The organism is Roseivivax sp. GX 12232, from assembly GCF_021272185.1.
GTDB lineage: Bacteria > Pseudomonadota > Alphaproteobacteria > Rhodobacterales > Rhodobacteraceae > Roseivivax.
In genome coordinates, this window is the sequence record NZ_JAJSEC010000012.1 from 1 (window position 1) to 106,274 (window position 106,274).

105 protein-coding genes, 1 tRNA gene and 1 other RNA gene are annotated in these 106,274 nt (G+C 69.5%); 49 read left to right on the top strand and 58 right to left on the bottom strand.

What is annotated here, in order from left to right:
• Nucleotides 1–100: 100 nt before the first annotated feature.
• The 5 genes from LR948_RS16740 to LR948_RS19055 all read right to left on the bottom strand — a co-directional run bounded on the left by LR948_RS16740 (nt 101) and on the right by LR948_RS19055 (nt 3,442).
• Nucleotides 101–781: a hypothetical protein gene (locus tag LR948_RS16740; RefSeq protein WP_232755234.1), complete on the bottom strand. Its 681-nt coding sequence runs from the start codon at nt 779–781 to the stop codon at nt 101–103.
• 236 nt (nt 782–1,017) lie between these two features.
• Nucleotides 1,018–1,590, bottom strand: a complete 573-nt coding sequence (locus tag LR948_RS16745; RefSeq protein ID WP_232755235.1) for a cob(I)yrinic acid a,c-diamide adenosyltransferase — start codon at nt 1,588–1,590, stop codon at nt 1,018–1,020.
• 5 nt (nt 1,591–1,595) lie between these two features.
• On the bottom strand, nt 1,596–1,799 hold the full coding sequence (locus tag LR948_RS16750; protein WP_232755236.1) for a twin transmembrane helix small protein: 204 nt from the start codon (nt 1,797–1,799) through the stop codon (nt 1,596–1,598).
• An 87-nt stretch (nt 1,800–1,886) separates the two neighbouring features.
• On the bottom strand, nt 1,887–2,720 hold the full coding sequence (locus tag LR948_RS16755) for an SDR family NAD(P)-dependent oxidoreductase (RefSeq protein ID WP_232755237.1): 834 nt from the start codon (nt 2,718–2,720) through the stop codon (nt 1,887–1,889).
• A 68-nt stretch (nt 2,721–2,788) separates the two neighbouring features.
• Nucleotides 2,789–3,442: an SH3 domain-containing protein gene (locus LR948_RS19055; protein ID WP_232755238.1), complete on the bottom strand. Its 654-nt coding sequence runs from the start codon at nt 3,440–3,442 to the stop codon at nt 2,789–2,791.
• A gap of 165 nt (nt 3,443–3,607) precedes the next feature.
• Between LR948_RS19055 and LR948_RS16765 the strand changes: the two genes are divergently transcribed.
• The 5 genes from LR948_RS16765 to LR948_RS16785 all read left to right on the top strand — a co-directional run bounded on the left by LR948_RS16765 (nt 3,608) and on the right by LR948_RS16785 (nt 10,206).
• Nucleotides 3,608–5,929: a DNA topoisomerase IV subunit A gene (locus tag LR948_RS16765; RefSeq protein ID WP_232755239.1), complete on the top strand. Its 2,322-nt coding sequence runs from the start codon at nt 3,608–3,610 to the stop codon at nt 5,927–5,929.
• Complete coding sequence (locus tag LR948_RS16770; protein WP_255703039.1) at nt 5,850–7,115, top strand: DUF898 family protein; 1,266 nt, start codon at nt 5,850–5,852, stop codon at nt 7,113–7,115. Before LR948_RS16765 ends, LR948_RS16770 begins: the two co-directional genes overlap by 80 nt.
• A 109-nt stretch (nt 7,116–7,224) precedes the next feature.
• A complete protein-coding gene (locus LR948_RS16775) occupies nt 7,225–8,349 on the top strand; it encodes a M48 family metallopeptidase (RefSeq protein WP_232755241.1) in 1,125 nt (374 codons plus the stop codon).
• 172 nt (nt 8,350–8,521) lie between these two features.
• A complete protein-coding gene (locus LR948_RS16780; protein WP_232755242.1) occupies nt 8,522–9,280 on the top strand; it encodes an electron transfer flavoprotein subunit beta/FixA family protein in 759 nt (252 codons plus the stop codon).
• Nucleotides 9,280–10,206 carry an electron transfer flavoprotein subunit alpha/FixB family protein gene (locus LR948_RS16785; RefSeq protein WP_232755243.1) on the top strand — a complete coding sequence of 309 codons (927 nt, stop codon included), beginning with the start codon at nt 9,280–9,282 and terminating at the stop codon, nt 10,204–10,206. Before LR948_RS16780 ends, LR948_RS16785 begins: the two co-directional genes overlap by 1 nt.
• Nucleotides 10,207–10,814: 608 nt before the next feature.
• Here the strand turns inward: LR948_RS16785 and LR948_RS16790 are convergent.
• Entirely contained in the window at nt 10,815–11,648 is an 834-nt protein-coding gene (locus LR948_RS16790; RefSeq protein ID WP_370634998.1) for a DUF6473 family protein, read from the bottom strand.
• Nucleotides 11,649–11,798: 150 nt separating this feature from the next.
• Here LR948_RS16790 and LR948_RS16795 point away from each other — a divergent pair, with 150 nt between their 5' ends.
• Nucleotides 11,799–12,674 carry a 3-hydroxybutyryl-CoA dehydrogenase gene (locus LR948_RS16795; RefSeq protein ID WP_232755245.1) on the top strand — a complete coding sequence of 292 codons (876 nt, stop codon included), beginning with the start codon at nt 11,799–11,801 and terminating at the stop codon, nt 12,672–12,674.
• Between the two features lie 107 nt (nt 12,675–12,781).
• On the opposite strand, the gene LR948_RS16800 is transcribed toward LR948_RS16795, so the two are convergent.
• The 15 genes from LR948_RS16800 to ruvC all read right to left on the bottom strand — a co-directional run bounded on the left by LR948_RS16800 (nt 12,782) and on the right by ruvC (nt 26,874).
• Nucleotides 12,782–13,387, bottom strand: a complete 606-nt coding sequence (locus tag LR948_RS16800; protein ID WP_232755246.1) for an MOSC domain-containing protein — start codon at nt 13,385–13,387, stop codon at nt 12,782–12,784.
• Nucleotides 13,388–13,391: 4 nt separating this feature from the next.
• Complete coding sequence (locus LR948_RS16805) at nt 13,392–14,171, bottom strand: methyltransferase domain-containing protein (protein WP_232755247.1); 780 nt, start codon at nt 14,169–14,171, stop codon at nt 13,392–13,394.
• A complete protein-coding gene (ftsH, locus tag LR948_RS16810; protein WP_232755248.1) occupies nt 14,168–16,081 on the bottom strand; it encodes an ATP-dependent zinc metalloprotease FtsH in 1,914 nt (637 codons plus the stop codon). The genes LR948_RS16805 and ftsH overlap by 4 nt, the downstream gene beginning before the upstream one ends.
• Nucleotides 16,082–16,159: 78 nt before the next feature.
• Nucleotides 16,160–17,422, bottom strand: a complete 1,263-nt coding sequence (gene tilS / locus LR948_RS16815) for a tRNA lysidine(34) synthetase TilS (protein ID WP_232755249.1) — start codon at nt 17,420–17,422, stop codon at nt 16,160–16,162.
• Entirely contained in the window at nt 17,419–18,348 is a 930-nt protein-coding gene (locus LR948_RS16820) for a tetratricopeptide repeat protein (protein WP_232755250.1), read from the bottom strand. The genes tilS and LR948_RS16820 overlap by 4 nt, the downstream gene beginning before the upstream one ends.
• Before the next feature lie 4 nt (nt 18,349–18,352).
• Complete coding sequence (pal, locus tag LR948_RS16825) at nt 18,353–18,880, bottom strand: peptidoglycan-associated lipoprotein Pal (RefSeq protein ID WP_232755251.1); 528 nt, start codon at nt 18,878–18,880, stop codon at nt 18,353–18,355.
• 84 nt (nt 18,881–18,964) lie between these two features.
• The gene (tolB, locus tag LR948_RS16830; RefSeq protein WP_232755252.1) at nt 18,965–20,293 is read right to left on the bottom strand and encodes a Tol-Pal system beta propeller repeat protein TolB; all 1,329 of its coding nucleotides are present in this window, start codon (nt 20,291–20,293) and stop codon (nt 18,965–18,967) included.
• Between the two features lie 89 nt (nt 20,294–20,382).
• The gene (locus LR948_RS16835; protein ID WP_232755253.1) at nt 20,383–21,624 is read right to left on the bottom strand and encodes a cell envelope biogenesis protein TolA; all 1,242 of its coding nucleotides are present in this window, start codon (nt 21,622–21,624) and stop codon (nt 20,383–20,385) included.
• A 10-nt stretch (nt 21,625–21,634) separates the two neighbouring features.
• On the bottom strand, nt 21,635–22,117 hold the full coding sequence (gene tolR / locus LR948_RS16840; RefSeq protein WP_232755254.1) for a protein TolR: 483 nt from the start codon (nt 22,115–22,117) through the stop codon (nt 21,635–21,637).
• A gap of 3 nt (nt 22,118–22,120) precedes the next feature.
• The gene (tolQ, locus tag LR948_RS16845) at nt 22,121–22,816 is read right to left on the bottom strand and encodes a protein TolQ (protein WP_232755255.1); all 696 of its coding nucleotides are present in this window, start codon (nt 22,814–22,816) and stop codon (nt 22,121–22,123) included.
• Between the two features lie 116 nt (nt 22,817–22,932).
• A complete protein-coding gene (ybgC, locus tag LR948_RS16850) occupies nt 22,933–23,322 on the bottom strand; it encodes a tol-pal system-associated acyl-CoA thioesterase (RefSeq protein WP_232755256.1) in 390 nt (129 codons plus the stop codon).
• A gap of 64 nt (nt 23,323–23,386) precedes the next feature.
• Nucleotides 23,387–24,025, bottom strand: coding sequence for a hypothetical protein (locus LR948_RS16855; RefSeq protein WP_232755257.1), 639 nt, complete (start codon nt 24,023–24,025; stop codon nt 23,387–23,389).
• Between the two features lie 584 nt (nt 24,026–24,609).
• On the bottom strand, nt 24,610–25,635 hold the full coding sequence (gene ruvB, locus LR948_RS16860) for a Holliday junction branch migration DNA helicase RuvB (RefSeq protein ID WP_232755258.1): 1,026 nt from the start codon (nt 25,633–25,635) through the stop codon (nt 24,610–24,612).
• A 4-nt stretch (nt 25,636–25,639) separates the two neighbouring features.
• A complete protein-coding gene (gene ruvA / locus LR948_RS16865; protein ID WP_232755259.1) occupies nt 25,640–26,329 on the bottom strand; it encodes a Holliday junction branch migration protein RuvA in 690 nt (229 codons plus the stop codon).
• On the bottom strand, nt 26,326–26,874 hold the full coding sequence (gene ruvC / locus LR948_RS16870) for a crossover junction endodeoxyribonuclease RuvC (protein WP_232755260.1): 549 nt from the start codon (nt 26,872–26,874) through the stop codon (nt 26,326–26,328). The genes ruvA and ruvC overlap by 4 nt, the downstream gene beginning before the upstream one ends.
• A 240-nt stretch (nt 26,875–27,114) precedes the next feature.
• Between ruvC and LR948_RS16875 the strand changes: the two genes are divergently transcribed.
• A complete protein-coding gene (locus LR948_RS16875; protein WP_232755261.1) occupies nt 27,115–27,327 on the top strand; it encodes a DUF1127 domain-containing protein in 213 nt (70 codons plus the stop codon).
• 189 nt (nt 27,328–27,516) lie between these two features.
• Here LR948_RS16875 and LR948_RS16880 read toward each other — a convergent pair whose 3' ends face one another.
• Together LR948_RS16880 and LR948_RS16885 are read right to left on the bottom strand one after the other, a co-directional pair.
• Complete coding sequence (locus LR948_RS16880) at nt 27,517–27,858, bottom strand: hypothetical protein (protein ID WP_232755262.1); 342 nt, start codon at nt 27,856–27,858, stop codon at nt 27,517–27,519.
• Nucleotides 27,859–28,123: 265 nt separating this feature from the next.
• The gene (locus LR948_RS16885; RefSeq protein WP_232755263.1) at nt 28,124–28,993 is read right to left on the bottom strand and encodes a 50S ribosomal protein L11 methyltransferase; all 870 of its coding nucleotides are present in this window, start codon (nt 28,991–28,993) and stop codon (nt 28,124–28,126) included.
• Between the two features lie 98 nt (nt 28,994–29,091).
• On the opposite strand from LR948_RS16885, the gene LR948_RS16890 reads away from it, so the two are divergent.
• Nucleotides 29,092–30,687, top strand: a complete 1,596-nt coding sequence (locus LR948_RS16890; RefSeq protein WP_232755264.1) for a sodium:solute symporter — start codon at nt 29,092–29,094, stop codon at nt 30,685–30,687.
• Between the two features lie 90 nt (nt 30,688–30,777).
• Here the strand turns inward: LR948_RS16890 and LR948_RS16895 are convergent, their stop codons facing one another.
• The 5 genes from LR948_RS16895 to hemE all read right to left on the bottom strand — a co-directional run bounded on the left by LR948_RS16895 (nt 30,778) and on the right by hemE (nt 36,326).
• Nucleotides 30,778–32,007: an MFS transporter gene (locus LR948_RS16895; protein WP_232755265.1), complete on the bottom strand. Its 1,230-nt coding sequence runs from the start codon at nt 32,005–32,007 to the stop codon at nt 30,778–30,780.
• Between the two features lie 146 nt (nt 32,008–32,153).
• Nucleotides 32,154–32,582 (bottom strand): cupin domain-containing protein, encoded by a 429-nt coding sequence (locus LR948_RS16900; protein ID WP_232755266.1) that lies wholly within the window; start codon nt 32,580–32,582, stop codon nt 32,154–32,156.
• Nucleotides 32,583–32,845: 263 nt separating this feature from the next.
• Nucleotides 32,846–33,607, bottom strand: coding sequence for an ABC transporter permease (locus LR948_RS16905; RefSeq protein WP_232755267.1), 762 nt, complete (start codon nt 33,605–33,607; stop codon nt 32,846–32,848).
• The gene (locus LR948_RS16910) at nt 33,604–34,551 is read right to left on the bottom strand and encodes an ABC transporter ATP-binding protein (protein WP_232755268.1); all 948 of its coding nucleotides are present in this window, start codon (nt 34,549–34,551) and stop codon (nt 33,604–33,606) included. Before LR948_RS16910 ends, LR948_RS16905 begins: the two co-directional genes overlap by 4 nt.
• 743 nt (nt 34,552–35,294) lie before the next feature.
• Nucleotides 35,295–36,326: a uroporphyrinogen decarboxylase gene (gene hemE, locus LR948_RS16915; RefSeq protein ID WP_232755269.1), complete on the bottom strand. Its 1,032-nt coding sequence runs from the start codon at nt 36,324–36,326 to the stop codon at nt 35,295–35,297.
• A 104-nt stretch (nt 36,327–36,430) separates the two neighbouring features.
• On the opposite strand from hemE, the gene hemC reads away from it, so the two are divergent.
• Complete coding sequence (gene hemC, locus LR948_RS16920) at nt 36,431–37,387, top strand: hydroxymethylbilane synthase (protein WP_232755270.1); 957 nt, start codon at nt 36,431–36,433, stop codon at nt 37,385–37,387.
• Between the two features lie 769 nt (nt 37,388–38,156).
• Here the strand turns inward: hemC and LR948_RS16925 are convergent.
• The 3 genes from LR948_RS16925 to nudC all read right to left on the bottom strand — a co-directional run bounded on the left by LR948_RS16925 (nt 38,157) and on the right by nudC (nt 40,516).
• The gene (locus LR948_RS16925; RefSeq protein WP_232755271.1) at nt 38,157–38,963 is read right to left on the bottom strand and encodes a DUF4198 domain-containing protein; all 807 of its coding nucleotides are present in this window, start codon (nt 38,961–38,963) and stop codon (nt 38,157–38,159) included.
• Nucleotides 38,964–39,043: 80 nt separating this feature from the next.
• Nucleotides 39,044–39,508, bottom strand: a complete 465-nt coding sequence (locus LR948_RS16930) for an SRPBCC family protein (RefSeq protein ID WP_232755272.1) — start codon at nt 39,506–39,508, stop codon at nt 39,044–39,046.
• A gap of 45 nt (nt 39,509–39,553) precedes the next feature.
• A complete protein-coding gene (gene nudC, locus LR948_RS16935; RefSeq protein ID WP_232755273.1) occupies nt 39,554–40,516 on the bottom strand; it encodes an NAD(+) diphosphatase in 963 nt (320 codons plus the stop codon).
• A gap of 171 nt (nt 40,517–40,687) precedes the next feature.
• Between nudC and LR948_RS16940 the strand changes: the two genes are divergently transcribed.
• Both LR948_RS16940 and ffs read left to right on the top strand, forming a co-directional pair.
• On the top strand, nt 40,688–42,448 hold the full coding sequence (locus LR948_RS16940; RefSeq protein ID WP_232755274.1) for a 5'-nucleotidase C-terminal domain-containing protein: 1,761 nt from the start codon (nt 40,688–40,690) through the stop codon (nt 42,446–42,448).
• Nucleotides 42,449–42,781: 333 nt separating this feature from the next.
• Nucleotides 42,782–42,879: signal recognition particle sRNA small type (ffs, locus tag LR948_RS16945), an RNA gene on the top strand.
• A 143-nt stretch (nt 42,880–43,022) separates the two neighbouring features.
• Here the strand turns inward: ffs and LR948_RS16950 are convergent.
• The gene (locus tag LR948_RS16950; RefSeq protein ID WP_232755275.1) at nt 43,023–43,532 is read right to left on the bottom strand and encodes a protein-tyrosine phosphatase family protein; all 510 of its coding nucleotides are present in this window, start codon (nt 43,530–43,532) and stop codon (nt 43,023–43,025) included.
• Between the two features lie 211 nt (nt 43,533–43,743).
• On the bottom strand, nt 43,744–44,583 hold the full coding sequence (locus LR948_RS16955; RefSeq protein WP_232755276.1) for a prephenate dehydratase: 840 nt from the start codon (nt 44,581–44,583) through the stop codon (nt 43,744–43,746).
• A 118-nt stretch (nt 44,584–44,701) separates the two neighbouring features.
• Here LR948_RS16955 and LR948_RS16960 point away from each other — a divergent pair, with 118 nt between their 5' ends.
• The 5 genes from LR948_RS16960 (at nt 44,702) to LR948_RS16980 (ending at nt 51,603) form a co-directional block, all read left to right on the top strand.
• A complete protein-coding gene (locus tag LR948_RS16960) occupies nt 44,702–45,253 on the top strand; it encodes a cytochrome c family protein (RefSeq protein WP_232755277.1) in 552 nt (183 codons plus the stop codon).
• Nucleotides 45,254–45,749: 496 nt separating this feature from the next.
• Nucleotides 45,750–47,675, top strand: a complete 1,926-nt coding sequence (locus LR948_RS16965) for an extracellular solute-binding protein (RefSeq protein WP_232755278.1) — start codon at nt 45,750–45,752, stop codon at nt 47,673–47,675.
• Between the two features lie 3 nt (nt 47,676–47,678).
• Nucleotides 47,679–48,770: a microcin C ABC transporter permease YejB gene (locus LR948_RS16970; protein ID WP_232755279.1), complete on the top strand. Its 1,092-nt coding sequence runs from the start codon at nt 47,679–47,681 to the stop codon at nt 48,768–48,770.
• A gap of 3 nt (nt 48,771–48,773) precedes the next feature.
• Nucleotides 48,774–49,958, top strand: coding sequence for an ABC transporter permease (locus LR948_RS16975; RefSeq protein ID WP_370635001.1), 1,185 nt, complete (start codon nt 48,774–48,776; stop codon nt 49,956–49,958).
• A 52-nt stretch (nt 49,959–50,010) separates the two neighbouring features.
• Complete coding sequence (locus tag LR948_RS16980) at nt 50,011–51,603, top strand: ABC transporter ATP-binding protein (RefSeq protein ID WP_232755280.1); 1,593 nt, start codon at nt 50,011–50,013, stop codon at nt 51,601–51,603.
• 243 nt (nt 51,604–51,846) lie between these two features.
• Here LR948_RS16980 and LR948_RS16985 read toward each other — a convergent pair whose 3' ends face one another.
• Nucleotides 51,847–51,993 (bottom strand): hypothetical protein, encoded by a 147-nt coding sequence (locus LR948_RS16985; protein ID WP_232755281.1) that lies wholly within the window; start codon nt 51,991–51,993, stop codon nt 51,847–51,849.
• Nucleotides 51,990–52,124 (bottom strand): hypothetical protein, encoded by a 135-nt coding sequence (locus LR948_RS18930; RefSeq protein WP_255703041.1) that lies wholly within the window; start codon nt 52,122–52,124, stop codon nt 51,990–51,992. The genes LR948_RS16985 and LR948_RS18930 overlap by 4 nt, the downstream gene beginning before the upstream one ends.
• Nucleotides 52,125–52,223: 99 nt before the next feature.
• Here LR948_RS18930 and LR948_RS16990 point away from each other — a divergent pair, with 99 nt between their 5' ends.
• Nucleotides 52,224–53,093 (top strand): LysR family transcriptional regulator, encoded by an 870-nt coding sequence (locus tag LR948_RS16990; RefSeq protein ID WP_232755282.1) that lies wholly within the window; start codon nt 52,224–52,226, stop codon nt 53,091–53,093.
• A gap of 276 nt (nt 53,094–53,369) precedes the next feature.
• On the opposite strand, the gene LR948_RS16995 is transcribed toward LR948_RS16990, so the two are convergent.
• Nucleotides 53,370–54,863, bottom strand: coding sequence for a D-alanyl-D-alanine carboxypeptidase family protein (locus tag LR948_RS16995; RefSeq protein WP_232755283.1), 1,494 nt, complete (start codon nt 54,861–54,863; stop codon nt 53,370–53,372).
• 404 nt (nt 54,864–55,267) lie between these two features.
• Nucleotides 55,268–55,963: an HAD family hydrolase gene (locus LR948_RS17000; RefSeq protein ID WP_232755284.1), complete on the bottom strand. Its 696-nt coding sequence runs from the start codon at nt 55,961–55,963 to the stop codon at nt 55,268–55,270.
• Between the two features lie 128 nt (nt 55,964–56,091).
• On the opposite strand from LR948_RS17000, the gene clpS reads away from it, so the two are divergent.
• The 4 genes from clpS (at nt 56,092) to hemF (ending at nt 59,316) form a co-directional block, all read left to right on the top strand.
• Nucleotides 56,092–56,421: an ATP-dependent Clp protease adapter ClpS gene (clpS, locus tag LR948_RS17005; RefSeq protein WP_232755285.1), complete on the top strand. Its 330-nt coding sequence runs from the start codon at nt 56,092–56,094 to the stop codon at nt 56,419–56,421.
• Between the two features lie 27 nt (nt 56,422–56,448).
• Entirely contained in the window at nt 56,449–57,441 is a 993-nt protein-coding gene (locus LR948_RS17010; protein ID WP_232755286.1) for a class I SAM-dependent methyltransferase, read from the top strand.
• A gap of 38 nt (nt 57,442–57,479) precedes the next feature.
• Complete coding sequence (locus LR948_RS17015; RefSeq protein WP_232755287.1) at nt 57,480–58,280, top strand: SDR family NAD(P)-dependent oxidoreductase; 801 nt, start codon at nt 57,480–57,482, stop codon at nt 58,278–58,280.
• 142 nt (nt 58,281–58,422) lie between these two features.
• The gene (hemF, locus tag LR948_RS17020; protein ID WP_232755288.1) at nt 58,423–59,316 is read left to right on the top strand and encodes an oxygen-dependent coproporphyrinogen oxidase; all 894 of its coding nucleotides are present in this window, start codon (nt 58,423–58,425) and stop codon (nt 59,314–59,316) included.
• A gap of 115 nt (nt 59,317–59,431) precedes the next feature.
• Here hemF and LR948_RS17025 read toward each other — a convergent pair whose 3' ends face one another.
• Entirely contained in the window at nt 59,432–60,019 is a 588-nt protein-coding gene (locus tag LR948_RS17025) for a pseudouridine synthase (RefSeq protein WP_232755289.1), read from the bottom strand.
• Nucleotides 60,016–60,471, bottom strand: coding sequence for a nucleoside deaminase (locus tag LR948_RS17030; protein WP_232755290.1), 456 nt, complete (start codon nt 60,469–60,471; stop codon nt 60,016–60,018). The genes LR948_RS17025 and LR948_RS17030 overlap by 4 nt, the downstream gene beginning before the upstream one ends.
• Nucleotides 60,472–60,535: 64 nt before the next feature.
• Between LR948_RS17030 and LR948_RS17035 the strand changes: the two genes are divergently transcribed.
• The 11 genes from LR948_RS17035 to dtd all read left to right on the top strand — a co-directional run bounded on the left by LR948_RS17035 (nt 60,536) and on the right by dtd (nt 70,150).
• Nucleotides 60,536–61,339 carry a pseudouridine synthase gene (locus tag LR948_RS17035; RefSeq protein WP_232755291.1) on the top strand — a complete coding sequence of 268 codons (804 nt, stop codon included), beginning with the start codon at nt 60,536–60,538 and terminating at the stop codon, nt 61,337–61,339.
• A gap of 83 nt (nt 61,340–61,422) precedes the next feature.
• On the top strand, nt 61,423–61,620 hold the full coding sequence (locus LR948_RS17040) for a hypothetical protein (protein WP_232755292.1): 198 nt from the start codon (nt 61,423–61,425) through the stop codon (nt 61,618–61,620).
• Between the two features lie 8 nt (nt 61,621–61,628).
• Nucleotides 61,629–62,459, top strand: a complete 831-nt coding sequence (locus LR948_RS17045) for a hypothetical protein (protein ID WP_232755293.1) — start codon at nt 61,629–61,631, stop codon at nt 62,457–62,459.
• A gap of 173 nt (nt 62,460–62,632) precedes the next feature.
• Entirely contained in the window at nt 62,633–63,532 is a 900-nt protein-coding gene (locus LR948_RS17050; RefSeq protein ID WP_232755294.1) for a 5-bromo-4-chloroindolyl phosphate hydrolysis family protein, read from the top strand.
• Between the two features lie 24 nt (nt 63,533–63,556).
• On the top strand, nt 63,557–64,756 hold the full coding sequence (locus LR948_RS17055) for a toxic anion resistance protein (RefSeq protein WP_232755295.1): 1,200 nt from the start codon (nt 63,557–63,559) through the stop codon (nt 64,754–64,756).
• Nucleotides 64,757–64,760: 4 nt separating this feature from the next.
• Nucleotides 64,761–65,747: a DUF2927 domain-containing protein gene (locus LR948_RS17060; RefSeq protein ID WP_232755296.1), complete on the top strand. Its 987-nt coding sequence runs from the start codon at nt 64,761–64,763 to the stop codon at nt 65,745–65,747.
• A 25-nt stretch (nt 65,748–65,772) separates the two neighbouring features.
• Nucleotides 65,773–66,906: an SPFH domain-containing protein gene (locus tag LR948_RS17065; protein WP_232755297.1), complete on the top strand. Its 1,134-nt coding sequence runs from the start codon at nt 65,773–65,775 to the stop codon at nt 66,904–66,906.
• A 38-nt stretch (nt 66,907–66,944) separates the two neighbouring features.
• Nucleotides 66,945–67,541 (top strand): cytochrome b/b6 domain-containing protein, encoded by a 597-nt coding sequence (locus tag LR948_RS17070; RefSeq protein ID WP_232755298.1) that lies wholly within the window; start codon nt 66,945–66,947, stop codon nt 67,539–67,541.
• A gap of 99 nt (nt 67,542–67,640) precedes the next feature.
• Nucleotides 67,641–68,729: a primosomal protein N' (replication factor Y) - superfamily II helicase gene (locus tag LR948_RS17075; RefSeq protein ID WP_232755299.1), complete on the top strand. Its 1,089-nt coding sequence runs from the start codon at nt 67,641–67,643 to the stop codon at nt 68,727–68,729.
• A 78-nt stretch (nt 68,730–68,807) separates the two neighbouring features.
• Nucleotides 68,808–69,710, top strand: a complete 903-nt coding sequence (locus tag LR948_RS17080; RefSeq protein ID WP_232755300.1) for a carbohydrate kinase — start codon at nt 68,808–68,810, stop codon at nt 69,708–69,710.
• Nucleotides 69,707–70,150 (top strand): D-aminoacyl-tRNA deacylase, encoded by a 444-nt coding sequence (gene dtd / locus LR948_RS17085; protein WP_232755301.1) that lies wholly within the window; start codon nt 69,707–69,709, stop codon nt 70,148–70,150. Before LR948_RS17080 ends, dtd begins: the two co-directional genes overlap by 4 nt.
• 243 nt (nt 70,151–70,393) lie before the next feature.
• On the opposite strand, the gene LR948_RS17090 is transcribed toward dtd, so the two are convergent.
• The 7 genes from LR948_RS17090 to LR948_RS17120 all read right to left on the bottom strand — a co-directional run bounded on the left by LR948_RS17090 (nt 70,394) and on the right by LR948_RS17120 (nt 76,346).
• Nucleotides 70,394–71,119: a Crp/Fnr family transcriptional regulator gene (locus LR948_RS17090; RefSeq protein WP_232755302.1), complete on the bottom strand. Its 726-nt coding sequence runs from the start codon at nt 71,117–71,119 to the stop codon at nt 70,394–70,396.
• Nucleotides 71,120–71,448: 329 nt separating this feature from the next.
• Nucleotides 71,449–71,910 carry an NUDIX hydrolase gene (locus tag LR948_RS17095; protein ID WP_232755303.1) on the bottom strand — a complete coding sequence of 154 codons (462 nt, stop codon included), beginning with the start codon at nt 71,908–71,910 and terminating at the stop codon, nt 71,449–71,451.
• 57 nt (nt 71,911–71,967) lie between these two features.
• Nucleotides 71,968–72,576, bottom strand: a complete 609-nt coding sequence (locus tag LR948_RS17100) for a hypothetical protein (RefSeq protein ID WP_232755304.1) — start codon at nt 72,574–72,576, stop codon at nt 71,968–71,970.
• A gap of 62 nt (nt 72,577–72,638) precedes the next feature.
• A tRNA-Arg gene (locus LR948_RS17105) sits at nt 72,639–72,715 on the bottom strand.
• 70 nt (nt 72,716–72,785) lie between these two features.
• Nucleotides 72,786–74,171 carry a HAMP domain-containing sensor histidine kinase gene (locus LR948_RS17110; RefSeq protein WP_232755305.1) on the bottom strand — a complete coding sequence of 462 codons (1,386 nt, stop codon included), beginning with the start codon at nt 74,169–74,171 and terminating at the stop codon, nt 72,786–72,788.
• Between the two features lie 24 nt (nt 74,172–74,195).
• Nucleotides 74,196–75,614 carry an NAD(P)/FAD-dependent oxidoreductase gene (locus LR948_RS17115; protein WP_232755306.1) on the bottom strand — a complete coding sequence of 473 codons (1,419 nt, stop codon included), beginning with the start codon at nt 75,612–75,614 and terminating at the stop codon, nt 74,196–74,198.
• Nucleotides 75,615–75,617: 3 nt separating this feature from the next.
• Nucleotides 75,618–76,346 carry a TVP38/TMEM64 family protein gene (locus LR948_RS17120; RefSeq protein ID WP_232755307.1) on the bottom strand — a complete coding sequence of 243 codons (729 nt, stop codon included), beginning with the start codon at nt 76,344–76,346 and terminating at the stop codon, nt 75,618–75,620.
• Nucleotides 76,347–76,731: 385 nt separating this feature from the next.
• Here LR948_RS17120 and rpmH point away from each other — a divergent pair, with 385 nt between their 5' ends.
• The 10 genes from rpmH to LR948_RS17170 all read left to right on the top strand — a co-directional run bounded on the left by rpmH (nt 76,732) and on the right by LR948_RS17170 (nt 85,234).
• Entirely contained in the window at nt 76,732–76,869 is a 138-nt protein-coding gene (gene rpmH, locus LR948_RS17125) for a 50S ribosomal protein L34 (protein ID WP_025311815.1), read from the top strand.
• Between the two features lie 20 nt (nt 76,870–76,889).
• Complete coding sequence (rnpA, locus tag LR948_RS17130; RefSeq protein WP_232755308.1) at nt 76,890–77,327, top strand: ribonuclease P protein component; 438 nt, start codon at nt 76,890–76,892, stop codon at nt 77,325–77,327.
• Complete coding sequence (gene yidD / locus LR948_RS17135; RefSeq protein WP_232755309.1) at nt 77,324–77,560, top strand: membrane protein insertion efficiency factor YidD; 237 nt, start codon at nt 77,324–77,326, stop codon at nt 77,558–77,560. The genes rnpA and yidD overlap by 4 nt, the downstream gene beginning before the upstream one ends.
• Nucleotides 77,561–77,616: 56 nt before the next feature.
• Nucleotides 77,617–78,507, top strand: coding sequence for a tRNA 2-thiocytidine(32) synthetase TtcA (ttcA, locus tag LR948_RS17140; protein WP_232755310.1), 891 nt, complete (start codon nt 77,617–77,619; stop codon nt 78,505–78,507).
• A gap of 90 nt (nt 78,508–78,597) precedes the next feature.
• Complete coding sequence (locus LR948_RS17145; protein WP_232755311.1) at nt 78,598–80,064, top strand: GGDEF domain-containing phosphodiesterase; 1,467 nt, start codon at nt 78,598–78,600, stop codon at nt 80,062–80,064.
• Between the two features lie 485 nt (nt 80,065–80,549).
• Nucleotides 80,550–82,382 (top strand): membrane protein insertase YidC, encoded by a 1,833-nt coding sequence (yidC, locus tag LR948_RS17150; RefSeq protein WP_232755312.1) that lies wholly within the window; start codon nt 80,550–80,552, stop codon nt 82,380–82,382.
• Nucleotides 82,379–83,122 (top strand): MOSC domain-containing protein, encoded by a 744-nt coding sequence (locus LR948_RS17155; RefSeq protein ID WP_232755313.1) that lies wholly within the window; start codon nt 82,379–82,381, stop codon nt 83,120–83,122. Before yidC ends, LR948_RS17155 begins: the two co-directional genes overlap by 4 nt.
• On the top strand, nt 83,119–83,775 hold the full coding sequence (gene yihA, locus LR948_RS17160; protein WP_232755314.1) for a ribosome biogenesis GTP-binding protein YihA/YsxC: 657 nt from the start codon (nt 83,119–83,121) through the stop codon (nt 83,773–83,775). Before LR948_RS17155 ends, yihA begins: the two co-directional genes overlap by 4 nt.
• Before the next feature lie 66 nt (nt 83,776–83,841).
• Entirely contained in the window at nt 83,842–84,735 is an 894-nt protein-coding gene (argB, locus tag LR948_RS17165) for an acetylglutamate kinase (protein ID WP_232755315.1), read from the top strand.
• Nucleotides 84,736–84,739: 4 nt separating this feature from the next.
• Nucleotides 84,740–85,234: a histidine phosphatase family protein gene (locus LR948_RS17170; RefSeq protein WP_232755316.1), complete on the top strand. Its 495-nt coding sequence runs from the start codon at nt 84,740–84,742 to the stop codon at nt 85,232–85,234.
• A gap of 54 nt (nt 85,235–85,288) precedes the next feature.
• On the opposite strand, the gene LR948_RS17175 is transcribed toward LR948_RS17170, so the two are convergent.
• From LR948_RS17175 to crcB, 8 genes are all read right to left on the bottom strand, one after another.
• A complete protein-coding gene (locus LR948_RS17175; protein WP_304621981.1) occupies nt 85,289–86,083 on the bottom strand; it encodes an amino acid ABC transporter ATP-binding protein in 795 nt (264 codons plus the stop codon).
• Between the two features lie 12 nt (nt 86,084–86,095).
• Entirely contained in the window at nt 86,096–87,388 is a 1,293-nt protein-coding gene (locus LR948_RS17180) for an amino acid ABC transporter permease (RefSeq protein ID WP_232755317.1), read from the bottom strand.
• A 1-nt stretch (nt 87,389) separates the two neighbouring features.
• Nucleotides 87,390–88,604: an amino acid ABC transporter permease gene (locus tag LR948_RS17185; RefSeq protein ID WP_232755318.1), complete on the bottom strand. Its 1,215-nt coding sequence runs from the start codon at nt 88,602–88,604 to the stop codon at nt 87,390–87,392.
• A 136-nt stretch (nt 88,605–88,740) separates the two neighbouring features.
• Nucleotides 88,741–89,754, bottom strand: a complete 1,014-nt coding sequence (locus LR948_RS17190) for an amino acid ABC transporter substrate-binding protein (protein WP_232755319.1) — start codon at nt 89,752–89,754, stop codon at nt 88,741–88,743.
• Between the two features lie 181 nt (nt 89,755–89,935).
• Nucleotides 89,936–90,676, bottom strand: a complete 741-nt coding sequence (locus LR948_RS17195; RefSeq protein WP_232755320.1) for an ATP12 family chaperone protein — start codon at nt 90,674–90,676, stop codon at nt 89,936–89,938.
• Nucleotides 90,673–91,347 carry an HAD-IA family hydrolase gene (locus LR948_RS17200; protein ID WP_232755321.1) on the bottom strand — a complete coding sequence of 225 codons (675 nt, stop codon included), beginning with the start codon at nt 91,345–91,347 and terminating at the stop codon, nt 90,673–90,675. Before LR948_RS17200 ends, LR948_RS17195 begins: the two co-directional genes overlap by 4 nt.
• On the bottom strand, nt 91,344–92,387 hold the full coding sequence (locus LR948_RS17205) for an RluA family pseudouridine synthase (RefSeq protein ID WP_232755322.1): 1,044 nt from the start codon (nt 92,385–92,387) through the stop codon (nt 91,344–91,346). The genes LR948_RS17200 and LR948_RS17205 overlap by 4 nt, the downstream gene beginning before the upstream one ends.
• Nucleotides 92,384–92,761 carry a fluoride efflux transporter CrcB gene (crcB, locus tag LR948_RS17210; RefSeq protein ID WP_232755323.1) on the bottom strand — a complete coding sequence of 126 codons (378 nt, stop codon included), beginning with the start codon at nt 92,759–92,761 and terminating at the stop codon, nt 92,384–92,386. Before crcB ends, LR948_RS17205 begins: the two co-directional genes overlap by 4 nt.
• A 151-nt stretch (nt 92,762–92,912) precedes the next feature.
• Here crcB and LR948_RS17215 point away from each other — a divergent pair, with 151 nt between their 5' ends.
• From LR948_RS17215 to LR948_RS17225, 3 genes are all read left to right on the top strand, one after another.
• Nucleotides 92,913–94,292: a multicopper oxidase family protein gene (locus tag LR948_RS17215; RefSeq protein ID WP_232755324.1), complete on the top strand. Its 1,380-nt coding sequence runs from the start codon at nt 92,913–92,915 to the stop codon at nt 94,290–94,292.
• A 76-nt stretch (nt 94,293–94,368) separates the two neighbouring features.
• Nucleotides 94,369–95,760 carry an aspartate aminotransferase family protein gene (locus tag LR948_RS17220; protein ID WP_232755325.1) on the top strand — a complete coding sequence of 464 codons (1,392 nt, stop codon included), beginning with the start codon at nt 94,369–94,371 and terminating at the stop codon, nt 95,758–95,760.
• Nucleotides 95,757–96,455: a GNAT family N-acetyltransferase gene (locus LR948_RS17225; protein WP_232755326.1), complete on the top strand. Its 699-nt coding sequence runs from the start codon at nt 95,757–95,759 to the stop codon at nt 96,453–96,455. Before LR948_RS17220 ends, LR948_RS17225 begins: the two co-directional genes overlap by 4 nt.
• Nucleotides 96,456–96,789: 334 nt before the next feature.
• Here LR948_RS17225 and LR948_RS17230 read toward each other — a convergent pair whose 3' ends face one another.
• From LR948_RS17230 to LR948_RS17240, 3 genes are all read right to left on the bottom strand, one after another.
• The gene (locus LR948_RS17230; RefSeq protein ID WP_232755327.1) at nt 96,790–98,472 is read right to left on the bottom strand and encodes a BCCT family transporter; all 1,683 of its coding nucleotides are present in this window, start codon (nt 98,470–98,472) and stop codon (nt 96,790–96,792) included.
• Between the two features lie 449 nt (nt 98,473–98,921).
• Nucleotides 98,922–99,209, bottom strand: a complete 288-nt coding sequence (locus LR948_RS17235) for an HU family DNA-binding protein (protein ID WP_232755328.1) — start codon at nt 99,207–99,209, stop codon at nt 98,922–98,924.
• Between the two features lie 127 nt (nt 99,210–99,336).
• Complete coding sequence (locus LR948_RS17240; protein WP_232755329.1) at nt 99,337–100,821, bottom strand: AMP nucleosidase; 1,485 nt, start codon at nt 100,819–100,821, stop codon at nt 99,337–99,339.
• A 343-nt stretch (nt 100,822–101,164) separates the two neighbouring features.
• Here LR948_RS17240 and LR948_RS17245 point away from each other — a divergent pair, with 343 nt between their 5' ends.
• Both LR948_RS17245 and LR948_RS17250 read left to right on the top strand, forming a co-directional pair.
• The gene (locus LR948_RS17245) at nt 101,165–101,923 is read left to right on the top strand and encodes an SDR family NAD(P)-dependent oxidoreductase (RefSeq protein WP_232755330.1); all 759 of its coding nucleotides are present in this window, start codon (nt 101,165–101,167) and stop codon (nt 101,921–101,923) included.
• 58 nt (nt 101,924–101,981) lie between these two features.
• Nucleotides 101,982–102,881, top strand: a complete 900-nt coding sequence (locus LR948_RS17250; RefSeq protein ID WP_232755331.1) for a GNAT family N-acetyltransferase — start codon at nt 101,982–101,984, stop codon at nt 102,879–102,881.
• A gap of 191 nt (nt 102,882–103,072) precedes the next feature.
• On the opposite strand, the gene LR948_RS17255 is transcribed toward LR948_RS17250, so the two are convergent.
• The gene (locus LR948_RS17255) at nt 103,073–104,602 is read right to left on the bottom strand and encodes a DUF2125 domain-containing protein (RefSeq protein WP_232755332.1); all 1,530 of its coding nucleotides are present in this window, start codon (nt 104,600–104,602) and stop codon (nt 103,073–103,075) included.
• 136 nt (nt 104,603–104,738) lie between these two features.
• On the opposite strand from LR948_RS17255, the gene LR948_RS17260 reads away from it, so the two are divergent.
• A complete protein-coding gene (locus LR948_RS17260) occupies nt 104,739–105,488 on the top strand; it encodes an SDR family oxidoreductase (protein WP_232755333.1) in 750 nt (249 codons plus the stop codon).
• Nucleotides 105,485–106,120 carry an enoyl-CoA hydratase/isomerase family protein gene (locus LR948_RS17265; RefSeq protein WP_232755334.1) on the top strand — a complete coding sequence of 212 codons (636 nt, stop codon included), beginning with the start codon at nt 105,485–105,487 and terminating at the stop codon, nt 106,118–106,120. Before LR948_RS17260 ends, LR948_RS17265 begins: the two co-directional genes overlap by 4 nt.
• Nucleotides 106,121–106,274 lie beyond the last annotated feature (154 nt).

Sequence of the window (106,274 nt, forward strand, 5' to 3'; positions counted from 1 at the left end):
CTTGTCAGACGCCTCGTGTTTCAAAGGGGCCAGAACCGGCCCGGTTCGCATCGCGGGCGGGATATTGTCTCGGCGCGGGAAAATCAAGCCGATGTTCGGCTCAGCCTCCGGGCGCGGTGACCTCCGGCTCATCGGTGGGCGCGAAGACCGCCGCGGCGGCGGGGTCGGAGCCCTGCTCTGCCGGGGCCTCGGGGGCGTCGGCGGGGGCGGCAGGGGTCACCGGGCGGCCCGCCTCGGGGCCGCCGAACCAGCCCTGGGCGCGCATCTCCTTGCGCATCCAGCTTTCGATCACCAGCGCGATGTTCTTGGAGAGATTCTCCATCTGCTCGGCCTTGCTCTGGGTCACGCCCGAGCCGACGATGGTCTCGGCCGAGGGCGCCTCGAGCGCGGTGAGCTGCTTGGCCTCCTCGTTGAGCTTGCGGCCCGTGGCGTCCTCGAAGACCGTGACGTTCACGATCAGCACCGATTTCGGCGAGAAGACCAACGGGATGCCCGGCTGCGCGAGGACATAGCCTTCGACCGAGATGCCGAGGTGATAGAAGGCGTCGCCCTGATAGCGGCGGAAGCGCTCCTCGATGGCGGCGTCGACGGCTTCGATCCATTCCTCGTCGCTGGCGTCGCGCGAGGCCGGGCCCTTCACGATGTTCGGGGCGACCACGATGCCATGGCCCATCTTGAAATCGCCGATCGGCTCCACCGGCTGGCGCAGCTCGCGCGCCCCGTCGGCGCAGGCGGCCAGGAGGGCGCAGAGGGCGAATGCGGGAAGGAAACGGATCGTCACGGCGCGCGGACCTCTCGGATTGTGCTCCGCACGATCCTTAGCGAATGGGCCGGGAGGGGGCAATGACGGGGGGCTGGGGGGTGTCGCCGGGCGCATGGGCTGCGAGGGGCGTTCGAGCCGTGAGGCGCGTGCCGTCTGGGTCGTCGCGGGGCGGGGTCGGATAGATGCGCGACATACGGCTGAGCCGGGCGGACCTCAGCCCGCCCGATGCGGCACACCCCGGCGCGCCGCCGTTCTTACCGGTTGGCGCCGGGCTTCCAGAGCACGTCGGCGCGGCCCTCGTCATTGGCGATCCGCGCGGCGACGAAGAACCAGTCGGAGAGCCGGTTGAGATAGGTCACCGCCGCCTCGTTCACGCCCTCCACTGCGGCCAGCTCGATGGCCTTGCGCTCGGCGCGGCGGGCCACGGTGCGGCACTGATGCAGATGCGCGGCGAGCGGCGTGCCGCCGGGCAGGATGAAGCTCCGCAGCGGCTCCAGCCGCTGGTTCATCGCGTCGATCTCGGTCTCGAGCCGTTCCGTCTGCGAGGGCATCATGCGCAGGACCGGGTGGCCCGCCTCCTCGTCGCGGTGCATGTCGGGCCGGCAGAGATCGGCGCCCAGGTCGAAGAGGTCGTTCTGGATGCGCGAGAGCTGCTCGGACAGCGCGTCCTCGGCATGCAGCCGCGCCACGCCGACCACGGCGTTCAACTCGTCGACCGTGCCGTAGGCCGCCACGCGCGGCGAATGCTTGGCGATCCGGCTGCCGTCGCCCAGCGCGGTTTCCCCGGCGTCGCCGGTGCGGGTGTAGATCTTGTTCAGCACGACCATGGGGCTCAGCCTCCGCGTTGCAGCCAGACGAAGAGCAGGATCAGGAGCACCGCCACGAACTGCGCGGCGATCCTCAGACGCATGACCTTGTTGGCATGTTTCCGGTTGAACTCACCGCCCTTGGCGAAACCGCCGATGCCGACCAGCAGGATCACCACCACGGCAAGCATGACGATGGCGGTAATGATGAAAAGCGGATCGTTGAGCATGGGGCACCCCTCGCGGTTCGGACGGCGGAACTTCTCGGCGCCGAGACCTAGGCCCGCGCGCCGCGATGTCCACACTGCGCCGAGCCCTCACCCCTTGTCGAGCACCCGGTCCAGCGCCCGCGTGGGCAGGAGCCGTCTGAGCGCGCCCATGGCGTGGGTCGGCGTGGTGACATAATAGCGCGGTTTCGGCCGGGGCTGGGTCAGCGCCGCGCAGAGCTTCTCGGTGACCGCCTCGGGGCCCAGCTCGAAGCGGTTGCCGCCCGAGCCCTTGTAGAGCTGGTCGAGCAGGCTCTCGCGGTATTGCCCGGCGCGCGGCGAGGCGCGCCAGTCGACCCAGCGCTCGAATTCGCGGATGGCGTTCTCGCGGAAGCGGCTGCGGATCGGGCCGGGCTCGATCAGGCTGACGTGGATGTTCTCGGGCGCCATCTCGAGGCGCAGCACGTCGGCCCAGCCCTCGAGCGCGAACTTGGTCGCGCAATAGGCGCCGCGCCATTTCACGCCCACGAGCCCCAGGACCGAGGAATTGAGCACGATGCGCCCGTGCCCCTGCGCCCGCATGACGGGCAGGATCTCGCGGGTGAGCCCGTGCCAGCCAAGGAAATTGGCCTGGAAGATCGCCTCCATGCCGGCCTGCGGGACGTCCTCGAGCGGGGCGGGAATCGCATAGGCGCCGTTGTGGAAGACCGCGTCGAGGGTGCCGCCGGTCGCGGCCAGAACCTGCTCCAGCGCCGGGGCGAAAGTCGCGGGGTCCTCGTAGTCGATACGCGGGGCGGCGAGCCCTTCGGCCTCGCGGGCGGCGCAATCCTCGGGTTTGCGGCAGGCGGCGAAGACCTGCCAGCCCTCGGCGGCGAGGCGCCGGGCGGCGTCGAGACCGATGCCGCTGGAGGCGCCGGTGATGAGAAGCGAGCGGGGCTGTGACATGGCTCCCTTCTGGCGGCTCGGCGGCGCGGTGGCAACGGGGCTTGGGCGCCGCCCGGCCGGCGCCGCGCTCAGCGCGCGGCGGTCACCAGGTAGTCGGCCATCCAGCCGATCCGGCTGGTCTCGACCACGCGCAGCTTCAGCCAGCCGCCTTCCTGGCGCAGCACCTCGACCTCCTGGCCCTCGGAGAGCTGGGTTAGCACCGAATGGCGGGTGCCCGGGCCCTGGCGCAGGTTCACGCGGCTGCCGTCAACGCGGCGCAGGTCGCGGCTGGGGGTCATCTCCTCGGTCGAGGTCACGCGGGTGCCCGCGCTCGGGCCCGGCAGGGCGCGGCTCGGGTCGCGGCGGGTCAGCGCCAAAGCGTCGGTCTGGGTCCAGCCTTCCTCGGCGCGCGGGCTCGGCGCGGGCGTGGGCTCGGAGGGCATCTCGAAGCTCGCGAATTGCACCTCGGCGGTGCCGCCGGCCTCCGCGGCATCAGAGGTCCGTGCCACCGCGGGCTCGGCGCTGGCCTGCGCGGCCGAGGCGGAAATCCGCGTCAGCTCCGCCGCGCCGGTCGCGGCGCGCGACACCTTGGGCGCGCCGGCCTCGGCGGCCGCGATCATCCCGCCCGCGCTTGTCTCCTGCTGGGCCAGTTGGCGGTCTCCGGGCTGGAAGTCCGCGCCCCCGGACATCTCCCAATAGGTCCAACCAAGAAAAGCGAATGTCAGCAGAATGAACCGGGTCACGGGACCCTCCCCAGATGGTTTGAAATTTTGAGATCACCGCCGCCGGCAGATGTCGGCGAGATCCCGCTGAGAGCAATTCCTTAACCAGAAAGACATCAAAAAGGTTCCGCGCAGCGGGCCGCTCCTTGCTTGCCGGTGCCGCTTGGCGGCGGTATCACAGGATTTATGGATGACGACGCGCTCGACCCCAATATGAACGACAGAAACGTGGCCGAACCGCTGAGGCGGGCGATCGGCGAGCGCTACCTGACCTATGCGCTCTCGACGATCATGAACCGCGCCCTGCCGGATGCGCGCGACGGGCTGAAGCCGGTGCACCGGCGGATTCTCTTTGCCATGCGGGAACTTCGGCTTTCCTCCTCGGGGGGCTTCCGCAAATCGGCGAAGATCTCGGGCGACGTGATGGGCAATTATCACCCCCACGGCGACGCGGCGATCTACGACGCCATGGCGCGGCTCGCGCAGGACTTCGCGGTGCGCTACCCGCTGGTCGACGGCCAGGGCAACTTCGGCAATATCGACGGCGACAACCCGGCGGCCTCGCGCTACACCGAGGCGCGGCTGACCGTGGTGGCCGAGGCCATGCTCGACGGGCTGAACGAGAACGCGGTCGACTACCGGGCGAATTACGACGGCACGCTGACCGAGCCGGTGGTGCTGCCCGCGACCTTCCCGAACCTCCTGGCCAACGGGGCCTCGGGCATCGCGGTGGGCATGGCCACCAATATCCCGCCGCACAACATCTCCGAGCTGGTCGACGCCTGCCTGCATCTGATCAAGACGCCGGACGCCCGCGACGACACGCTTCTGAACTACATCCCCGGGCCCGACTTCCCCACCGGCGGCACCATCGTCGAGCCCCGCGAGAGCATCGCCGAGGCCTATCGCACCGGCCGCGGCTCCTTCCGGCTGCGCGCCAAGTGGCAGGTCGAGAAGCTCGACCGCGGCCAATGGCAGGTGGTGGTGACCGAGATCCCCTACCAGGTGCAGAAGTCCAAGCTGGTCGAGCGGCTGGCCGAGCTGATCCAGACCAAGAAGGTGCCGATCCTCGCCGACATCCGCGACGAAAGCGCCGAGGACATCCGCATGGTCCTCGAGCCGCGCTCGAAGAACGTCGACCCCGAGATCCTGATGGGGATGCTGTTCAAGAACTCCGACCTGGAGGTGAAGTTCAGCCTCAACATGAACGTGCTGATCGACGGGGTGACCCCGCAGGTCTGCTCGCTCAAGGAGGTGCTGCGCGCCTTCCTCGACTTCCGCCGCGAGGTGCTGATCCGGCGCTCGCAGCACCGGATGGAGAAGATCGACCACCGGCTCGAGGTGCTCGAAGGCCTGATCGTGGCCTTCCTCAACCTCGACCGGGTGATCGACATCATCCGCTACGACGCCGACCCCAAGGCCGCGCTCTGCCGCGAGGACTGGGGCCGCGACCATGTCCGCGCCAATGACGAGTCGGATTACGTCTCGCCGGCGCCGGCCCGCGGCGATTCCGAGACCGGGCTGACCGAGGTGCAGGCCGAGGCGATCCTCAACATGCGCCTGCGCTCCCTGCGCCGCCTCGAGGAGCTGGAGCTGGTGGCCGAGCGCGACCGGCTGATGGAAGAGCGCGCGGGCCTCGAGGACCTGCTCGACAGCGAGAGCCTGCAATGGGGCCGCATCGCCGACCAGCTGCGCGAGACCAAGAAGACCTTCGGCAAGGATTACGCCGGCGGCGCCCGCCGCAGCGATTTCGCCGAGGCCGGCAGCGTCGAGGACGTGCCGATCGAGGCGATGATCGACCGCGAGCCGATCACCGTGGTCTGCTCCCAGATGGGCTGGATCCGCGCCCTGACCGGCCATATCGACCTGAACCGCGAGCTGAAGTTCAAGGACGGCGACGGCCCGCGCTTCACCTTCCACGCCGAGACGACCGACCGGCTCCTGGTCTTCGCGACCAACGGGCGGGTCTACACGCTGGCCGCCGCCAACCTGCCCGGCGGGCGCGGCATGGGCGAGCCCCTGCGCCTTTCGGTGGATCTGCCGAACGAGGCCGAGATCCTGGACATCCGCATTCACCGCCCCGGCCAGAAACTGCTGGTGGCCTCCTCTGCGGGCGACGGCTTCGTCGTGCCCGAAGAGGAGATCGTCGCCCAGACCCGCGCCGGCAAGCAGGTGCTGAACCTGCGCGGCGAGGTCTCGGCCCGGGTCGTGACCCCGGTTTCGGGCGATGCGGTCGCGGTCGTGGGCGAGAACCGCAAGGTCCTGGTCTTCGCGCTCGAGGAGCTGCCCGAGATGGCCCGCGGCAAGGGCGTGCGGCTGCAGAAATACAAGGACGGGGGATTGTCGGATGCGAAGACCTTCACCCTGGCGCAGGGCCTCTCGTGGTTCGACCCCGCAGGCCGCACCCGCAGCGTCGAACGCCCCGAGCTTGACGAATGGATCGCCAAGCGGGCCAGCGCCGGACGGATGGCCCCCCGGGGCTTCCCCCGCGACAACCGCTTCAACTGAGGCGAACCCTGCCCTCGCGACCGGCTTCTCGGGCCGGCGCGGGGCGCTCTTCTGGTTGGCGCTCCGCACCGGCGCGCTGACCGTCCTGACCCTCGGGCTTTACCGCTTCTGGATGAAGACCCGCCTGCGCCGCTGGTACTGGTCGGCGATCCGGCCCGGCGGCCACCCCCTCGAATATGTCGGCGACCCCTGGGAGAAGCTGCTTGGCTTCCTCGTGGCGGTGGTGATCCTGGCCTTCTACATCGGGCTGGTGAACCTGGTGCTGATGTTCCTCAGCTTCTCGCTCTTCCAGGGCAATGCCGCGGCCTATGCGCTGAGCCTTCTGGGCGTGGTGCCGCTGTGGTTCTACGCCCAGTATCGCGCGCGGCGCTACATCCTGGCGCGGACCCGCTGGCGCGGCTTGCGCTTCGGGCTCGAACCCGGCGCCTGGGGCTATGCGGGGCGGGCGCTCTGGCACTGGCTCCTGACGCTTCTGAGCCTCGGCCTTCTCTGGCCGCGGATGACCTTCTGGCTCGAGAAATACAAGGCCGACCGGACCTTCTTCGGCGATGAGCGCATGGTCCAGGAGGGCCGCTGGACCATGCTTCTGCCGGCGCTGCGCTGGATCGTGCTGGCGCTCGTGCTGGGGCTCTGCGCCACCGCGAGCCTCTATTCCGGGCTGCCGCTCGGCGCGCCGCTGATGGTCGGGGCGCTGGTCGCGGGGCTCTACGGGCTGGTCTACTACCGGGTCGAGACGCTGCGCCGCCTGACCGAGCACAAGCGCCTCGGCGGGGCGCGGCTGACCTTCGATCCCAGCGCCTTCCGGGTCATGGTGATCACCGGGCTGGGATACCTGGTCACCGTGGTTCTGGTCTCGGTGCCGCTCGCGCTGCTGGGCGCGGCGCTTTTGGGCGTGCAGGCGCTGGCGCTGATCGACGAGCTGGAACTGGGCGAGGCCGCGACGCTGCTGACCGGCCTGCCCGATGCGGCGCTGATCGCGCTGTCGGTGGCGCTCTATTTCTCGATCTTCCTGCTCTGGGGCGCCTTCCGGCAGGTCTTCGTGACCCTGCCGATCCTGCGCCACTACGCGCTGCACCTGGGCGTGGCCGAGCCGCAGGGGCTATCGGCCGTGCGCCAGCGACCGCGCGACGAGGCCCACCAGGCCGAGGGCTTTGCCGAGGCGCTGGACGTGGGGGCCTCGCTGTGAGCCGGGCCCGGGCCTTCCGCCCCGCTGTTGTGCCGGCGGTCGGCCATGTCGCGCTGACGGCCCGCCCCACGGCGCAATTGGCCGATCACGCCACCCAGAGGGCCCGCCCATGAGCCGCGACACGATCATCCGCGTCGGGCCCGAGCCCGAGCCCTTCTCCGCCCCCGCCACCTATTACGACGGCGAGACGGCGATGCCGCATCCCGTCACGCTCGCCATCGACCTGCCGCTCAAGGCGCTGGTCTTCGATGTCGCGGGCCGCACGCTGCGCTGGCCCCTGTCCGAGATCCGCGAGCTCCCGGACACCGCCGGCGGCGACCTGGTGATCTTCCACCGCGCCGACGATCCCCTGGCGCGGCTGGTGATGACCGACCGCAGCCTGGTGCCGCATCTGCCCGACCGACGCCGCCGCGCGCCGGTGGGCAACCGCAAGGTGATCGCCGCCTGGGCCGCGGGCGCGCTGGCCTCGGTCGCCTTGATCATCTTCGTCCTGGTGCCGCTCATGGCCGACCAGCTCGCGCGGTTCATCCCGCCCGAGGGTGAACGCGCCCTGGGCGAGGTCACGCTCGAGCAGATCCGCGGCGCGCTGTCGGAAGACTTCGAGCCCGTCGCCTTCTGCGATGCCCCCGAGGGCCGGGCCGCGCTCGACACGATCCGCGACCGGCTGGCTTTGGGCACCGAGCTGCCGCAGGAACTGTCAGTGCATGTGCTCGACCACGAGATGGTCAATGCCTTCGCCCTGCCCGGCGGCTTCGTGGTGCTGTTCCGCGGGCTCCTCGAAGAGACCGGCAGTGCCGAGGAGGTCGCCGCCGTCCTCGCCCATGAGGTCGGCCATGTGGTCAGCCGCGACCCGACCCGCCACGCCCTGCGCTCGGCGGGCTCGATCGGGGTCCTGGGGCTGATCTTCGGGGATTTCGCCGGGGGGGCCGCGGTGCTCTTCCTCGCCAATCAGCTGATCGAGGCGCAATACAGCCAGGCCGCCGAGACCGGCGCCGACGCCTATGCCCACGAGATGCTCCTGAACGCCGGGCTCTCGCCCGCGGCGCTGGGGCGGATGTTCGACACCTTCCGCGATCTCGACGGCGAGCCCCCCGAGATCATGGCGCATTTCATGTCGCATCCCGACCTCGCCGACCGCATCGCCGCGGCCGAGGCGGCGGTGCCCGGGGGCTATTCCCCGCGCCCGCTCCTGAGCGAGGTGGAGTGGCGGGCGCTTCGGCGCATCTGCGATTGATTCTTGCGTCTGACGCAAGGTTAGCGCCCAACAGGGCCGAAAAACGCGACGTTCCGCGCAGGAGATGCGTCGATTTCCCCCTGTTGAAGGCGGCAGCGGCACGCTACACCTCTGATGAAATTCATCAAGGCATGTCCCCCGCGGCATGCCCGATCCAAGGGAGAGCACGCCGATGAAGGTACTCGTGCCTGTCAAACGGGTGATCGACTACAACGTGAAGGTCCGCGTGAAGGCGGATGGCACGGGTGTCGACCTCGCCAACGTCAAGATGTCGATGAACCCCTTCGACGAGATCGCCGTGGAAGAGGCGATCCGCCTGAAGGAGGCCGGCAAGGCCGAGGAGGTCATTGTGGTCTCGATCGGCGTGAAGCAGGCGCAGGAGACCCTGCGCACCGGCCTCGCCATGGGCGCCGACCGCGCGATCCTGGTGACCGCCGCCGACGACGTGCACCAGGACATCGAGCCGCTCGCCGTAGCGAAGATCCTCTCCAAGGTGATCGCCGAGGAAGAGCCCGGCCTGGTGATCTGCGGCAAGCAGGCCATCGACAACGACCTCAACGCCACCGGCCAGATGCTGGCGGCGCTGACCGGCTGGGCGCAGGCGACCAACGCCAACACGCTCGACATCGAGGGCGACCACGCCACCGTGGCGCGTGAGGTCGACGGCGGCCTGCAGACCATCAAGGTCAAGCTGCCCGCCATCGTGACCACCGACCTGCGCCTCAACGAGCCGCGCTACGCCTCGCTGCCGAACATCATGAAGGCGAAGAAGAAGCCGCTCGAGGAGAAGACCCCCGAGGACTACGGCGTCGACGCCAGCCCGCGCCTCGAGGTGGTGAAGACCTCCGAGCCGCCGGAGCGCGCCGCCGGCGAGATGGTGGGCTCGGTCGACGAGCTGGTGACGAAGCTGAAAGACAAGGGGGTCGTGTAATGGCCGTTCTTCTGCTTGCCGAAATCAACGACGGACACCTGTCGCGCGACGCGACCGCCAAGGCCGTGACCGCCGCCCGTGACCTGGGCGACGTGACGCTCCTGGCCGTGGGCGCGTCGGCCAAGGCCGCCGCCGAGGAAGCCGCCACCATCGAGGGTGTCGCCAAGGTGCTGGTCGCCGAGGACGCGCTTTACGGCCACCGCCTGGCCGAGCCGGTCGCGGCGCTGATCGTGTCGCTCGCGGGCGATTACAGCCATATCGCGGCGCCGGCGACGACCGATGCCAAGAACATCCTGCCGCGGGTCGCCGCACTCCTGGATGTCATGGTGCTGACCGATGTGACCGGCGTCGTCGACGCCGACACCTTCGAGCGCCCGATCTACGCCGGCAACGCCGTGCAGACGGTGAAATCCGCCGATGCGACCAAGGTTCTGACGATCCGCACCTCGACCTTCGAGGCGGCGGGCGACCAGGCCGCGGCCGCGCTCGAGGATGTCGCCAAGGGCGAGGACCCGGCGGTCTCGGAATGGGTCGAGGACAAGATGGCCGAGAGCGACCGGCCCGAGCTGACCTCGGCGGGCATCGTGGTCTCCGGCGGCCGCGGCGTCGGCTCCGAGGAGAACTTCGCGATCATCGAGAAGCTCGCCGACAAGCTCGGCGCGGCGGTCGGCGCCTCCCGCGCCGCGGTCGATTCGGGCTTCGCCCCGAACGACTGGCAGGTCGGCCAGACCGGCAAGGTGGTGGCCCCTGACCTTTATGTCGCCGTCGGCATCTCCGGCGCGATCCAGCACCTCGCGGGGATGAAGGACAGCAAGGTGATCGTGGCGATCAACAAGGACGAGGAAGCGCCGATCTTCCAGGTCGCCGACTACGGCCTGGTGGGCGACCTCTTCGAGCTGGTCCCGGAGCTGACCGAGAAGCTGTGAGGTTTCCGCGGGCGCTGAAGGGCGCTTGCTTGGGATGAATGAGAGAGGCCCGCCGGGGAACGGCGGGCCTTTTTCGTTGGGGGGAGTGGTGAGGTTGGTTGGCGAGTGGTGAGGAGCGTTTGTGGGTCAGGGAGGTTCATAGGCGGGCCGGTGAGGTGCGTTTGTGGGACAGTGAGGTTCGTTGACGGGCCATGAGGCGCCCACCGTTGGCTCCCGCCCCGGCTTGACAACGCCGCCAGCAACCCCGCACCGGAACTCTCAGAGCCACCCAGCACACCCGCACCGGAACTCGCAGAACCACCCAGCACAACCGTCCCTTCTTGCGCCCGAATAGCACCGAAGGTGCCGGGCGCGCGCCGGACCGGCCCGATGGGCCGGCGCTCTTGTGGGTGGTGCGCTTAGATCGTCTCTAGCCCTGACCTTGCTGCCATAAAGCGCCTCGCTCAGAGGTCAGCAGCGCCGGCCCCCGGTCCGCCGCGCGCCCTCCTTTGAGAGGTGGGAGACGGTCTGACCCTCCGGGTTCCACCCAGCATTCTCAAAAACGCTGCAGCCCCGCACACAGAAAAGGGCGCCTCGCGGCGCCCTCCCCGTTCAGACCTGCCCTCTCCTCAGGCCGCCATCGCCATGTCGATCGCGCCCGCCAGCGCCTGGGCGGAGCGGGCGTGGGCGCCGAGGCTGAAGGAGCGCCGTGCCAGCGGCATCTCGGCGGCGGAGAAGACCATGCCGGCGGTGTCATGCGCCGCGGCGGGTTCGAGCACCTCGATCATCCCGGCCACGCCCGGGGCGAGCGCCTCGAGCATGGAGCGGGTCACGAAGGCCGGCTCGCAGAGCCCGGCCATGCCCGGACGGGCGCGCTCGGGCGGCGGGGCCTCGGAGAGCCAGAGCAGCCAGACCGGTGCCGCGATGCGGGCGATGAGCCGCGCCATGCGGCGCGACCACACCGCCTGCAGCTCGGCCTGCACCAGCGCGAACCGCTCGGCATCGGTCTCGATCAGCTTGGCGATCAGCGCGCCGACGAAGCTGATCAGCGCGAAATCCACCTCGGGGTAGAGCGCGCGCAGCTCCGGCGAGGCGGTCAGGAACCGGTCGTTCCGGCGCGGATGCACCCGGTAGTAGCGGTTCGAGAGGTTGGCCGCGCCGACGACCTGCAGGACCACGGCCTCGGCCCCGTCGGCGAGGCGCTGCACCTCGGCATCCCCGAGATAGAGGTCCAGGCCGGCGTTGATCTGTCCGAGGTTCAGGCAGGGCCGGCCCAGCCGGTCCGAGAGCTGGGCGGCGAAGGGCCGCGCCAGGAAGCGTCCGAAGGTCTCGGATCCGCCGAGGCAGGCCACATAGCCCCCCGTCAGCGCAGGTTTCGGTCCGCGAAAGGCCACGCGGCTAGTTCCATAATGGCACGGCGCATAATCCAGCCCGCACCGAAAAACGGTGTTGTCCATTTTCATCCCCAAAACAAGCTCACCCGGCACCGAGGCTGACCGATTCGCCTTTCCGATCGGTTAATGCCGGACGGGGCGCGGGAATCCGGGTTGCGCACGCCTTGTGATCCGGTGATGACGGGGCGTATCTTCGCCCGGACAACGGAAAGGCAGGCCATGGAAATCAAGACCGTCGGCGTCGTCGGCGCGGGACAGATGGGCAACGGCATCGCGCATGTGATGGCGGTGGCCGGCTATGACGTGCTGCTCAACGACATCAGCGGCGAGGCGCTCGAACAGGCCGTCGCGACGATCACCCGCAACCTCGACCGGCAGGTCAGCCGCGAGAAGATCAGCGCCGAGGACCGCGACGCCGCGCTGAGCCGCATCGCCACCACCGAGACGCTGACCGACCTCGGCCGCACCGACCTGGTGATCGAGGCCGCGACCGAGCGCGAGGAGATCAAGACCAAGATCTTCGAGACCCTGGTGCCGGCGCTCGGGCCCGACACGATCCTGACCTCGAACACCTCCTCGATCTCGATCACCCGGCTCGCCAGCCGCACCGACCGGCCCGAGAAGTTCATGGGCTTCCACTTCATGAACCCGGTGCCGGTGATGAGCCTGGTGGAGCTGATCCGCGGCATCGCCACCGACCGCGAGACCTACGAGGCCTGCCTCGCCGTGGTCGAGAAGCTGGGCAAGACCGCCGCCTCGGCCGAGGATTTCCCCGCCTTCATCGTGAACCGCATCCTGATGCCGATGATCAACGAGGCGGTCTACACGCTGCTCGAGGGCGTCGGCAACGTCAGCTCGATCGACGAGGCGATGAAGCTCGGCGCCAACCACCCGATGGGGCCGCTGGCGCTGGCGGATTTCATCGGGCTCGACACCTGCCTGGCGATCATGAACGTGCTGCACGACGGGCTGGGCGACAGCAAGTATCGGCCCTGCCCGCTCCTGTCGAAATACGTCGAAGCCGGCTGGCTTGGCCGCAAGACCCAGCGCGGCTTCTACGACTACCGGGGCGAGACGCCGGTTCCGACCCGCTGAGGCGCGGGCCCGGAAGGGCTAGGGCTCCGGGCTCCGGCCCCAAGCCCCCCACACAAGGCGCACTTGGGCCCGCTCTCCATCCCGGGCCCGCCCCCACGCCAAGCGCGCTAGGCCCCGCGCTCCGCCCCCGGCCCGGCCCCGCGCCAGGCGCGCTGGTCGGGCACATGCAGCGTCAGCGCGCCGCCGAGGCGCAGGCACCCCGGCCGTTCGACCCAGGCGGTGACGCCGCGCCGGCCCGAGGCCGCCCGGCGGAAGGTCTTGGCCTCCTCGGGGTGGTCCTCGGCGATCTCGCGGGCGGGCAGCTGGCAGGGCCGGTTCTGCATGTCCACCACCAGCATCCCGCCGTCCTCGAGCTGCAGCCGCGCGGACGGCGGCAGATGCGACAGATCCGGCAGCCCCTCCACCACCAGCGAGGCCCCGAGCCATTCGGGATCGAGCGCGTGCAGCCCCATCTCGGCGGCGGTTTCGGCGATCTCCTCGGCGGAAAGGAGCGAGAGCTGGCGGACGTTGCGGATCTCGGTGCCGCGCGGGTATTGCGCCTTTAGCCGCGAGCAGGAGGGCCGGTTGATGCCGGCATGGGTGTCGCCGGGGATGCCCTCCCAGCCAAGCGCGATCTCTTGCACAGGCTCCGAGCGGATGCTCCGGGTCTCCGCGGTGACGCGGCCAAGCCAGGTGATGCAGGCGGAAAGCCCGGTGGGCACCAGCGCGGGCATGCGCCTAGACCTGCAGGGTGAAGAAGAGCCGCCGGAAGGGAAAGAGCACCGCCCCGTCCGCGGCCTCGGGATAGGCCTTGCCGATGGCGCGTTCGTATTCCGCGATCAGCCGGTTCTGTTCGTCCGAGGACAGCGCCGCGAGGATCGGCCGGGCAAAGGTCGCCTCGGTGAAGCGCCGCACCGGGTGGCCCTCGGCGTCGGGGGCGAGGTCCTGGTAATACTCGGTCTCCCAGAGCGTCACCTGCCCCAGCCCGCGCAGGAGCCGTTGGTATTCGGCGGGCAGCATGACGCCCGGCAGGCGGCTGCGGTCGATGCGGTTGGGGAAAAGCTCGTCGGCGATCTGCAGCCAGAGCCGGTGCGAGGGCGCGCGGTTCTGGTTCGGCATCTGCACCGCGAGGACGCCGCCCGGGGCCAGCATGCCCGCGAGCCGCGGCAGGAGCGTGGCGTGGTCGCCCACCCAGTGCAGCGCGGCGTTGGAGAAGATCAGCGCCGGCGGGGTCTCGGCCCGCCAATTCGCCAGGTCCAGCTCTTCGGTCGAGGCGTAGGAGCCGGTGCGCTCGGCGTAGTCCAGCATGGCCGGGCTGGTGTCGACGCCGACCAGGCGGCGGCGCAACTGCCCGAGGGCCGGGCCGACGGTGCCCGAGCCGCAGCCCAGGTCGATCACGTCGCCCGCGGGCAAGGGCCCGATGGCGCGCAAGAGGTCCAGCGCGGGGCGGAGACGATGACCCCGGAACCTGTGGTAGGTCCCGGGGTCCCAATCCGCCGTGGTCCGCGTCGGGCTCATGCCGAGGGCTCAGGCTCCATGTCGCCCGAGGGCTTGGACTTGGGCTTGGTCTTGGGGATCGCCACCACCGAGGGTTTGTCTTCCTGCGGCGCGTTGCCGGCGTCGTCGTCGCTGGAATGCGGCGGCTCGCCCTTGATCACGCGCTGGATCTCCTCGCCGGTGAGGGTCTCGTATTCGAGAAGCCCCTGCGCCAGCCGGTCCCATTCCTCGTTGCGGTCGGTGAGGATCTGGTAGGCGCGCTCATAGGCTTCCTGGATGAAGCGGCGCACCTCGTCCTCGATCAGCTCCTTGGTATGGGCCGAGACCGACAGACCGGCGGTATTGCCCTGGTAGCCCTCGTGGGCCTCGGAGTAGTCGATGTTGCCGATCTTGTCCGACATGCCCCAGCGCAGCACCATGGCGCGGGCCAGCGCGCTGGCCTGCTGGATGTCGCCCGCCGGGCCGTTCGAGACGTTGCCTTCGCCATACTTGATGATCTCGGCCGCCTTGCCGGCCATGGTCATGGCGAGCTTTTCCTCGCATTCGGACTTGTGCCAGTTCAGCCGGTCGATCTCGGGCAGCGAGACCACCATGCCCAGCGCCCCGCCGCGCGGGATGATCGTCGCCTTGTAGACCGGGTCGCACTGCGGCAGCGTCAGGCCGACGATGGCATGGCCGGCCTCGTGGTAGGCGGTCTTTTCCTTCTGCTCGCCGGTGAGCACCATCGAGCGGCGCTCGGAGCCCATCATCACCTTGTCCTTGGCGTTCTCGAAATCGACCATGGTGACGAAACGCCGGCCGACACGCGCGGCCATGAGCGCCGCCTCGTTGACAAGGTTGGCGAGATCCGCGCCCGAGAAGCCGGGCGTGCCGCGCGCGATGATGCGCAGGTCGACGTCCGGGCCGAGCGGGGTCTTGCGGGCATGCACGCCGAGGATCTTCTCGCGGCCCTTGATGTCGGGGTTCGGCACGGTGATCTGCCGGTCGAAGCGGCCCGGACGCAGGAGCGCGGGGTCGAGCACGTCGCGCCGGTTGGTCGCGGCGATGATGATCACGCCCTCGTTCGATTCGAAGCCGTCCATCTCGACCAGGAGCTGGTTCAGCGTCTGCTCGCGCTCGTCGTTGCCGCCGCCGTAGCCCGAGCCGCGGTTGCGGCCGACGGCGTCGATCTCGTCGATGAAGACGATGCAGGGCGCGTTCTTCTTGGCCTGTTCGAACATGTCGCGCACGCGAGAGGCGCCGACACCCACGAACATCTCCACGAAGTCCGAGCCCGAGATGGTGAAGAAGGGCACGCCCGCCTCGCCCGCGATGGCGCGTGCGAGCAGCGTCTTACCGGTGCCCGGGGGGCCCACCAGCAGCGCGCCTTTCGGGATCTTGCCGCCGAGGCGCGAGAACTTCTGCGGGTTGCGCAGGAACTCGACGATCTCCTCGAGCTCTTCCTTGGCCTCGTCGATGCCCGCGACGTCGTCGAAGGTGACGCGGCCATGCTTCTCGGTCAGCATCTTGGCCTTGGACTTGCCGAAGCCCATGGCGCCGCCGCGGCCGCCGCCCTGCATCCGGTTCATGAAGTAGATCCAGACGCCGATCAGCAGCAGGAAGGGCAGGAGCGAGATCAGGAAGGACTGGAAGCCCGATTGTTCCTGCGGCTCGGCGCGCACCGGCACGTTGTTCTCGATCAGAAGGCCGGTGACCTCGGCGTCCTCGGGCTTGACCGTCACGAAGTCGGTGCCCTCGCTGGTCCGGTAGCGGACCTGTTCGCCGTCGATCGTCACCGAGGCGACCGACTGGTCCTCCACGGCCTGCACGAACTCCGTGTAGGTCGACTCGCGGCTCTGCAGCGTCGCGTTGCCGCCGGAGAACAGGTTGAAGAGCGCCAGGACGAGCAGAAAGAGCACGACCCAGAAAGCGATATTACGCGCGTTGCCCAAAGGAACATCTCCTGTGAAACGTTTGCGCGGCTGTAGCACGGCCGCGCCCCGAGTTACATAAGGTTGTGACCCCGCCGTTCAATGCGACAGAAGGAACGCCGGGAGGTCCCGGGTCGGGCCTTCGAGCCGGCAGGCATGGGCGGGTCCATGGTTGAGAGCGGCGCAGGCGACCAGCCGCTCCTTGTCGAAGATCGCCGGCAGGGCCAATGCGTCGTGAAAGCGCGGGCCGCCGGCAGGCTTGTCGGTGATCTGCGCCCAGCCGCGCGGGCCGAGCATCCGCACGGTGAGCCCTTCGAGCCCCGCGCCCTCGAGGTGCCAGCGCCCGTCCCAAAGGCTGCCGTCGCCGACCTCGGCGGTGACGCCTTCCAGCGCGGCGGCCTCGCGCAGGATGCGCAGGGTGTCGTCCTCGACCCGCACCGCGGCGCCGCCGAGCGTGCCGCCCTTGCCGCCGAGGCAGCCGTCGAGCAGCGCCTCCAGCGCCTCGGCGCGGGGCCGGTAGCCCGCGCCCGCGACATATTGCAGGGCCCCCGCGAGGAGCCGCATCTGGGTCTCGCGCTCCACCGCGGCAAAGCCGTCGCGGTCGAGCGTGACCTGCCCCCAGGTCTCGGCGCCGATGCGGTCGGCCACATCCGCCGCCCGGGCCCTGAGCGCCTGGCGCGCCCGGGCCATGCGGGCGGCGGTGGCGTTCAGCCCCTCGGGGCTCAGGCCCTCGGCCTCAAGCTCGGTGAGCAGCCGGCGCATCCGCACCCGTTCGAAGCGCTGGTCCTCGTTGGACGGATCCTCGGCGAAGGGCACCCGCAGCACCCGCAAGTGAAAGCGCAGCGTCTCGCGGCGTTCCTGCAGGAGCGGGCGCAGAATGCGCATGCCGCCGCCCTGCCGCGCGGGCGCCATGGCCGAGAGCCCGTCCACGCCCGAACCGCGCCGCAGCCGCATCAGCAGCGTCTCTGCCTGGTCGTCGGCGGTATGGGCAAACAGCACGTCGCGCATCCGTCCGCGCCACTGGTCGATGAGGCCCAGCCGGGCGCGGCGGGCGGCGTCCTGCAGGTTGCCCTGGCCGTCCCAGCCGTCCCAGCGCAGGATGTCGTGCTGCCAGCCGAGCTGGCGGCATTCCTCGGCCACGAGCCGCGCCTCGTCGGCGGCCTCGGGGCGCAGCCCGTGATCCACGGTGACCACCCGCAGCCCGACGCCCCAGGCGCGGGTCCAGTTGTGCGCCAGGGCCAGCATGGCCATACTGTCGCCCCCGCCCGACACCGCCAGCCCGATCTCCGCGGGGAAATCCGGGCCGAGAAGCTGCCCCATCGCGGCAGCGAAACGGGCGTCGAGCGCGGGTGTCTCGGTCACTGGCAGCCGAGCGCGGCGCGTTCCTCGGAGGCGCGGGTCACCGCCTCGGAGCCGGGATAGCGGGTCGAAACCTCGGCCAGGGTCACGCAGGCCTCCTGGGTGGAGCCGAGCCGCCCGAGCCCGCGGCCCAGCAGGAACAGCGCCTCGGGCGCGGTGCGGGCCTCGGGATAGAGGTTCCAGGCGTCGAGATAGGCGCGCGAGGCTTCGCGGGTGTCGCCCATCTCCTCGAGCGCGCGGCCCCGGCCCAGCAGCGCCGCGCTGTCGAGCGGCCCGCCGGGATAGGTCTGGCGGAAGTCGGCGAAGGCCTGGGCCGCGCCCTGCCAGTCGCCCTCTTCGAGCTGCGCCTGGGCGGCGCGGAAGTCGGCCTCCTCGGCGGCGGCGAGCTGGGCGCCGCCGGTCACCGGCAGGCCGCCGTCGCCCGCGCCCTGCCCGGCCTCGCCGCCGGCGCTGTCGGACGGCCCGGCCTCGATGTCCTCGGGTGTGGCGGTGCCGTCGGTGGGCACGCCGCTGAGGCCGCCCGAATCCGAACCCGCCCCGCCGGTCGCGGGCGCGGTGCCGCCCAGGGGCGGGGTGTCCCCGAGCGCGCCGATGTCGCAGCCCTCTTCCAGCTCGCAAAGCCGGAACTGCAGATCGCCGATCCGGTTCGAGCCGTCCGAGACCACCCGGTCGATGCGGTTGGTCAGCTCTTCGGTGCGCGAGGTCAGCCGCTGCAGCTCGGCCTCGATGGCGTTCACCCGGTCGATGGTGCCGCCGCCGACCTGCACGTCCGAACCGGAGGTCGTCGAGAGCTCGCGCTTGAGCTTCTGCAGCTCGACCGTGAGCACCTGGATGTCCTGGCGGATGTCGGCCAGCGTGTCGGCGCCCTGCGCCTGGCCGGCAATGGGCGCGGCCAGGAGGGCGAGGGAAAGCAGCGTCGCGCGGATCATCGGATCAGCTCACCCCGGCCGCCGCGATGACGGTCACCGCCCGGCGGTTCTTCATGTAGCAGGCCTCGGTCGAGCAGATCTCGATCGGGCGCTCCTTGCCGTAGGAGACGAAGGTCAGACGGCTTTGCGCGACGCCCTGGGCCACGAGGTATTCCATCACCGCGTTGGCGCGGCGCGCACCGAGCGCGAGGTTGTATTCGCGGGTGCCCTGCTCGTCGGCGTGGCCCTCGATCCGGCCCTGGTAGGCGGGGTTCGACATCAGCCATTGCGCCTGCTGCTGCAGGGTCTGCTGCGCCTCGGGGCTCAGCGTCGACTGGTCGACGGCAAACAGCACCCGGTCGCCGATGGTCTGGTTGAAATAGGCCGGCGAGGCCGGATCGTTGGCGCTGCCCGGCACCACGGCGCCGGCGCCCGCACCGGCGCCCATGCCGCCCGCGCCGCCTGCGCCGCCGTCGCCGAAGCGGTTGGCATTGGTGCAGCCCGCCACGGCGAGCGCCCCCACCAGCATCATGACTGTCGTGATCTTGCCCATGTCTCTCGTCCTGCTCTTGGTTGCGCCGACGCTAACACAAAGCGCGGCACGGGTGAATCGCCGCGGCCAGGGGCCGCGTCCGGTCTATTGCAGCGGGCCCCAGTTGGGGTCCGAGCCGCCCGCGGGCGTCGAGACCCGCTTGAGGTTCCGCCCCGAGATGTCGACCGAATAGAGCGCCGAGGCGCCGCTTTCGCCCTGGGTCTCGCGGCTGAACATCAGGACCCGGCCGTTCGGCGCCCAGGTCGGGCTCTCGTCGAGGAAGGAGGCCGTCAGCAGCCGCTCCTCGGAGCCGTCGGTGCGCATCACGCCGATGTGGAAGCGCCCGGCGTTCTGCTTGGTGAAGGCGATGAGATCGCCGCGCGGCGACCAGACCGGCGTGCCGTAGCGCCCCTCGCCGAAGGAGATGCGCGTCGCCTCGCCGCCGCCCGCGGGCATCACGTAGAGCTGCTGGGTGCCCGAGCGGTCGCTCTCGAAGACGATCTGGCTGCCGTCCGGCGAGAAGGAGGGCGCGGTCTCGATCGAGGGCGCCGAGGTCAGCTGCGTGGTCTGCCCGGTGGCGATCTCGGAGGCGTAGATGTCGGTATTGGCGCCATTGGTCGCCGAGTAGAGAAGCCGCTGCCCGTTCGGCGAGAAGCGCGGCGCGAAGCTCATGGTGCCCGATTGCGCGGGCAGGATGCGGCTTTGCACCGAGCCCACGTCGAGGACATGCACCCGCGGGTCGCCGGTGGCGTAGCTGGTGTAGATCACCCGGTCGCCCGAGGGCGAAAAGCGCGGCGCCAGCACCAGCGCCGAGCTGTCGGTCAGATACTGCAGGTTCGCCCCGTCGTAATCCATGATCGCCAGCCTCTTGGCGCGGTTGCCCTTGGGCCCGCTCTCCGAGACGAAGACCACGCGGCTGTCGAAATAGCCGCCCTCGCCGGTGATCCGGCTGTAGACCTGGTCGGCGACCTTGTGGCCCATGCGGCGCAGCCCGTCGGTCTGGCCGGCGAACTGCATGCCCTGGCCGAGCTCGGTGCCCGCGAAGACGTCGTAGACGCGGAACTTCACCACCACGCGCCCCGCCCCGTCGACCGAGACCGCCCCGGTGATCAGCGCCTGGGCGTTGATCGCCCGCCAGTCGGCGAACTGCACCGGGCTTTCGAAGCTGGTGATCTGGCTGATGAAGGCATCCGAGGCGATCTGCCGGAACAACCCCGTGCCGGTCAGGTCGTCGCGCACCACCTGGGTGATTTCCTGGGCGTATTGCTGCGCGGCGCCGCTTTCGGCGACGAAGGTCGGCGCGGCGAAGGGCAAGGGTTCGACCACCCCTTCGGTGATCTCGATCCTCAGCGGCCCGTCCTGGGCCTGGGCCGTGGCCGGGGCGACGAATAGCGCCAGCGCCAGCGCGACGAGGCAGGAGAGAAGCGGGTTCATCAGCGTGCCTTTCCTCGGGGAACCGGGGTCGGGGCGACCATAGCCGCCCCGCTCCCCACACAAAACAGACAAAGACGCGAGGCCGCCCATTACCGCAGCCTCATGCCGGAGGGGTCGAAGACCATCTCGATCTCGCGCCACTGGGCGTATTTCTCGACCGGCAGCGGGAAGCCGTCGCCCTGGCAGCGCAGGATCGCGCGGCGGGCGGCCTGGAAGGCGGTCTGCGCGGCCTGGCCGTCGCCGCCCGAGGCCTCGATCATGCGCAGCGAGTCGCTGACCACGCGGCCGCTTTCCTCCATGCGCATGCCGACGACCACGGTGACATTGGCGGCCTGGCTGCCGACGTCGACGACCCAGCATTGCTGCACGGCGACGCGCAGGGCGTCCTTCTCGCCGCCGGTGAGCGGCGGGCCGGTGGGCAGCGCGGGGTCGGGATCGGTGGTGCCGCCGCCGAGCGCCTCGGCCAGGGCATCCTCGACGCCCGAGGGGCTGGAGGTCTCGGGCTCCGGGGCGGGTTCGGGCTCCGGCGCGGGTTCGGGTTCGGGCTCCGGCTCGGGGGCCGGTTCCGGCTCCGGTTCGGGTGCGGGCTGCGGGTCCGGCTGCGGCTCGGGCTCGGGCGCGGGATCGGCCTCGGCCGTCTCGACCTCGGGCTCGGGCTCGCTGACCGGCGCGGGCCGGTTCGGACGGGTGCGCGGCCGCATCGAGGCATCGGGGGCGCGGGCGGGCTCCTCGGCCTCGGTCACGATCTCGGTCGAGGCCGCCTCGGGGGCGGTGGCCTCGCGCGCCTCGCTCTCCGAGGTCTCGGGCGCCTCGGCGTCCGGCGCGACGCTCTCCTGCGCCTCCTCGGCGATGGTGGTGTCGGGCTCGGGCGGGGCCACGGGCTCGGGCGCGACGCGCGGCGCGGGGTCCGGCGTCGGGGTCTCGGCGATCTCGGGGGCCGGCGTCTCGGGCGCCGGCGGGGTCATCTCGGGCGCGCCGTCGCTGACCTCGGCCTCGGGCGCGGGCGGCTCGGGGACGGGCGCGGGCGCCGTCTCGGGCGCGGGCTCGGGGGCCGGCGCGGGCTCGGGGCGCGACTGCGGGCTCGGCGCACGCTCGGGCGCGGGGCTCGGCGGCGGGGCCTCTCCGGTCTCGGGCGCGGGCGGCGCGGCGACGTCCTCGGCCGCCTCGGGCGGCTGCGAAGGCCGGCTCAGCGCGGCGAAATCCTCTTCGGAGAGGACCGCGACGTCCTGGAAGCGCACCGGGTCCGGGTTCGGCCGGAAGACCCCGCCGAACAGCACCCAGAGCACCAAAGCCAGATGCGCCGTACCCGAGATGACCTGACCCGTGTTCACGCGCCGCCCCTCAGTTCCCCGCCCTGTCGAGCCCCGGCCCGCCGATGTCGGTCACCAGACCGATCGAGCCGAAACCGCCGGCATTCAGCGCCCCCATGACCTGGGCCACCGTCTCGTAGGAGACCCCGCCGTCGGCGCGCAGGTAGACGCGGTCGTCGGCGCGCTCCTCGGCGATGGCGCGCAGCCGGCCGACCAACTCGTCGCGCGGCACCTCGGTGGTCTGGATGGTCACCCCGCCCTCGGCGTCGATGGTCACGGTCAGCGGCTCCTCGTTGTCCGAGGGCAGCGCCGTGGCCGCGGTCTTGGGCAGTTCCACCGGCACGCCCACGGTCAGCAGCGGGGCCGCGACCATGAAGATGATCAGCAGCACCAGCATCACGTCGACGAAGGGCGTGATGTTGATCTCGGACATCGGCTGGGCGCGGCCCGAGCGGCGCCGCCGCCTCCGGCTGCCGCCGCTTCCGCCACCCTGTTTCATGATCCCGCCGGCCATGGGTCAGCTGTCCAGCTGGCGCGACAGGATGGTCGAGAACTCGTCGGCGAAGGCCTCGTAGCCCGAGATCAGCCGCTCGGCATCGGCCGAGAGCTTGTTGTAGTAGATCACCGCCGGGATCGCCGCGAGCAGGCCCAGCCCGGTCGCGAGAAGCGCCTCGGCGATGCCCGGCGCCACCACCGCGAGGTTGGTGTTCTGCTGCTGGGCGATCTCGATGAAGGCATGCATGATGCCCCAGACCGTGCCGAAAAGCCCCACGAAGGGCGAGACCGAGCCGACCGTGGCCAGCACCCCGAGGCCGCCCTGCAGCTCTTCGGATTCCTTCTGGATGGCCACATCCATGGAGCGGTCGATCCGCGCCTGTGCCCCGGCGATCAGGTTGCCGTCGTCGCGGTGCGAGCGGCGCCATTCCATCATGCCCGCCGCGAAGACCCGCTCGGAGCGGCCCGAGGGGTCCATGCCGATCTTGTCGAACAATTCGTCGAGCGGTTCCCCCGACCAGAAGGCGCGGTCGAAGCGATCCGCCTCGCGCCGGGCGGCGCGGTAGGAGATCACCCGCTGGATGATGATCGACCAGGACCAGAAGCTGGCGATGATCAGCGCCAGCATGACCAGCTTCACCGTCAGGGTGGCCCGAGCGAAAAGCGCCCACATGGAGAAATCAATCTCCTGCGCCAGCGCGAGAGTTTCCGTTTCCATTAGCCTGCTCTTCTCTGCCGTGCGGCCTCTTGTCCGGGCCGCCTTTACAGGCAGGAATACGCCATGTCGCCTGTCGAGGCCAACACATTAGGGTGAAAGCAGGGCTTCGCCGCGCCTCAGTGCAGTTTTTGGCGGATATTCGCCGGCAGCCGCGCCGGGCCGCCCGCTTCGGTGACGCAGACCACCAGCACCTCGGCCTGGAACAGGAGCGTCTCGCCGCGCCAGACCTCCTGGTGCATGTTGAGCCGCGCCCCGCTGACCGAGGTCGTGGAGGTCCGCACCGTCAGTTCGTCGTCGAACTTCGCGGGCGCGAGGTAGTCGGCCTCGACCCGGCGGACGACGAAGACCACGCCGTCGCGCTCGCGCATGGCGTTCTGGTCGACGCCCAGCGCCCGCACCCAGTCCGAGCGCGCCCGTTCGATGTAGCGCAAGTAGTTGGCGTAATAGACGATGCCCGCCATGTCGGTGTCTTCGTAGTAGACCCGGATCGGGAAGCTGTGGTCCATGGGGCTCTCCTGGGCTTGGGGTCTGGCTTTTGCGCGTGTCGCGTTCCGGCTGGCGCGGGCGGTCTCAGCTCTGCGGCGGCTCGGCGCTCAGCCGGGCATGCAGGCGCAGCGCATGCGAGGCGTCCTGCGCCACCGCCGGCATCACCGGGTCGTAGGCGGCGCGGATCAGCCCCGCGATCTCGGGGCGCAGCACCACGCGGCCATCCTCGAGCCGTCCGAGCGGCGCGCGCTCGCGGAAGGCTTGGTCGGACCAGAGCAGGATCGACTGCGCCACCTGCGAGAGCGCCAGCGTCTCGGCCGGCACCTTCGAGAGCTCCGCATCCATGCGCAGGAAGATGAAACAGGCCCGGATCGCGCCTTCGGCGTCGAAGCGGAAGACCCGGTACTGGTTGGCCTCCGCTTCCTGCAGCCGGTCGAGGAGCGGGCCCAGCCCGTCGATCAGCCGGTCGAGATCGGGCACCTCACGCAGCTCCTCCCAGTCGCGCAGGAAGAAGACCATGGTGTTGGCGCCAAGTTCCGGGTCGGTCTCGGCCATCTGGTGGCCTGCGAGCGCGGTGACCGCCTCGAAGGCGCCCTTGACGGTCGAGAGGGTCTGGTCCTCGACCCCGAAGACGATCGGCGCGATGGGCCGCCCCCAGCGGGCGAAGAAATACTGCCCGTCGGTGCGGGTGAAGAGGGCTTCGATGTCCTGCAGGTCCAGCATGGGCGCGGGTGTGGCATCCCGGGAGGTCGGGGGCAAGTGGAAGTGGGGGTGGTTGGGGGGGTGCCATGGAGGGGCGCGCGGGGCAGTCCGGGGCGAATGGTGAGGTGATGATGCCGGAGAGCCGAAGTTCAAGACCCCAGGGCTGAAGCCCAAGACCGGAGACCTGAGACCTCTTCTTGCGCCCGAATAGCACCGAAGGTGCCGGGCGCGCGCCGGACCGGCCCCTTGGGCCGGCGCTCTTGTGGGTGGTGCGCCTACATCGTCGCTAGCCCTGACCTTGTAAGGATAAAGCGCATCGCTGAGAGGTCAGCAGCGCCGGCCCCCGGTCCGGCGCGCGCCCGCGCTGATCCGTTGCGTCAGGAGCGCCCTCACCGCTGCGTGGCATTGCCCGAGGTGGTTCTGGCTGCTGCGTTGCGCTGGTAGCACCTTCGCCGCTGTGTAGCATTGCGAGAGGGGGACCTGGCTGCTGCGTTGCACGAGGGGTGGTCTCTCGTTGCTCTGTTGCGCCAAGGGGCCGTCGTCGTTCGGCTGTGGTAGGCCTGCGGTCCGACAGCCAAAGCTGCCCCCCCCAGAGCCCCCACCCCCTACTCGAACAACTGCCCCTGCCCCGGCGCCTTTGGCGCGGGCAGGCCGAGATGCGCCCAGCCTTTACCCGCCAGCATCCGCCCGCGCGGGGTGCGGGCGATCAGGCCTTGTTGCAGGAGGTAAGGCTCGATCACCTCCTCGAGCGCGTCGCGCGCCTCGGAGAGCGCCGCGGCGATGGTCTCGATGCCCACCGGCCCGCCGGCGTAGTTCTCGGCGATCAGCCGCAGGTACCGCCGGTCCGCACCGTCGAGGCCCAGCCCGTCCACCCCGAGCCGGGTCAGCGCGTTGTCGGCCAGCTCCCGGGTGATCCTTCCGTCGCCCTCGACCACGGCGAAATCGACCACCCGGCGCAGGAGCCGCCCGGCGATCCGCGGCGTGCCGCGGGCGCGGCGGGCGATCTCGCGGGCGCCCTCGGCATCGGCGGCGACGCCGAGCTTCGAGGCGTTGCGGCTGACGATCACGTCGAGCTCCTCGACGCTGTAGAACTGCAGCCGCGTCGGGATGCCGAAGCGGTCGCGCAGCGGCGTGGTCAGAAGCCCGAGCCGCGTCGTCGCGCCGACCAGCGTGAAGGGCTGCAACTCGATGCGCACGGTGCGCGCTGCCGGGCCCTCGCCGATCACGAGGTCGAGCTCGTAATCCTCCATCGCCGGGTAGAGCACCTCTTCGACGACCGGGTTCAGCCGGTGGATTTCGTCGATGAACAGCACGTCGCGCGCCTCGAGGTTGGTCAGGATCGCCGCGAGGTCCCCGGCCTTGGCCAGGACCGGCCCCGAGGTCATGCGGAAGTTCACCCCCAGCTCGCGGGCCATGATCTGCGCCAGCGTCGTCTTGCCGAGGCCCGGCGGGCCGTGGAACAGCGTGTGGTCCATGGCCTCGCCGCGGGTCCGGGCGGATTGCAGGAAGACCCGCAGGTTGGCGCGGGCCTCGGCCTGGCCGACGAAATTCTCGAGCATCTGCGGGCGCAACGCGCGGTCGCGATCCTCGGGCGTGGTCTCGGCGCGCAGGAGAGGGTCGGGCTCGGTCATGTGCTCACTTCGGCGCCAGGAGCTTCAGCGCGGCGCGGATGAGCCCGCTGGTCCCGGCCTCGGGGTCGGCATGGGCGGCCTCGGCCACGGCGGAGGCCGCCTCGCCCGGGCCGTAGCCCAGGTTGGCCAGCGCCGAGAGCGCCTCGGCCTGGGCGGTGCGGCCGGCGTCGGCGGCGGCGGGCGGCGGGGCGGGACGTGGCGCGGGCGCCTCTCCGGGCAAATCCTCGAGCACCTCGGGTCCGGGCGCCGCGCCCGATCCACCGGCGCCGGCGGCGGCCCCCATGGCCATGACCACCGGGGCCTTGTCCTTCAGCTCGTTGACCACCCGCTGCGCGGTCTTGGGGCCGATGCCCTTGGCCGCCTTGATCGCGGTCCAGTCGCCCAGCGCGATGGCGCGGCTCACCCCGTCGGGGCCAAGCGCCCCGAGGATCGCCAGCGAGGCCTTGGCGCCGACGCCCTGCACGCTCATCAGGAGCCGGTGCCATTCCTTCTCGACAAGGCTCGGGAAGCCGAAGAGCTGCAGGATGTCCTCGCGGACCAGCAGGTCCGTAAAGAGCGCCGCCGCCTCGCCCGGCCCGCCGAGCCCGGCCAGCACCCGGTCGGAGCAGAAGACCACGTAGCCCACGCCGCGCACGTCGATCAGCACGTGATCGTCGGCCTTGTATTCGATGCGTCCCGCGATGCGCCCGATCATGCGGTGCCTCCCACCGTCTTGAGCCGGGGCGCGCGGTTGTAATGCGCGTGGCAGATGGCGATCGCCAGGGCGTCGGCGGCATCGGGCGATGTGATCTCGACCCCCGGGAGCTGCATCCGTACCATGTGGTCGACCTGCTGTTTCTGCGCGTGGCCGACGCCGACCACGGTCTTCTTGACCTTGTTCGGGGCGTATTCGCCGACCTCGAGCCCGGCCTGCGCGGGCACCAGAAGGGCGATGGCGCGGGCCTGGCCCAGCTTCAGCGTCGCCACGCCGTCCTTGTTCACGAAGGTCTGTTCCACCGCCGCCACCTCGGGGGCGTAGCGGGCCACGACTTCGGAGAGCTGGTGGTAGAGCGACAGGAGCCGCGGCGCCAGTTCGCCCGAGGATGTGTGGCAGGTGCCATTGGCGACATGGCGCAGACGCCCGCCCTCGGCGTCGATCACGCCCCAGCCGAGATTGCGCAACCCCGGATCGATTCCCAGAACTCTGACCAAAACTGCCCCGTTTGTCGTTTTCCTGCCGATAGCACGAAAGGCGAACATTCGCCAAGGCAGTTTGCGGGCGGAGGCGGAATCCGACGCTTTGCGCGGCAGCGGCGACACGGGGTCACGGCGCCGTGTTGACCGGCGCCGGAAAGCGACCTAACAGGCGCCGAAAGCGGCGTTTTTCCTCTGCACAAATATCATGCGTGCTATGCAATTTTCGCAGCTTGTGCAGTCATTTGCGCGTCCATAAATGCCGGCTGCGAACGCATCACCAACGCGCAATTCACAGGTCCGATCATGGCACTTATCGACACGCACAACCCGCTCCTCGGGCCTGCCAATCTGGCCGGCCGCATCGGTTCCCTTTTCGTCGTCGCCTCGCGCGCCGCATCCGACTGGAACGAGACCCGCGCCACCCGCAAGGCGCTCTCGGCGCTGACGGACCGCGAGCTCGACGACGTGGGCCTGACCCGCTTCGACATCGAGCGCGTCGCCCGCCGGGGCCGCTGAGCCCGCCCTCCCGGCAGGCCGCCAAGAGTTCGGGCTGTCACGACAGCCCGTAAAGGCCGCGTCCCTCCTCTCCCGGGGGCGCGGCCTTTCTGTATCTCGAGGGGGAAGAAATCCCGCGCCGCGCGCCACCCTTGGGCGGCCGCGCGGTCGGACTGCGATGTCCCGGACCGGCCCCGAGGGCCACGCGGCTCAGAACACCGTCTGGAGCATCTCCGCGGCCCGCGCGGTCAGCGGGTCGATCTGCATCAGGAAGGCCCCGGCGCGTTCGGTGGCATTGCCGGTCTCCAGCGCCTCGACATGGGCGGCATAGGCCTCGGTCCCAAGCGCGCTGACCAGCCCGACCTTGGCGCCGAGCCCCAGAACGATCAGGAACAGCCCGAGCTTCAAGGGCCAGCGCCGTCCCCGGCGCGCGGGCTTGTGCTCGAACAGCCCGTTGCTGTTCATGCGGGTCACATATCCTTCGGCCAGGCGGCGATGCTTGCGCTCGACCTGTTTCTGCCGGCGAAGAAAGGCTTTGTGGGCAGATTCCATCGGCGCCCTCGCTTTCTGTCACAAGCCCCCACTCGTGATCGGAGCGAGGCTAGGCGGGCAATCGGGCGAAATTTCGGCCAATTTGCGGGATATTCGCGGGATCACGGCGGCAGTCGCGCGGGTCGCGCGCGGGGGTGACGAGCGGAGATGCAGGTTGGCGGCGGCGGGATATGGCGCCCGTGCCGCCCCCGTCGGTGTCGCCTGCGCCCGGCCTCTCGGACCGCCAGACGCCCCTGCCCTAGAGCCGAACCGCCAAGCGCCGCCCTCAGCCCCGGCGCAGCGTCAGCGTCGCCCAGTCGCCGATCTCTTCGCGGTGTTCCAGAGTGAAGCCCGCGCCCTCGTAGACGGCCTGCACCTCGTCGGCCTGGTGCACCAGGATGCCCGAGAGCACCGCATGCCCGCCCTGAGCCGTGCTGGCGGCCATGGAGGGGGCCAGGTCGATCAGCGGCGCCATGAGGATATTGGCGAAGACCAGGTCATAGGGCGCGGCCGAAGCGATCTCAGGGTGGTCGAAGCCCGTCGCCTCGATGCAGCGCACCCGGCCCTCGAGCGCATTGGCCCGGACGTTGGCCTCGGCGACCTCGACCGCCACCGCGTCGATGTCCGAGGCCAGCACCTCCTCGGGCCAGATCCGCGCGGCGGCCATGGCCAGCACCGCCGTGCCGCAGCCCACGTCGATCACCCGGGACTTGCGCGCCCCGCCCTCGATCAGCCGGTCGAGCGCGCGCAGGCAGCCCAGCGTGGTGCCGTGATGGCCGGTGCCGAAGGCCATGGCGGCCTCGATCAGGAGCGGCTCGGCATCCTCGGGCACCTTGTCGGCGTCATGGCTGCCGTAGACGAAGAAGCGCCCGGCGGCGACGGGCATCAGCTCGCGGCGCACCTTGGCGACCCAGTCGGTCTCGGGCAGTTCGGAGACCACGAAGGGCTGTGCCCCATGCGCGGCGGCCAGAAGCGCCAGTTCGACCTCGGGCGGGGCCGCCTCGAAATAGCCGCCGACCTCCCAGCGGCCCGAGCCGTCCTCGATCTCGAAGACGCCGACGCCGGTGGGCGCGGGGTCGAGATCCTCCAGCGCCTCGCCCAGGGCTTCGCCCTGGTCCTTGCCGTCAAGCGTGGTGAATGCGGTGAAGGTGGGCATCGCGGAGCCTTTCGGGCGGGGTCAAGCGAAAAGATGCGGGAACAAGTCAGCTTTACCGCGGTTCCCGCCATTATGGATCATTCAGCAGGGGTTCTTCCATGGAAGGCACAGCGCCGCAAGCCGTCCAATCCGCGATCACCGGGCTCGATCTCTGGGTGCTCGGCGCTTATTTCCTGGTGGTCATCGGCATCGGCGTCTGGGTCTCGCGCGGCACCAAGAGCGGCGAGGACCTCTTCCTGGCCGGGCGGACGCTGACCTGGGGCATCGTCGGCTTCTCGCTCTTTGCCTCGAACATCTCTTCGACCACGCTGATCGGCCTGACCGGGGCGGCCTATACCACCGGCATCGCCACCTCGGCCTATGAATGGATGGCGGGCATCCCGCTCATCCTCCTGGCCTTTGTCTTCGCGCCGCTCTTCTTCAAGAGCCGGGTGACGACCATCCCCGAATGGCTGGAACGCCGCTTCGACCGGCGCGCGCGGCTCTATTTCTCGGCCGTGACGATCCTCTTGACGGTGATCGTCGACACCGCCGGCGGCCTTTACGCCGGCGCCGTGGTGGTGAAGACCTTCTTCCCCGAGGTGCCGATCTGGATCACCTGCGTCGGCATCGGGCTCTTCGCGGGCATCTACACCGCCTCGGGCGGGCTGAAGGCGGTGGTCTATACCGACGTGCTTCAGGCCGTGGTGCTGATCTTCGGCTGCGCGGCGATGACCTACTTCCTGTTCTCCGACCTCGGCTTCTCCTGGGCGCAGGTGCGCGAGGCGATCCCCTCGGAGGACCACCTGAGCCTGGTGCAGCCGCGCGACGACGAGGTGCTGCCCTGGACCGGCCTGTTCTTCGGCGTGCCGCTCCTGGGCTTCTGGTACTGGGTCACCAACCAGTACATCGTGCAGCGCGTGCTGGGCGCGCGCGACCTGCGCGAGGCCCAGCGCGGCGCGATCCTCGGAGGCTTCCTGAAGATCATCCCGATGTTCATCATGGTGCTGCCGGGCGCCATGGCGCTGGCGGTGATCCCCGACCTCGAGAACGCCGACATGGTCTTCCCGACGATCACCACCACGATCCTGCCCGCGGGCCTCACCGGGCTGGTGCTGGCCGGGCTGATCGCGGCGATCATGTCGAGCGTGGATTCGACGCTGAACTCCTCCTCGACGCTGATCAGCCACGACTTCCTCGACATCGGCGGCAAGGATCCCGACGAGCAGCGCCGCATCGGCACGATCACCACGCTGATCCTGATGGTGATCGCGATCCTCTGGGCGCCCTTCATCGACGACATGGGCGGGCTTTGGGACTACCTGCAGCAGGCCTTCTCGATCCTTGTGCCGCCAATCGTGGCGATCTTCCTGCTGGGCGCGCTCTGGAAGGCGGGTACCGGGGATGCGGCGGTGATCACCCTGGCCGCCGGGCATGCGATCTCGGTGGGGTTCTTCGTGGCCTCGCAGTTCGGCGTCTGGCCACTGCATTACACCGCGAATGTGGGCCTGATGACGGTGATCTCCTGCGTGATCTTCTTCGTCACCAGCCGCGCCGGACGGCCGCGCACCGACCCTGAGCTTTCCGAGGTCACCTGGTCGCCCGACATGGCCTTCGAGGCGCTCTCGGACGACGCGCCGCTCTGGAAGAACATCCGGCTCTGGGCGGTGCTGCTGGTCCTGGCGATGCTGGGCATCCTAATCGGCTTCTGGTGAGGTTTTCGGGGCTGGCGGCGCGGGTGGTGGCCCGGCTGCCCTGAGCCCCGCCTCACTGTGGGGGTTGGCCCCGCCGCCTCTCGCCCCGCCTCACTCCGCCGGCGCGGGCATCACGCGGGCGAAGATCGTCTCGTTGCCCGGCTCGGGATGGCGCGGGATCAGGAGCGCGAGGCAAAGCGAGGTCACCGCCATGCCCGCGGCCAGCGTGAAGACCGCCTCGGGCGAGACCAGCCAGAGATAGCCCAGAAGCGCCGGCAGGAAGACCGCCGCGATATGGTTGATCGTGAAGGCCACCGCCGCCGTGGGCGCGATGTCGCCCGGGTCCGCGATCTTCTGGAAATAGGTTTTCAGCGCCAGGGCCAGGGCGAAGAAGATATGGTCCACCACGTAGAGCACGGCGGCCAGCACCACGCCCCAGCCGAACCAGTAGAGCCCGCCGTAGGCCAGGAAGACCACCGTCAGCCCGACGTATTCGAAGACCAGCGCGTTGCGTTCGCCGAAATGGCCCACCGCCCGGCCCATGAGCGGCGCGAAGATCATGTTCGCCACCAGGTTCACCAGGAAGAGCGCCGTGACCTCGTGCACCTCGAAGCCGAATTTCTCGACCATCATGAAGCCCGCGAAGACCACGAAGATCTGCCGCCGCGCGCCGGACATGAACTGCAGCGCGTAATAGAGCCAGTAGCGCCTCCGCAGGATGAACTTCTTGACCTGCGGATTGGGGGCCTCGAACTGCGGGAAGGCCAGCCAGCAATAGGCCACGATCACCAGCGTCAGCCCGCCCGAGACCATGTAGACGAAGGCATAGGACAGATCGAAGGCGCGCCAGGTCATGACGATCGCCACATAGGCCACCAGCGTCGCCGCCGAGGCCGCCGCCACCAGGAGCCCCAGCACCCGGGGCGCCTCGGCCTTGGGCAGCCATTGCAGCTGCAGCGACTGGTTCACCGTCTCGTAGTAGTGAAACCCGATCGAGGACAGCATGGTCACCGTCAGGATGCCGCCCATGGTCGGGAAATAGGCGGTGATCGCCGTCGCCGCGCCCAGCAGCGCCAGCGAGACCAGCGCCAGCACCTGTTCGCGCATGAAGATGATCACCGCGATCACCCCCACGGCAAGGAAGCCCGGGATCTCGCGGACGGTGTGCAGCCAGCCGATGTCCGAGCCGTCGAACTCCGCCGCGGCGATCACCCAGTTGTTGAGCAGCGCCGACCAGGTCGCGAAGCTCAGCGGCATCGCGATGGCCATGAGGAACAGCAATGTCACGGGGCGGCGCCAGAAGGGAAGGCTGCGTGCCTCGGCTAGGGGCAGGATCTGCATGCCTTCGCGTTAGCCGCTTTTCCCGCCCTTGGCGAGGATAAAGCGGCTTTGCGCGGGTGGGCGGTGTCCCGGGGGACGGGCGGCGGTCGAGGGGATGCGAAGGGCGACCCCGGCCAGAGGTCGCGCCATGCCGTCCGCTCCGGGCCTCAGCCCCGGAAGCGGTAGTCGACCTCGGAGAAGCGGTCCTTCGGGAAGCCGTAGAGGAACCGCAGCCCCTCGGTGCCGGCGATGGTCTCGTGCTCGGCCTCGGCGGGGATGAAGATCGCCACGCCGGGGGTGATCTCATGGGCGCGGCCGTCGATGGTCACGACGCCCTGCCCCGCGAGGCCGAAGTAGAACTCCGCCGGGCCGTGGCGATGGGCGAGAAGCGTGCCGCCCGGGCCGAACTCGGCCACCCCCAGCGTCATGCCCGCCGTCGCCGTGCGGTCGGCCGAGAAGAGCGTGCGCCACCGGACCGTGCCGAAGGCCGGATCCTCGCCGCCCTCGAGCGGCGCGCAGTCGGCATTGGCCACCACCGGCAGGGCGGTGAGATAGGCTTCGGCGATCCCGCCGGTCATCTGCTCGAATACGTCCATGCGCCCAACCTCCTGACGCAGGTCACCTCAGGGCGCAGGTTGCACGTTTTTTGGGCATCGCGTCTGTCTTGGCCGCGACCGCGACATGTCGGTTTCAAGCCGTTTCGGGCCAGAAGCGTGCCCTTTTGGCGCATCGGGGCGCGTTTCGGCCCCTTGGTCCGGGGCACAAAGCGGTGCCACTTCGACACAGCGGAGCGCGGCTCGGCCCTTCAGTCCGGGACCAAAAGCCTGCCCCGTCGCCGCACCAGCGCGCGGCTCACCCCTCAGCTGCGGATCTTCCAGCCGGTCTTGAAGATCCACCAGACCGCCGAGACGCAGGCCAGGGTGAAGCCGCCGATGGCCAGAAGGCTCACCCCCACCGGCACATCGGCCATGCCGAAGAAGGCCCAGCGGAAGCCCGAGACAAGGTAGACCACCGGGTTGAAGAGCGCGACGGTCTGCCAGGCTTCGGGCAGCATATTGATCGAGTAGAACGACCCGCCGAGGAAGACAAGCGGCGTCACCACCAGCAGCGGCACCAGCTGCAGCTGTTCGAAGTTGCCCGCCCAGATCCCGATGATGAAGCCGAAGAGCGCGAAGCTGATGCAGGTCAGAAGCAGGAAGGCGATCATCGCCGGCCAGTTCTGGATCTGCAGCTCGACGAAGAACGAGGCGGTGATCAGGATCATCAACCCGATGAACAGCGCCTTGGTCGCCGCCGCGCCGACGTAGCCCAGGATCACCTCGAGGAAGCTGACAGGTGCCGAGAGCAGCTCGTAGATCGTGCCGATGAACTTCGGGAAGTAGATCCCGAAAGAGGCGTTTGACAGCGCCTGGGTCATCACCGTCAGCATGATCAGCCCGGGCACGATGAAGGCGCCGTAGGAGACGCCCTCGACCTCGTCGATGCGGCTGCCGATGGCGGCGCCGAAGACCACGAAATACAGCGAGGTCGAGATCACCGGAGAGATGATCGACTGCAGGAAGGTGCGCACGAAACGCGCCATCTCGGCGCGGTAGATCGCCTTGACCGCCAACCAGTTCATGCCGCGTCTCCTTCTGCGTTGTCGCGCTGGTGCACGAGGCCGACGAAGATGTCCTCGAGCGAGCTCTGGCTGGTCTCGACATCGGCGATGGTGACCCCGGCCTCGGTCAGCGCGGCGATCATCCGGGCGATGCCGGTGCGCTCGGCCCGGGTGTCGTAGCTGTAGATCAGCGCCTGGCCTTCGTCCTCGAGCCGCAGGTCGTAGTCCGAGAGATCCGCGGGGATCGCGCCGAGCGGTTCATTGAGCGAGATCCGCATCTCCTTGCGCCCGAGCCGGGCCATGAGCGCGTCGGTCTCCTCGACCAGCAGGAGCTCGCCCTTGGAGATCACCCCGATCCGGTCGGCCATGGCCTCGGCCTCTTCGATGTAATGGGTGGTCAAAATGATGGTGACGCCGGTTTCCTTGAGCGCGGCGACGATCTCCCACATGTCGCGGCGCAGTTCCACGTCGACGCCGGCGGTGGGCTCGTCGAGGAACAGCACCTTGGGGTCGTGGCTCAGCGCCTTGGCGATCAGCACCCGGCGCTTCATCCCGCCCGAGAGCTCCTGGATCTGGTTGTCCTTCTTGTCGAAGAGCGACAGCCGCTTGAGAAGGTCCTCGAGGTAGGCGTCGTCGGGCGCCGCGCCGAAGAGCCCGCGCGAGAAGCGCGCCGCGTTCCAGACCGTCTCGAAGGGTTCGAGCGTCAGCTCCTGCGGCACCAGCCCGATCATCGCCCGGGCCTTGCGGAAGGCGCGCACGACGTCGTGGCCGCCGACGTGGATGCTGCCGCCGGTCGGCATGGTGATGCCGCAGATCGCCGAGATCAGCGTGGTCTTGCCCGCGCCGTTGGGCCCGAGAAGCGCGAGGATCTCGCCCTCGCGGATGTCGAGGCTCACGCCCTTGAGGGCCTGGAACCCGCCCTTGTAGGTCTTTTCGACCCCGTCGATCTGGACCATCGCGGTCATGCCGGCCTCCGCCTGTCTGTTCGTGCGCGCAAGCTAGGGATGCCGGGGCCCCGGGGCAATGTGCGAATGCGCAGGGGGGCGTCGCGGGGGGGCGCGGGGGTTGGAGGGTGTGGCACGGAGCCGTGGGGCTTGGCGCGCGGGGCACCTTGGACGCTGAGCCCGGGAAGCGCGAAGGGCGAGGCGTTTTGCGTGCTAATCGAAGCCTCCAGAGCTTCTGGCATTGCCCGCCGGGCAGAGGAACAACCTTCCCAAAAAGACCCCAGCCCCCTCTCACCCCGCACACCAGAGGGCGCGCGCCGGACCGGGGGCCGGCGCTGCCGACCTCTGAGTAAAGCGCTTTATGGCAGCAAGGTCAGGGCTAGGGGTGATTTCTGCGCTTCGCCCACAAGAGCGCCGGCCCAAGGGGCCGGTCCGGCGCGCGCCCGGCATCTTCGATGCTATTCGGGCGCAAGGAGGGGCTATTCAAAACGACCCGGCCCGCGTCACACCACGGCGGTGGGCCGGTTCTCATCTTCCGCGAGGTGCGGAGGCACGGCCCGCGACACACCCACGGCGGAGGGCCCGGTCGTCGTCATCCGCGAGGCGGGGAGGCCCGGCCCGCGTCATACACAGGGAAGAGGGCCCGGCCCTCGTGAGACGCACGGCGGCGAGGCCCAGTCCTCGTGATACGCTCGGCGGGAACCCCGGCCCGCCTCCCGGGCACCAAGGGGAGACCCGGCCCAACCCCGGCCGCCCAAGCCCCCTCAGCCCATCGACCGCACGGTCTCGATCATCAGCGCCACGTTCTCGGGGTCGGCGTCGGGGGTGATCCCATGACCGAGGTTGAAGATATGCGGCCCGCCGCGCAGCGCCTCGACGATGGCGCGGGTCTCGCGCACCAGGTCCTCGCCGCCGGTGACCATATGCGACGACGCGAGGTTGCCCTGGACGCAGCCCGCGGGCTGGACGTGTTCGGCCACCCAGGCCGCGCTCACGCTGTCGTCCACAGCCACGCAATCGGCCCCGGTCGCGCCATGGAAGCCCACGTATTTCTCCCCGGCCTGGCGCGGGAAGGCGATGACCGGCACGCCGGGGTGGCGGCGCTTCAGGGCCTCGGTGATGATCCGCGCGGGCTCCACCACGTAGCGGTCGAAATCCTCGCCCTTGAGCGAGCCCGCCCAGCTGTCGAAGATCTTCACCGCCTCGGCGCCCGCGTCGATCTGGCGCGAGAGATATTCGATCGTGCCCTCGGTGATCTTGCCCAGGAGCTGCTCGAAGACCTCGCGGTTCCCGTCCTTGAGCGCATGCGCCGGGCCCTGGTCCGGGGTGCCGCGCCCGGCGATCATATAGGTCGCCACGGTCCAGGGCGCGCCGGCGAAGCCGATCAGGGTGGTCTCCGAGGGCAGCTCGCGCGAGAGGATCTTCACCGTCTCGTAGACCGGCGAGAGCGTGTCGTCGATCGCATGCACCGGCTTCAGCGCGCGGAAGTCCTCGGCGCTGGTCACGGTGGAGAGCCGCGGGCCCTCGCCTTTCACGAACCACAGGTCCAGCCCCAGCGCCTGGGGCAGCAGCAGGATGTCGGCAAAAAGGATCGCCGCGTCGAAGCCGTAGCGGCGGATCGGCTGCAGCGTGACCTCGGCGGCCAGCTCGGGGTTGTAGCAGAGCGACAGGAAGTCGCCCGCCTGTTCCCGCGTGGCGCGGTATTCCGGCAGATAGCGGCCGGCCTGGCGCATCATCCAGATCGGCGGCACCGCCTGGGTTTCGCCCGCGAGTGCCCTGAGGATCGTCTTGGTCATCTCCGCTCCTGCCTGTTTGTCCTGCGGTCCAACCCGTGTCCCTTGCCCGGAAACCGCTGTCAAGTTCGCTTGTCACCCCGGATCGGCCCGCGTAATCAGGGGCCATGACCAGCCCACTCCCCTCCCCCGACGCGCCCCTGAAGATCGGCACCCGCGGCTCGCCGCTGGCGCTGGCCCAGGCCAACGAGACCCGAGACCGGCTGGCGGCGGCCTTCGACCTGCCGCACGAAGCCTTCCAGGTGGTGGTGATCAAGACCACCGGCGACCGGATCATCGACCGCCCGCTGAAGGAGATCGGCGGCAAGGGGCTCTTCACCCGCGAGATCGAACAGGCGCTGACGCTGGGCGAGATCGACATCGCCGTGCATTCGATGAAGGACATGCCGACGCTGCAGCCCGAGGGGCTGGTGCTCGACACCTACCTGCCGCGCGAGGATCCGCGCGACGCCTTCATCTCGCCGGAGTTCGCCTCGATCGCGGAGCTGCCCGAGGGCGTCACCGTCGGCACCTCGAGCCTGCGCCGCCGCGCCCAGCTCCTGGTGCGCCGGCCCGACCTCGAGGTGGTGGAGTTCCGCGGCAACCTGCAGACCCGTCTGCGCAAGCTCGACGACGGGGTGGCGCGGGCGACCTTCCTGGCGCGGGCCGGGCTCAACCGGCTCGGCATGTCCGAGGTGCCGCAGCACCCGATCGAGGTCGGCGACATGCTGCCCGCCATCGCCCAGGGCGCCATCGGCATCGAGCGCCGCGAGGACGATACCCGGGTGGCCGAGATGCTGGCCCCGATCCACCATCCCCAGACCGCCGATCAACTGGCCGCCGAACGCGCCTTCCTGGCCGCGCTCGACGGCTCCTGCGAGACCCCGATCGCGGGGCTGGCGGTGCTCGACGGCGACCGGCTGCACCTGACCGGAGAGGTCCTGCGCCCCGACGGCTCCGAGGCGCATTCCGGCACCCGCGAAGGCCCGATCTCCGAGGGCGCCGCCATGGGCCGCGACCTCGCAAGGGAGCTCTTGGAGCGGGCGGGGCCGGATTTCTTCGACTGGATTGATGCGGTGGTGTGAGGCGATTGGTGGGGTGAGGCCTCGGGTTGGGTGAGGCGCCTGCCGGAGGCGAGTCTTCGGGGGCGGTGAGCCGGCTGGCGGGGTCACCCCTCTGTCGGCCTGAGGTCTGATACCGGTGGGTCCGTCCGGGTCGCCTTGCGGCAGTGAGCGCATCAGCCCGGCGGTTTGCACTGGTCCCAACGGACGTCCTATGCCGCCCGGACACGTCCCTGAGCATCGGATCGTGCCCTCCAACGCAGACCACCCCGCACAGCCCACTGTCCCGAAGCGCCCACGCCCTCACAACCTCTCGCAACAAAGGGCGCGCGCCGGACCGGGGGCCGGCGCTGCCGACCTCTGAGCTGCGCACTTTATCCCAGCAAGGTCAGGACTAGCGGCGATCTTTGCACACCATTCACAGGAGCGCCGGCCCAAGGGGCCGGTCCGGCGCGCGCCCGGCATCTTCGATGCTATTCGGGCGCAAGAGGGCGCTGGCTGCATTGGGGCGCTGTTACTCAGACGGCAGTGGCCGGGCGGCGTGCAGGGGCTGGACCCGCTGTCCTCTATATTGCCGCGCCCGGCATCTGCGATGCTATTCGGGCGCAAAGAGGGCGTGAGTTTTGAAGTTTCGGGAAGACCTCTGGCGTCGCGTGGATTTGGCGTTCCACGGCAACAGTCTGCTTTCGGTGAAGGACCGATTCTAGCAGGCGCACATCGACCTTCTCGGCAAGATCAATGGCACCTGCGTGCCAAGCAATCCGCCCTCACAAGCGACACCAGCCAACCTTCCTCACCCCGGCACCCTAAATGTCAGCGACGCCCAAAGGCTCTCCCAAGCTGGGTCCTCGGGGCCCGAGACTTCCAGCTCCCCGATCACCACCGCGTCGGCGAGATAGGCGTGGCCGGGGCGCACCGGCAGGACCGCGCGGCCCTCGGCGTCGGTCTCGACGAACTGCACCTCGACCGTCCCGTCCGGGGCGCGCGCGAACAGCTCGATCTGCGCCCCCTCGCGCGGCGCGCCTTCATAGAGCACCCGCACCGGCAGGCCCTCGGAGAGATCGTCGGTATAGGGGTTCGCCTCGGCCACGATCTCGGTCCGCAGCCCCACCTCGCGGTCCGCCCCCGCGCCGGAGCCGACGGCGACCAGCGACTTGGCGTAGCGGGTGTAGCGCTCACGGATGTTGCCGCGGTCGAGCCCGCGCTCGACGAAGCGCGACAGCGCCCAATCCGCATCCTTGTGGACCACGAAGGAGGCGAAGGTCTGGAAGTTCTCATAGGTCAGATCGTAGTCGCGGGTCTGATGCACGATCACCGCGAGGCCCTCCTCCGGGGCGGGCATCTGCAGCGCCGGGCGGTCGCCGGGGCGGCCCGGCACCTCGTAGACCTCCTCTCCCATGACCAGCTCGAAGCGGGTGATGTTGGGCGGCAGATAGGCGTAGCCGGGGCCTTCGAAAGCCTCTCCGACGCGGATGCTGGCGCGGATCTCGCCGCCCGCGGGCACCTGCCAGGGGTCGGGGTCGATCCAGAACTCATGCGCGGCCACGGGCAGGGCCGAGGCGAGCGCAAGGCAGAACGCGGTCAGGGTCTGGCGGATCATCGGCGCCTCCGGGGGTCGGACTCAACAGAACTGACGAAAGAGCCTAGCGCAGAACCGCCCCACCGCCATCACCCGGTCCATCACGTCCGCTTCAGCCGCGCCTCGAGGTCCGAGGCCGCCTGCGCCACCCGGGTCTTGAACTTCCGGTCGAGCCGCCCCTTGGCGAGCTTCATCGACTGCAGGATCAGCCGCGCGGAAAGCGTCTTGGCGCTGAGATGCGCGTCGATACTGACCCGCGTGCGGGTCCGCGCCAGCGCCACGCATTCCACGATGGTACGGATCTCGAGCCCGCCCGAGACCGCGTCGAAGACCATAAGCGTCGGCGGCTCGTGGCGGCTCAGCGTCACATCGGCCTCGCGCGCCTTGCCGCGGTAGCGGAAGCCGGCGCGCCAGCTCGCGCCCTCGCCCGCCGCGCCGCCGCCGTCGGTGCGGGTGATCTCGACCCCGCGGCGCATGATCTGGCGCTCGATGGCGGGGAAATCCGACAGCGCCCCGAAGACCGCGTCGAGCGGCGCCTCGATGTCTTCCGTGCGTGAAAACTGCATGTCTGCTCCGTCTCTGCGCCACCCCTTCGGCGGGCGGCCTTGGTCTCAGTCCAGCCTGTCCGCAAGCCAGTTCGTCAGCATGAAATGCGCAATTGCCCCGCGCCGCGCCGGCAGAAGCCCCGTCGCTTCGCCCGAGAGCGTGGCCAGGATGCGCTCCTTGGTGACCCATTGCGCGGCCTCGATCTCGTTGGGATCGAGGGTGATCTCGCTCGAGCGCGCCTCGGCGTGGCAGCCGATCATCAGCGAGTTCGGAAAGGCCCAGGGCTGGCTCGCGAGGTAGCGCACCGGGCCGACCGCCACGCCGGTCTCTTCCTGCACCTCGCGGCGCACCGCGGCCTCCACCGTCTCGCCGGGTTCGAGAAAGCCCGCGAGGCAGGAATACATGCCCTTGGGCCAGCCCGGCGACCGCCCCAGAAGCGTGTAGGGCCCCTTGGTCACCAGCATGATGACCACCGGGTCGGTGCGCGGGAAATGCCGCCCGCCGCAGGCGGGGCAGAGCCGCTGCCAGCCGGCCTCGGCCAGGGCGCTCTCGGTGCCGCAGCGCGAACAGAAGCGGTGCGAGGCATGCCAGCCGAGGACCGCCTTGGCGGTGGCGGCCAGTTCGGCCTCGAAGGGGGTGAGCCAGGTCATCACCCGGCGCAGCTCGACGAAGCGCCCCTCGGGGCAGGCGGGATGCACCTGTTCGGTGGGATCGGCGAAACGCTGAAGCGCGTCCGCGTCGAGCCCCTCGGGCTCCCAGCCCGAGAGCTCCAGCGCGAAGCGCGGCGCGCCGCCCGCGCGGCCCAGGAAGATCCGCTCGCCGGTCTCGGCCAAAAGCGGATGGTCCATGGGCAGCTGCACCAGCCGCGCGGGGTTTCCTTGCGAGATCAGCACCTTGCCGCGCCAGAGCAGGGTCGCACATGCCGCGGGGTCCCGCGCCAGCGCCGCCTGCGCCTCGGCGTCGCCGCGCAGCTCGGCGGCGCGGTCGAAGCCGGCCCCGCCGAAGGTCACCTCTTCCGCATGTCTCATCGCCCCTCCCGCGCCAATGGCGCAACGCCCCAGGGTTGCATTTTACCCAGCGCATAATGCAACCTATGGTTGATTTTTGCTACGCCGCGCCCTAGTCTCCTGCATCGCAGATCACACAAGGGGACCGGCGTGACGGGTGCAAGCGCCAAAAGCCTCCACGAGTCCGACCGTGTGGCTTCCTTGCGTCTTCTCGCCATCACCGATCTGCACGCGCGGCTCCTGCCCTATGACCACGACAGCGACAGCCCGCGCCCGGGCAGCGGGCTGGCCTGCCTGGCGGGCACCATCGCGCGGGCCCGGCGCGAGGTCTCGGCCTCGCTGCTCTTCGACAACGGCGACACCTACCAGGGCGACGCCCTGGGCGAGATCCTCGCCCGCGACATGATGCGCGCCGAGGCGCAGGGGCTGCTGGCCCATCCGGTGGCCGCGGCGCTCGGGGCGCTGGGGCTCGACGCGGCGGTGCCGGGCAACCACGACTTCGACTTCGGGCTCGACACCCTGCGGGCCATCGCCAGAAGCGCGCCCTTCCCTTTCGTGTTGACCAACCTCGTGGCGGCGCGGGGCGAAGGACCGCTCGCCGACCGCCCGCTCCTGCCCCCTGCGGTGATGCTCGACCGGAGCCTCACGCTCGAGACCGGCGAGGTGCGGCCGATCCGCATCGGGGTCCTGGGACTGGTGCCGCCCGGCACGCCGGCGCGCGACCCCGCGGATCCGGTCGCCCGGGCCGAAGGCCGCGACCTTCTCGCCACGGTCGAGGCCTGGGCACCCTACCTGCGCGGGGCGGGCGCGGACCTCGTGGTCTCGCTCTGCCATTCGGGGCTCGGGCCGATGCATCCGCGCCCGGGGCTCGAGGATGCCGCACTCCTGGTCGCGGGCCACCCGCAGGTCGACGCGGTGATCGCCGGGCACCGCCACGAGCGCCACGCCCGCCCTGCCGCGGGCGGACGCGCGCCGCTGGTCGCTCCTGCCGCCCATGGCCGCGAGCTGGGCGTCATCGACCTGCGGCTCGCGCCGCGTCCGGGCGGCGGCTGGCGGCTGGCCGAAAGCGCGGTGGACCTGCGCCCCGCCGATGCCGCGCCGGGCTTCGAGGCCCGCCCCGTGGCGCGCATCGCCGCCCCCGCCCATGCCCGCGCCCGGGCGCTGCTTTCCGAGGTGATCGGCGAAAGCGCGGTGGCGCTGCAGACCTATCTCGCGCGGGTCCGGCCGCTGGCGGCGACCTCCCTCATCGCCGAGGCACAGGCCGCCTATGCCCGCACCGAGATCGGCGGCGGCGGGCTGCCGCTTCTCTCTGCAGCCGCCCCCTTCAAGGCCGGCGGGGCCGAGGGCGGCGAGGGGTTCACCCATGTGCCCGCCGGGCCCATCGCGCTGCGGCACGTGCATGACCTTTACCCCTATGCCAACCGGGTGAGCCTGCGCTGCCTGAGCGGTGCCGAGGTCCGCGACTGGCTCGAACGCGCCGCGGTCGTCTTCCGCCCGCTGGGGCCCGGGGCGCGTGATGCGCCGCTCCTGGAGCCGGGCTCGGCGGGCTACGACTTCGACCTGATCCACGGGCTGCGGTTTTCGATCGACCTCGCGGCGCCCGCCGGGGAGAGGATCCGCGGGCTGGCCCTGCCCTGCGGGACGCCCATCGCGCCCGGGGCGCGGCTGCATCTCGTGACCAACAGCTTCCGCGCCGGGGCCGAGGACGGCTTTCCCTCGGGCGCGCCGGTCCTCGAGGGCGGGCCGCTGGTGCGCGACATCCTCGCCGATTTCATCCGCCAGCGCGGGCGGCTGGGCCCGAAGCTTGCCGCGCCGGGGGGCTGGTCCTTCGCGCCGCTGCCCGGGGCCTCGGCGGTGTTTCCGGTGCCCGAGGCCGCCCGGCCTTTCGTGGAGGCGGAGGGGCTGGAGTGGGTTGGTGGTTCGGATGGGGGGCTGGGGCGGTTGCGGTTGTGAGGATTGGGGGTGGCTGGTGTGGGTGGATTTGCGCCCGAACAGCACCGAAGGTGCCGGGCGCGCGCCGGACCGGCCCCTTGGGCCGGCGCTCCTTGGGGTGGCGCGCCTAGTTGGTCGTTAGTCCTGACCTTGTGGGGATAAAGCGCGCAGCTAAAAGGGCAGCAGCGCCGGCCCCCCGGTCCGGCGCGCGCCCTCTGGCGGGATTCGACCGGACGTGGGGATTTGCGGCGCGGGGGCCGACATGCGCCAATCACGAACGGCGGAACATCATCCGCACCTCCCTCACCTCACCCCGAGGGTTGCGAATCCGTGCGGTGACGCCTATTTCGGCCTTGAGAGGTTGGCGCGGGCAGGCGCCTCGCCAACCCGGTCAGGTCCGGAAGGAAGCAGCCGTAACGAGCCCCGCTTGGGTCGCGTTCAGCCTCTCACCTTATCCCTTCAGTGCAGATGTTTTGATGCGATGGTCCAGTTGGGGCCGTCGAGGGTGCTTTGGCGCCTTTGCAAAGGCAAAGTGCGCGTTCCCCGCAAAACCCATTTATTCCAAAACCTTGGCGTAAGGCGACGCCCCGCCCCCTCAACTATGCCGCAAAAACGGCACCGGCTCCGGCCGCGCGGCCAGGGCCCAGCGCATCTGGGCCTCGGTCTCGATGGCGCAGGGGCGCACGGCGCGCAGGCGGGGCAGCGCCTCGTCGGGGGCCTCACCCATCTCGATCATCAGCCGCAGCGCCGCCATGCCCGAACGCCCGCAGCCCGCGCGGCAGTGCACCAGCACCCGGCCGCCCCCCAGAAGCGCCTTGCGCGCGAACCCCGAGACCGCGACCCAGCGGGTGTCGAAGGCGGTGTCGGGCGCGCCGCCGTCCTCGATCTCGATCTGGTCCCAGCGGGTGCCGCGCTGCTGCATGTCGGCGCCGAAACTCTCGGCCCCGGCCATGTAAAGCTCAAGCCGGGTGACCAGCGACAGAACCAGCGCCGGGCGCCAGTGCCTCAGATGCTCGAGATCGCCCGCGTAATCGCCCGAAGCCCCGGGCATGGGCGCGATGCCGAGGATGCCGCTGCCGACCGCGAGGGCGTGGATCACATGCATGAGGCTGCCTCCCGCACGGGCCTCACGCCCGCGCAAAGGCACCGGGCGCCGCGCGGGCCGCAGCCCGCGCCGCTCGTCTGCTTGGAGCCGCCTGGGTCCATGCCTCCTCCTTGCAAAGACCGCCTGTCGCGGGATCATACAGGCTTTGCATCGGGAGATAAGGCAATTCTGCTGCAAGGCGAGGCGCTTGCGGGACGCCCGCGCCCCGGGGTCAGGGCCGCCGGGCGTCGCGGGGATAGGTGCCGAGGATGGTTAGCTCCTCGGTGAAATAGGCCAGCTCCTCGAGCGCGCGGGCGACGGCGGGATCCTCGGGGTGGCCCTCGATGTCGGCGTAGAACTGGCTCGCCTCGAAGGAGCCGCCGACCATGTAGCTCTCGAGCTTGGTCATGTTGACGCCATTGGTCGCGAAGCCCCCCATTGCCTTGTAGAGCGCCGCGGGAATGTTGCGGGTCTGGAAGACGAAGGTGGTCAGCATGCCGTGATCGCCGCGCCGGGTCAGGTCGGCCTCGGGGCTCATCACCAGGAAGCGGGTGGTGTTGTTGCCTTCGTCCTCGATGTGGCGGGCCAGGACGTCGAGCCCGTAGATCTCGGCGGCCAGCTCGCCCGCCAGCGCGCCGCGCGACCGCACGCCGGCCTCGGCGATGGCCCGGGCCGAGCCCGCGGTGTCCGCCCCCGTCACCCGCCGGATGCCGTTGTCGCGCAGGAAATTGCGGCACTGCCCCAGAAGCACCGTGTGGCTCTGGGCCTCGGCGATGTCGGCGATGGTGGTGCCCGGCACGCCCAGAAGGTTGATGTGCACCCGCACGAAGGCCTCGCCGATGATCTTCAGCTCGGAGCCCGGCAGGAGCGAATGGATGTCGGCCACCCGGCCGTAGGTGGAGTTCTCCACCGGCAGCATCGCGAGCTCGGCCTGGCCGGTCTTCACCGCCTCGATCGCATCCTCGAAGGTGCGGCAGGCCAGGGCCTCGTGGTCGGGCCGCGCGCTGCGGCAGGCTTCGTGCGAATAGGCACCGGGTTCGCCCTGGAAGGCGATGCGTTTCTGACTGGCCATGAAAAGTCTCTGGAACTGGTCTCTCGAGGGGGCGTTTCGTCGCGGTGAGTATACCTTGCCTCTCCGAATTGGAACCAATAGAACCCGCTGAAACTCAGGACACGACGGACCGGACTCCATGTTTGACACGATGACCTTCACCAAGATCATTGGTGGCTTCTGCGGCGCTTTGCTTGTCTTCCTGCTGGGCGGCTGGGCCGCCGAGAGTCTCTTCCACGTCGGCGGGACGCATAGCGCCGAACACGGAGAGGGTCACGGCGAAGAGGGCGAACAGGTCGCCACCGGCTTCCCCATCGAGGTTGCCGAGGAAGACGGCGCCGCCGAAGAGGAAGAAGAGGTGGACTTCGCCTCGCTTTGGGAAAACGCCGACGCCGGCGCCGGCGAGCGCGTCTTCAGCCAGTGCCGCGCCTGCCACCAGCTCGAGGAAGGCGCCAATGCGGTTGGCCCCTATCTCTACGGCGTGGTCGACCGCGACATCGGGTCGGCGGAAGGCTTCAACTACTCCGGTGCGCTCTCCGAGGCGGGCGACGTCTGGACCCCGGAGAACCTCTTCAACTTCCTCGAGAACCCGCGCGGCTGGGCGCCGGGCACCTCGATGTCCTACAGCGGCCTGTCGGACCCCGAGGACCGGGTGAACCTGATCGCCTACCTCGATCAGACCGACAGCTGAGGCGCGGGGGCCCCGGCGCGGGGCCTTTTGCGACGGATCGGAAAGGCGCGGGCCCGGTTGGGTGCCGCGCCTTTTTGTTTGGGGCGGGGTGCTGCAAATAACGGCGCCCCGTCTGCCTCCCCTCACCACCACTTGCGCCCGAATAGCGCCGCAGGCGCCGGGCGCGCGCCGGACCGGCCCCTTGGGCCGGCGCTCTTGTGGGCGAAGCGCATAGCCAATCGCTAGTCCTGACCTTGCTGCCATAAAGCGCCTAGCCCGGAGCTAAGCAGCGCCGGCCCCCGGTCCGGCGCGCGCCCTCTGCCTGCTCGGGGTGCGGCGACACATTGGGACCCACTCCAACTCCGCCCACCAGCCCCGCACCCGCACGCCCCTCCCCCAACCTCACAGGGCGATTACACGCGGTTCACGCAATAGAAACTTGAACGTCCCCGCGGCGCGCCCTTACCGTGAATGAGGGGCCCGCCGGGCGCCCGCATATCACCAAAGGGAGAGGCCCATGACCCGTTTCGTCGACACCCGCCTGACGCGCCGGGAGGCGCTGGTCCTCTTTGGCGGGGCGGCCGCGACGGGGCTCGGCGGCCTGCCGCGTCCGGGCTTCGCGGCGGCGCATTCCGAGGTCATCCGCAGCCACGGCTATTCCTTCTACGGCGATCTGCAGTACCCCGAGGACTTCCCGCATTTCTCCTATGTGAACCCCGACGCCCCGCGCGGCGGCGAGATCATCCTGAGCGACCTCGGCACCTTCGACGGCTTCAACCGCTGGGCCAGCCAGGGCCGGCCCGAGGGCCTCTCCTCGGTGGTGGCCGAAAGCATGTTCGGCGACGGCCCCTGGGGCACGCCGACCCCGGCGGATTCGCTGACCGATGCCTACGGGCTCCTGGCCGAGGCGGTGGAATACCCCGAGGGCAAGGAATGGTGCGTCTTCCACATGCGCCCCGAGGCGCGCTTCTCGAACGGCACGCCGGTGACCGCGCATGACGCGCTCTTCACCCACAACCTGTTCCTGGAACAGGGCATCCGCTCCTACGCGCGGGCGGTGAAGGAACGCATCGCCGGCGTCGAGGTGATCGACGACCACACCATCCGCTTCGAGTTCGTCGACGGCATCTCGCGGCGCTCGCTGATCGAACAGGTCGGCGGCACGCCGGTCTTCTCCAAGGCCTGGTACGAGGAAACCGGCGAGCGGCTCGACAAGCCCAGCCTCAACTCGCCCATGGCCTCGGGGCCCTATGTGGTCGGCGATTACGAGATCAACCGCTACGTGGTCTACGAGCGCAACCCCGACTACTGGGGCTGGCACCTGCCGATCAACGTCGGGCGGCACAACTTCGACCGCGTGCGGATCGAGTATTTCGCCGACGACTCCGCCGATTTCGAGGCCTTCAAGGCCGGCGTCTACACCTTCCGCCCCGAGGGCAGCACCAAGCGCTGGGCCACCGGCTACGACTTCCCCAAGGTCGAGGAAGGCACCGTCAAGCGCGAGGAGATCGCCACCAGCACCGCGCCGCAGAGCACCGGCATCATCTACAACACCCAGCGCGCACCCTTCGACGACAAGACCGTCCGCCAGGCGCTGGGGCTGATGTACAACTTCGAGTGGACGCGGGAATCGCTGCAATACGGGCTGACCTCGGTGCGTGAAAGCTTCCTGCAGGGCACCGAGATGGCGGCCTCGGGCCTGCCCGGCGCCGACGAGAAGGCCTTTCTCGAGGCCCTGGGCGACGTGGTGCCGCCCGCGCTCTACACCGAAGAGGCGGTGGTGCCGCATACCTCGGACCCCGCCTCGGCGACCGACCGGCGCAACATGCGCCAGGCGCTCCGGCTCCTGCGCGAGGCGGGCTACGAGGTCGGCGACGACGGACGGCTGCGCGACGGCGAAGGCAACCCGCTCGAGGTGGAATTCCTGATCTCCTCGGCCACCGGCGACACCGTCGAGGCGCTGGTCACGACCTATGTCGGCAACCTGCAGGCCCTGGGCGTCGACGCCCGCGTCGAGAAGATCGACACCGCGCAGATCCAGCAGCGCTTCCTCGACAAGGACTACGACGTCCTTTTCACCCGCTACGTCAGCTTCATGTCGGTCGGCACCGGCCTCAAGCAGATGTTCGGCTCCGAGACCGCCGAGGTCTCGAGCTACAACCCCGCCACGCTGAAAAGCCCGCTGGTCGACGCGATCATCGAGAAGGCGCTCGACGCCGACAGCCGCGAGGAAGAGGTCACCGCGCTGAAGGTGCTCGACCGGGCGCTGCGCTGGGAACGCATCGTGATTTCCTCGGGATATGTTGCAGAGGCCTGGGTGGCCTATTACGACCTGTTCGGCCGGCCCGACGAGCTGCCGCCGCTTTCGGTCGGCTATCTCGATTTCTGGTGGTACGACGAAGACAAGGCCGAGGCCCTGAAGGCTTCCGGCGCATTGAGGTAACCCTTGGGCGCATACATCCTGCGGCGATTGCTGCTCGTGATTCCCACCCTCCTGGGGATCATGGTCGTCAATTTCACCCTCGTGCAGTTCGTCCCTGGCGGGCCGATCGAGCAGATCCTCGCCGAGATGCGGGGCGAAGGCGATGTCTTCGGCGGCTTCGCCGGCGCCAACAACGACGTCGGCATGACCGAGGAGACCTTCGGCTCGGACAGCGAATACGTCGGCGCCCGCGGCCTACCCAAGGACTTCATCGAGGAGCTTGAAAAGGAGTTCGGCTTCGACAAGCCGCCGCTGCAGCGCTTCCTCGACATGATGTGGAGCTACATGCGGCTCGACTTCGGCGAGAGCTACTTCCGCTCGATCTCGGTCACCGACCTGGTGCTGGAGAAGATGCCGGTGTCGATCACGCTGGGGCTCTGGTCGACGGTGATCGCCTATCTCGTCTCGATCCCGCTCGGCATCCGCAAGGCGGTGAACGACGGCACCAGCTTCGACACCTGGACCTCGGCCATGATCATCGTGGCCTATGCGATCCCGGGCTTCCTCTTCGCGATCCTGCTTCTGGTGCTGTTCGCGGGCGGCTCCTACTTCCAGATCTTCCCGCTCCGAGGATTGACCTCGGACAACTTCGAGGAGCTCTCGCTCATCGGCAAGGTGGCGGATTACTTCTGGCACATCGCCCTGCCGGTCACCGCCTCGACCATCTCGGCCTTCGCGACGCTGACGCTCTTGACCAAGAATTCCTTCCTGGACGAGATCAAGAAGCAATACGTGATGACCGCCCGGGCCAAGGGGCTGACCGAGCGCCGGGTGCTCTACGGCCATGTCTTCCGCAACGCCATGCTGATCGTGATCGCGGGCTTCCCGGCGGTCTTCATCGGGGTCTTCTTCGCCGGCAGCCTGATCATCGAGACGATCTTCTCGCTCGACGGGTTGGGGCGGCTCGGCTTCGAGGCGGCGGTGGCGCGCGACTACCCGGTGATCTTCGGCACGCTCTTCATCTTCGGCCTGATCGGCCTGGTGGTCGGGATCCTGTCGGACCTGATGTATGTCTTCGTCGATCCGCGCATCGACTTCGAAAAGCGGGAGGGCTGAGCCATGGCCGCCGATCCCGATCCCATCGCCCCCGAGCCGATGCCCGGCAAGCCCGTGGCGCCCGAGCCCCGGCCCGGCCGCTTCGCGCTCTCGCCCTTGAACAAGCGGCGCTGGCGCAACTTCAAGGCCAACCGCCGCGCCTTCTGGTCGCTCTGGATCTTCCTGGTGCTCTTCGGGCTGTCGCTCTTTGCGGAGTTCCTGGCCAACGACAAGCCGATCCTGGTCAGCTACCGGGGCGAGCTGCGGATGCCGATCTTCAGCTTCTACTCCGAGACCGATTTCGGCGGGGACTTCCGCACCGAGGCCGCCTATCGCGACCCCGAGGTGCGCTGCCTGATCGAGACCGGCGGGCTGATCGACTGTTTCGACGACCCCGACGGGCTGATCGTGGCGGCCCGCGACGGCGGCATCGAGGACCCCGATTTCGCCAAGGGCTGGATGCTCTGGCCGGTGATCCCCTACAGCTACGACACGCCGGTCGACCGCCCCGGCGCGGCGCCCCTGCCGCCCAACGGCGAGAACTGGCTCGGCACCGACGACACCAAGCGCGACGTCACCGCGCGGGTGATCTACGGCTTCCGACTGTCGATCATGTTCACCCTGATGGTGACCGTCGCCTCCTCGGTGATCGGGATCATCGCGGGCGCGGTGCAGGGCTATTTCGGCGGCTGGGTCGACCTGATCTTCCAGCGCCTGATCGAGATCTGGGCCGCGACGCCCTCGCTTTACATCATCATCATCCTCTTCGCGATCCTGGGCCGAAGTTTCTGGCTCCTGGTGCTGCTGACGGTGCTGTTCGGCTGGGTGGCGCTGGTCGGCGTGGTCCGGGCGGAATTCCTGCGCGCGCGCAACCTCGAATACGTGCGCGCGGCCAAGGCGCTCGGCGTGTCGAACTGGAAGATCATGTTCCGCCACATGCTGCCCAACGCCATGGTGGCGACCGTGACCATGCTGCCCTTCATCGTGACCGGCACGATCTCGACCCTGGCGGGGCTCGACTTCCTGGGCTTCGGCCTGCCTTCCTCGGCGCCCTCGCTCGGCGAGCTGACGCTGCAGGCCAAGCAGAACCTGCAGGCGCCCTGGCTCGGCTTCACGGCCTTCACCGTCTTCGCGGTGATGCTCTCGCTCCTGGTCTTCATCTTCGAGGGCGTGCGCGATGCCTTCGATCCCCGGAAGACCTTCTCGTGATGGACCGCCCCAAGCTCCCGGCGCCCCGCCCCACCCAAGAAAAGGCCCGCGCATGACCCGCACGCTCGACGTTCGAGACCTTCGCGTCACCTTCACCCAGGACGGGCAGGAGACCCAGGCCGTGCGCGGCGTCTCCTTCCATATCGACAAGGGCGAGACCGTGGCGCTGGTGGGCGAAAGCGGCTCGGGCAAATCGGTCACCGCGCTGTCCACGGTGCAGCTTCTGGGGCCCGCCGCCCGGGTCGAGGGCTCGGTGCGCTACGACGACCAGGAGATGGTCGGCGCCGCCGACAAGCTTCTGCGCAAGGTCCGCGGCAACGACATCTCCTTCATCTTCCAGGAGCCGATGACCTCGCTCAATCCGCTGCACACGCTGGAAAAGCAGCTCTCCGAAAGCCTGGCCCTGCACCAGGGCATCGTTGGAGAGGCGGCCCGCGCGCGGATCATCAGCCTGCTCGAGCAGGTGGGCATCCACGACCCCGAAAGCCGGCTCGGCGCCTATCCGCACCAGCTTTCCGGCGGGCAGCGGCAGCGGGTGATGATCGCCATGGCGCTCGCCAACCGGCCCGACCTGCTGATCGCCGACGAGCCGACGACCGCGCTCGACGTGACGATCCAGGCGCAGATCCTCGAGCTTCTGGGCGAGGTGCAGCGCGCCGAGGGCATGAGCCTTCTGTTCATCACCCACGACCTCGGCATCGTGCGGCGCATCGCGGACCGGGTCTGCGTGATGAAGGACGGCGAGATCGTCGAGGCCGGCCCGACCCGCGAGATCTTCGCCAACCCGCAGCACCCCTACACGCAGATGCTGCTTTCGGCGGAATCGACCGGCACGCCGGAACCGGTGGAGCCAGACGCCGAGGAGGTCGCCCGCACCGACAACCTGCGCATCTGGTTCCCGATCCAGAAGGGCCTGATGAAGCGCACCGTCGGCCATGTGAAGGCGGTGAACGACGCCACCGTCTCGGTGCGCGCCGGAGAGACCGTGGGCATCGTCGGGGAATCGGGCTCGGGCAAGACCACGCTGGCGCTGGCGATCATGCGGCTCATTCAGTCCAAGGGCGCGATCACCTACCGCGGGCAGGACGTGCGCGGCTGGAAGACCCGCGAGCTGCGGCGCCTGCGCTCGGACATGCAGATCGTCTTCCAGGACCCCTTCGGCTCGCTCAGCCCGCGGATGACCTGCGAACAGGTCATCGCCGAGGGCCTGGGCGTGCACGGCTCGCCCGACGGGCGGCCGCACCGCGAGCTGGTGACCGAGGTGATGCGCGAGGTGGGCCTCGATCCTTCCACCATGCACCGCTACCCGCACGAGTTCTCGGGCGGCCAGCGCCAGCGCATCGCCATCGCCCGCGCGATGGTGCTGCGGCCCCGGCTGGTGGTGCTGGACGAGCCGACCTCGGCGCTGGACATGACGGTGCAGGTGCAGATCGTCGACCTTTTGCGCGAGCTGCAGCGGAAATACGACCTGGCCTATCTGTTCATCTCGCACGACCTGAAGGTGGTGCGGGCGATGTCGCATAAGGTCATCGTGATGAAGCAGGGCGACGTGGTGGAATACGGTGCGACCGAGGAGATCTTTGAGGCGCCGAAGACCGAGTACACCCGGACGCTGATCGCCGCCGCCTTCGATCCGGTGGGCTGAGGGCGCGGGCCCTCTGGCTATGCGGGCGGGGATTGGAGGGCCTTGCGGCGGGGTAACGCGCCGGGGCGGTCCAGTCGGGCTCAGGCGAGCCTGAAGCGCCGTCTCTCAGAGCCACTGCCCCTCGTGGTGCATCCAAAACCACGATCGCCCAGAGCCCCGAAACACCCCCCAAAACGAATCGGGGCCCCGGTCGTCATCCCGGAGCCCCGCTAATCGCGTGCTTCTGTGTCGGTCAAACCGGCGTCACCTCGCGCCGAAGAGACGGGTCGGGGCCTGCCGCGGCCGAGCCTCGGTCCACATCGAGGGCGGCAGCGTGAGGCGCATCTTCCAGGCCGCGTCGATGTCGCGGCGCAGCATCGCCTCGATCTGGCGCAGGACGGGATCGATCATTTCCGGGCCTCCTTCGGAACCTGGAATTTCACCCGCTCACGCTTCGGCGCGGCGATACGGCGTTCCCACGGCTGGAACTCGCTCCCGCGACCGGTGGCCGCCATGAAGCTTTGTGCAAGAATGTCGAACATACTGGAGCCTCCTTTCCTTCGCGCTCTAACATCCATATCGTCATTTCCGCGCGTTCATGCCACTCAGGAATTCTCACTAAGTGTAAGCCAGGGTTTCATATGGACTGGTCCAGCCTCCCTCCCCTCTCGGCGCTGCGAGCCTTCGCGGCCTATACCGAATGCGGGTCGGTCACCGAGGCCGGCCGGCGGCTGAACGTGAGCCACGCGGCGATCAGCCAGCAGATGCGCAACCTCGAGACCCACCTGGGGCTGAAGCTGCTCGACCGCAGCGGCCGCTCGCTGTCGCTGACCTACGAGGGCCACGAGCTGGCGAGCGCGCTCTCCGACGGCTTCGGCACCATCGCGGCGACCATCGAGGCGCTGACCGGCGCCGATGCGGACCGGCCGCTGAACGTCACCACCTCGCCGACCTTCGCGGCGAACTGGCTGATGCCCCGGCTCGCGGGCTTCGCGGTGGAGCACCCGGAGATCGACGTGATGATCGCGCCGACGCCGCAGCTCGTGCCGCTGGAGCCCGGCGGCACCGACGTGGCGATCCGCTACGGCAGCGGCAGCTGGCCGGGGCTCGAATCGGTGGAGCTTCTGCGCTCGCCGATCCACGTGGTCGCGGCGCCCTCGCTCGTGGGCCACGGCGCGGTGCCACGGCTCTCGGAGCTGACGCGCTATCCCTGGCTGCAGGAGCTGGGCACCTCGGAGGCGACCGAATGGCTCGAGAGCCACGGCGTGCCGGGGGCGCGGATCAAGGGGCTCTACGTGCCCGGCAACCTGATGCTCGACGGGGCGCGGAACGGCCAGGGCATCGCGGTCTCGACCCGCGTCGCGGTCGAGGAGGACCTGCGCGCCGGGCGGCTGCGGCTCCTGTTCGAGGAGCGCCCCGACGCGGGCTACCACGTGGTGACCCTGCCCGGCACCAAGCGCCCGCCGCTCAAGGCCTTCCTGCGGTGGATCCTGAAGGAGGTGAAGCGCTGAGGGGGCGCTGAAGCCGCTAACTGCGCTCACATCGTGGCGCATCGCACAGCGCGGCCCATGTGTCCCGCCCGCACAGCACCGGCCACGTGGCCGCGTGCCCCGCACGCAGGGGCCCTGCCCGCTACAGGGGCCGCTGTCGCCGCATGAAACGCAAGTCGCCTGGGCCACGCCCACTACGCACACCATCCTCACCGCACCCAACCCGCACAAAAAAGGGCGCCGGGAGGAGGGAACTCCCGGCGCCCATGCCTTGCGGGGATCGCCCGTTCCGGCCCGTCAGCTCGGGCCGATGGTCGAGCAGCTCACCTCGCGCGCCTCGAGGCGCTGACAGGCCAGCTTTGCCGTATCCTGTGACATCCCCATGAAGTTGGCGTCATAGCCGTTGCCGCGGTTGATGACCTTGCGCAGCGAGCCGTTCAGCGTCGCCATTTCCTGCAGCGCGGTCTTCAGCAGCATGCGTTCCGCCGAGTAGCGGCTGGGGTATTTGCCGACGTTGATGCCCCAGTGGCGGCCGCCCGAGGTGGAGATGCGGCTGACCACCTCGCGTTCGGCGGGCACCGGCTCGCCGGCGGGGGCGGCGGCGACCTCAGCGGTCTCGGTGCCGCCCAGCGAGGCCAGGACGACTTCCTCGGGGCGCTTGCGCGGCGTGACGGACGCCTCGGGCGCACCTTCGCTGGCGGCGATCACCGCCTCGACGATGCTGTCGGTATCAAGCGCCGCGACCTGCGGCATCTCCTCGATCTCCTCGGGGGCGGGCGCGACGTCGCTCTCGGCGGCGGCGGCCAGCGCGAGCGCCTGGGCCTGCGCCTCCTTCACCACCGCCTCGATGTCGGCGCCGACCTCGGCCACGAGCAGCGGCGCGGGCTCGGAGCCCGGGCGCGTCTGCGGCCGGAGCGAGCGCGTCACCGCACCCGCCGCCACGCGGATCGACTTGGCCCGGAGCCCCGGCGCCGGGTCGCTGGTCTTGGCGATCATCACGTCGCCCGCCTTGCCCATGTAGGGCGGACGGTTCGGCGCGTTGAAGGCCACCCGCGACGGCGCCTTGTTGAACCCGAGGGTCAGGAGCTTCTCGACCTGCGCGTTGCGCGTCGCGGTCGACCGCCCGCCGAAGACCGTGGCGATCACCCGCTCGCCGCCGCGCTCGGCGGAAGCGACAAGGTTGAAGCCCGCCGCGCGGGTGTAGCCGGTCTTGATGCCGTCGGCGCCCGAGTAGCTTTGCAGCAGCCGCCGGTTGGTATGCGAGACCTTCCGCATGCCCGCATCCGCGGTGATCCGGCTGAAGAGGTTGTAATACTCCGGGTAGTCATAGAGCACGTGCCGCCCGAGGATCGACATGTCCCGCGCGGTCGAGAGGTGCCCGCTTTCGGTCAGCCCGTGGGCGTTCTTGAAGTTGGTGCGGGTCATGCCCATCGCCTTGGCGGTGCGGTTCATCCGCCGCGCAAAGGCCGCCTCGGTGCCCTCGATGGCCTCACCGATGGCGGTGGCGGCGTCATTGGCCGATTTCACCGCCGCCGCGCGCACCAGGTAGCGCAGCTTGATCTTCTGGCCCGAGCGCAGCCCCAGCTTGGAGGGCGGTTCGGCCGCCGCGTTGCGGGTGATGGTGACCAGCGTGTCCATCGACAGCTCGCCGTTCTCCACCGCCTCGAAGGCGATGTAGAGCGTCATCATCTTGGTCAGCGACGCGGGGTGGAGTTGGGTGTCGGCATTCTCGGAATAATAAACTTCTCCCGTCCGGGCATCCATGACCATGCCCGCGTAGGGGGCAGCCATGGCGCTGAGCGGAAGCACCACCAAGAACCAGAATGCGGTGAAAAAATACAGGCCGGGATGGCCCGCCTGCTTGCGCGGTCCCTTCACTGTCCTTGCCTTTTCTGCCTCTGAGCTCCCCGGTTTTCCGGGTGAGCGAATTATTGTTTTGCACGCCTTTATTACGGCAAAGGCTACCACACGAAAGCCGTCCGGCAAAGGCTTCAAAAGAGACATTTTTCCCGCCTTGGCCCGCCTATGGCGCGCAAGATCTGGGCGGGGGAGGCGGGCCGCATACAACCCGCTGGGAATGTGGCGGAAACATGGCGGGATCGTGGCGCTGCCGGGGCGGCCTGAACCCGCCCTGAAACCGCCCCGGAGCCGGCCCCGGAAGCGCCCTCGAAACCGCCCCCGAAAGGCGCCCCGGATCAGCCGATCTCGGCCACCAGATCGGGCAACGCGCCGAGGTCCGCGATCTCGCGGAAGCGCGGGTCCTCGGGGGCCTCGGCATGCTCGAAGTCCCAGGCGTGTTCATGCGGCACGAAGACCCCCCAGCTGCCCGCCTCGATCGCGGGCACCACGTCGGATTTCATCGAATTGCCGATCATCATGGCACCCTCGGGCCCGCCCGGCGCCGTGGCGAAGATCCGGGCGTAGACCGGCGGGGTCTTGTCCGAGACCACCTCGACCGCGTCGAACATCTCGCCCAGGCCCGACTGGGCCAGCTTGCGCTCCTGGTGCAGAAGGTCGCCCTTGGTGACCAACATCAGGTGATGGCTCTCGGCGAGGGCCGCGACGGTCTCCTCGGCGTGGGGCAGAAGCTCGATCGGATGGTCGAGCATGTCGCGCCCGGCCTCGACCAGCTCGCGGATGACCCGGCCGGGCACCCGGTGGTCGGTCACGTCGAGCGCGGTCTCGATCATCGACAGGGTGAAGCCCTTCACCCCGAATCCGTAGCGCCCGAGGTTGCGCCGCTCGGCCGCCATGAGCCGCGCGTCGAGGTCCTCGGGGCCCGCGTAATCGCCCAGAAGCTCCGCAAAGCGCGCCTGGGTGAGCTTGAAGAAGCGTTCGTTGTGCCAAAGCGTATCGTCGGCATCGAAGGCCAGCGTCCGAAGTTTTCGCATTTTCACGGGATTCCCGTCCGGTGAGGGACTTTTTTTAAGCGCGTCCTGGGTTATATATTCGCGACACAAACCGAGCAAACAGACAGCACCCCGGCTTGATGACCGAATTCTCCAAAAGCGTGACGCCGATGGCCCAATCCGCACGACCGCCCAAGGGCGGCGAGGGCGATACCGGCGTGGTGGTCGACACCAAGACCACGACCAAGCGGCCGCCGCTCTACAAGGTGCTGCTTCTCAACGACGACTACACCCCGATGGAATTCGTGGTGCATGTGCTCGAACGGTTCTTCGGCATGAACCATGCCCAGGCCTTCGAGATCATGCTGACCGTCCACAAGAAGGGCGTCGCCGTGGTCGGCGTCTTCAGCCACGAGATCGCCGAGACCAAGGTCGGCCAGGTGATGGATTTCGCCCGCCGCCACCAGCACCCGCTGCAATGCACCATGGAGAAGGAATGAGCGGCCCCGCCCGCTCGTGATGTCCCGATGGCCGCTTCCCGCCTGTCCCACGCCCTCACCTCGGGCGCGCTGAGCCTGCCCGACGCGGGCGTCATCGCGCTGTTCAACGCAAAAGGCGACAGCGACCTTGCCGCCCTGCCCGAGGGGCGGCTGGTGGCGATCGAACGCCACTACCCCGAGGTCGCCGCCCTGCGCGCCCGCGGCATCGCCACCGCGCCCGCCCCCGAGGGTCCGATTGCCGCGGCGCTGGTCTTCCTGCCCCGCGCCCGGGCCGAGGCAGAAGCGCTTCTGGCCGAGGCGCTGGCCGCCACGGACGGCCCGGTGATCGTCGACGGGCAGAAGACAGACGGCATCGACACCATGCTGAAGGCGGTGAAGGCCCGCGCCGAGGTGCGCGGCGTCACCGCCAAGGCGCATGGCAAGTGTTTCGAGATCGCCCCCGGCACCGATCTGTCGGATTGGCGGGCGGGCGCGCCCGCGCCCAATGCCGACGGCTTCCTGACCCTGCCCGGCGTCTTCTCGGCCGATGGCATCGACCCGGCCTCGCGGCTTCTGGCCGCGCATCTCCCCGAGACGCTGACCGGCCGGGCCGCCGATCTGGGCGCCGGCTGGGGCTATCTGTCCTCGGAACTGGCGCGCCGCGAAGGCCTGACCGAGCTGCACCTGGTCGAGGCGGATGCCCATGCGCTCGACTGCGCGCGCGCCAACCTCGATGACCCGCGGGCGCGCTTTCACTGGGCCGACGCCCGCGACTGGCGCGATGACGCGCCCTTCGACCTGGTGGTCTGCAACCCGCCCTTCCACAGCGGCCGCGCCGCCGACCCCGCGCTTGGCCGCGCCTTCATCGCCGCGGCGGCGCGGCTTCTGGCGCCCTCGGGGCGGCTTTACCTCGTGGCCAACCGGCAATTGCCCTATGAGACCACGCTCGAGCAGTATTTCGCCCGCGTCGAGAGCCTGGGCGGCGACGCCCGCTTCAAGCTCTTCGTGGCGCAACGTCCGACTCGCAGGCCGCGCGCTTAGCCACTAGACCGCCCGCGGAGCTGAAAAGGAGACCGCAGATGGGGTTCTCGATCGAAGGCAAGACCGCCATCGTCACCGGCGCGGCCAACGGCATCGGGCTGGCCATCGCCCGGCATTTCGCCGCCAAGGGCGCCAACGTGATGTTCGCCGACCTCGACGAGGGGCGGCTCGCCAAGGAAGTGGGCCCCCGCGACGAGAACGAGAACATGCGTTATTTCGTCGGCGACCTGCGCGAGAAACTGACCCTGGCGAACCTGCTGTCGGCGACGCTCGACGCCTTCGACCGGGTCGACATCCTGGTCAACGGCAGCCGGCAGATGATCGAGACCGATCCCTTCTCGATGGAGGACGACAGCGTCGAGGTCATGCTGCAGCAGAACCTGATGACCGCGATGCGGCTGTCGCAGCTGGTCGCCCGGCGGATGATCAAGCAGGGCGAAAGCCAGGAGGACGGGCAGATCGGCGCGATCGTGAACCTCTCGTCCATCGCGGCGCGGCGCACCCATCCGCAACTCATGGGCTATTCGCTGGCCTGCGCGGCGCTCGACCAGATGACCCGGTCGATGGCGGTGGCCTATGCGCCCGAGCGGATCCGGGTGAACGCGCTGGCCTTCGGCTCGGTGATGTCCTCGAGCCTGAAGTCTACCCTGAAAGAGCACCGCGAGTATCGCGGCGACATCGAGGAGCACACGCCGCTCGGCCGGATCGCCGCGCCGGAGGAACTGGCCGAGGCGGTGCAGTTCCTCTGCTCGGACAGCGCGCGCTTCCTCACGGGCCAGATCATGACGATCGACGGCGGGCGCACGCTGCTCGACCCGGTGAACGCGCCCGCGCACTGAGGCGGCGGCGGAGCGCCCTCGCCGCGCGACCTGCCTGTAACGTCGCTTGCGAACCCACGGCCCTGCCCGCGCCCAGGCGGAAGGCGCTTGCCCCGCCCCGCGCCCCTTGGCAAGACGGGCGGAGCGACAGAGGGAGACCCAAGTGACCGACGAGCTTCTGGACGAGCGCAAGCGCGCCGCGACCTGGTTCCGCACCCTCCGCGACGAGATCGTCGCCGCCTTCGAGGCGCTCGAAGCCTCGCATGACAGCGGCCCCTTCGCCGAGAGCGCCCCCGGCGCCTTCGAGGTGACCGAGACCAAGCGCCGCTCTGACGACGGCTCCGACGCCGGCGGCGGGCTGATGAGCGTGATGCGCGGCGGCCGGGTCTTCGAGAAGGTCGGGGTCAATGTCTCCGAGGTCTACGGCACGCTCGGCGAACGCGCCCAGGCCGCCATGGCCGCGCGCAAGGGCATCCCCGGCATGACCGAGGACCCGCGCTTCTGGGCCTCGGGCATCAGCCTCGTCGCCCATATGCAGAACCCCCACGCCCCGGCGGTGCATATGAACACCCGGATGTTCTGGACCCCGCATGCCTGGTGGTTCGGCGGCGGCTCGGACCTGAACCCTTGCATCGAATACGCCGAGGATACCGCGCATTTCCACGCCCAGCAGAAGGCGCATCTCGACCCGCATGGCGAGGCGCATTACCCGCGCCTCAAGGACTGGGCGGACGAATATTTCTACATCCCGCACCGGCATCGTGCGCGCGGCGTCGGCGGCATATTCATGGACGACCATTCGACCGGCGACTGGGAGGCGGATTTCGCCCTGACCCAGGACATCGGCCGGGCCTTCCTGCCCGCCTATCTGCCGCTGGTGGAAAAGCGCCGGGTGCAGCCCTTCACCGAGGCCGACAAGGACGCCCAGCTCGTCCATCGCGGGCTCTATGCAGAATACAACCTGGTCTACGATCGGGGCACAAAGTTCGGGCTGGAGACCGGCCATGACGCCAACGCGGTGCTGATGTCGCTGCCGCCGCTTGCGAAGTGGCACTGAGGGTGGGGGTTTGGGGCTTTGCCCTGCGCCCGACGCAAAGGCGCGCTAAACAGTAAGCTTTTTCGGGCGCCGGGGCTTGGGCGCTAGGGCTCGATCCCGAGCCGCGCCCCGCGCCCTAAGCCGTCACCTCGCGCCACTCCCCCGAGCCCAGCCCGTCGAGCGTCCATTCGCCCACCCGCCAGCGCACCAGCCGCAGGCAGGGCAGCCCCACCGCCGCGCACATGCGCCGAACCTGGCGGTTGCGACCCTCGGTCAGGGTGATCTCGATCCAGTGGTCGGGCACCGACTTGCGGTAGCGCACCGGCGGGTCGCGCGGCCAGAGATCGGGCGGCGCGATCAGCCGCGCGCCCGCGGGCCGGGTCGGCCCGTCCTTCAGCGTCACGCCGCCCCTAAGCCGCGCAAGCGCGTCTTCGTCCGGGGCGCCCTCGACCTGTGCGAGATAGACCTTCTCGCGCTTGTATTTCGGGCTGGCGATGCGCGCCTGAAGCTGGCCATCATTGGTCAGCACCAAGAGCCCTTCGCTGTCGCGATCCAGCCGGCCTGCGGGGTAAACCCCTGGCACGTCGATGAAATCCGAAAGCGTCGCGCGGCCGGAACCTTCGGTGCCCTTGTCGGTGAACTGCGACAGGCACCCGAAGGGCTTGTTGAAGATCAGCACCCGTCGGCGCTCGGGGCGCGGGCGGGATTTGCGCGGCGGCCTCATGGTTCGCGCCGCCCGGCGAAGAAGTCGCGCAGCAGCGCCTCGGCCTCGGAGGCGGCGATGCCGTCGTAGACCTCGGGGCGATGGTGGCACTGGGGATGCGAGAAGACCCGCGCGCCATGGGCGGTGCCGCCGCTCTTCGGGTCGGCGGCGCCGTAATAAAGCCGCGCCACCCGCATATGCGCGATGGCCCCGGCGCACATCGCGCAGGGCTCCAGGGTCACGTAGAGATCGCAGCCCGAGAGCCGCTCGGCGCCGAGCGCCCGCGCGCCTTCGCGCAGGACCAGCATCTCGGCATGGGCGGTGGCATCGGCCAGCTCGCGGGTGCGGTTGCCGTCGCGGGCCAGCACCCGGCCCTCGGGATCGACCAGCACGGCGCCCACCGGCACCTCGCCCCGGGCCTCTGCCGCGCGCGCCTCGTCCAGCGCCGTCTGCATGTGACTGCGAAAGCTCATGTCCCGTCCCTAGCGCGGCTTGCGGGCAATGGACAGGCCGGGCGCGCGGGTCTAAGTCGGGCGCATGACACAGACGCCCCCCGGAGACCGGATCGCCAAGGTGCTCGCCCGCGCCGGCGTGGCCTCGCGCCGCGAGGCCGAGAAGATGATCGCCGCCGGCCGCATCGCGGTGAACGGCAAGGTCATCGAACGCGCCGCGCTGAACGTGACCGGCGCCGACAAGATCACCGTCGACGGCCGCCCGCTCGAGGCGCCCGAACCGCCGCGGCTCTGGCTCTATCACAAGCCGCCGGGGCTGGTGACGACCACCAAGGACGAACAGGGCCGTCCGACGATCTTCGACGAGCTGCCCGAGGACCTGCCGCGGGTGATGACCGTCGGCCGGCTCGACCTCAATTCCGAAGGGCTGTTGCTCCTGACCAACGACGGCGGCATCAAGCGGCGTCTCGAACTGCCCTCGACCGGCTGGCTGCGGCGCTACCGGGTGCGGCTCAAGGGCCGCCCGAGCGACGCCACCTTCCAGCCGCTGCGCGACGGGCTCGAGGTCGAGGGCACGCGCTTCCAGCCGATGATCGTCACGCTCGACCGCCAGCAGGGCGCCAACGCCTGGGCGACCGTCGGCCTGCGCGAGGGCAAGAACCGCGAGATCCGCCGCGCCATGACCGACATCGGGCTGAGCGTGAACCGGCTGATCCGCATCTCCTACGGGCCGTTCCAGCTGGGCAACCTCAAGGCCGGAGAGGTCGAGGAGGTGCGCCCGCGGGTCCTGCGCGACCAGCTGGGCCTGAGCCCGGAAGAGCAGGAGAAGGCCCAGCGCGGCCGCCCGACCCGCGCCACCCGCAACAAGCGGCGGAAACCCGCCCGCTGACCGGCGCGAAAACAGGCCCAAGGGTCGCGACATTTCCCGCCTGATGCCGCGATTTTGCCCCGATTCGGCGCGAGGTTCGGAACATGCTGTTCACGATCCTCGCCACCGCCCTTCTCGGCTTCTCCTGCTACTACGTGGTGCGCCATGCCACGCTGGTCAGCTCGGATGTAGCCGCGACCCTCCGGGCCCTCCTCTCCAACCTCCTCGCCCCCGAGCAGGCGGCGTCGCGGATCGCCCTCGCGGTGCTGACCGCGCTGATGCTCGGACTGACCTTCCTGTGAGCGCCCCCATGACGGATTTCGGAAACCGGCCCATCTTCCAACGCGCCAGAGACCACAGCCCCGACGAGCTGCTGGTGCTGCTGCTCGCCGCCGGTCCGCTGATGTTCTGGCTGATCCTGGGCTCGCTGAGCGCCACGATCTCGGCGGTGATCTACTTCGGGCTCTTGGCCATCGCGGCCCGGCTCATCGCCCGCGGCCAGCAGATCGAGGCGCGCTACAACCGCGCCCGCATGGCCAAGCCGCCGCGCTTTCCGCGCAAGCTCGCCGGGTCGGCGATGATCGGGGTGATCGCCTTCCTGCTCGCGGGCCACCAGTTCAGCACCTGGACGATCCCGGCCATCCTCGGCCCGGTGGGCTTCCTGCTCGCCATCGCCGCCTTCGGCTTCGACCCCTGGCGCAACAAAGGCTACGACAACCCGCGCTACCTCGCCCAGCGCGCCGCCTGGCAGGCGGTCGAGGTCACCGATGCGCGGCTCAACAAGATCATCACCCGCGTCGCCGCGCTTCAGCAGGACGAGCTGACCCTGCGCACCGAGGCGATCCGCACCGCGATCCTGCGGCTGATCCGGGTGCATGCCCAGACCCCGCGCGAGTTCCTGGCGCTGCGCAAGGCGCTGGCGACCTTCGTGAAGCTCGCCGAGAAGGAGGTCGACGCGCTCGAGGAGGGCTGGAAGGTCAACCCGACGCTCGCCGGCCGCCGCTACACGGCGCGAATCACCGCGCTGGCCGACGGCTTCGAGACCCGCGCCCGCAAGCGCAGCGCCGCGCAGAACGACGACGCCTTCGCGCTCGAGGCCGATCTGCTGCTCGACCGAATGGAACAAAATCGCGCGGCATGACGGCGGTGCGGCATTGTATCTGGTAACTGCGTCGGCAAATCCCTAGGTTCCGAACGTGTCCAGGGAAAAGGGGCCGCGCATGGCCGGGTCCGGGTTCCAGAAATTCGCCTTCTTCCTTCTGCTGGCCTTGCAGGCGGGCGTCGCTCTCGGCTGGCTCGGAGGGCTGTGACCCCATGTCCCAGCGCTTTGGCGGACGCTACAGCCCCGAGGCGGGCAAGACCCCCGGCACCGAGGAGGCGCCCCCGGCCTTCCACGGCGCGCGGGTCAGCCCGGTCGGTGCCCGCGCCAACCTGATGTTCCTGCCGCCCGCCCTCCTGGGGCTGAGCGCGCTCTTCTCCGGGGCGACCGGGCTTGTCACCGGGCTTGCGGGCGCGGCGGTCTGGACCGCGGGCGCGATGCTGCTCCGCGAAGGGCTGAAGGCCGAGGCCGCCTTCGAGGAACGCAAGATCGCCCGGCGCCCCGCCCTGCCCCGCAAGGTCTTTGCCGCGGGGCTTTCGGCCCTGGGCACCGGGCTTGCCAGCGTCACCCATGGCGGCGGCCCGCTCGAGGCCGGGCTTTTCGCGCTGGCCGGAGGCGGGCTGCATCTCGCGGCCTTCGGCATCGACCCGCTGCGCGGCAAGGGGCTCGATCACATCGACGCCTTCCAGCAGGACCGCGTCGCCCGGGTCGTCGACGAGGCCGAGGCGTACCTCTCCGAGATGGTCGAGGCCGCCCGCCGCGCCGGGGACCGCGCCGTCGAGTCCCGGGTCGAGCGGTTCCGCGCCGCCGCCCGTGCGCTCATCCGCACCGTCGAGGACGACCCCCGCGACCTGACCGCGGCGCGCAAATACCTGGGCGTCTACCTGATGGGCGCCCGCGACGCCGCGCAGCGCTTTGCCGAGATCTTCGCGCGCAGCCGCGACAGCGGCGCCAAGGCGGATTTCCTGGCGCTTCTCGACGATCTGGAAACCTCTTTCGGCAAGAAGACGGAAAAACTGCTGGTCGATGCCAACAGCGACCTGCAGATCGAAATCGACGTATTGCGGGACCGATTGCGCCGGGAGGGCGTTGGCCTCGACCGGCCCGCGAAGTGACTTACAAGACGGGAGACATGATTCATGTCCGAACAGGTTCAGGCCAAGGCCCAGGCAGCGGAAGCGGAGCTGCGCGACGTGAGCGAGCGGAATTTCCCCGCGCCGACCCCCGCCGATGAGGTGACCGCGCTCGACCGCGCCGATGCGCCTCTGGCCGACGAGATCCGCGCCCGCATGGACGAGATCGACATGGAGGACAGCAACTCCATCGTCGCCTTCGGCGCCGCCGCGCAGTCCGAGCTGCAGGAAATCAGCCAGTCCATGCTGCAGGGCGTGAAGAACAAGGACGTGGGCCCGGCGGGCGACAGCCTGCGCGGCATCGTGACCACGATCCGCGGCTTCTCGGTCTCCGAGCTGGACATGCGCCGCAACCGCTCCTGGTGGGAGAAGCTCCTGGGCCGGGCGACGCCCTTCGCCAAGTTCACCGCCCGCTACGAGGAGGTGCAGGGCCAGATCGACCGCATCACCGACGAGCTTCTGCGCCACGAGCATACGCTTCTGAAAGACATCAAGTCGCTCGACCTGCTCTACGAGAAGACGCTGCAGTTCTACGAGGAGCTGGCGCTTTACATCGCCGCGGGCGAGGCCAAGCTGGCCGAGCTCGACGGCACCGAGATCCCGGCCAAGGAAGCTGCGGTCGAGGCCGCCTCCGAGGACCGCCAGGTCATGGCCGCCCAGGAGCTGCGCGACCTGCGCGCCGCCCGCGACGACCTCGAGCGCCGGGTGCATGACCTCAAGCTGACCCGCCAGGTGACCATGCAGTCGCTGCCCTCGATCCGGTTGGTGCAGGAGAACGACAAGAGCCTTGTGACCAAGATCAACTCGACGCTGGTCAACACTGTGCCCCTCTGGGAGACGCAGCTCGCCCAGGCGGTTACCATCCAGCGCTCGACCGAGGCCGCCGCCGCCGTGCGCGAGGCCAACGACCTGACCAACGACCTGCTGACCGCCAACGCCAAGAACCTGCGCGACAGCAACCGCGCGGTGCGCGAGGAGATGGAGCGCGGGGTCTTCGACATCACCGCGGTGAAACAGGCCAATGCCGATCTGATCGGCACCATCGAGGAAAGCCTCGCCATCGCCGACCAGGGCAAGGCGCGCCGCGCCGAGGCCGAGGAAGAGCTGCAGAAGATGGAGCGCGAGCTGCGCGACACTCTGGCCGCCGCCAAGGCCCGGCGCACCGGCACCGGCGACACCGCCGCGACCTCGGTTCCGGCGGGCTGACCCCTTGGCGCGGGCGCGGGCATATCCCTGGCTGGCGGCGGGCCTCGCGCTCGCCCTGTCGGGCTGCGCGCTGATCGACCAGTCGCCCGCCCCGCCCGGCACCGCGCCGCAGGCCCGGCCCGACGCGCTGACCCCGCCGCCGCCCTCGGCGGCGCGCGAGCCCTCGGCCGAAAGCCGCGAACTGGCGCGCTACTACGAACGGGTCGAGGCCGACCTCGTGGGCCAGGGGCTGATGCGCACCGACGGCGGCGGCATCGACACGCCCTATACCGACACCCAGCTGGCGCGGAACTTCGAGCAGATCGCCCTGGCCGAGGAATACCGCCGCGGCGCCGGGCTGCAACGCTCCGGCGGAGAGCTGGGGCCGGTGAAGAAATGGCGCCAGCCGATCCGCGTCGCCGCCGAGTTCGGCGCCTCGGTCCCCGAGGAGGCGCGCCGCGCCAATGACGCAGAGCTCGGCCGCTACGTCACCCGCCTGGCGCGGGTCACCGGCCATCCGATCTCCATGTCGGAGAGCCGCACCAACTTCCACGTGCTCTTCATGTCCGAGGACGACCGCGACCAGATCGCGCCCCGGATCAAGGCGCTGGTGCCCGACATCGACCCGGCCTCGCTCTCGGTCTTCCGCTCGCTGCCCCGCGCCATTCACTGCCTGGTCATCGCCTTCTCCGACGAGCCCGGCGGCTATGCCTACGGCAAGGCCATCGCGGTGATCCGCGCCGAGCACCCGGGCCTTTTGATGAAATCCTGCATCCACGAGGAGGTGGCCCAGGGCCTTGGCCTCGCCAATGACAGCCCCTCGGCGCGGCCCTCGATCTTCAACGACGACGACGAGTTCGCGCTGCTGACCACCCATGACGAGATGCTGCTGAAGATCCTCTACGACCCCGCGCTCACCCCCGGCATGAGCGCCGAGACCGCCCGCCCGATCATCCGTCGCCTCGCCACCGAGCTGACCGGCGACCGGATCGCCCGCGCGGGGCCGAACTGACCGCACAGCCCCTGGGAGCGACGCCATGCCCATCTTCGATTTCCTCTCCGGCCAGTTCATCGACGTCATCCACTGGACCGACGACAGCCGCGACACGATGGTCTGGCGCTTCGAGCGCGAGGGCCACGAGATCAAGTATGGTGCCAAGCTGACCGTCCGCGAGGGACAGGCCGCGGTCTTCGTGCACGAGGGTCAGCTGGCGGATGTCTTCACCCCCGGTCTCTACATGCTCGAGACCAACAACATGCCGGTGATGACCTCGCTGCAGCACTGGGACCACGGCTTCCGCTCGCCCTTCAAGTCCGAGGTCTACTTCGTCTCGACCAACCGCTTCACCAACCTCAAGTGGGGCACCAAGAACCCGGTGATGCTGCGCGATCCCGAGTTCGGGCCGGTGCGCCTGCGCGCCTTCGGGACCTATGCGATCAAGATCACCGACCCGGGGCTCTTCCTGACCGAGATCGTCGGCACCGACGGCGAGTTCACCCGCGACGAGGTCTCCTTCCAGATCCGCAACATCATCGTCCAGGAGGTGAGCCGGACGCTGGCCTCCTCGGGGATCCCGGTGCTCGACATGGCCGCCAATACCGCCGACCTGGGCCGGCTGGTCGCCGCCGAGGTCTCGAAGACTCTGGCGACCTACGGGCTGACCATGCCCGAGCTCTACCTCGAGAACATCTCCCTGCCGCCGGCGGTAGAGAAGGCGCTCGACGCCCGGACCTCGCGCGGGGTGGCGGGCGATCTCGACCAGCACATGAAGTGGCGCGCCGCCGAAGCCATGGCCGAGGGCGGCCAGGCGGGCGGCGCCATGGGCATGGGGCTCGGCGCGGGGCTCGGGATGCAGATGGCCGAGGCGGTCGGCGGACGGCGCGGCCCCTGGGGCGCGAGCCCCGGCGCGGCCCCTGCCCCTGCCGCCGCCGCGCCCATCGCGCCGCCGCCCCCGCCGCCCGAACGGGTCTGGCACATCGCCGAGAACGGCGAGACGCAGGGTCCCTTCAGCCGCGCGCGGCTCGGCCGCATGGCCTCCGAGGGCAGCCTGACCCGTGATACATTCGTCTGGACCCCGGGCCAGGACGGCTGGATGCGGGCCGAGGATGTCACCGAACTGGCGCAGCTTTTCACGGTGATGCCGCCGCCCCCGCCTCCGCCGCCGGCCTGATCTGAAACCGATCCGCCCCGCGGGACGTAAGTAAAGACATGAGTGACCGCGCCGCCCCTCGTTCCCGGTCCGGCCCGCGCTGGGCCGCGCGGCTTCATGCGGCCCTGCCGGCGCGGCGGAGCTGGCTCAAGGCCATGCATGCGGTGATGATCCCGCTCTTCATCTGGTTCATGCTGGTGCAGCCGCGCGACGTGGTGCCGCTGGGCCCGCGCGCTTTCCAGTTCCACTCGGTGCTGGGGCTGATCTTCTCGACCCTGGCGGTGATCTGGACGCTCGACTACCTGCGCCGCGGGCTGGCCGGGCGGCCGGGGCCGAAGCTCAAGCCCTGGCAGCGGCGGCTGCACCGGGCGCTGCATCACACGCTGGTCCTGGGCATCGGCTTCGTGGCGCTCTCGGGGTTCCTCCTGGGTCTGACCAGCGCGCGGCTTCTGAAGGCCGGGGGCTTCCTGCCGATCGCACCGCCCTTGAACATGCCGCAGGCCAACGACTGGATCGGCACGATGCACACCATCGAGTTCTACAGCCTCGGCGCCGTGGCCGCCGTGCACGCGGGCTTTCACATCTGGCGCCACGTCCGGCTTAAGGACAACGCCCTGCGCATCATGGCACCGAAGGCGCTGCACCGCTTCCTCTAGCAAGCGCGGCCCCGGCCCCCCGGTTTTCCGTTGAACCCCGGGCCGGGCGCGGCGACAGTGCGGCTGCCCCTTGCCGCCCGCGCCCCGGAGGATGCTTCCATGCCGCTCGAGGATCACCGCTTCCCCTGCGACCAATGCGGCGCCGACCTGCGGTTCGACCCGTCGAGCGGCGACCTGGCCTGCGGGCATTGCGGCCACCGCGCCGCCCTCGAGGAAGCCGGCCCCTGGGGCGGCGGCATCCGCGAGCTGGACTTCGAGCAGGCCATGCGCGACCTGCTGCCGATCCAGGAGATGGAGGTCACCCGGGTCTCGCAATGCCCCAACTGCGGCGCCTCGGTGGAATTCGACCCCGACGCCCATGCCGCCGAATGCCCCTTCTGCGCGACGCCGGTGGTCAAGGACACTGGCGAGAACCGCCATATCAAGCCGCGCGGCCTCCTGCCCTTCGCGCTGACCGAAGAGGCGGCGCGCGCGGCCATGGTGGCCTGGCTCGGGCGGCTCTGGTTCGCGCCGAACGGGGTGCAGGACTACGCCCGCAAGGGGCGGCGGATGCAGGGCATCTACGTGCCCTATTGGACCTTCGACGCCGACACCCGCTCGCACTACCGGGGCGAGAGGGGCACGGTCTATTACACCACCCGGCAGGTCATGCGCGACGGCAAGATGACCACCCAGCGAGTCCAGAAGGTGCGCTGGCGCGCGGTCTCGGGCCGGGTCGCGCGGGCCTTCGACGACGTGCTGGTGCTGGCCTCGGGCTCGCTGCCCAAGAGCCACACCGAGGCGCTGCCGCCCTGGGACCTAACCCGGCTCGAACCCTACCGCCCCGAGTTCGTCGCGGGCTTCCGCGCCGAGGCCTATACCGTTGATCTCGACGAGGGCTTCGCCGAGGCGCGCGGCCAGATGGACCGGCAGATCCGGCGCGACGTGAAGTTCGACATCGGCGGCGACCGCCAGCGCGTGCACCAGGTCGAGACCGAGGTCTCGGAGGTGACCTTCAAGCATATTCTTTTGCCGGTCTGGATGGCCGCCTACAGGTTCCGCGGCAAGAGTTACCGCTTCGTGGTCAACGGCCAGACCGGGCGGGTGCAGGGCGAGCGGCCCTATTCGGCCTGGAAGATCGCCGCCGCGGTTCTGACGGGCGCGGTGCTGGCGGCGGGCCTGGGCTATGTCCTGGCGGTCTACGGATGACCGCTTGCCCCGAGGGGCGCGGAGCGGATAGTTAGCGGTAACATGGCCCCGCGCGGGGCCCGGAGAGGGAGGTGCCAGATGATTCTCTGTTGCGGCGAAGCGCTGATCGACATGCTGCCGCGCGAAAGCGGGGCCGGAGAGCCCGCCTTCGCGCCCTATGCCGGCGGCGCGGTCTTCAACACCGCCATCGCGCTGGGGCGGCTCGGTGCGCCGGTGGGATTCTTCAGCGGCCTCTCCACCGATCTCTTCGGCGACATCCTGACCCGTGAGCTGGGCAACAGCCGCGTCGACAGCAGCTTCGCGGCGCGGTCGGACCGGATCACCACGCTGGCCTTCGTCACCCTGACCGACGGCCAGGCGCGTTACGCCTTCTACGACGAGAACACCGCCGGGCGGATGCTGACCGAGGCGGATCTGCCCAACCTCGGCGAGGGGGTGCAGGCGCTGTTCTTCGGGGGCATCTCGCTGGTCTCCGAACCCGCCGCCGAGACCTATGCCGCCTTCGCCGCCCGCGAGGCCGGCAAACGGCTGGTGATGATCGACCCGAACATCCGCCCGAGCTTCATCAAGGACGCCGCGCGCTACCGCGCCCGGCTCGACGGGATGCTGGCCGGGGCCGATGTGGTGAAGCTCTCCGACGAGGACATGGACTGGCTGGGCCTCACGCCCGAGGACCTCGTGGCGCGCGGCGTGGCGCTGGTGCTGGTCACCCGGGGCGCCGAGGGCGTGGATGCGACCAGCGCCGAGGGCACGATCCGCGTCGCCGCCGAACGCGCGCAGGTGGTCGACACCGTGGGCGCGGGCGACACCTTCAACGCGGGCTTCCTGGCCGGGCTGCACCGGGGCGGGCTTCTGGAGCGCGCGACCTTCCGGGGCGCGGGGCTCGAGGATCTGCGCGCTGCCGTGGGCCTCGGCGCCAAGGCCGCCGCGGTGACCGTCAGCCGCGCCGGGGCCAACCCGCCCTGGGAGACCGAGCTGTGAGGGCGCTTCTGCAACGGGTCAGCGAAGCCCGGGTCGAGGTCGAGGGCGCGGTGATCGGCGAGATCCGCACCGGGCTGATGATCCTGGTCTGCGGGATGCAAGGCGACACCGAGGCCGAGGCCGACAAGCTCGCGCGGAAGGTCGCCCGGATGCGGATCTTCCGCGACGATGCGGGCAAGACCAACCTGGCGCTCGGCGATGTCGCGGGCGCGGCACTGGTGATCAGCCAGTTCACCCTTTCGGCCGACACCCGGCGCGGCAACCGCCCGGGGTTTTCCGGTGCCGCCGCCCCGGATGACGGCCGCCACCTCTACGAGCGCTTCGCCGCCAGCCTGCAGGCCGAGGGCGTGCCGGTCGCCACCGGCCGTTTCGGGGCGGAAATGGCGGTGCATCTGGTCAACGACGGGCCGATGACGATCTGGCTCGACACCGCGGAATGAACGCCAGGTTCGCTGCCGCGAGGTCACTTGTGGGTTTGTGGAGTTTTCCCGCGCTGCGGGCGCAGACAACCGGCACGATTTCCGAACCGCTGTTCGCTTAAACCCCGCAACCAGCGCGCGAAACGCGCCCAGGGCTTACGCCCGGGCATTCTCCCCAGCTTGTGGATAATTGCGTGGACAGTCCCGCGAAAGGTGTCGGGACTGTCGCCGAAACAACCCGATGCGTGACCCGCGCGCCCTGCCCTACATCAGCGGGCGCGGCAGGGTCGGATGTTCGACCAGGCCGACCTCCTCCAGCGCCTCGATGTCGGGGACATGCAGCCGCCCGTTGGTCCAATTCGCCAGCTTCTTCTCGCGCAGCTGGGCGAGCGTCTTGTTGGTATGGACCAGCGACAGCCCCAGCGCGTCGGCCAGGTTCTGCTGCCGGTAGGGCAGCGGCACCGAGCTGCCCTCGCGCATCTCCAGCGCGTCGAGGCGGCGGTAGAGCCGGGAAAAGGCCCAGGCGATGCTCTCATAGGCCGAGCGCTGGCCGATGGTGGCCAGCGCCTCGCCCAGGAAGCGCTCCTCGGAGGCGGAAAGCCAGGTCAGGTCGAAGGCCCGTTCGGCCTGGTTGCGGAACAGCGTCCAGAGCTCCGAGCGGTTGAAGACGCAGAGCGTCATATCGGTCGTCGCCTCGACCGAATGGGTCATATATTCCATGACCCCCGCCTGCAGGCCGATGAAATCGCCGGGCAAAATGAAGGACAGGACCTGCCGCCGCCCGTCCGCCAGAAGCGTGTAGCGCAGCCCGAAACCCGAGAGCGCGGTGAAAAGCTGCGGCGAGTTCGACCCTTCGGACATCAAGGGCGTGCCGGCCTGCACGGTCATTTCCCCGACCTTGAAGCGCTCCATGAAGCCCACCTCGCGGTCGGACATCGGCTTGAACAGCTCCAGCCCGCGCAACGGGCACTGCGTGCATTTGGTCGTCATCCTCACCCCCTCACCCGGCCGCAAAAAAATCTGGCCGAGTATGTCACAGTTTAATGCGCGGGGGCGCGCGGTGATCCAGAAGGGGCGCAATCCGTCCGGCGAGTTGCACATTCGCAATCCCGCCATCAGGGAACCCGGCGCCGAGATCGGCGTTTATCGGGTCTCTTGGGACGCTCAAGAGCGCGCCGAAAGGCGCGAGGAATTCGGATTCGGAGGCCGTAATCCTGTCGTTAGGCTGAGGGGCCAAGACGGTGGGAGCCTTCGAAGCGCAAGGGTCGCATCCCGCCGGTGCGGCCCTTGTTGCTTTCTAAGGCCCCCTTTCCCGGGCCTCAGGACGCTTTCAGAAGCTCGCGCACCGCCGGAAGTTTCTTCGGCTTGGCGCTGTCGAGCGTCAGGAGAAGCTCGGCCAGGTCGGCCTCGACGACCCGTTTCGCCGCCTGGGCCGGCTTGAACCAGCGGCGCTTGCGCTCGCCGCTCTCCTTCCAGCGTCTTTTCAGTTTCTCAACGATCATCGGGTAGACCCGCACCAGGCAGGGCACGATCCGCCCGTCGTCGAGGATCTTGGGATACCGGTAGGTGCCGATCGCCTCGCGGCCGATGTAGCCCAGCGCGCCGGCCTCCTCGAGCGCCTCGATCTCGGCGGCTCGCCAGGGCTTCTTGCCGTCCATCTCCCAGCCCTTGGGCATGACCCAGCGGCCGGTATCGCGCGAGGTGACCATGAGGATCTCGACCTTGTCATCCTTCTTGAATCTCAGCGGCAGCGCCGCGATCTGTTCGCCTATCTCCGGCATCTCCTTGTCCCCTTGCCCGATCGACCTGCCGTCGTTTTGTGTCTTGTCCACTCACGTTTACATGAACGGATGTCCAAGCGGCGCATACCCGGCGGCCAATGCGCCCGTGATGGGGCGCGGCGTGAGCACCGTGAGAGCACCGGTGACGCTGGCCGCGGGTTCATACCCCTGGCTTGTCCAACGCCACATCTTGTCGCGCCAGAGTAGCAGAGCCACAGCATCTTCTCCAAGAACGAATGTGCCGTCGGGTAATTCGGCCCGTTTTGCCTGCCAGCGCGCGTCCGGCCCCGTCCGCGCCTCGTGCAGAAGCCTGTCCATCTCGGCGGCCCGCGGCGCGGGGCCAAGCGTCGGGCAGGCCCGCGCCAGGGCTTCGCGAAACTCCAGGTAGGCGGCGCGCCGGCACTCCGCGCAGGGCCTGTGGCCCGCGGCCAGCGCCACCCATTCGTCGCTGAAGAACAGCTCGGTATAGCTGCGCGGCATCATCATCTCGGGCCGGTGGCGGCCCTTGAAGTCGAGCAGGCAGGAAATCCAGGCCCGGCCGCGCCAGCGCGCCCGCCCGAGCCGCTTCTGCCCGTCGTGCAGCCGCCCGCGATTGCCCATGAGGCTGCCGCGCGCGGGGTCGGCGACGATCTCTCCGAAAGGCGTGACGCGGTTCTGAAGGGGCATGGCGAGAGGGCCCGAAAACGAGGAAGGCCGCGTCCCCTGGGGAACGCGGCCTTCGGGAATTCTGGCGGACCGAGGAGGATTCGAACCCCCGACCCCCTGATTCGTAGTCAGGTACTCTATCCAGCTGAGCTATCGGTCCGTTGGGGCGGCAGATACCCCCCGTGCCGGATGAACGCAAGGGCCCCCTGCCGGATTTTTTCATCAAACCGTCAAAGATCGCCCATCGGCAGGCTGAGCCGGAAGACGGTGCCGTCCTCGTCGCTGCGCACCAGTTCGAGACGGCCGCCATGGCCGCGCACCAGCTCCGAGACGATGGCGAGGCCCAGCCCCACCCCGCCTTTGCGGGCGCTGCCCTGGAAGGCCTGGAACAGGAACTCGCGCGCCTTGGGCGGCAGGCCCGGGCCGGTGTCGCAGACCTCGATCACCCAGTCGGTGTCGGTGACATGACCCGCGACCGAAATCTCTCCGGGCTGGCCGCCGCCGATGATCGCCTGCCGGGCGTTGCGCACCAGGTTGGAGATCATCCGGTGCACCTGCTCGGGGTCGCCGCGCACGCTCATGGTGGCGGGCACATCGGGCGAGAGCGACAGATCGTGGTCGCCGATCGCCAGGCGCTCGGCCTCGAAGACATCCTCGACCAGTTCGGCCAGGTTGAAGCGGGTCAGCGTCGGCGCCGGCTCCTCGGCGCGGCCGAAGGCCAGGGTGCTCTCGCAGAGGCTCACCGCGCGCTGGATCGAGTTCACCAGCTTCGGCGCCATGCGCTTGACGGTCGGGTCCTCGGAGGCCTCGATCCGGTCGGTGAAGAGCTGCGCCGAGGTCAGGATGTTGCGCAGGTCGTGGCTGACCCGCGCCACCGCGCCGCCGAGTTGGGCCAGCCGCTCTTTCTGGCGCAGCGACTGGGTGAGCTGGGTCTGCAGCGATTGCAGCGCCTCCTGCGCCTCGCGGACCTCGGTCACCCTGGCGTAGGGCTTGATGATCCGCCGGGCGTCCTCGGGCGCCTCGGCATAGGCCTGCATGTTGCGCACCACGGACTTGATGTTCTTCACCAGGAGCTGGCGCACCGCGAAGAACAACAGCCCCGCGGTGATCACCGAGATGAAGGCCGAGAGCGCCAGGATGCGCAGCCCGTAGTCGATCATCGCCTCGCGCATCTCGGTGGTGTCCATGGTGACCTCGATCAGCAGCCCCGCCTCGCGCGAGGGGCTGCCGATCACCCGGATCAGCGAGGGCTCGGGCTCGATCAGGCGCCGCACGGCGTCGTAGATCAGCATCGGCGGCCCGGCCTCGCGCAGGTCGAAGGTCTCGTCGATCTCGCCAGGCATCGGCGAAGTCAGCACCAGCTGCCGCGCGGTGTCGCGCCGCAACACGATGTTGAAGACCCCGGCGTTGAGCAGCAGCTCCTCCTCGAGGTCGCGGTCGATCATGTCGGCATCGGCGGCCAGCAGCGCCAGCGAGGCGATCTGCGCCCGCTCGAGCCGGTCGATCAGGTAGTCCTGGCGGAAGCGCGCCACCGAGGGGAAGAAGATGAAGACCTCGGCCAGCATCACGAAAAGAACCGTGAGGATCAGGAACCGGCCGGAGAGCGTGCGGAACATGGAAACGGTAAATACTCCTGCCGCCTACGGCAGATAGCGCTGCACCATGCGGACCACACGCTTCACTGCCTGGGAGTCGAACAATTTCGGGGAAAAGTAGGCCCCCGCCACCCGTTTGTTAAGTTCCCCATAGGTGGGATAGGGCGAGACCGTGTTGGAAACGGCCTTCATCTTCATGCCGTTGGCGATGGCGAAGGCCCAGAAGTTGATGTGCTCGCCCGCCTGGTGGCCGAGGATCGAGGCCCCCACCGGCTTGCCGCCCGCCACCATGACCTTGACGATGCCGTCGGTCTGGCGCTCGGCCTGGGCGCGGTCGTTGCCGTCGTAGTCAAAGCGCGCCACCTCCAGCTTGGGGCCGTATTCCTTGCGCGCCTGGGCCTCGGTCAGCCCGACCTGCGCGATCTCGGGGTCGATATAGGTGACCCAGGGGATATGTCGCGTCTTGGCCTTGGCCGGCAGCCCGAAAAGCGCCGATTGCACCACCACCCCGGCGTGATAGCCGGCGACATGTGTGAACTGCATGCCGCCCGCGGCGTCGCCGATGGCATAGACCCGCTTGTTGGTGGTCTTGAGCGCGGCATCGACCTTCACCCCGGTGCGGGTGGTCTCGATCCCGGCCTTCTCGAGGTCGAGCCCCTCGGTATTGGCCTTGCGTCCGACCGCCACGAGGATGTGCGAGCCCTTGAAGACGCGGCCGTCCTCGACCTCGACCTCGAGCGCGCCCTCGCTGCCGCGGACCGCCTTGGCGGGGGCCTCCTCCTCGATGGCGATGCCCTCAGCGCGCAGCTTCTCCAGCGCCACGGCGGCCAGCTCGGGGTCGTCCTTGCCCAGCGCCTTGGCGCCCTCGATCACCGTCATCTCGGAGCCGAGCCGCCGGTGCGCCTGGGCCATCTCCATGCCGATCGGCCCGCCGCCGATGACGATCAGGTGGTCTGGCCGCTCGCGCAGCGCCCAGAGCGTCTCGTTGGTCAGATAGGGCACCTGGTCGAGCCCGGGGATCGGCGGCACGAAGGCGGTGGAGCCGGTGGCGATCACGATCCGTCGCGCGGTGATGCGCTTGTCGCCGGCTTCCACCGTGTTCTCCGAGACGAAGCGGCCATGCTCGCGGATCACCCGCACGCCGAAGCCCTCGAATCGCTCCTGGCTGTCGTGCGGCTCGATGGCGGCGATCACGCCCTGCACGTGGTCCTTGGCGGCGGCGTAATCGACCTGCGGCTCGACCGGGGCGATGCCATAGGCGCCGGCCTTGCGCATCTCATGGGCGACCTTGGCCGATTTGATCAGCGCCTTGGAGGGCACGCAGCCGTAGTTCAGGCAGTCGCCGCCCATCTTGTGCCGCTCGAGCAGGGTCACATCGGCGCCCATCTGCGCAGCCCCCGCGGCGACGGAGAGCCCGCCGGAACCCGCGCCGATAACGAGGAGGTCGGTCTTGATCTCTTGCATGGCTCAGAGCCCTTTCTTGCCGCGCACGGCCTTGAGGAGGATCGGCAGCGCGGCCAGCGCGCAGAGGCCCAGGATCGGCAGCAGAATATGCGGCTCGAAGATGATCCCGAGATCCGGCGTCTCGCCGCGCTCGAAGACCTGGCCGAGGCCCGCGCCCACCGAGGTATAGACCACCGCGCCGGGAATGATCCCGAGGAAGGTCGTCACCACGAAGCGCCAGAGGCTGACGCCGACGAAGGCCGGCACGACATTGGCCACGAAGAAGGGCACCGCGGGCACCAGGCGGATGAGGAAGAGCATCTCCCACTGGTTCTCGTCGATGCCCGACTTGATCCGGCGCACCAGCCCGTCCGAGGCGTTCATCTTCTGCGCCATGCGCTCGCCCAGGCCCCATTTCGCGGCGGCGAAGATCGCCGTGGCGCCCAGCGTCGCGGCGGACACGTTGAAGAGCGCGCCAGGGAAGGTGGCAAACAGGAAACCGCCGGTCAACGTCGCGATGGTCGCCCCGGGCAGCGAAAAGGCCACGATGGTCACATAGGCCGCCATGAAGAGCGCCACGGTCAGCCCGTAGTTGGCATCTCTGAAGGAGAGGAGCGCCTCGCGATTCTCCCGCAGCGTCTCGAAGGTCAGGTAGTCCTTCAGCGTCACGGCGCCGATCACCGCGACGATCGCGATGGCGACGAGCGGCAGGTTGCGCAAGAGCGCGTTGCGGCGCGGCTCCCGGTCGGTCATGGGCTGTTCCATCTCGCTGTCTCTGTCCTGGGTCTTTTGTCTCTGACCCTAGACATGCGCCCGCGGGCGAGGTTCCGACAGCGCTCTCACGGGCGGTTGATGTGGGCGGGGGGATTCGCCCGGCGCGGGGGCTGTTCTGTAACATTCCGCCCGGCTATTGTTGCAGGTGGTCCGCCCGCGCCGCCTCGCGCGCGCCCGCGCGAGCTATATGTTGCGTGGGGTCAGGCCCGCCCCGCCAAGCATCCCGGGTCGCGCGGAAATTTCCGCCCCGGGCGGCCGCCGGAGGTTTGACATGCCGCCGAGGCTCGCCTATAGGCCGGGCTTCGAGAGATTCATCGGCCCCGTGGACGCCGCCGCGCCGGGCCCGAGACCACGGAGACTAGAGATGTCGAAACGCACGTTTCAACCGTCCAACCTGGTGCGCAAGCGCCGTCACGGGTTTCGTGCGCGCATGGCCACCAAGGCCGGCCGCAAGATCCTGAACGCCCGCCGCGCCCGCGGCCGGAAGAGCCTGAGCGCGTAACCCGCGCCAGGAGCGACCTGATGACGCCGCCGAAGGCCCCCGACCAGACGGACGGGACACCGCCTTCGGCGGCTTTGTCATGTCCGGAGGTCAGCGCGCCCCTTCGCACCATGAAGACCCGCGCGGAATTCCTGCGCGCCGCCCGTGCCGACAAGCAGGGCACCAAGGGGCTCCTGGTGCAGGGCCGCGCGCGCGCCGAGGCCTCGCCCGAGGGGGGCGCGCCTGCCGAGATCCGCGTGGGCTACACCTGCTCCAAGAAGGTCGGCAATGCCGTCGCCCGCAACCGCGCCAAGCGCCGGCTGCGCGCCGCCGCGCGCGCGGTGATCGCCGATGACGGCCGGCCGGGCTGGGACTACGTGCTGATCGGCAAGCGCGAGGTCACCGCCGCGCGCAGCTTCGAGGGGCTCCTGTCGGACCTGCGCTACGCGCTCCGCAAGCTGCACGAGCGCGCCAGATGACGCCGCTGGCCCGCCTGGTCGCCCTGCCCGTGCACGGCTACCGGCTGTTCCTGTCGCCCTGGCTCGGCCGCTCCTGCCGCTTCGATCCGAGCTGCTCGCGCTATGCGCTCGAGGCGCTCGAGACCCATGGCGCGCTGCGCGGCGGCTGGCTGGCGCTCAGGCGCATCGCGCGCTGCCATCCCTGGGGCGGCAGCGGCATCGACGACGTGCCCCCGCCCGGCCCCGGGCGCTGAGGGTCATCCGCGGCGGGCGCTTCCCCTAGCCCCGCGCTTTTGGCAAGAGGACGGTCATGTTCGACAACGCCGACGACATCCACCCGCTCTTCGAGGGCGCGCCCAAATCCACGGAGTTCAAGAAGCTCCGCAAGCGCATCGTGCAGGCCACCCGCGAGGCGGTCGACCAATATGGCATGGTCGAGAAGACCGCCGACGGCAGCCGCCCGAAGTGGCTGGTCTGCCTCTCCGGCGGCAAGGACAGCTACACCCTGCTCGCCGTCCTGCACGAGCTGCAGTGGCGCGGGCTCCTGCCGGTGGACATCCTGGCCTGCAACCTCGACCAGGGGCAGCCGGGCTTTCCCGCGACCGTCCTGCCCGAGTTCCTCGAGAAGATGCGCGTGCCGCATCGCATCGAGTATCAGGACACCTATTCCGTCGTCGTCGACAAGGTGCCCGAGGGGCGCACCTTCTGCGCGCTCTGCTCGCGGCTGCGGCGCGGCCATCTCTACCGCATCGCCCGCGAAGAGGGCTGTTCGGCGGTGGTTCTCGGCCATCACCGCGACGACATCCTCGAGACCTTCTTCATGAACCTCTTCCACGGCGGGCGGCTCGCGACCATGCCGCCGAAGCTGGTCAACGAGGAGGGCGATCTTTTCGTCTACCGCCCGCTCGCCCATGTGGCCGAGGCCGATTGCGACAGGTTCGCCCGCGCCATGGGCTATCCGATCATTCCCTGCGACCTCTGCGGCAGCCAGGACGGGCTGCAGCGCCAGCAGGTGAAGCAGATCCTCGACCAGTGGGAAAAGAACAGCCCCGGCCGCCGGCAGGTGATGTTCCGGGCGCTGATGAACGCGCGGCCCTCGCATCTGCTGGATCCGGGGCTTTTCGATTTCGCCGGGCTGATGCGCTCGAAGACACCCGAGAGCGCGGAACCCGAGGCGCCCGCGGTGCCCGCGCTGCGTTAAGCGGACGTTCAGGGAATCACATTAGCCTCCGGCCCGAACTGTGGTGAAACACTCGGGACGGTCGCGGTGGGCCCTCAAAGGTTGTCGTCATTGCTGGAGCAGTCGCCCGCGGTCCTGCCGCCGCTGCTGCTTGGCCTCGCGGGGCTGGCCGCGCTGCCGGCGCTGGGGCCGGTCTGGGCCTGGCCGCCCATGGCGCTGGCCCTGGCCTTCGCGCTGCCTGGCCTGCGGGTCCTGCCGCGCGGGCCGACACCCGATACCCTGCCCCGCGACGGCGGCCATGGCGCCTTCCTGCGCGCCGCCCCCGCCGCCTGGCGCGGCCCGCCCGGCAGCCGGCCGGTCTTCGTTCTTGCGGCCCTCGGCGGGCTCGACCGCATCGCCGCCCAGCAGGGCGGCGCGGCGCTGCGCCAGGCCCGCGCGATCTGCCTCGACCGGCTGGCCGAAGTGGTGCGCGACACCGATGTGATCGCGACCCTCGGCGACAGCCGCCTGGCGCTTTCCGCCGCCCTGCCCCCCGACGGGGCCGAGGAACTGGCCGCCCGCCTGCGCGCCCGGCTCGAGGATCCTTTGGTCCTTGCCGGCCTGCGCTACTACCCGACCGCCGCGCTCGGCATCGCCTGCGGCGAGGGGCCCGAGACCCGGGCCGAGCCGCTTCTCGACCGGGCCGAGGTGGCGCTGGACGCCGCCCTGCGCGACGGCGCCTCCCAGATCCGGCTTTGGACCCCCGCCCTGGCGGAAGAGGCCGAGACCCGCCGTGCGCTCGCCCGCCGCGTCGCCCGCGCGCTCGAGACCGGGGAAATCCTGCCCTGGTTCCAGCCCCAGGTGGTGACCGCCACCGGCGCGCTCAGCGGGGTCGAGGTGTTGGCGCGCTGGAACCACCCCGAACGCGGCATCGTGCCGCCGGCGCAGTTCCTCGACGCGCTGGCGCAATCGGGCCGCGCGGGTAAGCTCGGCGGCGCCATGCTTTCCGCCGCCATGGCCGCGCTCTCCGGCTGGGACCGGCAGGGGCTCTCGGTGCCGCGCATCTCGGTCAACTTCGGGGCCGAGGAACTGGCCGACCCCAAGCTGGTCCCGCGCCTGCGCTGGGACCTCGACCGCTACGGGCTCACGCCCGAGCGCATCGGCATCGAGGTGCTGGAGTCGGTCCTCGCCCGCCACCGCGACTCCGAGGTGGCGCGCAACGTCCGGGCCCTGGCCGACCTCGGCTGCAGCATCGAGCTCGACGATTTCGGCACCGGCTCCGCCCCGATCAGCACCCTGCGGCTCCTGCCGATCCGGCGGCTGAAGATCGACCGCAGCATCGTCGCCGACCTCGACCGCGACGCGGGCCAGCACCGGATGGTGGCGGGCATCCTCTGCCTCGCCGACCGGCTCGGCCTCGACACGATCGCCGAAGGGGTGGAGCGCACCGGCGAACACGACCGGCTCGTCGACCTCGGCTGTGGGCACATCCAGGGCTACGGCATCGCCCGCCCGATGTCCGGGAAGGGCTTCGCCACCTGGCTCGCCGCCCGCGAAGCCCGCCGCGCCGCCCGCGCACCGAGAAGTCGCTCGGCGTGAGGGGTTAGGCTGGCCGGTGGGTGCGGCGCCCAGCAAGTCGGAGCGCCCCGCCTGCCGCGCGCCAACCCGTTCGCAGTCTCTCGGGCATCACCACGGGCACTGCCAAGCACTACCGGCCCCCTCTATTGCTGCCAGCCCCCCGGATCGTCCCTCTCCGGCTGCCAGCATCCCGGATCCCCGCACAACGCTCTCCGCACCACCAACCAGCCAGCACACAGCACCACCGGGCACCGCGCCACGCCATCTGCCAGCACACCGCACCACTCCGCTGCCCTCACCACACCAACGCACCACCCCGCTGCGCTCACCACACCAACGCACCACCACACCTCCACCTACCAACACCCCGCACCCACCTGCCTCCCGCCGCGCCGCCAAGGGCGCGCGGCTCCGCCACACCGGCCGCTCACCTCGAATCGACTTGACCTTCAGGGCCCCGCCCTGTTGAACCCGAGCCACTTGCAGCAAGTCAGGACCGGTCGGACATGGACGATCAGAACAAGAACCTTCTCATCGCGACAGCCCTCTCTTTCGTCGTGATCCTCATATGGTTCGTGCTCTTCCCGCCGCCGGAGACACCGACCGATCCGAACGCGCCCGCGGTCACCGAAAGCCAGGCGGGCGACCCCGCCGAGGCACCCTCGACCGCCTCGGTCCCGGGCAGCGCGTCCGACGCCGAAGGCGCCGGCAGCGCCCAGACCACCTCCGCGGCGCCCCAGACCGCCGAGGACGCGCCGCGCGTCGCCATCGACACCCCGCGGGTCAAGGGCTCGCTCTCGCTGCGCGGCGGCCGGATCGACGACCTCAAGCTCAAGGACTACACCGAGACCATCGAAGAGGGCTCGGCCATCGTCTCGCTCTTCAACCCGGTGGGCGGCGACCAGTCCTATTACGCGCTCTACGGCTGGGCTCCCGGCCAGGGCCTGACCGCCGGGGACGTGCCCGGCCCCAACACCGAGTGGCGCGTCGCTGAAGGCGAGACCCTGACCGCCGACAGCCCCGTTGTCCTGGAATGGGAAAGCCCCGCCGGGCTGATCTTCCGCCGCCAGATCGCAGTCGACGAGAACTACATGTTCACCGTCACCCAGTCGGTCGACAACCCCACCGGCGACGCCCGGCGGCTGGCCCCCTACGGCATCCTGGCGCGCCACGGCGAGCCGGTGAACGCCAAGAACTTCTTCATCCTGCACGAGGGCGCCATCGCCATGTCCGATGGCGAACTGACCGAGATCGGCTGGGGCGACATGACCGACCTGCCGAGCGAGGGCAACGCTCAGGCAGAGCGCCTGCAGGTCGGCGAGGACGGCTGGATCGGCTTCACCGATCACTACTGGATGTCGACGCTGATCCCCGCCCCCGGCAGCGGCTTCCGCGCCGCGGCGAAATACGACGCGGCCCGTGACATCTACCAGACCGAGGCGGTGCTCCCGACCGTGGACCTCGCCGCCGGCGGCACCTCCGAGGTCACCACCCGGCTCTTCGCCGGCGCCAAGGAATGGGAGACCATCCGCGAATACCAGGCGACCGGCATCGACCGCTTCGTCGATTCCATCGACTGGGGCTGGTTCTTCTTCCTCACCAAGCCGATCTTCTGGGTCCTGCACGAGCTGAACGAGCTGATCGGCAACATGGGCGTGGCGATCATCACCCTGACGCTGCTGATCAAGGCGCTGCTGCTGCCCCTGGCCTACAAGTCCTATGTCTCCATGGCGAAGATGAAGGAACTTCAGCCCGAGATGGAGAAGATCAAGGAGCGCGCCGGCGACGACCGCCAGAAGCTCCAGCAGGAGATGATGGGCCTCTACAAGAAGGAAAAGGTGAACCCCGCCTCGGGCTGCCTGCCGATCCTTCTGCAGATCCCGATCTTCTTCTCGCTCTACAAGGTGATCTTCGTCACGCTCGAGCTGCGCCACGCGCCCTTCTTCGGGCCGTTCCGCGACCTCTCGGCGCCGGATCCGACCTCGATCTTCAACTTCTACGGCCTCTTGCCCTGGGGCGCGCCGCCGGAGGGCTCGATCCTGGCGCTGATCTTCATCGGCATCCTGCCGCTCCTGCTCGGCGTCTCGATGTGGCTGCAGCAGAAGCTGAACCCGGCACCGACCGATCCGACGCAGGCGATGATCTTCGCCTGGATGCCCTGGGTCTTCATGTTCATGCTGGGCAGCTTCGCCTCGGGCCTCGTGGTCTACTGGATCGCCAACAACACGATCACCTTCTCCCAGCAGTATGCGATCATGCGCAGCCAGGGTTACAAACCGGACGTGCTGGGCAACATCCTGTCGGGCTTCAAGAAGAAGAAGGGCGCCGACAGCACATGACCGGGCAGATCGCCTCGATCTGGCGCCACCCGATCAAGAGCCTGGGCCGCGAGGCCCTGGCGCGGGTGGCGCTGGAGCCCGGCCAGGGCCTGCCCTGGGACCGGGCCTGGGCCGTGGCGCACGAGGCCTCGAAGGCCGACGGCAGCGCCTGGGCGCCCTGCCAGAACTTCACCCGCGTCGCGCAATCGCCGAAGCTCATGGCCGTCACCGCGGTCTTCGACGACGCCGCCGGCACGATCACCCTGTCGCATCCCGACCGCCCCGATCTGACCGCCCGCCCCGAGACCGAGGGCGCGCGCATCGTCGACTGGCTCGCGCCGCTGGTCGCCGAGGGGCGCGCCGCGCCCGCGCGGCTCGTGCGCGCCGAGACCCGCGCCATGACCGACAGCGATTTCCCCTCGGTGACGCTCTGCAATCTCAGCTCGCACCGCGCGGTCGAGGACCGGATCGGGCAGAAGCTCTCGATCCACCGCTGGCGCGGCAATCTCTGGCTCGACGGGCTGGCGCCCTGGGAAGAGTTCGACTGGATCGGCCGCGAGCTGCGGGTCGGCACGGCGCGGCTGCGCGTGGTCGAACGCACCGACCGCTGCCGCGCCACCACGGCCAACCCCGAGACCGGCGAAAGCGATGCCGACACGCTGGGCGCGCTGGACCACTGGGGGCACCGCGACTTCTCGGTCCGGGCCGAGGTGCTCGAGCCCGGCGAGATCGCGCTTGGTGATGGGGCCGCCCGGATATGACCGACCGCCTGCCCTTCCCCGTGGCCGAAGAGCCCGACCCCCAGGTCCTCGAGGACGCCCGCAAGCTGTTTGCCGGGGGCGCCGACTTCCTCAAGGGCGTCGTCGCCATGGACGGCCTGCCCGAGGGCGACCGCGCCGAGGTCTGTTTCGCCGGCCGCTCCAACGTCGGAAAATCCAGCCTGATCAACGCGCTGACCGGCCGCAAGGGCCTGGCGCGCGCCTCGAACACGCCGGGCCGCACGCAGGAGATCAACTTCTTCACCCTGGCCGAAAGCCATTACCTCGTGGACCTGCCGGGCTATGGCTACGCCAATGCGCCCCTGCCGGTCGTGGAGAAGTGGCAGCGGCTCCTGAAGCAGTATCTTTCGGGCCGGGCGAACCTGCGCCGGGCCTTCGTGCTGATCGACGCCCGCCACGGGGTGAAATCGGTCGACGAAGAGATCCTGACCCTGCTCGACAAGAGCGCGGTGACCTTCCAGGCGGTGCTGACCAAGGCCGACAAGGTCAAGGAGAAGGACCGCGCCCGGGTGCTGGCCCAGGTGCGCGAGAAGCTCTCCAAGCACCCCGCCGCCTACCCCGAGCTGATCCTGACCTCGGCCGAGAAGGGCGACGGCATCGCCACGCTCCGGGCGATCATCGCCGGCCTCGCCTGAGCGGCCCTTGCGTCGCGCCGGGCAAGACCCGATAAGCGTCCCCGAGCCTTCGTTCCGGGACCACAGATGAAGACGCAGGACATGCAGCGAGACTGGCACGCAACCGCCCGCACCCTATCCGAGGCGCTGCCCTACATGCAGCGCTATTCCGGCGCGATCGTGGTGGTGAAATTCGGCGGCAACGCCATGGGCGACACCGCCGCCATGGCCGAGTTCGCCCGCGACATCGTGCTGATGCGGCAGGTCGGCATCAACCCGGTCGTGGTGCATGGCGGCGGGCCGATGATCAACGAGATGCTCGGCAAGCTGGGGATCGAATCGCAGTTCGTGCGCGGCAAGCGGGTCACCGACCAGGCCACCGTCGAGGTGGTCGAGATGGTGCTGACCGGGCTCGTGAACAAGCGCATCGTACAGGCGATCATGGACGAGGGCGGCCGCGCGGTCGGACTTTCCGGCAAGGACGACGACCTCATGGTCTGCACCGCCGACGACCCCGAACTGGGTTATGTCGGCCGCCCGATCGAGATGAACGTGCAGGTCCTGCGCGACCTCTTCGCCGCGGGCATCATCCCGGTGATCGCGCCTGTGGCGACCGGCATGGACCCCGCCGAGACCTTCAACGTCAACGGCGACACCGCCGCCGGCGCCATCGCCGGTGCGCTCGAGGCCGACCGCCTGCTGCTGCTGACCGATGTGGCCGGCGTGAAGGACACCTCGGGCGAGGTGGTGACCGCGCTGACCCCCGAGGAGGTCCGCGAGATGACCGACGCCGGCACCATAGCGGGCGGCATGATCCCCAAGACCGAAACCGCGCTCAAGGCCATCGAGGACGGCGTGCGGGCGGTGGTCATCCTCGACGGACGGGTGCCCAACGCCTGCCTCTTGGAGCTTTTCACCGAACACGGGGCGGGCTCGCTGATCCGGCCCGCCGATCTGCCCAAGCGCGCGGCGCGGGGCTGACCGGATGCGCCGCCTGATCCTCATGCGCCACGCCAAGTCGGACTGGCACCAGGGGCTCGAGGATCACGACCGGCCGCTGAACAAGCGCGGGCGCCGCTCGGCGGACGCGCTGGGGCGCTGGCTGCGCGAGAAGGGCTGGCAGCCCGACGCGGCGGTCCTCTCCAGCGCCATGCGCACGGTGGAGACGCTGGGCCGGCTCGACCTCGACTGCCCGGTGCGCACCAGCCGCGCGCTCTACCTCGCCGCCCCTGCCGAGATCCTGGAGGCGCTGCGCGAGGAAGAGGCCGAGACCCTGCTGGTGGTCGGCCACAACCCCGGCATCGCCTTCCTGGCCCAGGCGCTGGTCGCCCGCGCGCCCGCGCATGCGCGTTTCGACGACTACCCCACCGGCGCCACGCTGGTGGTCGAGTTCGAGGTCTCGGACTGGGCGGACCTGGCCTCGGGCAGCGGGCGGGTCGTGGATTTCGTCATCCCGCGCGAGCTGCCGGGCGTGGAATGACAAACGGGCGCCCCGAAAGGCGCCCGCTGGCAGAAACCTTGAAAATCGCGCCGGTCAGTGACCGAGAATCTGGCTCAGGAAGAGCTTCGTCCGCTCGTTCTGCGGGTTGTTGAAGAACTCCTCGGGCTCGTTCTGTTCGACGATCTGGCCCTGGTCCATGAAGATCACCCGGTTCGCGACCTGCCGCGCGAAGCCCATCTCGTGGGTCACGCAGAGCATGGTCATCCCCTCCTCGGCGAGCTCGACCATGGTGTCGAGCACCTCCTTGATCATCTCGGGGTCGAGCGCCGACGTGGGCTCGTCGAAAAGCATGATCCGCGGCTTCATACAGAGCGAGCGCGCGATGGCCACCCGCTGCTGCTGACCACCCGAGAGCTGGCCGGGGTATTTGTCGGCCTGCTCGGGGATCTTCACCTTCTCGAGGAAATGCATCGCCGTGGCCTCGGCCTCGTGCTTGGGCGTCTTGCGCACCCAGATCGGGGCCAGCGTGCAGTTCTCGAGGATGGTGAGATGCGGGAAGAGGTTGAAGTGCTGGAACACCATGCCGACCTCGGAGCGGATCGTGTCGATGTTCTTGATATCCGAGGACAGCACCGTCCCGTCGACCTCGATCCGGCCCTTCTGGTGCTCCTCCAGCGCGTTGATGCAGCGGATCAGCGTCGACTTGCCCGAACCCGAGGGCCCGGCGATGACGATGCGCTCGCCGCGGTAGACCGTCAGGTCGATGTCGCGCAGGACGTGGAAGCTTCCGAACCACTTGTTCATGTTCTCGATCGAGATCGCGACCTCGTTCGAAACCTGCATCTGGCTGCTCTCGGCGGCCTGCGTATCGGTGGCGACATTTGTCATGTTGGGTCTCCCTTACCGATGGTCCGTGGCAAGCTCGCGTTCGAGCCACTGGGAATATTTCGAGATGCCGAAGCAGACGACGAAGAACAGGAGCGCGGCAAAGCCCAGAAGCTCCCAGTAGACGCCGTTCCAGTCCGTCGAGGCGAGGATCGGGCCGCGGATCATGCCCACCAGGTCGAACATCGAGATGATCGAGACCAGCGTGGTGTCCTTGAAGAGGCCCACCGCCACGTTGACGATGCCCGGGATGGAGATCTTCAGCGCCTGCGGCAGGATGATCAGCCGCATCGCCTGCGCGTAGTCGAGCCCGAGGCTGTCGGCGGCCTCGTATTGGCCCTTGGGCAGCGCCGCGAGCCCGCCCCGGATCACCTCGGCGATATAGGCCGAGGCGAACATGGTGATCATGATGATCACCCGCAGGATCAGGTCGAAGTTGCTGCCCGGCGGCAGGAAGTAGGCCAGGACCACATTCGCCACGAAGAGCAGCGTGATCAGCGGCACGCCGCGGACGAACTCGATGAAGATCACGCAGATCGCCTTGATGATCGGCATGTCCGAGCGGCGCCCCAGCGCCAGCGCGATGCCGAAGGGGATCGAGAGCGACACACAGACCGTCCCGAGGATCAGGTTCAGCATGAAGCCGCCCATGTTCCGCGAAGCGACGGGTTCGAGCGCCACGATGCCCTCGGTCGGGATGAAGCCCACCACGAACCAGAAGACCAGCGCCGCCAGGATGCCTCCGAAGAAGCCCATGGCGAAGCTCTGCGCGACCAGCCGGCTGTAGGTCAGGTAGCCCGCGACGATGCCCGCCGCGGCAAAGATCGGCACCAGGATCGAGCCGCCCCAGATCAGCCAGTAGGCCAGGAAGGGATAGACCGCGGTGAAGACCAGCATCTGCGCCGGGAAGACCTTGCGGAAGAGCACCGGCGCGATGGCGATGAACAGCAGCACGAAGGCCACCGTCGGGCGCCAGTACTGCTCGGAGGGATACTGGAACCCGAAGAGCAGCTGGTTCCAGCGTTCGGTCAGCACCGCGAAGCAGCCGCCGAGCTGGCCCTCGAGGATCTCGCGACAGGCGCGGATCGAGGGCGCGTCCCAGATCCCGTTCAGGAACCAGGGCATCACCGAGGATAACATCCACCAGATGCAGTAGAGCGCCAGCAGCGTCAGGATGCCGTTGGGGATCGTCGAGAAGAGGTTCTCGCGCATCCATTTCACCACCCCGCGCTCGGCCCCGGGGGGCTCCTGCTCGGGCAGCATGGTGTCGCGGACGAAGCGGACGGAATGGGCGTGGGTATCGGCCATCTCAGCGCTCCTTCAGCGACACGGAGGAGTTGTAGACGTTCATCACCGCCGAGATCGTCAGGCTGATCGCCAGGTAGAAGGCCATGAGCAGGAGGATCGACTCGATCGCCCGGCCGGTCTGGTTCAGCGTGATGCCCCCCAGCGTGCCGGTCAGGTCCATGTAGCCCACCGCAATCGCCAGCGAGGAGTTCTTGGTGATGTTGAGGTAATGCGAGATCAGCGGCGGCACGATCACCCGCAGCGCCTGCGGCAGGACCACGAGGTTCATGATCCGGTTCGGACGCAGCCCCAGCGAGGCGGCGGCCTCGCTCTGGCCGCGGCTCACCGACAGGATGCCCGCGCGCACGTTCTCGGCGATGAAGGCGCCGGTATAGATCGCCAGCGCGAACCAGAGCGCGATGAGCGAGCCCAGGATGTTGATCCCGCCGGTGAAGTTGAAGCCGCCGAGCTCGGGCAGCTCGAGCGAGATCGGCTGCCCCAGCGCGAAGAACACCAGGAGCGCCGGCACGAAGGCGATGGCCAGCGCCGGCCAGCCCATCGGCAGCAGCTTGCCCGTGGCGTAGAGGAGCCGCGTGGCGTAGCGGCGGTAGGCGAAGGCGCCCACCACGCCGGCCAGGAAGACCAGCATGACCGCCCAGCCGCCGGCCTCGAAGATCGGCTTCGGGATATAGACCCCGCGGTTGGTGAATGCGATGGCGCCGAAGAGCATCGAGGCCTCGGGGTCCTCGCCCCGGAAGGCGCGCGGCGCCGGCAGCACCGCGGTCATGACGGTGAAGATGATGATGATCCAGATCAGCACCGGCACGTTGCGGAAGGCTTCGACGTAGATCGACATCAGCTGGCGCACGAGCCAGTTGTTCGACAGCCGCAGCACGCCCGCGAAGACCCCGATCACCGTGGCGGTGATACAGGCCAGGAAGGACACCAGGAGCGTGTTCAAGACGCCCACCAGCGAGGCCCGCCAGTGGTCCATCTGGTTGTCGTATTCGATCAGCGTCTGGTTGATGTCGTAATTGGCCGGATCTCCGAGGAAGCCGAAGGAGATCGTCAGCCCGGCGTCTTCGAGGTTCTGCGCGAGGTTCGAGCCCAGGTAGGCGAACAAGGCTGCGACGCAGACGAGCGCGATGAACTGGAACGTATAAGCTCGATACCGCGTGTCGTTCAGCAGCATGGACAGCTTGAACGAACTCTGCGGAGGATCGCTGAGTGTCGTCATTGGGGTATCCCTGAGGTTCTCCAGGACATTCTGCCGCGCGGTTGCTCCGCGCTGGCCGGCCTGGATGCGTTATGGTCCGTCGATGCGGAAACGCGAAGGGGCGCGGGGATCCCCCCGCGCCCCTTGCAAGGCTATCTTAGCGGAACGGCGGTGCGTAGAGAAGGCCACCGTCGGTCCACTGCGCGTTCAGGCCGCGCGAGAGGCCGATCGGGGTCGACTCGCCGATGTGACGGGCAAAGAGCTCGCCGTAGTTGCCGCCGGCCGCGATGGCGCGGCGCGCCCATTCGGCGTCGAGGCCCAGCTTGGAGCCCAGCTCGTCCTCGGTGCCGAGGATCCGCTTCACTTCCGGGCTGCCGTTGGTCGCCATTTCCTCGATGTTGGTCGAGGTGATGCCGTATTCCTCGGCCGCGATCAGCGCGTTGAGGGTCCAGCGCACCACGTCGCCCCATTCGTTGTCGCCATGGCGCACGAGCGGGCCGAGCGGCTCTTTCGAGATGATCTCGGGCAGAACGACGTGGTCGCCCGGGTTCTCGAAGGCGGCGCGGGTCGCGGCAAGGCCGGATGCGTCGGTGGTGTAGACGTCACAGGCGCCGGCCAGGTACTGCTGCTGCGCCTCGGCGTTGGTCTCGATCGGAACCGGAGTGTACTCCATGTTGTTCCGGCGGAAGTAGTCCGCGAGGTTCAGCTCGGTGGTGGTGCCGGTCTGGATGCAGACGGTCGCGCCGGCCAGCTCGGTGGCCGAGGAGACGCCCAGCGCCTTCGGGACCATGAAGCCCTGGCCGTCGTAGTAGTTCACGCCGACAAATTCGAACTTCAGGTCGACGTCGCGGGTGAAGGTCCAGGTGGTGTTCCGCGCGAGCATGTCGATCTCGCCCGAAGCCAGCGCGGTGAAGCGCGTCTTGCCGGTGGTCGGCACGAATTCCACGGCGGTCGGATCCTGCAGGACCGCGGCGGCCACGGCGCGGCAGACCGCGACGTCGAAGCCGTCCCACTCGCCGTTGGCATCCGGTGCGGCGAAGCCCACCAGGCCGGTGGTCACACCGCAGTTCAGAGTGCCGCGTTCCTGCACGTCACTCAGCGTTTGGGCGCTGGCTGCACCGGCGGCAAGGCCGGCCACGGTCAACGCGCCAAGAAATACGGTCTTCTTCATATTTACCTCTTCCTGTTGCCCACCCGTTACCGGGCGGATTTTCGGCGGCCCTTGCCGGGCCGCGCATTGGACTGAGCGGAAGCGAAATTCCGCTGAGCGTGTCGAACTTTGGTCGAATTCCTCCTGCGAGGTCAACCCAAACAGCCTGCAAATCGGGCAAAGGACGCAGGCTGCCGAAAGCTCAGGCAGCCCCGCCGTCGCCGGCCGCGCCGCTCTGCACGCGCGAGAGCTGCCAGACCCTGAGCGCGTCCTGGAATTGCGCCTTCTTGCGCGCCGCCAGCTCGGCCGCCTCCTCGTCGACGCCCCATTGCTCTTCCTGCCAGGTCTCGTCGAGCCGCGAGGCCGCCCAGATCGCCTCGGCCTCCTGCCCTTCGGCGGCGGCGAATCCCAGGACCAGCGAGCCGGTGAGCGACACCAGGTCATGGAAGGCCGCCAGCCCGAAGTCGTCGATCCGGTGCACCTCGGCGCGCAGCGCCTCGAGAGCGGTGGCGGCCTGGGGCGCATGCATGATGCCCGTGCGCGGCGCGAGCCGCGCGCCGTAGCGCGCCTCGGCCCAGTCGAGATAGGGGTCCCAGGTCTCGGCCTGCCGGGCCACCAGTTCGACCGGCGCATCGGCGCGGTAGCACAGCAGGTCGCTGTCGCCGTAGGCCGCCAGCATGTCGGCCACCTCGGCGCGCTGGACGCGCAGCTTGTCGATGGCGGCATTGGCGCTGCGGGTGATCGGCATGGAGGTCGGGTCGACCTCATCGCCCTGGGCCTGCCATTCCGCCGCGATGGCCGCGGCATAGGCCTCGGTCGGGACCACCAGCGCCGCCTTGGCCGGGGTCTTGATCGGCCGCCCGTCGAGCAGCACGCGGAAGCCGCCCTCGACCGCCTCGGTTTGCGCCTCCGACCAGAAGCGCCGCATCGCCCATCCGCTCATCTTTCGCCCCATATCCGGTTCAGCAGCGCCGGCAGCGCCGCGATGTCGTCGATCAGGTGATGCGCGGCCGTCAGCCGCGCGCGGGGGTGATAGCCCCAGGTGACGCCGATGGCCACCGCCCCCGCGGCGCGGGCCATCTCCATGTCATAGGCGGTGTCGCCGACCATGACCGCGCGCTCCGCCGCCACGCCGGTTTCCGAGAGCGCCGCCTCGAGCATCGCGGGATGCGGCTTCGAGGGGTGCTGGTCGGCGGTCTGCGTGGTCACGAAACGCGGCCCGAAAGGCACCGAGCCCAGAAGCGCGTCGAGCCCGCGCCGCGACTTGCCGGTGGCGATGCCCAGCAGCCAATGCGGCACTTCGGCGAGGCGCTCCACCGTCTCGGCGACGCCGGGGTAAAGCGGCGCCTCCCCACTGCCCGCGGCGCGGCGCGCGGCATAGCTTTGCTTGTAGGCCTCGACCATCTCCCCCCGGGTCTCGGGCCCCTCCCCGGGCGCCAGCGTCTCCATCGCGACGGGCAGCGAGAGGCCCACCACCCCCAGCACCTCGGCGCGCGCGGGCGCCGGGCGCGCGGCCCGGGCGAAGGCGTCGCCCATGGCGGAGAGGATGTCGGCCTGGCTGTCGACCAGCGTGCCGTCGACGTCGAAGACCACCAGCCGCAGCTCGGGGGTCATTCCTCCTCCGCGAAGGGGTCGCTCGGCACGTCCATCGGGTCCCAGGCGACGTAGTCCCAGGTCTTCTCCATGTGGTCGGGCAGAGGCGCGGTGACGTTCAGCCGCACGCCCGAGACCGGGTGCTCGATCGAGATCGACCGGGCGTGCAGATGCAGCTTGCGGCTGATCTCGCCGCCGAGCTGGGCGCCCCAGCCGTCGCCCAGGTTCTCCTGCCCCGAGCCGCCGTATTTGCCGTCGCCCACGATCGGATGGCCCAGCGCCGCCATATGCGCGCGCAGCTGGTGGGTGCGCCCGGTGACCGGCACCAGCGCCACCCAGGCGGCGCGTTTGCCGAGCTCTGACAGCACTGCGTAATCGGTGGTGGCGTTCTTGGCGCCCTCGGTGGTCTTCACCGCGTCGGGATGCACGGGCAGCATCTTCTCGCCCTCGCCGCCCTTGCCGTGGCCGGGGGCCTTCACCAGGCCCATCTGGATCGTGCCCATGCGCGGCGCGGGCACGCCGGCGACGGCGGCCCAGTAGATCTTGCGGGTCTCGCGGGCGCGGAACTTCTCGGCCAGGTCCTTGGCCACCGCGCGGGTCCGCGCCAGGAGCAGCACCCCCGAGGTGTCCTTGTCGAGCCGGTGCACCAGGCGCGGCTTCTCGTCGAAGCCGAAGGTCAGCGCCTCGGCCATGCCGTCGACATGGCGGGTCTGCTTCGAGCCGCCCTGGGTCGGCAGCCCCGGCGGCTTGTTCAGCGCGATGATATGGTCGTCGCGGAACAGCACGCAGGCGCGGATCATCTTGGCATCCGCCTCCGAAACGCTGGGCTTCGGCCGCGAGGCGACCTCGCCCGGCTCGGGGATCGGCGGGATGCGCACCTGGGCGCCGACCTCGAGCCGGTGATTGGCCTTCACCCGCCCGCCGTCGACGCGCAGCTCGCCCTTGCGGCACATCTTCTCGATCCGGCCCTGAGCGAGATGCGGGAACAGCCGCTTCAGCCAGCGGTCGAGCCGCTGGTCGCCCTCGCCCGGTCCGACGGTGATCGTCTGCACTCCGCTCATTGCGTCAGCCCCCGCGCCAGGAATAGCCCCGCCGCCAGCGCGGCGAGGGACAGGATCACCGAGGCCGCCGCGTAGCCCGCCGCCAGCCCGGCCTGCCCCCGCTCGTACAGCGTCACCGCGTCGAGCGAGAAGGCCGAGAAGGTGGTGAAGCCGCCCAAAAGCCCGGTCATCAGGAAGGGCGCCCAGCGCATCGCGCCGGCCTGGGCCAGCGCCACGGCGAGGCAGCCCATCGCGAAGGAGCCCGCGACGTTCACGCTCAGCGTCCCCCAGGGAAAGCCCGGCCCCAGCGCCCGCAGCGCCCAGAGCCCGGTCAGATGCCGCGCCAGCGCGCCGAGCGCGCCGCCAAGCGCGACCTGGATCAAGGTGCCTGTCATGTCTGGCGCATCGCCCCCTCGCGACCGCTTGTCAAGATGCGCGGGCCCGCCAAACGCCTGCCCCGCAGGGCCATCGCCGCCCCCGGGACGCTTTGTGCCTTTCCCTTGGCCCTCGGCCTCATGTAGCGTTTGCGCGCCAAGGAGGTCCCCCATGCTCTCGCGCCGCCGTTTCCTGCACAGCCTGACCGCTTCGGCGGCCCTGCTGGGCTTGCCCGCGCGCGCCGGGGCCGAGGCGGGCCCCGCGATTCTCGCCGCCGGACCCTCGCGCCACCGGATCGCGCCGGAGGGCCTGCCCGAGACCGATCTCTGGACCTTCAACGGCAGCTTCCCCGGCCCCGAGCTGCGCTTTGCCCAGGGCGGGCGGCTGGCCTGCCGGGTGGAGAACCGGCTCGAGGCGCCGACGGCGGTGCATTGGCACGGGCTCCGGCTCGACAACGCCATGGACGGGGTGCCCGGGGTGACCCAGGCGCCGATCCTGCCCGGCGAAGAGTTTGACTACGCCTTCGATCTGCCCGACGCGGGCACCTATTGGTATCACTCCCACGCCCAGAGCGTGGAACAGGTCGAGCGCGGGCTTTACGGCGCGCTGATCGTCGAGGAGGCCGAGGCCCCCGAGGTCGACCGCGACCTGACGCTGGTTCTCGACGACATCCGCATGGCGCGGGGCGCGCAGCTGGCGGGGGATTTCGACAACCTGCACGACCGGGCCCATGCCGGGCGGATCGGCAACGTCGTCCTGACCAACGGCGCGCCCGAGCCGCGCTACGAGGTGCGCCGCAACGACCGGCTGCGCCTGCGGCTGGTCAATGCCGCCAACGCGCGGATTTTCGAGCTGGGGCTCTATGGCCTCTCGGGCTGGGTCATGGCGCTCGACGGGATGCCGCTTGCGGCACCCCAGGCGCTGACCGGGCCGATGGTCCTGGCGCCGGGGCAGCGCATCGACCTGATCGTCGATGTGACCACCGCCGAGGACGAGGCCTTCCTTCTGCACCTCGAACGGAACGGCGGCTACGCGCAGGCGGTCTTCGGCGTGGCCCCGGGCGCCGGCGCGCGGCGGCCCGATCCCGCGCCCCTGCCGCCCAACCCCGAGTTCCCGATCGACCTCGCCGGGGCCGTGCCGCAGCGGGTGTTGATGTCCGGCGGGGCCATGCGCCCGCTGGGCGAGGCGATCCACCAGGGCGAGGTGCTGACCGGTCGCGAACTGACCGACCGGGGGCTCGTCTGGGCGCTGAACGGCCAGGCCGGGCGGGACATCCTGCCGCTCGTCGAGGTGCCGCGCGGCGCCAGCGTGCGGCTCGGGCTCGCCAATGACACCGCCTTCCGGCACGCCATGCATCTGCACGGGATGCATTTCGCCCAGGTGCGGCCCGACGGCACGCTCGGCCCCCTGCGGGACACGCTGCTGATGGCGCCCGACGAGACCACCGAGATCGCCTTTGCCGCCCACAACCCCGGCGACTGGCTGTTTCACTGCCACATGCTGGGGCATCACGCCGGCGGCATGGGCACCTTCATCCGGGTCACCGCCTGAGCGGCCTTGCGCGACTCGCACGCATGGGTAAGGTTTGATCAATTGATCAAATTTTGCCCGGACCCCGGAGGCTCTCATGGACGGCACGCTCAGCGCCAACGACCTCAGCCACATCGTCACCGCCGACAAGGCGCATGTCTGGCATCACTTGAGCCAGCACAAACCCTGGGAGAAGAGCGACCCCAACATCATCATCGAGGGCAAGGGCCTCCGGGTCTGGAACCAGGCCGGAAAGGAGCACCTCGACGCGGTCTCGGGCGCGGTCTGGACGGTGAACGTGGGCTACGGCCGCGAAGAGATCGCCCGCGCGGTCTACGAGCAGCTCGTGAAGATGAACTATTTCGCCGGGGCCTCGGGCTCGGTGCCCGGAGCGCTGTTCGCCGAGCGGCTGATCGGCAAGATGCCCGGGCTGAGCCGGGTCTACTACTGCAACTCCGGCTCGGAGGCCAACGAGAAGGCCTTCAAGATGGTCCGCCAGATCGCCCACAAGCGCTACGGCGGCAAGAAGCACAAGATCCTCTACCGTGACCGCGACTACCACGGCACCACGCTCGGCTGCCTCTCCGCCGGCGGCCAGGACGAGCGCAACGCGCAGTATGGCCCCTTCGCGCCGGGCTTCGTGCGGGTGCCGCATTGCCTGGAATACCGCCGCCACGAACAGGAAGGCGCCCCGGTCGAGAACTACGGCGAATGGGCCGCCGACCAGATCGAGCGGGTGATCCTCGAGGAAGGCCCCGACACGGTCGGCGCGCTCTGCCTCGAGCCGGTGACCGCGGGCGGCGGCGTCATCGCGCCCCCCGAGGGCTACTGGCCGCGCGTGCAGGAGATCTGCCGCAAATACGACATCCTCCTGCACATCGACGAGGTGGTCTGCGGCATCGGGCGCACCGGCACCTGGTTCGGCTACCAGCACTACGGCATCGAGCCGGACATGGTGACCATGGCCAAGGGCGTGGCCTCGGGCTACGCGGCGATCGCCTGCCTGGTGACCAGCGAGGCGGTCTTCGACCTCTTCAAGTCCGACGAGACGGACCCGATGGACTACTTCCGCGACATCTCCACCTTCGGCGGCTGCACCGCCGGCCCCGCCGCGGCGATGGAGAACATGCGCATCATCGAGGACGAGGACCTGCTGTCCAACACCACCGAGATGGGCGCCTATATGCTCGACCGGCTGGGCGAGCTGCAGGACAGGCACCGGGTCATCGGCGACGTGCGCGGCAAGGGGCTGTTCCTCGGCGCCGAGCTGGTCGCCGACCGCGACAGCAAGGACCCGGTCGAGGAGGCCCGCGTGAAGGCCGTCGTGGCCGACTGCATGGCGCAGGGCGTGATCATCGGCGCGACCAACCGCTCGGTGCCGGGCAAGAACAACACGCTGTGCTTCTCGCCCGCGCTGATCGCCACGAAGTCCGACATCGACGAGATCATCGACAGCGTCGACGGCGCGCTGACCCGCGTCTTCGCATGAGCCAGACCGACCGCTTCGGCCTGCCCGTCGGAGCCCCGGTCGCGACAGAGCTGCCCCGCCCCCGGCCGCCCTCGGCGCCCATGGCGGGGCGGTTCTGCAGCCTGCGGCCCGCCCTGCCCGAGGATGCCGAAGAGCTTTTCGCCGCCTATGCCGAGGAGGACGGGCGGAACTGGACCTATCTGCCGCAGGAGAAGCCCCGCGACCTGGGCGAGATGCGCGCCCGACTCGAGACCATGGCTGCGAGCGAAGACCCGCTCTACCACAGCGTCCTCGACGCGGAGGGCCGGGCGGTCGGCACTTGCAGCTACCTGCGCATCACCCCCGAGGCCGCCAGCCTCGAGGTCGGCTGGATCAGCTTCTCGCCGCGCCTGCAGCGCACGGTCATGTCGACCGAGGCGATGCATCTGATGATGGCGCGGGCCTTCGACGAGCTCGGTTACCGCCGCTACGAGTGGAAATGCGACGCGCTGAACGCGCCCTCCCGGGCGGCGGCGGCGCGGCTCGGGTTCACTTACGAGGGCACGCATCGGCAGGCCACGGTGGTTAAGGGCCGCAACCGCGACACCGCCTGGTTCTCGGTGCTCGACAGCGAATGGCCCGTCCTGCGCGCGGCCTTTGCGGGCTGGCTCGCGCCGGAGAACTTCGACGCCGAGGGCCGGCAGATCGCGCGGCTGGAGAGCTTCCGGGCGGGCTGAGGCGCGGGGCGTCTGGGACCGCGCGGCGGGTCGGGCGGGTGGCGCTTCACGGATAGACATTGCGGAGGTGCGGTCCTTCGGAGGCAGCGCAACGCGGCGCGCTCGGCCCTGTGACGCGCGCTGACCATCCGGCAGGACCGGCGCTCGTCTCTCGCTAGACTTCGACCTGCACCGGGACCTGAACCTCGACCGCGACGGCGACCTCGACCTCGACCTCGACCTCGACCTCGACCTCCCTGCCCTGCCCCGGCAACCAAGCCCAGCCCCAAAACAAAAAACGCCGGCCCGCCTCCTCCCCAGCGGACCGGCGTGCGCCGTCACCTCAGACGCCCCCCTATTCCGCTGGGTTCGCCTGAGCGCGGGCGGGGCGCGGGGTGTCGTAGCTCGACACCGCGTCTTCCTCGGCGTGCAGGTCCGAGGGCTGCGGGCGCGGGCCGACGGTGATGTAGTCGATATCCTCGGCCATGAGCCCCAGGATCAGCGCCGGGATCATCATGAAGATCAGGCAGAAGACCGGCAGGCCGACCACGGTGATCACCTGCTGCAGCGCGGTCAGGCCCGCCTGCCCCGCCAGCACGATCAGCAGGATCGCGATGGTGCCCTCGGCGATGCCCCAGAACAGGCGCTGCTGCACCGGGCCGGCCTCGGCCTTGCCGGTGCAGAGCATGTCCACCACCAGCGAGGCCGAATCCGAGGAGGTGGCGAAGAAGATCGCCACGATGATCACCCCGAAGCCCTGCAGGAAGGTGGTGAAGGGGAAGTTTTCGAAGAAGGCGAACATCGCCAGCGGGATCGATTCCGAGACCGCCGCGCTCAGCGCGCCCGCCTGGTCGCCCAGCGCCGCGCGGGCCTCCGGGCCGATGCCGTCGAAGCCCATGGCCTGCCAGCCGAAGATTGCGAACCAGATCAGCGTGAAGAGCGAGGGCGCGAGCAGCACGCCCATGACGAACTCGCGGATCGTGCGCCCGTAGGAGATCCGCGCCACGAACAGCCCCATGAAGGGCGACCAGGTCACCGTCCACGCCCAGTAGAAGACCGTCCAGCTGCCCTGCCAGCCCCAGGCGTCGGTCGCGGGGTTCTGGTCGGCCAGCATGTCGTTCCAGAAGGCCAGCCGCGGCAGGTTCGACAGGTAGAGCCCCGCCGTCTCGACGATGCCGCGCAAGAGGAAGAGCGTCGAGCCGGCCAGCAGCACGAAGATCATCAGCAGGACCGCCATGCCGATGTTGACGTTGGAGAGGAACTTCACCCCGCTGTCGAGGCCCGCGACGATCGACAGGACCGCGACGCCGGTCAGCACCGCGATGACGATGATCTGCACCACCGGCCCGTCGCCGGTGCCCATCAGCTCGTTCAGGCCCGCCGCGACCTGGCTCGACCCGAGGCCCAGCGAGACCGCGACGCCGAAGAGCGTGCCGAGGATCGCCACCACGTCGATGGTCTTGCCCACCGGCCCGTGGATGCCCTCGCGCAGGAGCGGGTAGAAGACCGAGCTCACCCGCACCGGCAGGTCGTAGCGGTAGATGAAATAGGCGAAGGCCAGCCCCGGCAGGGTGAAGATCGTCCAGGTGTGCAGGCCCAGGTGGTAGAGCGCGATGGAGATCGCATCCTGCGCCGCCTCGACGGAATTGGGCTCGACGCCCGGCAGCGGCGGATTGGCGAAATGGCTCATCGGCTCGGCCACGCCCCAGAACATCAGGACTGTGCCGATGCCGCCGGCGAAGAGCATGGTGAACCAGGAGACGTTGCTATAGGCGGGCCGCGCCGTGCGACCGCCAAGGCGGATATGGCCGAAGCGGCTCGAGGAGACCCAGATCAGGAAGCCCAGCCAGACGTTCACGCCGAGGATGAAGAACCAGCCGAGATGCGTGACGATCCAGGCCCGCGCGGTAGCGAAGGCATCGCCGATGGTCTCGGGCGCGGCGATCAGCACCAGCGCGAAGACGACCATGCAGATCGCCGAATAAAAGAAAATGACGGGGTCGGTTCGAAGGCCGAAACGGCGGGCGAGTTCTTCCACGGCATGCTCCCTGTGCGGAGGTCGAAGGCTCCGGCCCGCGCCAGGCGGCCCGGCGGTTTTTGGTGTATAAGGTCCAACACATTCGCGCGAAAAGTGTTCCGGGGGTGAGGGCGCGGAGCGGGATTTTGCGGCTTCAGGGAAGCTGGATTGCGCGCGAAACGCGGGATTTCTCACGCTCGCCATTGGCACGCGCTCGCCCCGACCGCGGCCCCTGCCCGACCGCTCTCAGCCGCGCCTCTGAGGGCCATGACGCCCACGCCCCGCGCTCGCCCGGCACGCGAAAGGCCGCCCAAAGGCGCGCCGCACCGCGCCCCATCGTCTCCAAACTCGAAACAGAGTTTCCACGCCCACCCGCGCCCGCGCGGCAAAAGAAATGGGCCGCATCCGGGGATGCGGCCCATTTCTCCAAAGTCCTTGCGTCGCGCCCCTGGAAGGGCGCGTGCCGCGGATCAGTCGTTCACGCTGTCCTTGAGCGCCTTCGCGATGGTCATCTTGACCTGCTTGTCGGCGTCCTTCTTGAACTGCTCGCCGGTGGCGGGGTTGCGCACCATGCGCTCGGGGCGCTCGCGGCAGTAGATCTTGCCGACGCCCGGCAGGGTCACGGCGCCGCCGCCGGAGACTTCGCGCGTGATGATCGCGACGAGGGAGTCCAGAGCACCCGACGCGGTTTTCTTGTCGCTGCCCATTTCGTCTGCCAGCGCGGTCACGAGCTGGCTCTTGGTCATCGGCTTGGCCATTCCTGTCTCCTTCACAGTCCCACTTTTGGGGTATCTTCGTTTAAGTGAACATTATCTAGGGTTCAAACACAACAATTAGCGGTCGTTTTACCCAGTAAAACAAGCACTTTTTAAGCCTCCCCCCCCGTCAAAGGAAAGCGGTTTCCTCGAAGCTGCGCAACTTTCGGCTGTGAATCCGGGCCAGAGGCATCTCGCGCAGCACCTCCATGGCGCGGATCCCGATGCGCAGGTGACGGGCCACCTGGGTCTTGTAGAAATCCGAGGCCATCCCCGGCAATTTTAGCTCTCCGTGCAAGGGTTTATCCGAAACGCAGAGCAGCGTTCCATAGGGCACGCGGAAGCGGAATCCATTGGCCGCGATGGTCGCGCTTTCCATGTCGAGCGCGATCGCGCGGGACTGCGAGAGCCGCTGCACCGGGCCCGCCTTGTCGCGCAACTCCCAGTTGCGATTATCCACGCTCGCCACCGTCCCGGTGCGCATGATCCGCTTCAGATCGTAGCCCTTGAGCTCGGTTTCGACGGCCACGGCCTCTTCCAGAGAGGTCTGGATTTCCGCCAGCGCCGGAATCGGCACCCAGACCGGCAGGTCGTCGTCGAGCACCCGATCCTCGCGCAGATAGGCATGGGCCAGCACGAAATCGCCCAGCGACTGCGAGTTCCGCAGCCCCGCGCAATGGCCCACCATGATCCAGGCATGCGGGCGCAGCACGGCGATATGGTCGGTCGCGGTCTTGGCGTTCGAGGGGCCGATGCCGATGTTGACCAGCGTGATGCCCGAGCCATTGGCCCGCTTGAGGTGATAGGTCGGCATCTGCGGCATCTTCGGGCTGTCCGCCAGGACGCCCTCGGGGTCGGTGATCTCGGCGTTGCCGGTGGCCACGAAGCTCGTGTAGCCCGAGGACGGATCGGCCAGCGCCGCGCGGGCATAGGCCTCGAACTCGGTCACGTAGAACTGGTAGTTGGTAAACAGCACGTGGTTCTGGAAGTGCTCGGGGTCGGTCGCGGTGTAATGCGCGAGCCGCGCCAGCGAATAGTCCACCCGCTGCGCGGTGAAGGGGGCCAGGGGCTCGGTGCCGTCCGGCGCCGGCGGCACGGTGCCGTTGACGATGTCGTCGTTGGTGGTGGTCAGATCCGGCACGTCGAAGACGTCGCGCAGGATGAAATCGGCGGCGCCCTCCTGCGGGACGGTCACGCCCTCGCGGTTGGCGACGGCGAAATGCACCGGCATCGGCGTGTCCGAAAGGCCGATCTGCACCGGCACGCCGTGGTTTTCCAGGAGCAGCCCGATCTGCTGTTCGAGATAGGCGCGGAAGAGGTCTGGCCGGGTGACGCTGGTGGCATGCACGCCGGGCGCCGAGACATGGCCGAAGGACAGCCGGCTGTCGACCTTGGCGAAGGTCGTCGTGCGGATGCGGACCTCGGGGTAGAAGGCGCGGTAGCGCACCCCGGGGTGGCCCTCTTCCATGGCGGCCTGGAAGCGCTCGCAGAGAAAGCCGGTGGCGCGGTCGTAAAGCTCGACCAGCCTGTCGACGGCGGCGGAGGCATCCTCGAACCAGGCCGCTTCCGGCACATCCGGGGTGACCAGCTCCACGCCGCCCATGTAATCCTGCATTCCGCCCTCGCGCCTGTTGCTGGGCGCAAGGTGACACCAGCATGGCCAAGGTGCAAGCGAGGCCGTGGCGTCGCGTCGCAGGCTCCGGGCGCTGATGGCGGGCGTTCGGGCCGGTTGGTCGGGGGGCTGGCGGGGGTGTGCGCAGGGCGGGGCGACCCGGCGGGTGTCTTTTGGAGCAGTCGAACGCGCAGGGTCTGGACTGACCCGCATCTCCGCGCCCGGCAGCACATCCCGAGGGTCTGCCCTGCCCCCCGCTCTCTTCGCCCAACCCCATCCCCGGGGGTCTGGCCTTCCCTGCCGCCGCATCCTAGCCTCCGCCCGGATCACGAGGGAGGGGACCAAGATGAGCGACAGACCAGTGGCGCTGGTGACCGGCGCGGCGAGGGGGATCGGGCTTTCTGCTACCGCGCTGTTTCTCGAAAAGGGCTGGCGCGTGGTCATGGTCGATTGCGACGGGCCGGAGCTGTCCCGCGCGGCGGCACAGCTGACCGGCGTCACCGCGATCGAGGCCGATGTCTCCGACCCCGAGGCCGTGGACCGGATGACCCGCGAGGCGCTTTCCGCCGAGGGCCGCATCGACGCGCTGGTCAACAACGCGGGCGTCGCCGATTTCGGCCCCATCGAAGAGACCGACTTCGCCCGCTGGCGCCGGGTCATGGCCAACAACCTCGACGCGCCTTTCCTCTGCAGCCAGGCGCTCACGCCCGCGCTCAAGGAAAGCCGCGGCGCCATCGTGAACATCGGCTCGATCTCGGGCCTGCGCGCCTCCACCCTGCGGGTCGCCTATGGCACCTCGAAGGCGGGGATCATCCAGCTCACCAAGCAGCAGGCCGCCGAGCTGGGCGAGCACGGCGTGCGCGCCAATTGCGTCTGCCCCGGACCGGTGCGCACCAAGCTGGCCATGGCGGTGCACAGCCAGGAGATCATCGACGCCTATCACGACGCCATCCCGCTCAACCGCTACGGCACCGAGCGCGAAATCGCCGAGGCCATCGTCTTCCTCTGCCTGCCCGCGGCCTCTTACATCACCGGCCAGGTGCTGGCCGCCGACGGCGGCTTCGAGTCGACCGGGGTGGGCCTGCCCGCGCTACGCGCGACCTGAGGCCCCGGGGGCGCGGATGTGGATTGACGGCGCCGGGTAGCTGACTAAAGTCAGCGAAATGACCCAGGACCCCGTTGCCCGTATCCGCCGTTTCAACCGCGCCGTCACCGCCGAGGCGCGGGTGCTCGATCACAGCTTTCTCGGGCGCGGGCGGCCGCTTGGCCCCGCGCGGGTGCTCAATGCCATCGGCACCGGGCGCCGTGACCTCGGCGTGATCCGCAGCTACCTCGATCTCGATTCCGGGCTTCTGAGCCGGCTTCTGCGCGAGCTCGAGGCCGAGGGGCTGGTGCGGCTGACCCAGGACCCCGCCGACGGACGGCGGCGGCTGGCCGAGCTGACCGCCGAGGGCGCGGCGGAGTTCGCCGAATACGAGCGCCTCTCCGATCAGCACGCCGCCGAGACGCTGACCCGGCATCCGCGCCACGAGAAGCTATTGGAGGCCATGGACCTCGTGGCGGTGACGCTGGGGCGCGAGCGCATCGAGATCCACCGCGCCGATCCCCGCGACGCCGAGGCGATCTGGTGCCTCGAGGCCTATTTCGGAGAGCTGGCCCGGCGCTTCCCCGGCGGCTTCGACGTCTCGCTCTCCGCCGACCCCGAGGCCGACAGCCTGCGCGCGCCGCGCGGGGCCTTCTATGTCGCCGATTGCGACGGGCTGCCGGTGGCCTGCGGCGGGCTCAAGGGGGACGGATCGGAAACCGGCGAGGTCAAGCGGCTCTGGGTCGCCGAGGCGGCGCGCGGGCTGGGGCTCGCCGGGCGGATGATGGCCGAGATCGAGGCCGAGGCCAGGCGGCTCGGCATGACCCGGCTCCGGCTCGACACCAACAGCGCCCTGCCCGAGGCGGTGGCGCTCTATCGCAACGCCGGCTGGACCGAGATCCCGCGTTTCAACGAGGATCCCTATCCCGACGTCTTCTTCGAGAAGCTCCTGGACGCGGAGGCGCCCGCGTCGCGCTAGGCGCGGCCAGGCGGAGGCGCAAACGCCCCGCTAGACGGGGCGGCGCGGAGGCCTTGGCGTCCCGTTCAGGGCAGCGACACCCGCAGGCAAAGGCGGCCCGCCAGGCGCGGCGACACGCGCAGACAAAGGCGCCGCGCTAGGCACAGCGGCGCGCGAAAGCACCGGAGGGCGGACCCGCCGGCGCCCTCCCCTTACCGGATGCGCTGGCCGTTGGCCGAGACCTGCCCGTCCTCGGTCACGCTGATCGTCGATGTCAGGCTGTCCGGCCCCTCGCCCGGCACCGCGAACATCGACAGCATCATGCGGGCGCCCATGGCGTCCTCGGCCGAGACGAAGCCCATCTCGACCAGCGTGTCGATCAGCGCATTGGCGCCCGAGAGCCGCAGCACCGCCTCGCCCGAGGGCGCGGGCATGCCGCCGAAGGTCTCCAGGTCGCTGTTGTCGAAACTGAAGGCGCCCTCGCCGGTCAGCTCGGCCCCGACCGCCTCGACGCGCAGCTCGTTGATGGTCACGGCGTTCAGCTCGCCCGGCACCTCGCCGGCGCTTTCGGCCGCTTCCATGGCGGCGGGGTCGAGCAGGCTGAGGTAAGGCGTGACCTTGCCGGTCACATCCAGCACCACCGAGGCCGGATCGCGCGGCAGGTTGCCTGCCGGGTCGAAGATCGACCAGAGCATCTCGGTGACCTCGAAGCCCACGAAACGCAGCATCATGTCGACGTCCTGCGGCTCTTCCGAGGCGGTGACCGGCATCGCGATGCCGAAACGCGCCTCGGAGGCGGTGGCCGAGATCGGCAGCGGCATCTCGGCCGAGGTGACCGAGATTTCCAGCGCGTCGGCGCCGAACTGGTAGCCCAGCCCTTCTTCGGAGAGCGCCACCTCGATGTTGCCGCCGCCCGAGGCCGAGGTGAACTCGAAGGGTGCGCCCTCGGAGACCCCGGACATCCGGGTCTCGCCGCCCGCGTAGGTAAAGCTGCCCGCCACCTCGAGGCCCTCTGCGATCATGTCGGCGCCACTCATGCCTTCGGAAAGCTCGGGCAGCATGCCCTCGCCGGTGAGCGAGAGATCCTGCATCCGCCCGGCCAGGTCGACCTTCTCGCCGGTGTCGGGATCGGTGATCGCCATCTCGTAGCTGGCGCTCTCGGCATTGACCGTCTGGGCCAGCTCCATAACCGGGCCCGAGCCCATGCGCATGTCGCCGCTGACGCCTTCGAGGGTGAAGCCGCCGCTGCCGACCTCGGGCGGCATGGCCACCCCGTCGACGCGCAGCTCCTCGAGCGCGATCGACAGCGCCTCGGCGGAATAGTCGTAGAGCATCGCGCTTTCGTCGCCCGAGACCACCATGTCGAGCCCGCGGTGGGTATAGGCCAGGTCGACGGCGACCTCCTCTTCCGCCTCCATGCCGGTGATGCGGATCGGCATCCGCTCGGGGAAGGCCACCCGCACGGTGCCGTCGCCCAGGTCCTCGAAGCGGATGTCGCCGCCCGCGAAGGTCAGCGTGCCCTCGTCCTCGGGGAAGGTGATGACCGCCTCGAGCCCGCCCGCGGTGAGCGTGCCGCCCGCCTCGGTGACATCGGCAGTGACGCTGTAGCCCGAACTTTCGAGGTAATCGCGGAAGCCTTCCCAGACCTGGGTCGGGGTCACATCGGCCAGCGCCGGAGCGGCGGGCAGGACCAGCGCCAGGGCAAGCGCCTGGGATGAAATATTGCGGCGACTGAGTGACATGGACCTATCCTTCCCGGAGCAAGCAAGAACGTGCCGCGCAAGCTTCCTTTCTGTGCCCCCGGGGGTCAAGAGGCTGGACCGTCGGGGATGCGCCCGATACGGCTGGGCCCGAGCCGAAATCCCGGGAGGGCACGACATGGACATGACCGGCAAGACCGTATTGATCACCGGCGCCAGCCGCGGCATCGGCGAGGCCGCCGCGCGGCGCTTTGCCAAGGCCGGGGCGCGGGTCGCGCTGACCGCCCGGGGCGCCGATCACATCGCCCGGATCGCCGGCGAGATCGGCCCCGAGGCGATTGCCATTCCCTGCGACATTTCGCGCTTCTGGGAGGTCGAACAGGCGGTCGAGACCACGGTGCGGACCTTCGGACGGCTCGACGTTCTGGTGAACAACGCCGGGGTGATCGAGCCGATCGCGCATCTGGCCGAGGCCGATCCCGAGGCCTGGGGCAATGTCATCGACATCAACCTCAAGGGGGTCTTCCACGGCATGCGCGCGGCCTTGCCGGTGATGCGCCAGCAGGGCACGGGCACGGTGCTGACCATCGGCTCGGGCGCCGCCCATGGCCCGGTCGAGGCCTGGTCGCATTACTGCGCCTCCAAGGCCGGGGCGCTGATGCTTACCCGCATGGCCGACAAGGAAAACTCCGAGGTCGGCGTGCGGGCGCTGTCGCTCTCGCCCGGGACGGTGGCGACCGAGATGCAGCGCGAGATCAAGGCCTCGGGCATCAACCCGGTGAGCCAGCTCGACTGGTCCGACCACATCCCGCCCGACTGGGTGGCCGAGGCGCTGCTGTGGATGTGCGGCCCGGAGGCCGACGACTTCAAGGGCGGCGAGGTCTCGCTGCGCGACACCGCCATCCGCCAGCGGATCGGCCTGACGTGATCCGCGCCGAGGACCGGGGCGGGCTGCGGGTCCTGACCCTCGACCGGCCCGAGAAGGCCAATGCGCTGACCGGCGCCATGCTCGAGGCGCTCTGCGCCGCGGTCGAGACGGCGCGCGCCGATCTCGAGGCGGGCCGGGGCGCGCGGGTGCTGGTCCTGACCGGCGCGGGCGAGGTGTTCTCCGCCGGCGCCGACATCGCCGAGGCGCGCGCCGGGCTTGCCACATCGCCGCTCTGGGAGCGGCTCTCGGCCGCGGTGGCGGATTTCCCAGGGCTCAGCATCGCGGCGCTGAACGGCTCCTGCGCGGGCGGCGCCATGGGCATGGCGCTGGCCTGCGACTTCCGGCTCGCGGTGCCCGGGGCGCGGCTGTTCTACCCGGTGATGAAGCTCGGCTTCCTGCCGCAGCCCTCGGACCCCGCGCGGCTGCGCGCGCTGGTCGGGCCCGCGCGCGCCAAGCGCCTCCTGATGGCCGGGGAGAAGCTGCCGGTGGAAGAGGCCGAGGGCTGGGGCCTGATCGACGCGCTGGTCCCCGGCGAGGCGCTTCTGGCAACCGCCGAGGGGTTTGCCGCGGACGTGCTGGCGGCCGAGGCGGGGCACGCGCGGGCGATCAAGGAGATGATCGAGGCGGGGTGACGGGGGGCTTTGGGGTTTGGGCTTTGGTGCCTGGGTTCTCGTCTCCCGTCTCTCGTCTCTCGTCTCTCGTCTCTCGTCTCTCGTCTCTCGTCTCTCGTCTCCCGTCTCCCGTCTCCCGTCTCCCGTCTCCCGTCTCCCGTCTCCCGTCTCCCGT

Coding starts and splice junctions, on each gene's coding strand:
- LR948_RS17090 (WP_232755302.1), bottom strand. CDS start 71,119: ATGACGACCAAATGCACGCAGTGCCCGTTGCGCGGGCTGGAGCTGTTC.
- LR948_RS17245 (WP_232755330.1), top strand. CDS start 101,165: ATGAGCGACAGACCAGTGGCGCTGGTGACCGGCGCGGCGAGGGGGATC.
- argB (WP_232755315.1), top strand. CDS start 83,842: ATGAAGACGCAGGACATGCAGCGAGACTGGCACGCAACCGCCCGCACC.
- LR948_RS17190 (WP_232755319.1), bottom strand. CDS start 89,754: ATGAAGAAGACCGTATTTCTTGGCGCGTTGACCGTGGCCGGCCTTGCC.
- LR948_RS16820 (WP_232755250.1), bottom strand. CDS start 18,348: ATGATCCGCGCGACGCTGCTTTCCCTCGCCCTCCTGGCCGCGCCCATT.
- LR948_RS17010 (WP_232755286.1), top strand. CDS start 56,449: ATGGCCGCTTCCCGCCTGTCCCACGCCCTCACCTCGGGCGCGCTGAGC.
- tolB (WP_232755252.1), bottom strand. CDS start 20,293: ATGAACCCGCTTCTCTCCTGCCTCGTCGCGCTGGCGCTGGCGCTATTC.
- LR948_RS16805 (WP_232755247.1), bottom strand. CDS start 14,171: ATGAGCCCGACGCGGACCACGGCGGATTGGGACCCCGGGACCTACCAC.
- LR948_RS17055 (WP_232755295.1), top strand. CDS start 63,557: ATGTCCGAACAGGTTCAGGCCAAGGCCCAGGCAGCGGAAGCGGAGCTG.
- LR948_RS17120 (WP_232755307.1), bottom strand. CDS start 76,346: ATGACCGACCGGGAGCCGCGCCGCAACGCGCTCTTGCGCAACCTGCCG.
- LR948_RS17110 (WP_232755305.1), bottom strand. CDS start 74,171: ATGTTCCGCACGCTCTCCGGCCGGTTCCTGATCCTCACGGTTCTTTTC.
- LR948_RS16930 (WP_232755272.1), bottom strand. CDS start 39,508: ATGCAGTTTTCACGCACGGAAGACATCGAGGCGCCGCTCGACGCGGTC.
- LR948_RS17240 (WP_232755329.1), bottom strand. CDS start 100,821: ATGCAGGATTACATGGGCGGCGTGGAGCTGGTCACCCCGGATGTGCCG.
- LR948_RS16885 (WP_232755263.1), bottom strand. CDS start 28,993: ATGCCCACCTTCACCGCATTCACCACGCTTGACGGCAAGGACCAGGGC.
- tolR (WP_232755254.1), bottom strand. CDS start 22,117: ATGGCCGGCGGGATCATGAAACAGGGTGGCGGAAGCGGCGGCAGCCGG.
- LR948_RS17180 (WP_232755317.1), bottom strand. CDS start 87,388: ATGGCCGATACCCACGCCCATTCCGTCCGCTTCGTCCGCGACACCATG.
- LR948_RS16795 (WP_232755245.1), top strand. CDS start 11,799: ATGGAAATCAAGACCGTCGGCGTCGTCGGCGCGGGACAGATGGGCAAC.
- LR948_RS16785 (WP_232755243.1), top strand. CDS start 9,280: ATGGCCGTTCTTCTGCTTGCCGAAATCAACGACGGACACCTGTCGCGC.
- LR948_RS16900 (WP_232755266.1), bottom strand. CDS start 32,582: ATGGACGTATTCGAGCAGATGACCGGCGGGATCGCCGAAGCCTATCTC.
- LR948_RS16780 (WP_232755242.1), top strand. CDS start 8,522: ATGAAGGTACTCGTGCCTGTCAAACGGGTGATCGACTACAACGTGAAG.
- LR948_RS16950 (WP_232755275.1), bottom strand. CDS start 43,532: ATGCATGTGATCCACGCCCTCGCGGTCGGCAGCGGCATCCTCGGCATC.
- LR948_RS17155 (WP_232755313.1), top strand. CDS start 82,379: ATGACCGGGCAGATCGCCTCGATCTGGCGCCACCCGATCAAGAGCCTG.
- LR948_RS16875 (WP_232755261.1), top strand. CDS start 27,115: ATGGCACTTATCGACACGCACAACCCGCTCCTCGGGCCTGCCAATCTG.
- LR948_RS17215 (WP_232755324.1), top strand. CDS start 92,913: ATGCTCTCGCGCCGCCGTTTCCTGCACAGCCTGACCGCTTCGGCGGCC.
- LR948_RS17035 (WP_232755291.1), top strand. CDS start 60,536: ATGACACAGACGCCCCCCGGAGACCGGATCGCCAAGGTGCTCGCCCGC.
- LR948_RS17000 (WP_232755284.1), bottom strand. CDS start 55,963: ATGCGAAAACTTCGGACGCTGGCCTTCGATGCCGACGATACGCTTTGG.
- hemE (WP_232755269.1), bottom strand. CDS start 36,326: ATGACCAAGACGATCCTCAGGGCACTCGCGGGCGAAACCCAGGCGGTG.
- LR948_RS17050 (WP_232755294.1), top strand. CDS start 62,633: ATGTCCCAGCGCTTTGGCGGACGCTACAGCCCCGAGGCGGGCAAGACC.
- LR948_RS16750 (WP_232755236.1), bottom strand. CDS start 1,799: ATGCTCAACGATCCGCTTTTCATCATTACCGCCATCGTCATGCTTGCC.
- LR948_RS17065 (WP_232755297.1), top strand. CDS start 65,773: ATGCCCATCTTCGATTTCCTCTCCGGCCAGTTCATCGACGTCATCCAC.
- LR948_RS16880 (WP_232755262.1), bottom strand. CDS start 27,858: ATGGAATCTGCCCACAAAGCCTTTCTTCGCCGGCAGAAACAGGTCGAG.
- yihA (WP_232755314.1), top strand. CDS start 83,119: ATGACCGACCGCCTGCCCTTCCCCGTGGCCGAAGAGCCCGACCCCCAG.
- LR948_RS17185 (WP_232755318.1), bottom strand. CDS start 88,604: ATGACGACACTCAGCGATCCTCCGCAGAGTTCGTTCAAGCTGTCCATG.
- LR948_RS17220 (WP_232755325.1), top strand. CDS start 94,369: ATGGACGGCACGCTCAGCGCCAACGACCTCAGCCACATCGTCACCGCC.
- LR948_RS16755 (WP_232755237.1), bottom strand. CDS start 2,720: ATGTCACAGCCCCGCTCGCTTCTCATCACCGGCGCCTCCAGCGGCATC.
- LR948_RS18930 (WP_255703041.1), bottom strand. CDS start 52,124: ATGTTCGACATTCTTGCACAAAGCTTCATGGCGGCCACCGGTCGCGGG.
- LR948_RS16905 (WP_232755267.1), bottom strand. CDS start 33,607: ATGAACTGGTTGGCGGTCAAGGCGATCTACCGCGCCGAGATGGCGCGT.
- LR948_RS17250 (WP_232755331.1), top strand. CDS start 101,982: ATGACCCAGGACCCCGTTGCCCGTATCCGCCGTTTCAACCGCGCCGTC.
- LR948_RS17115 (WP_232755306.1), bottom strand. CDS start 75,614: ATGCAAGAGATCAAGACCGACCTCCTCGTTATCGGCGCGGGTTCCGGC.
- LR948_RS17030 (WP_232755290.1), bottom strand. CDS start 60,471: ATGAGCTTTCGCAGTCACATGCAGACGGCGCTGGACGAGGCGCGCGCG.
- LR948_RS17170 (WP_232755316.1), top strand. CDS start 84,740: ATGCGCCGCCTGATCCTCATGCGCCACGCCAAGTCGGACTGGCACCAG.
- LR948_RS17100 (WP_232755304.1), bottom strand. CDS start 72,576: ATGCCCCTTCAGAACCGCGTCACGCCTTTCGGAGAGATCGTCGCCGAC.
- LR948_RS16800 (WP_232755246.1), bottom strand. CDS start 13,387: ATGCCCGCGCTGGTGCCCACCGGGCTTTCCGCCTGCATCACCTGGCTT.
- LR948_RS17195 (WP_232755320.1), bottom strand. CDS start 90,676: ATGAGCGGATGGGCGATGCGGCGCTTCTGGTCGGAGGCGCAAACCGAG.
- yidC (WP_232755312.1), top strand. CDS start 80,550: ATGGACGATCAGAACAAGAACCTTCTCATCGCGACAGCCCTCTCTTTC.
- LR948_RS16745 (WP_232755235.1), bottom strand. CDS start 1,590: ATGGTCGTGCTGAACAAGATCTACACCCGCACCGGCGACGCCGGGGAA.
- yidD (WP_232755309.1), top strand. CDS start 77,324: ATGACGCCGCTGGCCCGCCTGGTCGCCCTGCCCGTGCACGGCTACCGG.
- LR948_RS17045 (WP_232755293.1), top strand. CDS start 61,629: ATGACGGATTTCGGAAACCGGCCCATCTTCCAACGCGCCAGAGACCAC.
- nudC (WP_232755273.1), bottom strand. CDS start 40,516: ATGAGACATGCGGAAGAGGTGACCTTCGGCGGGGCCGGCTTCGACCGC.
- LR948_RS16995 (WP_232755283.1), bottom strand. CDS start 54,863: ATGGCTGCCCCCTACGCGGGCATGGTCATGGATGCCCGGACGGGAGAA.
- rnpA (WP_232755308.1), top strand. CDS start 76,890: ATGACGCCGCCGAAGGCCCCCGACCAGACGGACGGGACACCGCCTTCG.
- LR948_RS16855 (WP_232755257.1), bottom strand. CDS start 24,025: ATGCTGGACCTGCAGGACATCGAAGCCCTCTTCACCCGCACCGACGGG.
- LR948_RS17070 (WP_232755298.1), top strand. CDS start 66,945: ATGAGTGACCGCGCCGCCCCTCGTTCCCGGTCCGGCCCGCGCTGGGCC.
- LR948_RS17025 (WP_232755289.1), bottom strand. CDS start 60,019: ATGAGGCCGCCGCGCAAATCCCGCCCGCGCCCCGAGCGCCGACGGGTG.
- tolQ (WP_232755255.1), bottom strand. CDS start 22,816: ATGGAAACGGAAACTCTCGCGCTGGCGCAGGAGATTGATTTCTCCATG.
- ttcA (WP_232755310.1), top strand. CDS start 77,617: ATGTTCGACAACGCCGACGACATCCACCCGCTCTTCGAGGGCGCGCCC.
- LR948_RS16775 (WP_232755241.1), top strand. CDS start 7,225: ATGAGCCGCGACACGATCATCCGCGTCGGGCCCGAGCCCGAGCCCTTC.
- LR948_RS17175 (WP_304621981.1), bottom strand. CDS start 86,083: ATGACAAATGTCGCCACCGATACGCAGGCCGCCGAGAGCAGCCAGATG.
- clpS (WP_232755285.1), top strand. CDS start 56,092: ATGGCCCAATCCGCACGACCGCCCAAGGGCGGCGAGGGCGATACCGGC.
- rpmH (WP_025311815.1), top strand. CDS start 76,732: ATGTCGAAACGCACGTTTCAACCGTCCAACCTGGTGCGCAAGCGCCGT.
- LR948_RS17080 (WP_232755300.1), top strand. CDS start 68,808: ATGATTCTCTGTTGCGGCGAAGCGCTGATCGACATGCTGCCGCGCGAA.
- LR948_RS16790 (WP_370634998.1), bottom strand. CDS start 11,648: ATGAAAATGGACAACACCGTTTTTCGGTGCGGGCTGGATTATGCGCCG.
- LR948_RS16910 (WP_232755268.1), bottom strand. CDS start 34,551: ATGACCGCGATGGTCCAGATCGACGGGGTCGAAAAGACCTACAAGGGC.
- LR948_RS16990 (WP_232755282.1), top strand. CDS start 52,224: ATGGACTGGTCCAGCCTCCCTCCCCTCTCGGCGCTGCGAGCCTTCGCG.
- LR948_RS17040 (WP_232755292.1), top strand. CDS start 61,423: ATGCTGTTCACGATCCTCGCCACCGCCCTTCTCGGCTTCTCCTGCTAC.
- ybgC (WP_232755256.1), bottom strand. CDS start 23,322: ATGGACCACAGCTTCCCGATCCGGGTCTACTACGAAGACACCGACATG.
- hemC (WP_232755270.1), top strand. CDS start 36,431: ATGACCAGCCCACTCCCCTCCCCCGACGCGCCCCTGAAGATCGGCACC.
- LR948_RS17015 (WP_232755287.1), top strand. CDS start 57,480: ATGGGGTTCTCGATCGAAGGCAAGACCGCCATCGTCACCGGCGCGGCC.
- LR948_RS17075 (WP_232755299.1), top strand. CDS start 67,641: ATGCCGCTCGAGGATCACCGCTTCCCCTGCGACCAATGCGGCGCCGAC.
- LR948_RS16980 (WP_232755280.1), top strand. CDS start 50,011: ATGACCCGCACGCTCGACGTTCGAGACCTTCGCGTCACCTTCACCCAG.
- pal (WP_232755251.1), bottom strand. CDS start 18,880: ATGGGCAAGATCACGACAGTCATGATGCTGGTGGGGGCGCTCGCCGTG.
- LR948_RS16975 (WP_370635001.1), top strand. CDS start 48,774: ATGGCCGCCGATCCCGATCCCATCGCCCCCGAGCCGATGCCCGGCAAG.
- LR948_RS17255 (WP_232755332.1), bottom strand. CDS start 104,602: ATGTCACTCAGTCGCCGCAATATTTCATCCCAGGCGCTTGCCCTGGCG.
- ruvC (WP_232755260.1), bottom strand. CDS start 26,874: ATGTTCGCCTTTCGTGCTATCGGCAGGAAAACGACAAACGGGGCAGTT.
- LR948_RS17200 (WP_232755321.1), bottom strand. CDS start 91,347: ATGACCCCCGAGCTGCGGCTGGTGGTCTTCGACGTCGACGGCACGCTG.
- LR948_RS16890 (WP_232755264.1), top strand. CDS start 29,092: ATGGAAGGCACAGCGCCGCAAGCCGTCCAATCCGCGATCACCGGGCTC.
- LR948_RS17260 (WP_232755333.1), top strand. CDS start 104,739: ATGGACATGACCGGCAAGACCGTATTGATCACCGGCGCCAGCCGCGGC.
- ruvB (WP_232755258.1), bottom strand. CDS start 25,635: ATGACCGAGCCCGACCCTCTCCTGCGCGCCGAGACCACGCCCGAGGAT.
- LR948_RS16925 (WP_232755271.1), bottom strand. CDS start 38,963: ATGATCCGCCAGACCCTGACCGCGTTCTGCCTTGCGCTCGCCTCGGCC.
- LR948_RS16985 (WP_232755281.1), bottom strand. CDS start 51,993: ATGATCGATCCCGTCCTGCGCCAGATCGAGGCGATGCTGCGCCGCGAC.
- LR948_RS17205 (WP_232755322.1), bottom strand. CDS start 92,387: ATGAGCGGAGTGCAGACGATCACCGTCGGACCGGGCGAGGGCGACCAG.
- LR948_RS16895 (WP_232755265.1), bottom strand. CDS start 32,007: ATGCAGATCCTGCCCCTAGCCGAGGCACGCAGCCTTCCCTTCTGGCGC.
- LR948_RS16765 (WP_232755239.1), top strand. CDS start 3,608: ATGGATGACGACGCGCTCGACCCCAATATGAACGACAGAAACGTGGCC.
- LR948_RS16965 (WP_232755278.1), top strand. CDS start 45,750: ATGACCCGTTTCGTCGACACCCGCCTGACGCGCCGGGAGGCGCTGGTC.
- crcB (WP_232755323.1), bottom strand. CDS start 92,761: ATGACAGGCACCTTGATCCAGGTCGCGCTTGGCGGCGCGCTCGGCGCG.
- LR948_RS16960 (WP_232755277.1), top strand. CDS start 44,702: ATGTTTGACACGATGACCTTCACCAAGATCATTGGTGGCTTCTGCGGC.
- LR948_RS17095 (WP_232755303.1), bottom strand. CDS start 71,910: ATGCCGGAGATAGGCGAACAGATCGCGGCGCTGCCGCTGAGATTCAAG.
- LR948_RS17235 (WP_232755328.1), bottom strand. CDS start 99,209: ATGGCCAAGCCGATGACCAAGAGCCAGCTCGTGACCGCGCTGGCAGAC.
- LR948_RS16955 (WP_232755276.1), bottom strand. CDS start 44,583: ATGGCCAGTCAGAAACGCATCGCCTTCCAGGGCGAACCCGGTGCCTAT.
- ruvA (WP_232755259.1), bottom strand. CDS start 26,329: ATGATCGGGCGCATCGCGGGACGCATCGAATACAAGGCCGACGATCAC.
- LR948_RS17225 (WP_232755326.1), top strand. CDS start 95,757: ATGAGCCAGACCGACCGCTTCGGCCTGCCCGTCGGAGCCCCGGTCGCG.